Source organism: Synechococcus sp. H70.2 (assembly GCF_047462275.1).
In the GTDB taxonomy this organism is placed as follows: Bacteria; Cyanobacteriota; Cyanobacteriia; order Thermostichales; family Thermostichaceae; genus Thermostichus.
Genome location: NZ_JANSIU010000003.1, coordinates 111,932 through 222,898 on the forward strand (window position 1 = coordinate 111,932; position 110,967 = coordinate 222,898).

Genomic DNA, 110,967 nt, shown 5'->3' on the forward strand with positions numbered 1-110,967 from the left:
GTCCGGGTACAAGGCCCAGCCCTGGCTCCACCCCCTCTTCGCTCCCCTCAAACAAAACCTGCAGCCCAAGGCAGATGCCCAGAAAGGGCTGCTGCCGCTCGATTGCTTCTTGGATAGCCTCCACAAAGCCCCGCGCCCGCAACTGCTGCATGGCTGGGTCAAAGGCCCCATCTCCCGGCAGAACGAGGCCATCAAAAGCCGCCAGCCCAGCCGGCTCTGTGACCAGCTGCACTTCGGCTCCAGCCCGCTCTAGCCCTTTGCAAGCCGAATGCAGGTTGCCGGCCTCGTAGTCAATCACTGCCAGGCGCACAGCGTTCATGGGATCCCTTACAAGCCTACCAGTATAGTGGTTTTAGCAAGGTAGGGAGCTATGGTGGTTGCAGCCTCTGCAGAAGACTTTGCCCTCTCCACTCAGCTTGGCTGGCCAGAGGCCGCCTATCTGCACATCCCCTTCTGCCAGCAGCGCTGCCACTACTGCGATTTTGCCACCGGCCTAGGCACGCGCGAGCTAATAGAAACCTATGTGCAGGTGCTCTGCCAAGAGATTGGGGGGGCCTACCGCTACCGCCATTTGGCTGGGGATCCCCAACCCTTGACCAGCATTTTCTTTGGCGGCGGCACCCCTTCCCTGCTGACGGTGGAGCAATTGGGCCGGATCTTGGCTCAACTCAGGGAGAGGATCCCCTTACATCCTGACTGCGAGATTTCGCTCGAGGCCAACCCCGGCACCCTGACGCGGGAGCAGTTGGCGGGCTACCGGGATCTGGGGGTTAACCGCATTAGCCTGGGGGTACAGGCCTTTCAAGCGGAGCTGCTGGCCGCCTGCGGTCGCCTGCATGGAGTGGAAGAAGTTTACGAAGCTGTGGCCGACTTGCAGGCAGTGGGCTTTGCGAATTTCAACCTGGACTTGATCTTTGGACTGCCCTACCAGACGTTGGCGCACTGGCAGCAATCGCTGCAGGCTGTTCTTGAGATCAACCCTACCCATGTCTCCATCTATGATTTAACCATTGAGCCGGGAACCCGCTTTGGCCGGATGTACCGACCGGGGGATGCCCCTTTGCCCCCTGAGGAAATCACAGTTGCAATGTACTTGATGGCGCGGGAGCTGCTCACCCAAGCCGGCTACATCCACTACGAGATCTCCAATTTTGCCCGCCCTGGGTATGCCTGTCGCCACAACCGGGTGTACTGGGAAAATCGCCCTTACTTTGGCTTTGGCATGGGATCGGTCGGCTACGAAGGGGGGCGGCGTATTCAACAGCCGAAAACTCTCCATAAGTATTTTGAACAGGTCAAAGCCCAAGTTCACCCTCTCCCGCCACCAGCCTCTGCAGAAGAAATCTGGATGGATACGGTGATGTTGGGGCTGCGTTTGCAGGAAGGGCTGGATTTGGCAACTTTACGGCAGCGCTTTGGCCCTGCGAGGGTGGAGCAGGCTTTGCGGCGTCTAGATCCCTATTTTGAAAAAGGTTGGGCCAGTTGCGAAGGAGGGCGACTGCGACTGATCCCGCCCGAGGGCTGGCTGTTTTCCAACGAAGTCATTGCAGAGCTTTTTCCTTAGTTTGGCGGGCAAATAGTGCGAACAACTGGGTATGCATCCGCTCCCTTTCTTACTGACCGGGGGGATGTTGTTGCAAAGCCTGCTTTAGGTAGCGCCCCGTGTGGGATCCGGGCTGCTCGGCCACTTCCTCAGGGGTGCCGACGGCAACAATCTGGCCGCCCTGGTCGCCCCCTTCCGGCCCCAGGTCAATGATCCAGTCGGCACAGCGGAGGATGTCCAGGTTGTGCTCGATCACCAGTACGGTGTTGCCCGCATCCACCAACCGCTGCAGAACATTCAAGAGCTTGTGAACGTCGTAGAAGGACAAGCCGGTGGAGGGTTCATCGAGCAGGTAGAGGGTTTTGCCGGTGGAGCGGCGGGCCAGTTCTGCCGCCAGCTTCACCCGCTGCGCTTCCCCCCCGGAAAGCGTCGGAGCGGGCTGCCCCAGCTTGATGTAATCAAGGCCCACATCGGCCAAGGTCTGTAGAATCTTGGCGGCAGGGGGTAGGGCGGCAAAAAACTCCAGCGCCTCCCCCACCGTCATGTCTAGGACTTCGGCGATGTTTTTGCCCTTGTACCTGACCTGGAGGGTCTCGCGGCTGTAGCGGCTGCCCCCACACACTTCGCAGGTAACATACACATCCGGCAGGAAGTTCATTTCAATCACGTTCACCCCCTGCCCTTTGCAGGCTTCACAGCGCCCCCCCTTGACGTTGAAGGAAAAGTGGCCAGAGTGATAGCCCCTGGCCTTGGCCTCTAGAGTCTGGGCAAAGGCCTGGCGGATGGGATCAAAGAGGCCCGTGTAGGTGGCGGGGTTGGAGCGGGGGGTGCGGCCAATGGGGGATTGGTCGATGACAATGACCTTGTCGATGTGTTCGATGCCGTGTAGCTCCCCCATTTCCGTTGGCTTAGGCACCTTCTGGCCGAGGTAGTGTTGCAGGGCAGGGTAGAGCAACTCGTTGACCAGGGTGGACTTGCCGGAGCCGGAGACGCCGGTGACGCAGACCAGCTTGCCCAGGGGGATCTCCACATCGATGTGCTTGAGGTTGTTTTTGTGGGCATCGGTGAGCTTGAGGGAGACGGCTTTGCCAGGTCGCCGCTGAGCTGGGGTTGGGATCCGCCGCCGCCCCGCCAGATAGGCGCCGGTGAGGGAGCGCTCGCAGGCTAGGATGTCGGCTAGAGATCCTTGGGCCACCACTTCTCCGCCGTGGATGCCAGCGCCGGGGCCAATGTCCACGATGTGGTCGGCGGCGCGAATGGTCTCTTCATCGTGTTCCACCACAATTAAGGTGTTGCCCAGATCCCGTAGGCGGAATAGGGTTTGCAAGAGGCGTTGGTTATCCCGCTGGTGCAGGCCAATGGAGGGTTCGTCCAGCACGTAGAGCACCCCCGTTAGGCCGGAGCCAATCTGGCTGGCCAGCCGGATCCGCTGCGCCTCGCCCCCCGAAAGGGTCATGGCCGGTCGGGCCAGGGTGAGGTAGTCAAGGCCCACGTCAATTAAAAACTGCAGGCGGGTTTTGATCTCCCGCAGCACTAGCTCGGCAATCTGCGCTTGGCGGGGGGTAAGCTGGAGCTGCTCCAGGCGCTGCAGGCAGTCGCGGATGGAGATCTCGGTGAGATCCGTGATGCGGTAGCCACCGACGCGCACGGCCAGGGCCTCTGGCCGCAGCCGGGATCCGCCACAGGCAGCGCAGGGGCGGTAGGTGAGGTAGGTCTCCAGCTTTTGCCGGTAGGTTTCGGAGGTGGTTTCTTGGTAGTGCCGCTGCAACTGCGGGATCACCCCTTCGAAGCGGCGGTAGTAGCCCCGGCTCCCCTGGGGGGATTCCGCCTCAACGTAGATCTCCTGGTCGCTGCCGTAGAGGAGGAGCTGCTGCTGCTCGGGGGTAAGGTCGCACCAGCGGCTGCTGAGCTCAAAGCCAAAGGCCTTAGCAGCCCCCGCCAGCAGCGCCAGATAGTAGGGGTTCTCCCGCTCCGCCCAGGGGGCAATGGCCGCATAAAGGGGGAGCTTGGGATCCGGCACGATCCGGTCGGGGTCGAAGATGGGTTCAAAGCCCAGGCCGTGACAGACGGGACAGGCGCCGATGGGGGAGTTAAAGGAAAATAGCCGCGGCGACAGCTCGCCCAGCACGGAGCCGTGTTCGGGGCAGGCAAATTGTTCCGAAAAGATCAGCTCCGTTGGCTTGCCGTTGAGGTACTGCCCCGCCACCTCGGCTACTTTTTGCAGCAGGTGTTCCCGTTCGTCTTCACGGGGCAAGAGCTCCACCACCGCCAGTCCCCCCGACTGGCGCAGACAGGTGGTCAGGGAATCGGCCAGCCGCTCTGCGATCTCCGGGCCCTTAACCAGCCGATCCACCACCACCTCAATGGTGTGGGCCTTGTTTTTGGCCAACTCAATTTCCTCGCTGAGATCCCGCACCTGGCCGTCGATGCGCACCCGCACAAACCCCTGCTGGCGCAGGCTTTGCAAGAGCGCTGCGTGGGTGCCCTTTTTTCCCCTCACCACGGGCGCAAGCAACTGAAAGCGCGTCCGCTCCGGCAGGGCCAGGATCTGGTCCACCATTTGATCCACCGTCTGGGGGGCAATCACCCGGTCGCAATGGGGGCAGTGGGGGATCCCGGCCCGCCCATACAGCAGCCGCAGGTAGTCGTAGATTTCGGTTACGGTGCCAACCGTGGAGCGGGGGTTGTGGCTGGTGGACTTTTGGTCGATGGCAATGGCCGGGCTCAAGCCCTCGATGCGGTCTACATCCGGTTTGTCCAGTTGCCCCAGAAATTGCCGCGCATAGGCGCTAAGGGACTCCACGTAGCGCCGCTGCCCCTCGGCAAAGATGGTGTCGAAGGCCAGAGAAGATTTTCCAGAGCCGGAGACGCCGGTAAACACCACCAGGCGATTGCGCGGGATCCGCAGCTCGAGGTTTTTGAGGTTGTGCTGCCGTGCCCCCACCACATGGATTTCGTTTTGGCCGGACATCTCATCCCCTCTGTGTGCAGCGTGGGTGGAGACTCTGCCCAAAATTGGCGAGTCGAAAAACGACAAAAGTTAAGGAACATTAACGATTCTAGTGCTGCAGCAGAAGTCTGTCTTCTCCCCATCGCAAGGGGTGGCGGCAATAGGGGGCAGGAGAAGAGGAAAGACTTGGCTATCTTGGAAGGGCCACTTGAGGGATCCCGAAGCAACCTAGCCCATGAGCTGGCCACTGCTTGCCGTCCAAAAGCTCTTCATCTACCTGCTGGTGGGGATTGCCTTTACGGCCCTCTGCCTTGGGGATCAGGCCCTGTCGCCGGCGGTTATCGCCCTCTGCTTGGCGGCGGGGGCTGCCAGTTGGTTTTGGGAGCCGCCCCGCATTAGCTTTGCCCGCTATGCGCCCCTGTGGATGCCCCTGACGGTGAGCGTGCTGGTCGGCTTGGCGGCCCTGGTGCTTGCGGGCGTGCTGCCGCTTTCGGATGGGGCCATAGGCCTGGTGCTCTACCTTACGGGGGCCAAGTTGTTTCAGCGGGAGCGGGCAGCCGACCACATTCAGTTGGCGGTGTTGTCTTTGCTTCTGATGGCCATTGCCACCCTCTTTAACGAGGACGTCAGCTTTGGGTTTTTATTCCTGCTGTATGTGGGGGTGGGGCTGGTTAACCTCACCCTCTATCACCTGCGCCTGCAGGCGGAGCAGCACCCCCAGGCGGCTAGCCAAGTCCGCGGGATCGACCTCAACTTTCTGGGGTTGCTTGGATCCCTGGCTTTGCTGGCAACCCTTCTCTCGGTGGTTTTGTTTTTCCTCTTTCCGCGCCTTAGCTTGGGGCTCCTAGGCCGGCAGACCCGCTCGCCGGTGATGACCACCGGCTTTGCCGAGGAAGTCAGCCTGGGGGAGTTCGGCACCCTCAAGACCGACAGCACTGTTGTCATGCGGGTGGAGTTCCCGGCGGGGGTGCCGCCCCAGGTGGAGTCCCTCTACTGGCGGGGGATCAGCTTTGATCGCTACGACGGGCGGGCTTGGTCGCGGACGCTGGACCACGCGATCCCGATTTTCCCCACTGCAGCAGGGGTTTTTGATCTCTCGGCTTCCCCCTTGATCCCCACCGCTAGCGACCTCCAGTTCTTCCCCCTGGAGCAGCTTATCTACCTAGAGCCGCTGGCCACCAACACCGTCTTTGGGGTGGCGCCGCTGCTGGAGGTGGAGTGGTTGGATCGGGGTGGAGTGATGACCCCTCAGCAGGCATGGCAACGGCAAACTCGCCGCCTCCTCCTGCACGAGAGCGGGGATGTCAGCCATTCTCTGCCCCCCCGGCTGCCCTATCTCTACCGCGCCGTGAGCTGGATCCCCCGCGATCTGGAGCCCCGCCTGCGCCAGCTTAGCCAGGAGGAGCTGCTGAGTGCTCTTGACCCCATCCAGCGGGCAGCCTACCTGCAGTTGCCGGCAGATCTAGATCCGCGCATTCCCGCCTTGGCAGAGGAGATCACGGCTGGGATCCCCGACGTCTTTGGCAAGGTAGCGGCTCTGCAGAACTACCTGCTGGAGAACTACGCCTACACCACAGATCTGCCGGATCCCGGGGCCGAGCCGCCTTTGGAGGCCTTTTTGTTTACCCACCGCCGCGGCCACTGCGAATACTTTGCCACCGCCCTGACGGTGCTGGCCCGCAGCCTTGGCATCCCGGCCCGCGTGGTCAATGGTTTTTTGGGCGGGCGCTGGGTGGCGCAGGAGAAGTACCTGGCGGTGCGCAACGCCGATGCCCATTCTTGGACGGAGATCCCCTTTGGCCCCTATGGATGGATCCGCTTCGACGCCACGCCGCCAGAGGCCAATGTTAGCCAGCGGCAAAGCTGGTGGGATCCCCTGCAAGATTTTTACGACAGCCTGCGCTTCCGTTGGTTTAAGTACGTCATCCAGTACGACCTATCCACCCAGCGGCAGATCTGGCGGCAGATTCAGGAGCTGGCCAGCCGCGTGACCGCTCCCCAAAAGCAGGAGGATGTCGTTGCCGCCCTCCGCCGCAGCTTGGTGGGCTGGGGGCAAAGGCTGCAGCAAAACAGCCTGCCGCTGCTGGGGGTGATTTTGATCACCGGCTTCACGGCCTACTGGGGCCGCCGCCGCCGCTACCAAGCTTTGCACTGGCGGGATGGGGGATGGGTCCTCTTGGCCACGCTTGGCAATGGGGTGGTGATGGGATCCCTGTGGCAGCCGCCCCCAGAATGGCCCACCTGGATGATCGGGATCCTGCTGCCAAGTCTGGCCTTTGCTGGCATGCGCTGGATCCCGACGGCCCTGCCCAAGTCCCAGCAGCGCCGCCAGGCCATCTCAAGGCTTTACCTCCAACTGCGGGAGCTGGCGACGGCAGTGGGGATCCCAGCCCATCTAGGTCCTGAAGCCTGCCTAGAACACTTGCGCCAGTCCAACTTGCCCCAGGCCGAGCTGGCCATCCAGTTCCTGCAGCGCTACCTGGAGGTGCGCTTTGGCGGGATCCCGCTGGCAGCCGGGGAACTGCAGCGTTGGCAACAAGGCCTCAGACAGCTCAGGCAGGCCTGGCAGACCCAAAATCCCACCCCTGCCCCCAAAGAGCCCCTTGACCCGAAGCCGGCTAGGCCCTGGAGCTCTGCAAGCAGCCTTGACGTTATGAGGTGGTTAAGAGATAGTTAACTCTAGGTATAGACATAAGCGGCAGGCCATTGTTGCAGGTGGGCTCTGCCGCGGGTTTTGCCTGTGACCTTGCTAAGGGATCCAAGGCTGTGTTACTTTCCTTGACGTTCAGCCTTGAACGAGCAAGGGCAGGTTTACTATGCGTAACTATTCTCTGAGGGCAGCTTTGGCCGCAACGCTGTGCCTGCTGTCCTCTTCCCTTTTTTCTAGCCTGGCTCAGGCGGCGCCGAAGCCGACCGGCAACGGGGCGATCTTTTTCCACCCCGATGGCACTTCGGCCTCCCACTGGGACATTGCCCGCATTCTCTACTATGGCCCGGATGGCTTCTTGAACTGGGATCGCCTGCCGGTTATTACCACCTACCGGGGGCATCATCTCGACCAACTGGGTGGAACCTCCAACGGCGGGGCGGTGACCCATGCTACGGGAACCCGGGTCCACGCTAAGACCTTCGGGCTGGATCCCGAGGGCAAGGAGTATCCTTCCGCCAACGGCACCCTGAACACGATCATGGAAGAAGCTGTGGCGGCAGGCCTGGGCACGGCCCTGGTGCAGTCGGGATCCATCATCGAGCCGGGGACGGCTGCTTTTGTGGCCGAAGCTCCCAAGCGCAGCGACTACGAGGAGATTGCCCTGGAAGTGGTGGAGTCGGGGGTAGACATCATCCTGGGGGCCGGTGAGGAGTGGCTGCTGCCGGAAGGCGTCCAGGGGCGCTTTGGCCAAGGGAAGCGCAAGGACGGCCGCAACCTCATCGAGGAAGCCAAGAAAAAAGGGTATGCCGTCGTCTATACCCGCGACGAGCTGCTGAAGCTGCCAGCGGATGCCGCCAAGGTTTTGGGGGTGTTCAACGTAGAGGACACCTTCTACGACAAACCTGAAGAAGAGCTGCGCAAAGAAAACTTGCCCAACTACATCGCCAGTGCGCCCACCATTGCCGAGATGACGCAGTTTGCCCTAGAGCGGATTTCCCGCAATCCTAAGGGCTTCTTTGCCGTCATTGAGGAAGAGGGCACCGACAACATGTGCAACAACCTCAATGCTTCCGGCTGCCTGGAGGCCATGAAGCGGGCTGACGATGCCATTGGGGTAATCCTTAACTTCATCGAGAAGAATCCCAAGACCTTCATGATCACCACCAGCGACAGCAACGCCGGCGGGATGCAGTTGGTGGATGTGGAGTCTGCTGATAAGCCGCTACCCCCCACCGACCCCGAAGGAAGCGGCGCTCCCCTCGACGGCGTGGACGGCACCGGCACAAAGCCCTTCCTTTCCGCTCCGGACAAAAATGGCAAGCGTTTTCCCTTTGGCATCTCCTGGGCTAGCAAGGATGATGTGGGCAGTGGAGTTATTGCCCGCGCGGCGGGTCTGAACGCTCGCGAGCTGGTGCCCACCACCGGGATCCTGAACACCGACATTTACCGCATCCTCTACACAGTTCTCTTCGGGGAGCGCATCCCCAGCGAGCTCAAGCCCTAGTCTCCGGCAAGCCGGCATGGGCTTGGAGCGTCTAGAGACGGAGGGGATCCAGGCGATCCCCTTTTTGTTGCCGCTGCACCGCCTGGTAGCGCCGTTTGAACTCCTGCTGCTGCACCTTGTGATCCACGATGGGATCCGGGTAGCCACAGCGCCGCCGCTCCTGTAGGGCCCAGGATCCCTTGGGATCCTCCCCCACCCACAGTAAAGCCGGGGTATCTAGCCCCGCCAGCTCCGGCAGGTAGCGACGGATGTACTCCCCCTCCGGGTCGTAGCGGGCCGCCTGGGTGGCCGGGTTGAAGATGCGCAGTGGCCTGGGATCCGTACCCACACCGGCGCTCCACTGCCAGCCGCCGTTGTTGGCGGCCAGATCCCCGTCCACCAGCTTCTGCATAAAGTAGCGCTCTCCCCAGCGCCAGTCGATGAGCAGATCTTTGGTTAGAAAGCTGGCCACGATCATGCGGCAGCGGTTGTGCATCCAGCCGGTCTCGTTGAGCTGGCGCATGGCCGCATCTACGATGGGGTAGCCCGTCTCTCCGGCGCACCAGGCCTGAAACCAGTCCTGCCGGTTGTCCCACTCCAGCGCATCAAAAGCTCGCCGGTAGGCGCCGCTCTCCACGTGGGGCCAGTGGGCTAAGACATGCTTGTAAAACTCGCGCCAGCATAGCTCCTGCCGCCACGTGCGCAAGCTGCTCTCGGCCTCTTCACTGCGCACCTCTGCTTCCACCTCCCGCGTAGCCTGCCACACCTGGCGAATGCCGATGGTTCCCCAGCACAGGTGGGGGCTGAGGAGAGAGGTGCCCTGTTCAGCCGGGAAATTGCGGGCCCGCTCGTAGTCCAAAATGCGCAGGCCCTGACAAAAATCCTCCAGCAGCGCTTGGGCTGCCCTCTCGCCTGATGTCGGGATCCGCTGGTTGCAGACAAACCCCAGATCCGCCAAGGTGGGCAGCGGTTGGGCTTCGAGGTTTGGCAGCGGCTGGAGCTCCTTGGGAATGGGGAAGGGATCTGGCTTAGGCAAGCTGGACCAGCGGCGCCAGAAAGGGGTAAAAACCGAGTAGGGCTCCCCCGCCTGGGTCAATACTTCCCCCGGCCCGTGCAGCAGCATATCTTGGTAAGAAAAAGACGGGATCCCGGCTGCCGTCAAGCTAGCCCGCACCCGACTCTCCTGCTGCCGGGCCAAGGGATCCAGATCCTCGTTCCAAAACACGGCCTGCGCCCCCAGCTCGGTGGCCAACTGCCGCAGCTCCACTGCCGGATCCCCCCGCCGCCAGAGGAGCGGGATCCCCATCTGGGCGTAGCGTTCCTGCAGCTCCTGTAACGCCTGGAGGAGAAACGCCACCCTGGCCGGGGCCATATCCGCCCGCTGCAAAACCTGCGGGTCGAAAACGAAAACCGGCACCACCTGGGAGCTGCGCTGCGCCGCCGCGTGGAGGGCTGTGTTGTCCGCCAGCCGCAGATCGCGGCGATGCCAAATCAAAACCGGGGAAGTCATAGGCTACTGAGGGACGGGATCCCATCTTGGCCGGTTCCCACCACCCCTTTCAACTCATTCCTCCCTCCTGGACAGCCAGCAGCTAGGCTGTGAAGAACCTTAAAGGGCTCTGTCAAAGCTCTGGACGGTCGAGCAGCCGGCTGGGACAATAGCGGCAGCGTTCATTTGGCTTTTGTTGGCCATCGCTGTACCCCATTGCATACGCTGTATCCCCCAGCATCACCACCAATTGAGTTAGCTTCAGGGAGAGGAAGGGGTCAAGCGGCTCTGTGACATTCAGCACAAACTGCTCAATGGAGCGCCGCAGGGCCTCTGGCGTCTTGATCATCACGTCTCCATCCATCGATGGCTTTAGGTATTCATACTCAAGGCAAGGTGGACATGGATTCAGGATAAAGGTAGAAGGGAGGGATGCTCGTAGCAGCGGCTACTGTTCTTAGGATCAAGCTGACGAGGGCTTTGCTTCACACTCGCCAGAACCGGTTTGCGGATGAGGGGTAACCTAGGTGTCCAAAAATGGCAACGGAGCGACGGGTAGCCCGAGTAGCCGAGCAGATCAAGCGGGAGGTTAGCCAGATCCTGCTCTCGGAGATCAAGGATAGCCGCGTGGGAGCAGGCATGGTTAGCGTTGTGGACGTAGAGGTTTCCAGGGATCTGCAAAACGCCCGCATCTTCGTCAGCATCTATGGCGACGAAGCAGCTCAGCAGCAAACAATGGAGGGGTTGGCTGCCGCCACTCCTTTTGTGCGGCGGGAAATTGGCCAGCGCCTCGGCCTGCGACGGGTGCCGACGGTGGTGTTTTTGCAGGATCGCTCTTTGGAGCGGGGATCCCGCGTTCTGGCTCTGCTTAACCAACTGAAACGGGACGCCGAAACCAAGCAGGAGGGATCCTCATCTAAGAACCAGGAAACGGTTGAAGAGGGCAGTGAGGGCGAAGCAGAGGAGTTGGGTAACCAATAGCTACACCGTTTTGTTAGCAGGCACTACCCGTCTCTCAGCTCTACAGGCCACAAACGGGCGGAAGCTTTGGTTTCCTGCCTAAACGGGCAACCCCTGCTGCCCCCCCGACTCTGGCCATCTGCTTTTGCAATACAAAGACTCTGCTCTAGTCCCCTTGCCTATGGCAGCACCCCAACGGCTCCAGAAACTTTTGGCTCAGCAGGGCTTGGCCTCCCGCCGCCAGGTGGAAGCCTGGATCCTAGCCGGACGCATTCGAGTCAATGGGAAGGTGGTCACCGAGCTGGGCTTTAAAGCCGATCCGGAACGGGATCGCGTCGAGGTGGATGGACGGGTGATCCGCTTCAGGGATCCCGTCCGCTACGTTTTGCTTCTGCACAAGCCCCTGGGAGTCTTGTCCACCTGTAGGGATCCCTGGGGACGCAAGACTGTCTTGGATCTGCTCCCACCACCCTGGAACCGGCAGATCCGTCTCTACCCGGTAGGCCGATTGGACGCCGACAGCAGTGGGGCCCTGCTTCTGACTAACGACGGCGACCTGACGCTGAAGCTGACCCATCCGCGCTACCATCTGCCCAAGACCTATCTTGTGCAGGTGCAGGGGCGGCCCAGCCAAGCCACTCTGCAACGGTGGCGGGAGGGCGTCGACTTGGATGGGTCTACCACTTTGCCGGCAGAGGTGGAGTTTTGTAATCCGCCCCCTTTTGGAAGCACCTCCCACTCCTCTTGGCTGAGGGTAGTCCTATTTGAAGGCCGCAACCGGCAAATTCGGCGGGTGGCCGAGCAGCTGGGCCATCCTGTGCTTAGCTTACACCGGGAGGCGATTGGTCCGCTGCGTCTAGGTAAGCTAAAGCCAGGTCAGTTTCGCCTGTTGCAGCCGCAGGAGGTTCAGGCTTTGCTAGCCCCGTTTGCGGTTGCTGATGGCTCAGCTCCGTCCAGAAGTGCCTCTTTTCACTCCTCCTCTCCCTCTTCATAATCTTTAGCGGGGGAACTTCTGCAGGTAGCCCAACGATGCAAGAGCCGGAACGCTCTAAGGACTCTGTCCCGCTAACGGGATTGGAAGCCCTGGGATCCCTGTTGCGGCAAACTCGGGAGGCACGGGGACTGACATTGGCAGAGGTGGCTAATGACACCCTTATTCGCTCCCAATATCTGCAGGCCCTGGAGGAAGCCGACTTAAGTAAGCTGCCGGAGCCGGTCTACGTGCAAGGCTTCATCAAGCGCTATGCCAACTACCTAGGGCTGGAGGGCGAAATGCTATCTCGGCAGGCGTTGCCGCTGCTACTATCCAAAACGCCTCCCGAGCCCTCTTCTCGTATTGCTGTGAGTGAACAGCCGGCCTTTGCTCTGCGTCCCTTCCACCTCTGGGCGGGCTATGTGGTGCTAGTCGTGCTGGCGGTAGGAGGGCTGTCGGCTCTGCTAGACGGTAGGGGCAATTCTCTCGGAAATTGGCTAGCAGGCAGTGAGAGATCCCAGTTGCAGCCGCAGGCGGCCAACTCCTCTGAGCGCAATCCAGAAGCAAAGCCAACCCTTCGCCAGATGTTTCCCACCTTGGAGCAATGGACGCACATCAAAGGGGTTTTCCCTGACGTGGTGGAAGCCCAGCGGCGCAAGCCGGTGCGCCTCGATATTCGCGTAGTGGAACATCCTTCTTGGCTGCGGGTTATTGCTGACGGAAAAACTGTTTTTGAGGCCACCCTGCAGCCGGGGGCGGAGCTAAACTGGGAAGCCGAGCGATCGATTGTGCTGCGCACCGGCAATGCCGGTGGGGTGTTGGTGACCTTCAACGATCGCCATCTGGGGACGATGGGGCGGTTTGGAGAGGTGAAGGAGGTGATATTTGAGCCAGGGCTGGAGATTCAATCCTTGCAGTAGGGATCCAGCTCGAGGCCTCCTAGCCTGCAGGGGGTAGAGCTTGACCAGACGCAATCTCCCAACCTTGGGATTCCAACTGCTGGAGCAGACGCCGGACTTTGCCCAAATCTTTGTCGCCCGGCTGACGCTCGACACCGCTTGAGAGATCAAGGCCGGTAGGGTGAAGATAGCTTAGGGCCTGTAGAACATTGTCAGGGTTAAGTCCACCGGCCAGCAGCCAGGGCAAGGGCAGGGAGCAGTGGGCCAGCTCTGGCCAGTTGAGGGTTTGTCCGGTGCCACCCGCCCGCTGGGGGTGATAGGCATCCAGAAGCAAGACCTCTACACAGTCGCGGTAGAGATCGGCTACCTGCAAGTCTGCCGGGCAGCGAATGCGCAGGGCCTTGATGCGGCGGATGCCAGGGAGCCACTCTCCCAGTTGCCGGCACGTTTCTGGAGATTCCTGGCCGTGCAGCTGAACAGCCGTGAGGCCAGCCACCTCCACCCAGGTGGCGATGACTTGGGGATCCTGATTCAGAAAGACCCCCACCTTTTCCACATGGCCGGGCAGGGATCTCAGCCAGCGCGCTGCCGAAAGAGGTAAGTAGCGCGGCGTATTGGGCACAGCCACCACCCCAAGTGCGCTTACCCCCAACGCTGCAATGGCCTCCGCCTGCTCCTGCCGCGTAATGCCGCAGATTTTGACAAACAACCGGCCCATCGGGAGCCCTTCCGACACTCACCGGTACGTCAAATGGGAACAAGGGGTACTCCCCCTAACTTCCTGCTTCCAAAGAGAGAGGGGCAGAGCGCTTGGGAGGTGTCTTGATGGGAGGTAACCATTTTCTAGGAGTTTTCTGGAGGTGCTAATTGCGTTTGGTCGGCATGCATTTGCAGGGGATCCGGTTGTGCTGGATGAAGCTTGTTGATTCGACGCACCATTTGCCATAGCCGCCCAAAGCTACGCTGGTTAAAACGCATTACCAGCCTCGGTAGATGGGCAATGTCCTCCTCAGCCTCCTCCGGCAGAGCCTCCGTTTGCTCAATCCGACCCGAGTCGAGAATGTCAGCAAACTCCTCGTTTAAAATTTCTAGGGCTTGTGGCGAAAGTTTGGTGTTTAAGCGCAAAACCAGGAGCTCCCGCACGTAGCGATTGCTGTGAAAGATGCGATAGAAATCAACAATTTGCCGACAGGCTTCTCCCACATCGTCAGTTAGGGAATAAAGGTGGAGATCCTCGGGGCTAATCAAGCCGCGGCTGAGAAGGTGCTCTCGCACATACTCATCCCATTCCTTCCAGTAGCAGCCGCCTTGCTTGTCCACCAGCACCAAGGGCATGAGTTTGGTCTTCCCGGTTTGCATCAGGGTCAGGCACTCAAAAGCTTCATCCTGCGTGCCAAAGCCGCCGGGAAACAGCACCAGTGCATCCGTTTCCTTAACAAAGAAAAGTTTGCGGGAAAAGAAATACTTAAAGTTAATGACCCGGTCGCTAGCAGCAATGAAAGGATTAACCACCTGCTCAAAGGGCAGCTGGATATTCAGCCCAAACGAGTTTTCCGGCCCCGCCCCCCGATTGCCAGCTTCCATGATGCCACCGCCACCACCTGTCAGCACCATGAAGCCTAGCTGACTAATGCGGTGGGCAAATAGCTGGGCCTGCTGATACTCAGGGCTATCTGCCCCCAAGCGTGCCGAACCAAAGACAGTGACCTTGCGCCGCTGGGTGTAGTTTTGGAAGGTGGCAAAGCCCTGCTCCAGATCCTCAAGCGTAGCCGCCAAGATCTTGGCATCCAGACGGCTGAGCTTTAGGGATCCCATCCGCTGCAGCGACTGCAAAATCCGCAGCCAAGCTGTTCGGTTGGGGTGATGGTCTAACTGCCTGAGACGAGCTTCAGCACTGGAAAAAATTTCTTGCAGCAGAGCGGAAAGAGAATCAGTCAAGCTGGGATCCAGAGTTATCTACCTACTTACTGCAGCGAGTTTTCCCTCTCAAGCTTGGCTTAGAACCCAAATCTTGAGATGACAAGGCTCTCGGTCTTGGCCAGGACCTTAGCCTTCAGCAGAGCTTCCAAGGTGCTTTTCCAGAATCGTGGTCAGAGTTGCCTTGGGAACGGCGCCAACCACCATATCCACCTTTTGGCCACCCTTGAAGAGAATCAGGGTGGGAATGCTACGAATGCCGTACTGGCTGGCGGTTTGGGGATTTTCGTCAGTATTGATTTTTACAACCTTGATCTTACCGGCATACTGCTCCGCTATCTCCTGCACCACAGGAGCCACCAGTCGGCAAGGGCCACACCAGGGTGCCCAAAAATCAACCAAAACTGGAATCTCACTGCGCAGCACCTCAGCTTCAAAGGTAGCATCAGCAATATCTATTGCCGCAGACATGCCCCGGGAACTCCTGAAACAGTGGCTACTAGCCTATTCATCCTACCACAACTCTCTGGACTCCTGTTGCCTGGCGCTGCTACAGGCGCTTGCAATTTCCTGGGGAAGGCTTGGGGTTGCCCTCAGGCTTTTCCTGAGTAGGGCAAGGTATCCTAAGAGGAACGAGAAAGTTTGCTAGGTGCCGATGGAGCTTGAGCTTGGAGCCGAGGACCACAATCCAGGAACAGGCAGGGCAGTAACCGTGGATTTTGTTCGCCACGGCATAGCCGAAGAGCCCCAGCCAGGGAGGGAGGACACCCTGCGCGCCCTGACGGATGAGGGCCGAAAGCGCTGCCGCAAAATTGCCCGCCAGCTTAAGAGCATGGGCTGGAAGTGGGATCTCCTGCTCAGCAGCCCTCTAGTTAGAGCACGGCAGACAGCAGAGATCTTCCTTGACGAGAACTTGGCCGAAGACCTGGAAGTGTTTGAGCCGCTAGCCCCTGGCGGCAGCTTTGCTGACTTGGTGCGCTGGCAGACGGAGCGGGGTTCCTTCACCTCCCTAGCTGTAGTCGGCCACCAGCCAGATCTAAGTCTCTGGGTACAGGCAGCCATTGGGCTGCAGCCAGCTCATCCCGAAGCCATTACCCTCAAGAAAGCAGGTCTGGCTCGCGTGCGCTTTGCTGAAGGGCGCATTGATTGCGGCCAGGGCTCCCTGACGTTGCTGCTTTCTCCCAAAGTGGTGTTGCGATAAGGTCAACTTCCCTTCCTTGGAGCTTGGCTTGCAAACGGGCCAAGGGATCTCCCTCCAACGGCTAGGCACTATCTGGGCACCCCAACCCAAAGCTCCATTGCCGCCTTACCCAAGAGGTAGCTTTCTGGTAGGTGCCTGTTGCCTAAGGGGGGAGCGCAATTACGCAAAGAGGCAAGCCCAACCGAGCACCAATTTCGGACTCCTGCCCTAGAGGGCGGCGCTCTTGCGGTTTCCCTCTCCTGCCTAGGTGGGGCTGTGTCAGCGAGCTGGCCTAGCCTTGCTTCGTCCCTCGAGGAGCTGGGGCTCTTGGCCTTGCAGTGGCCAGATCCAAAGGTAGGATTAGGGGAGAGTCATTCCTGCAGCCAGATTTAATGAGCGACAAGACTGCCCTGGAGACCCTCTCGCTGGTGATGACCACCGTGGGCTCCGAAGCCGATGCCCATCGCCTGGCCCACACCCTAGTGGCCGAGCGCTACGTGGCCTGTGCCCAGGTGCTGCCTCCCATCACCTCCTACTACCGCTGGCAGGGATCCCTGCAGACGGATAGCGAGTTCCTGCTGTTGCTCAAGTTGCCCTCCACTGCCTATCCCCGCCTGGAACAGCGGCTGCGGCAGCTTCACCCTTACCAGGAGCCAGAGATCCTGGCTTTGCCGGCTGCTCAGGTAAGTGCTACCTACTTGGCCTGGGCCCGCGAGCAGGTAGGGTAAGGAAAAGCAGTATCCCCCTTGGACCATGATTGCCCTCTATCCCGGCAGCTTCGACCCCATCACCTTTGGGCACCTCGACATCATCGAGCGGGCCAGCCGCTTGTTTTCCAAAGTCATCGTTGCGGTTTTGAAAAACCCCAACAAAACCCCTCTGTTTACTCCTGAGCAGCGGCAGGCTCAGATTAGCCTCTCTGTTGCCCACCTAAAAAACGTTGAGGTCGATACCTTTTCCGGTCTGACGGTGGCCTACGCCCGCCAACGGGGGGCAAAAGTCATCGTGCGCGGCTTGCGGGTGCTGTCTGACTTTGATGTCGAGCTGCAGATGGCCCATACCAACAAGCTCCTGGCTCCTGAATTGGAAACCGTTTTCCTTGCCACTGCCAGTGAACACAGCTTTGTTAGCAGCAGCCTGGTCAAGGAGGTGGCCAAGCTAGGCGGTCCCATCGATCACCTGGTGCCCCCACCGGTGGTTCAAGATCTGCGGGAGCGTTTTCCCTTAACTGGATGAAGGGATCCCTGCCTACGAAAACAGGGCCTTCAGCTCTTGCAACGTCTTCCTCACCTTGGCTTGAGCAGCTTCCACCTCTGGCTGGTCGTAGGCTTTGGCGGCAAAGTCCAGCTGTTCCAAGCTGCGGCCCATTTCTTTGGCTAGGCGCAGCACCTCCCGCTTTTGCTTGTCTGGCAGGGTGGAGGCTAGGCTGTTCAAGGTCTTACGGGTTAAGCCCATCGGCCCATGAATGTAGGAGCGGATCTCCAGCCAGTCCTCGGCGTCCACCAGGTTTTGTAGCCGCTCCACCTGTTGCTCCAGCTGCTGCAACTCCCGCGGCAAGCCGGCAGCGGCCTGGAGAGGAAGGGATCCCAGCCACAGCCCCAACGTTAGGATGACAACCAGCAGCAGACTGCGCCAACGACGCATTCTCCTCTACCTCCTGCATGCCTTGACAGGCTTGATTCTTGGCCTTGACCTTCTCAGCAATCAATAGTGTACCTGTTGACTGCCCTCCAACCCTTGGCGGTGCTGGGGAGAAAAGAGGAAATCGGTTAGCCTAGAGCTGTAAAAGCAGGTAAGTGGCGCTCCCATGCAACGCATCATCCTCATGACCGGCAAGGGAGGGGTTGGCAAGACCTCCGTGGCAGCGGCAACCGGCTGGCGTTGTGCTGAGCTAGGTCTAAAGACCCTGGTTTTGAGCACCGATCCAGCCCACTCCTTAGCCGACAGCCTCGACCAACCCTTGGGCCACGAACCTGTGGAGGTTAAACCTAACCTCTGGGCAGCAGAGCTGGACGCCCTGCAGGAGCTGGAGCTGAACTGGGGATCCGTCAAGACCTACATCACGCAGGTGCTGCAGGCCCGCGGGCTGGACGGCGTGCAGGCGCAGGAGCTGGCAGTGCTGCCGGGGATGGACGAGATCTTTGCCCTGGTGCGGGTTAACCGCCACTACGACGAGGGTAAGTTTGATGTGCTAATCATTGACTCCGCCCCCACCGGCACGGCCTTGCGCCTTTTGAGCCTGCCCGATGTTTCCGGGTGGTACATGCGCAGGTTTTACAAACCTCTGCAGGGGTTGGCGCGGGTCCTGCGCCCCATCGCCGAGCCCATTGTTAAAGGGCTAACAGGGATCCCCCTGCCGGATGACCAGGTGCTGGATGCCCCCTACGAGTTCTACCAAAAGATCGAGCGGCTGGAGCGCATCCTCACCGACAACCGCATCACTTCCGTGCGCCTGGTCACCAACCCAGAGAAGATGGTGATCAAGGAGTCCCTGCGGGCGCATGCCTACCTCAGCCTCTACGGCGTCGCCACCGACCTAGTGATCGCCAACCGTATTTTGCCGGAAGGGGTGGTGGATCCCTACTTTGCTGCCTGGAAAGCCGCTCAACAGAGATATCGCCGGGAGATCCACGAGAACTTTGCCCCTCTGCCTGTGGTGGAGATCCCGCTTTACCCAGAGGAGCTGGTGGGGTGGGAGGCCCTGGCCCGCCTGAAAAAAGACCTCTGGGGGGATCGCAACCCGGCGGAGGTGTTCTATGCCGAGCAGACGATACAGGTGGTTACCGACAACGGCCAGTACCGCCTGGATCTCTACCTGCCCGGGGTCCCGAAAGAGCAGGTGGAGTTAAGCAAAACCGGCGACGAGCTCAACATCCGCATTGGCAACCACCGCCGCAACCTGGTGCTGCCCCAAACCCTGGCCGCCATGAAGCCGGCGCGGGCCAAAATGGAAGAGGACTACTTGCGCATTCATTTTGCTGCTTGAGCTGGGATCCTTTTCCCTGGAGGCTGCGATGCACCACTCCCCAAACCCCTCGCTAACCCTGGCTCCCATCCATGTGGTGGGCGGAGGGCTGGCAGGGACGGAGGCCGCCTGGCAAATTGCCCAGTTGGGGGTGCCCGTCATCCTCTCGGAGATGCGCCCTGTGCGGCAAAGCCCAGCCCACCACACCGATCAACTGGGCGAGCTGGTGTGCAGCAATTCCTTTGGGGCCCTAGCCAGTGATCGGGCGGCAGGGCTGCTCAAGGAGGAGCTGCGCCAACTGGGCTCCCTGGTCATCGCCACCGCTGATCGCCACGCCGTGCCAGCCGGGGGAGCCCTGGCCGTGGATCGGGCTCGCTTTAGCCAGGCCCTAACGGAGGCCATTGCCAACCACCCCCTCATCACCCTGCGTCGGGAAGAGGTAACCGAGATCCCGGAAGGGATAGCCGTCCTCTGCACCGGCCCGCTGACCAGTGAGCCCCTAGCCAAGGCGCTGCAAGCCTTCACGGGCCTGGAATACCTAAGTTTTTTTGACGCTTCCAGCCCCATTGTTACTGGGGATTCCCTTAACCGGGCAGTGGTGTTTCAGGCCTCCCGCTACGACAAAGGGGAAGCGGCCTACCTCAACTGCCCCATGACGGAGGCGGAGTACGAGCGCTTCTGGCAGGCGCTGGTGGAGGCAGAGCAGGTGCCCCTCAAGGATTTTGAAAAAGAGGAGCGCAAGTTTTTCGAAGGCTGCCTGCCCATTGAAGAAATGGCCCGCCGCGGCAAAGATACTCTCCGCTTTGGTCCCTTGAAGCCGGTGGGGCTGGTGGATCCGCGCACGGGAACCCGGCCCTATGCGGTGGTGCAGCTCCGCCAGGAGGACAAAGCAGGCAAGCTGTGGAACTTGGTGGGCTTTCAAACCAATTTGAAGTGGGGAGAACAGCAGCGGGTCTTTCGCCTCATTCCCGGCTTGGAAGCGGCGGAGTTTGTCCGCTTTGGCGTCATGCACCGCAATACCTTTTTGAACTCGCCGCGGCTTTTGCTGCCTACGTTGCAATTTCGCCGCCGGCCAACCCTGTTTGCTGCCGGCCAGTTGGTGGGCACCGAGGGCTACGCCTGCGCTGTGGCGGGAGGGTGGCTGGCCGGGCAGAACGCCGCCCGCCTGGCCCTGGGGCTGCCTTTGATCACGCTGCCCCCAGAGACAATGATGGGATCCCTATTTCAGTTCATCAGCAGCGCTGATCCCAAGTACTTCCAGCCCATGCCAGCCAATTTTGGCCTCCTGCCGGAGCTGGAGGGGCAGAAGGTTCGCAGTAAACAAGAGCGCTACGGTCGTTACCGGGATCGCGCCTTGGCTGCGCTGGCGGCAACGGGGCTAGTGCGCCAAGCGCAAACGGCCTGAGTTCCCTACCCTCCCCAAGCCAATGGCCAGCTAGCCTGAAACCTAAAGGAGGGATCCCGTGCCTATCCTGGTTCTCAACGCCGGCTCCAGCAGCCTCAAAGTCTCTCTCTTTGCAACTGTTGAAGGCAAGGTGGAGACCACCCCCCTCTGGCAGGCGCAGGTGGACTTTGCCTACCAACCTGGCAAGGCGCTCATCCAAACGCGGCGGCAGGATGGCCCCTGGGAGCCTTTTCCTACCCCTTCCCCCCCAGCCGGCATTGGCGATTTGGCTCCCCTCTTCCAAAGCCTCTGGCAAGGCGAGGGATCCCTGCTGGCAGGGGCAACGGAGATCAACGCCATCGGCCACCGGGTGGTGCATGGGGGATCCCTCTACCACCAGCCCACCGTGATCACGCCCGAGGTGGAAGAAGCCATCGAACAGCTAAGCCCCCTGGCCCCAGCCCACAACCCTGCTGCTCTTGAGGGCATTCGCCTCCTGCGCCGGCTGTTGCCCGGGATCCCGCAGGTGGCCGTTTTCGACACCGCCTTCCACCAGCAGATGCCCCCGGCAGCCGCCCTCTATCCCCTTCCCTATGCCTGGGCCGAGCAGGGGATCCGCCGCTATGGTTTTCACGGCATCAACCACGAGCACTGCGCCCGCCGTGCCGCTGAGATCTTGAACCGGCCTCTAGAGGAGTTGCGGCTCATCACCTGTCACTTGGGCAATGGCTGTTCTCTGGCAGCCATTCGCGGGGGCCGCAGTGTCGACACTACCATGGGCTATACCCCCCTAGAGGGCTTGATGATGGGATCCCGCTCCGGCTCGGTGGATCCGGGGATTTTGATCCATCAGTTGCGCCGGGGCATGGACGTGGAGGAGCTTGACCGCATCTTGAACCGGGAATCCGGCTTGAAGGGCGTGTCCGGCCTCAGCAGCGACATGCGAGTTATCCTGGAAGCCATGCAGGCAGGCCATGCCCGCGCCGAGCTGGCCTTTAACCTCTTTGTCCACCGCCTGCGCAGCCAGATTGGGGCCATGCTCATGAGCTTGGATCGGCTGGATGCGTTGGTCTTCTCGGGCGGCATTGGGGAAAACGCCGCGCCAGTACGGGCAGCAGCCTGTGCCAACCTGGGCTTTTTGGGGATTCAAATCGACCCAGTTCTCAATGCTGGATCTCCGCGCAACTGCGACATCAGCACCTCTGATGCGCCAGTGCGAGTGCTGGTTATCTCCGCGCAGGAAGACTGGGCGATTGCCACCGCCTGCCAAAAACTGTTGCAAGGGGAATAGGCGAAGGATCTCAGGCTGCTTCTAGCCAGGTTGTCTCCTTTTCAACGACTGGCTCAGTTGAGACACCCCCCCCGACAATGGGGCCAAAGCCCTGGGGAGGGGACGACAGGGGAACCCCATTGCGCTACCCCTGCAGGTCGCCTCCGTCCCTACAATTTTCCCCCTCCCTGAGAGAGAGGAGCTGAGGGATGCCCTAAACTCGAAACCAAGCTCGTTTGAAGGTAACGGGAAACTATGCAGCCTGCACAGCGCTTGCGTAGAGGGATCCCTCTGCTGTTGCTCCTAGGCGTCGGTTTGGCAGGATGTGGGGAGACGACCGGCAGCACCCCCCTGCCGACGCCGATACCGCCTCCCTCCCTCACCATCACCGATCTCTGGCCACGCACCGTCTCCGTAGGGCAAACCCCCACCTTTGTGGTCTCCTTCCGCGTCGAAGCCCCTGCCGGGATCCGCGGATCCAACGCTTTCTTGGCTGCCGTTACTACTCCGCTGGGTAACTTTGTCACCCTGGGGGTTTTCGATGCTTCCCAATTGCCCGGCTGCTTTGTCGGAGCCACCGCCTGCACAGTAACAGGGCTTACCCTGACCCAGAACCGCTTTACCGTTACCCAGACGGGATCCCATCAACTTACCATCAGCGTTTTCGATCGCCAGGAGCGGCTGGGCAGCGGCAGCTTTACCTTTAACGGCGTGCTCTAACGGGGAGCCCCCCTGAAGCCCCAATAGAACTTGCCGGTCCAGCAGAAATCTCTACCCAGAAAGGCCTTGCCAGTCAAGGGTGATCGGCGGTTTGACTTGCCACCTCAGGCTGCGGGAGGCTGCTCGGTTCCCAGGAACTTTGGCCCTCCCGTCGCCGCTGCGCGGGTGATTGCCATGCTCAGTTCCGAATTAGCTTTCTCCAAACGCCTCACCAGCGATGGCTGCGAAAGCGGCCTGCTGCACCCCGCGCTGTCAACCGCTTTGGGACACCCTCTCCCCTCGGCTATCTAGCCGGAAACCCTTGCCAACCCCATTCCTTACTGCCCAGGTCGGCGTGGCGGAGGAATCACAACCAGCCTGCGAGGAGAAGAGTAAGATATCCTAAAACAAACAAAACCAGCCAACTGTCCAGCCGTCCTCTGCCAATTGCTGCCTATGGCCGCTTCTCCTACCCTCCTATCTTTGCCAGGTTCCTCTGAGGTTAGGCAGTCCCAGGGATCGCCCCAGCCCTCCCCTCCTCGCGGTCGCCTAGTGGTTTTAACAGGGCCTAGTGGGGTAGGCAAAGGAACCTTGGTCAGCCACCTGCGCCAGCGCCACCCTGAGCTGTATTTTTCTGTCTCAGTCACCACCCGCCCCCCTCGCCCCGGCGAACAGGAAGGGGTCAACTACTACTTTCGCACCCGCGAGGAGTTTCTCAGTCTCATTGAAGCTGGCGAGTTACTGGAATGGGCGCAGTATGCAGGCAACTTCTACGGCACCCCTCGCCAGATTGTCTTTGAAAAACTCAGCCAGGGTCAGGATGTACTGCTGGAAATTGAGCTGGCTGGAGCTCGCCAAGTGAGGAAACTTTGCCCAGATGCCATTCGTATTTTCCTGTCGCCTCCTTCTCTAGAAGAGCTTGAGCGCCGCATTCGCCAGCGGGGCCAAGATTCCGAAGACAGCATTGAATGCCGCCTGCAGCAGGCTCGCAAGGAATTGGATGCCAAAGACGAATTCGATTACGTCATTGTCAACGACGACCTAGAGCGGGCTTTGCAGGAGCTAGAGGCCTTGCTTTATCCCCCGTCTTCAGGGAAGGGCCAGACGTAGCAGCTCTGCCCCTCTACCCGTCTGCTTGATTTTCCTCAGGCTGGAAGAACTCACGCTCCTGGCTCGACAGGCCAGAAGAAGGCTGCTCGGCCTTGTAATCCTCCTAAATTTGTGAGATAATGGCAAAACTGTGCTTTCTGCCTGCACGGCTTTTGTCGTCTATCTGGCCAATTAGGGGATAGTATGGTACACACACTATCTGGCCAATTAGGGGATAGGTCTCTGGCTCTAATCGGGATCCACTGCATCCTAGAGCTGTACGACTGCCCGGCCAACCTCTTGGATGATGTCTCCCTGGTGCAGCAAGCCTTGCGGGAGGCGGCTAGACGCTCCAACTCCACCCTCTTGGGCGAGCTTTGCCATCCCTTTGAGCCGCAGGGGATCACAGCACTGGCCCTCTTGGGAGAGTCCCACATCTCCATCCACACTTGGCCCGAAGTGGGTTATGCAGCGGTGGATGTGTTTACCTGCGGCCGCCATACGCGGCCGGAAGCAGCCTGCGAATATTTGATTGAGGTTTTTCAAGCACGACGGCATTCGCTGCGTAAGCTACCTCGCCGAACTACGGAGCCGGCACCCCTTGAGGAAGTGACGTCCTTGCCGGAGGCACTCAGTTGTGAGACAGCTAGACGAAGGCGCTGAGATTGCATCCCTTTTGCTGAGCTACCCATGAACCCGCCAAGGAGCTGCTTCTGGGCCCAGGAGTACTTCACCCCCTGGAGCTACACTGCCTTTGCCATTACCCGCGTTCTGGCCCACCGAAAGACCCCCTTCCAAGAAATGCTGATTGCCGAGACGGGGGCCTATGGCAAGGGCTTGATGCTGGATGGGCATTGGCAGTCCACTACGCTGGACGAGTTCCTCTACCATGAGGCACTTGTCCACCCAGCTCTTCTGCAGGTTGTCCAGGGGGGTGTGCTCCCCCGCCGCGTGCTCGTGCTGGGGGGCGCGGAAGGGGCAACGCTGCGGGAGGTGCTGCGCTGGCGCTCGGTGGAGCAGGTAGTGATGGTGGATATCGACGGAGAGGTGGTGGAGGCCTGTCGGGAACACTTGCCAGAAATGCACCAGGGATCCTTTGAGGATCCGCGGGTGCAGGTAGTCATTGCTGACGCTTTCGACTTTGTCCAGGAGACAGAGCCAGTTTGGGATGCCATCCTCTCCGACCTCTCAGATCCAGTGGAAGGGGGCCCTGCCTACCGCCTCTTTACCCAGGAGTTTTTCCGCCAGATCCGCTCCAAGTTGCAGCCTGGTGGGGCTTTTGTCCTCCAGGCTGGGCCGACAAGCCCCCTGGAGTTGTGGCAGCACACCCGCATCGTTCACACCCTGAAAACAGTGTTTGCTGCTGTGCAGACCTACACCATCTACGCCCCTACCTATGGTGAGCCTCTCGGATTTGCCCTGGCAGCTCAGGCTCCCATTCTCTCCAGGCCAGATCCGGAGCAAATTGACCAGCTCCTGGCTCAGCACTTGGATCCCAGTCGAGGGGAACTGCGCTTCCTCGATGGCATCACTCTCCTGGGCCTTTACCAAGTCCCTGCCTATGTGCGCCGCGCCATTGCCACTGAGACCATCGTCTACACCCTAGACAACCCTCCTCAGGTCGACTAAATCCCCCGATGAGATCCTGAGGTGTTTGTCTTTGGTGCCATAACTTGGTAGATTCTTGAACAGGCGAATTCCGCTTCCGCGATGAGAGTTCTAGTTATTGGTGGTGATGGATACTGCGGCTGGGCAACGGCTCTGCACCTATCCAACAGGGGCTACGAGGTGGCTATCCTCGACTCCTACATCCGCCGGCTTTGGGATCTGCAACTGGGGGTTGCTAGCCTGACACCCATTGCCTCGCTGGAGCAGCGGGTTGATCGCTGGAAGGGACTGACCGGTAAGGATATTCCCATTTTTGTATGTGACGTTACCAACTACCAGGCCTTAATTTCTTGCATGCGCCGCTTTGAGCCAGAGGCGATTGTGCACTTTGGCGAGCAGCGCTCCGCTCCCTTCTCGATGATCAGCCGCGAACATGCGGTGATGACCCAGGTTAACAACGTGGTGGGTACCCTCAACATCCTCTATGCCATCAAGGAAGAATTTCCCGACTGCCACCTGGTGAAGCTGGGCACCATGGGTGAGTACGGTACCCCCAACATTGACATCGAGGAGGGCTACATCACCATCGAGCACAACGGCCGCAAGGATACCCTGCCGTATCCCAAGCAGCCGGGATCCATGTACCACCTCTCCAAGGTGCATGACAGCCACAACATTCACTTTGCCTGCCGCGTCTGGGGCCTGCGGGCTACAGACCTTAACCAAGGGGTGGTCTATGGCGTGCTCACGGAAGAAACAGGCATGGACGAGGTCCTCATCAACCGCCTCGACTACGATGGGGTGTTCGGTACGGCTCTAAACCGCTTCTGTGTCCAGGCAGCAGTAGGCCATCCGCTGACGGTCTATGGCAAAGGAGGCCAGACGCGTGGCTTCTTGGATATTCGCGACACTGTGCGTTGTGTGGAGCTAGCCATCGCCAATCCTCCTGAGCCAGGTCAGTTTCGGGTGATGAACCAGTTTACGGAACAATTTAGTGTCGAGCAGCTAGCCGTGATGGTGCAAAAGGCGGCAGCTGCCATGGGCTTGAAGGTGGAAATCCAACACTTGGAGAACCCCCGCGTTGAGTTGGAAGAGCACTACTACAACGCCAAAAACACCAAGCTTCTTGATCTAGGCCTTCAGCCCCACTACCTGTCAGATTCGCTATTGGATTCGCTGCTTAACTTCGCCCTCAAGTACAAAGACCGGGTGGATGTGCGGCAAATCCTGCCTAAGGTGAAATGGAAAGGCTAACCCCCCAGGCAAGCTTGAGCTAGGCTCAGCCAGCCGCGGGCCAGGTTCTCCAGGTCATAGCCCCCTTCTAGGCCGAAGACGGTCTTGCGGGTCACCTCCTCCAGGCAAAGGCGGGCCATGCGGCCAAAATCTTCTGGCTCCAGCAGCATGCTGGCCAAGGGATCCCCTTTGGCACAGTCAAAGCCTGCACTCACCAGCAGCAAATCCGGTTGGAAGGCGCGCAGGAAGGGCAAAACCTTCTCATCGAGAGCCTTTTTATAGGCCGACCAATCCGACCCAGCAGGCAGAGGCACGTTGCAGAGGTTGCCGTGGAGTCCGGTTTCCTCCGCCCGTCCTGTGCCAGGGTAGAGAGGAAACTGGTGGATGGAGGCATAGGCCAGCTGGGGATGGCGCTCTACTACCGCCTGGGTGCCGTTGCCGTGGTGCACATCCCAATCGAAAATGGCTACCCGCTCAACCCCCGGCTGATCCAGGGCCCATAGGGCTGCAATGGCGGCGTTACTGAAGAGGCAAAACCCCATTGCCCGCTCTGGCTCGGCGTGATGCCCAGGAGGACGACAGAGCACCAGAGCCGGCTGCCCTGTAGCCAAGACTGAGGCCGAAGCAGCAATCCAGGCTCCCACTGCCCGCCGCGCTGCCTCAAAGCTGCCTGGAGAGACGATGGTATCGGCATCAAGGTAACCCCCACCCGCTGCAGCCAGCTCCGCCACCCGTTGAATATGCCAAGGGGGGTGGACTCGCTCCAGCTCCCAAAGCTCAGCCAAAGGGGGATCCCGCCACTCCAGTTGGCTGGCAAAAGGGGATCCCTGCAGAGCCTTAGAAATAGCTCGCAAGCGTGCTGGGCGTTCCGGATGAAAGGGACCTGTGTTGTGGCTGAGAAAAGTCTCAGAATAGTAGACAGGCAGCATGAATAGAATAGAAGCAATAGGCTGATGCCCTGCCTTTGCAGTGTAGCTTACCCGTAGAACACTTCCGACATAGCTGCTCCTACGTAGGGATCCTCAAAAGAGTCCTGTTGCAGCTTCTGCTTGACCACCTCCCGCACCACCGAGCGGAGCAGTTCCAGTTCTCGGGGATTAAGCTGATCGCGGCTAGGACATTCATCGGCAGCCAGCCACCTATAAACAGGAGGAACCCGGTTGAGAATCTGCTGCATTAGCGATTCTCGCTCTCTAGCATCATGAAACACTTGCTTATGGGGGTGCTCAGTGCAGAGGAAAGTTTCCAGTTCTGACAATGCCAGGTACTCGACAATATTCACCAACACTTTTTCCATCGGAGTTTCCCTCCCATCTTAAAACAAGCATTCAACAAAGTCTCTGCTGCAAAGGGTGCTAGCTGCCCCTTCCCCCTGCTCTTGGCAGGGGACTCGTATCTAAGCAGTAGACCCAGCTCCCCACCTGCGGGAAGTCACTGTCAATTCATTGGCTAAGATCCCCGCCGCAACTTGCTAGTATCTGGTGCCAAGAAGAAATTATTGGTATTTTGGGAAGTACAGAGGGAGGATTTTAACAAAGACTATAGAAACTCGCCTGCCCCTAGAAAGAAAGATCTTAGCCAATCACTCCTCGGTCAACATGCTAGCACGCAACCATGTAGGAAAGTGTGGAACTATTGAAAACTTTACATGTCTCACATATTTCTTGACAGCTGACTAAGGCCTTGGAAAGCCGGAAAAGCCCAAGGCTCAAAAAGTCAACCTTTGAAGCTAGGTCACTACCCTGCTAAAGGCAAGTCAACTCGCTGGGCCTGGATCCAAAAAGACTCTAAGTCGTAGTACTCTCTTTCGTTTTGCATCAGTACGTGAACGATGAGATCGGCATAGTCCATCAGGATCCACGAGCCTGAGTCTTGACCTTCAATGCGGCGCGGCCTCTGTTGCCACTCCTCCCAGAGCTTTTCCTCAATTGCCCGGGCAATGGCACGCACTTGCGTCAGCGAGTAGCCACTGACCAGAAGAAAGTAGTCTGCCAGTGTGGAAACCTGGGATACGTCCAGCAGAACAATGTCACCACCTTTTTTTTCTTCCGCTGCGCGAGCTGCAGTCAGCGCCATGCGATAGATGGGATCCCTGGCACGGCTAGGCATGAGCTGTAGCAACTAAGACCCTCCTGAAACGACTGGATGAACTGGGGATGCAGGCCTCTGGAAATCCTTTTTGTCCAAAGGATGGAGCAGGAAATGATTGCGAGTCATGAGTGTGCGTGGATGAACCACCTGATTCCGGTTTAGCAAAAATCTCAGGCTCAGATCGCAAACCCCTACCACAGCTTTAGATAAATCTACAAAAGCCAGACGTCGCAACTGCTCCAGCTCTGGGCTGTTGCCGCGGCTGGGTTCCAGAGCATCGGCCACAAAAACCACACAACTTAGCGGATCCATGCCGGGCTGCCCCAGGGTGTGGTTGGCAATAGCCGCTAGGATTTCCTCATCCTGCACCTGAAACTGTTCCTGTGCCAACAGGGATCCCACCTCGGCGTGGAGAATGTGGGGTTCAGCCCGTTCAATCTCGTCTAGCTCCCGCTCCCGAGCTACTCGCTGTAGCAGCTCCTCTGCTGGGAAAGACTTAGCCAAGTCGTGCAGTAGGCCTGCCCAAGCAGCTTTCTGCTCATCCAGCCCGTAGTGAGCTGCCAGTTGCCGGGCCATTGCTTCGACTCCTAGGATGTGGCGCAGGCGAGGAGGAGGCAGCCGCTCCTGCAGCCAGGCTAACACCTCCTCTCGCCGCAAGGTTAGGTTAGTCATTTTGCAACTTCAACACCGCCATAAATGCCTCTTGGGGCACATCCACTGTTCCCAGCGCCTTCATGCGCTTTTTTCCCTCCTTCTGCTTTTCCAGAAGCTTGCGCTTGCGAGTTACATCGCCCCCGTAGCACTTGGCCAAAACATTTTTGCGCAGAGCAGGAATAGTTTCGCGGGCTATCACCCGAGAGCCAATCGCCGCTTGGATGGGCACCTCAAACTGGTGGCGTGGGATCAGCTCGCGCAACTTAGCCACCAGGGATCGGCCTACCTGGAAGGCTTTGTCCCGATGCACAATCGTGGAGAGGGCATCCACCACCTCGCCATTGATGAGAATATCCAAGCGCACCAGATCGTCAGGTCGATAGCCCACCATCTGGTAGTCCATGCTGGCGTAGCCGCGGGTGCGAGATTTTAACTGGTCAAAAAAGTCCGTGATCACTTCCGCCAGAGGCAGTTCGTATACTAGCGTCGTGCGGCCCTGAGCCAGGTACCTCATATCCTTAAAGGTGCCGCGCTTGGTCTCGCACAGTTCCATCACTGGGCCAACGAATTCCTCCGGCAAAATCATTTCCACCCGGACAATGGGCTCCTCAATGCTAACGCGCTCGTTGGGAGGAGGCAGCTTGCTGGGATTGTCAACCTGGATTACCGAACCATTGTTGAGGGTAACCTGGTAGACCACCGTTGGGGCTGTAATCACCAAATCCAGGTTGTACTCCCGCTCCAGCCGTTCCTGAACCACCTCCATGTGCAGCAGACCCAAGAAACCGCAGCGGAAGCCAAAGCCCATGGCAGGGGAAACTTCCGGCTCAAAGTGGAGAGCAGCATCGTTGAGCTTGAGTTTTTCCAGGGCTTCTTTGAGTTCAGCGTACTGATCCGAGTTGCTGGGAAAGAGGCCGCAGAAAACCATGGGCTTAGCTTCTTTGTAGCCGGGCAGGGGCTCGGCAGCCCTGCGATGAACGAGGGTGATGGTATCCCCCACGCGGGCATGCTCAACGCTCTTGATGGCAGCGGCAATGTAGCCCACCTCCCCAGCATGGAGAGACTCAACCCGCTCTTGGTGGGGGCGCATCACTCCCAACTCAGTAACCTCGTACTCGCGGCCAGAGGCCATAAAACAAATCTTATCCCCCGTCTTCACCTCCCCATCCATGATGCGCACATAGACAATCACACCGCGGTAGGGATCGTAGTAGCTATCGAAAATCAGAGCCCGCAAGGGATCTGCCACCGTATCCCGCGGCGGGGGTACCCGCTGCACAATAGCCTCAAGGATCTCTGAGATCCCAAGGCCCACTTTGGCAGAGGCCAAGATAGCCCCACTGCAGTCAAGACCAATCACCTGCTCAATCTCAGCAATGACTCGCTCTGGGTCGGCGCTGGGCAAGTCAATTTTGTTAATGACGGGGATAATTTCCAAGTTGTTTTCTAGGGCCAGGTAGACATTCGCCAGAGTTTGGGCTTCCACACCTTGAGAGGCATCCACCACCAGGAGCGCTCCTTCGCAGGCAGCCAGCGAGCGGGAGACCTCGTAGGAAAAATCCACATGCCCTGGCGTATCAATGAGGTTGAGGACGTAGTCCTGGCCGTCTTGGGCCCGGTAGTTCATGCGGGCTGCCTGCAGCTTGATGGTGATGCCCCGTTCCCGCTCCAGTTCCATGCTGTCTAGAAGTTGCGGCTTCATCTCGCGGGCTGAAACGGTGCCAGTTGCCTCCAGCAGCCGGTCGGCGAGGGTGGACTTGCCGTGATCAATGTGGGCAATGATGGAAAAGTTGCGAATGCGGGAGACGGGAACGTCAGTCATAGAAACCTAGCCAGGGCAAAGATTTTTTACAATGCTAGCTTGTCTGCCCCTCTGGCTAAGCCAGGGTTGTTCAGAGGTTAACCCCACTGCGCGGCGTACTCCGCACCGCTGGCGCAAGCAAGGCGAGGAGGATCTCAACAGCACAAGGACAGGATCCAGCCCCTCCACCAGCTTGGGGAGCGGACAGGGAGACGAGCTTGCCAGCGCTACTTTTTTTGGGGTAGGAGGTATTTCTAGCTCAGGGGGAAGCTACGCTTGTAGAAATTCCTCTGTTGGAGTTGGAACCAGCATTGTCTAGGTCTTGCAGTCCAGCACGTATACTCAACGACTACTTGTCCAACTTCTCAATATAGGGGCGAATGTCGTTGAGGTCGATGTAGCGGTCGGTAGCGTTGCGCAGCTCGCGGGCAATCATCCCTTCGGTGGAGACAACGGTAATCGTGGTGTTTTTGGAGCGCAACAGCTCAACAGCCCGCTCAAAATCACCGTCGCCGCTAAATAGGATGAGCCGGTCGTATTGCCCCACCGTGTTGAACATATCGATCACAATTTCGATATCTAGATTAGCCCTCTGGGAGTAGCGGCCCGACTCTTCGTCTCGGTATTCCTTGAGGAGCTTGGTGCGCACCGTATAGCCCAAGTTGATCAGGGCATCTCGGAAAGCTCTTTGATCGTTGGGATCCTTGATGCCGGTGTACCAAAACGCATTGACCAGCTCGACATTGGGTTGTGACCTGACAAAGTAATCCAAGATGCGGCGGGGGTCAAAGAACCAGCCAATTTTTTGTTGAGCATAAAACATATTGTTTCCATCAACAAAGATGGAAACCCGTGTAACGGGATAGCGAAACATAAATTTAGTTAAGGTCGACTGGTCAGGAAAAGAGAATGAAAACGAGGGCGCTGATTAGCTTAACGCAAAGAGGGTTGCAACAGGGCAAAGGTGGCTGATGTCAGTTTTCTATCATAGCCAAAAGAGGGTCCCTTGGCTCCGGTTCCTAGCCTAGCAAAGGGGTTTCCTGGCAACTTAAGTTGGGTTCCGGCTGGGGCAGAGCAGGGCTGAACTTCAAGCGATCCACTTGGCTGAGGTAGAGCTCTGCCAATTGTCGGGCCAGGTTGCGGATGCGCCCAATGTAGAGGGTGCGCTCGGCCACGGCAATGACGCCGCGGGCATCGAGCAGGTTGAAGGTGTGGGAGCACTTGAGCACGTAGTCGTAGGCAGGCAAGAGCAGCGACACCGGTGGCTGCTCGGGAGTCACCGGTTTCTCTAGCTTCTGCTGCGTGGTTTCAATCAAGCGCTTGGCTTCAGCTTCGTAGAGGCGGAACAACTCCAACAGCATCTCGGGATCCGAGTACTCAAAGTTGTAGTAGGATTGCTCCACCTCATTTTGGAAATAGATTTGCCCATAGGTAATACGGCCCAGGGAAGGGTGCTCACTCCAGCAGAGATCGAAAACCGAATCCACCCCCTGCAGGTACATGGCTAGGCGCTCCAGCCCATAGGTAATTTCTACGGAAACGGGGTGGCAATCCTGCCCGCCTACTTGTTGGAAGTAGGTAAATTGGGTTATTTCCATGCCATCTAGCCAAACTTCCCAGCCTACGCCCCAGGCGCCGAGGGTAGGGGATTCCCAGTCGTCTTCCACAAAGCGAATGTCGTGCTCTGCCGGGTTGATGCCCAAAGCCCGTAGGCTGTCCAGGTACACCTCTTGGATGTCGTCGGGGGAGGGCTTGATCAGGACTTGGTACTGAAAGTAGTGCTGTAGACGGTTGGGGTTTTGGCCGTAGCGCCCATCGGTGGGGCGGCGGCAGGGCTCCACATAGGCCACTCGCCAGGGATCCGGCCCTAGAGCGCGCAAGAACGTGTGGGGGCTCATGGTGCCCGCCCCCTTTTCCAAGTCGTAGGGCTGGAGGATGAGGCAGCCTTGCTCCCCCCAAAACTGCTGCAGGCGTAGGATTAGGTCTTGAAAGGTTTGGGCTGACATAGAGATAGGGCGGAGAGCTTTCCCCATCCTACCAAGGCATCTCCCTTGCTCAGTCAATCAGCTCCTCCCAAACAGGTAGAACGGTGGAATCCCCGTCAAAGGCCTGTTGGAGGGCGCTCTCCCACAGCGTGCCCATTTTGGCCAGGCAGAGGCGGTGGGTGACTTTGAGCTAATTGGCCGGCACCCTACCAAGTCGAGGGGGGTTGGACTTCAGGGCACATTGGGCCGCCTCCTCCAGTGCGTAGGAAAGGGTGGGTCCAAGATGGGCTTGCTGTGTCTCTTGAAGGCAATTCCCGACTGGAGATAATCAAGGCTGCGGCTCTGCCCTCCCACCAGGAAGCTGCCCTGGGCGTCGATGCCGTCTTTTTCTAGCTGCGGTTGGTCTTGCTTCTGAATGTGGCGGATCCCAGGTAGCGGGCCACGTCGTAGAGAGGGGGCAGGGTGAGGATGCCAAGACTGGAGCAAGGGGCTCTTACAGCAGCGCCAAACCAATTTTGGCGCAGATCTCTTCGCGAAGCCGGGCAGTAATGGAGGCCTCGTCCAAATCGGCCAAGATCTGGGCGATGACCGTCCTGGGCCCCTCCGGTCCCCAACTGGCTCCCTGGGCCAGGTAGCGACGGGCCGCCTCGCCAAGAGCGTAGCAGGAAAAACCGGCCAAGACCGCCTGCGTCAGGGCTACCGAACCGTAGGCCCCTAGGGAGAATCCCCCGCTAAAGGGCAGGGATCCCCCCAGCAGGGTTTTCAGGGATCCCAGCCCCAGCAGCGCCACCCATTCTCCTGCTCCCAGGCTGAGCATGCTGAGGACAATCTTTTGCAGCAGTTGTGTGGCTCCGGCGGTGCTCATGGGCCAGCCGTAGAGGCGGGCCAGGCGCAGGATGAGGGCAATATCCAAAGCCAGCCCCCCCAGGGTATCGAGGAGAGTGATGGGGTTGAGGGCGACGGCCAGAGCCTTGGTGCGGGCGGCGGCGGCAATGAGATCTTGGGCTTGGTGGGCGCGGCTTTGCAGCTTGCGCTCGATGACTTTCTGGTTGACGCGATCGGCAAAGAGGAGGGCATTGAGAGCTAGCAGGGAGCGCCCTTCCCGATGCAAGACCTCTAGGATTTTCAGGCGTAGGGCATCGACTTGGGGGGGACCGATCTCCATCTCCACGCCAAAGCTGCCATCTGGCTTCTGCACCAAGCGTGGCACGCGCGGCGAGGCTGCCACCAGGACAATCTCGTCAGGGGAAAGAAGCTGCCGCACCCGTTCGTTGCGGATCTTGTCGTAGATGGCCTGGCGATCCGCCTCTGGGTACTGGTCAATTTTGTTGAACACCAGCAGCAGGGGCTTGCCTGCCTCCCGCAGAGTCGCTAGGGCCTCAAACTCCACCCGCGTCAGATCCCCGCAGACCACAAAGAGGATGAGATCCGCCCGCTGGGCCACCTCCTGGGCCAGCTGCGCCCGCTCTTGGCCGTCTACTTCATCCAGACCGGGGGTGTCGATCAGCTCCAGACGCGATCCCTGCCAGTGGCTAACCTGAACTGACTGCACTGAGGCCGGCGGCAGGTGGGATCCCTGCAGGGCCTTGCCAGAGGAGGAGTGGGGACGAGTTTCCCAACTGATGTTCCAAGCTGCCGTTTGCTGGGTGCGGGTGGTGCCATGGGTAGGCCCTGTCTGGAAGACCGGCTCCCCTAGGAGAGCATTGAGCAGAGAGGACTTGCCTCGCCCCACCAGGCCGAAGGCAGCGATGTGGATCACCTCAGTTTCCAACTTGTCCAAGAGCGCTTGCAAGTTCTCCAGCTCCCTTTCTAGGCCCGCGATCTCTTGGGGGCGCAGATCCAGTTGGGCCACCCACTGGCGCAGGCTGCGCTTGGCTTGTTGGTAATGGAGATCGTCTTGCAGAGTGTTGCGGCGAGCCATAGCCGTAGCGCCCAGTGGTAGCGGAGAACAACCCAAAAGAGGCAGATTCAACAATCAACAATACCAACGATGCAGAAAAGCCGAGCTCAAGGCAAGGCAGTTAGCCTTCCCGAGGGCAAAACCCTTGAGAGGCCATTTTCCCTCGCCACCTAAACGGCGCGGCCCCAGAACCAGCTCTCCTCCCACACCTGCTCAACGGCCAGGAAATAAGGGTACCAGCTTCCAAAGTAGCTGCAGCCAACCTCCACTGCTGGGGGGTTCTGAACCAACCTTAGCCTGGCCGGAATTGGTCAACCAGGTATGATGGAAAAAAGGGGTCGGGAAAGCGATACTATGCTGACCAAGGGCTGGATTGTGTTCAGCCGAGCCAGGGGGTTGGGAAGGGTAGGCCTGGTCAGCTTGGGCTTAGTGCTGTTGGGCTGTAGCCCCCCAGGCTTTCGTACCCCACCTCCTAGCTTGAGCAACAGCGGGCTCAACAGCATTTTCCCCGATGGGGAGCCTGCTTTGAGTGGGGATGGTCGCTACCTAGTGTTTTCCTCAGCCCGCAGCGGCAGTCAGGATATTTTTCTCTACGACATGGTGGAGCGGCGGCTGGTGGACTTGCCCGGGCTTAATTCCAGCGACGTGGCTGCCAGCTCGCCCGACATCAGTGCCGATGGCCGCTACATCGTTTACGTGTCCAATGCGCTGGGCAAATCGGAGATCTTTCTCTACGACCGCGAAACCCGTCGGGTTGAGAACATCAGCAGCCGGGTGCCAGGGGATGTGCGCAACCCCACCATCAGCGGCGATGGCCGCTTTATTGCCTTTGAGAGTAACGGTCGAGGACAGTGGCACATCGAGATCTTTGACCGCGGCCCGGCAGCGGCCACGCGGCCCTCTGCCCCCAGCTCCTCCCCTGACGGCAACAATCCCAGTAATCCCTAAAGAGAGCCCGCTGCTTGGATCGCCGCCCTAGCCCCTCTGGATTTGTCGCATGGTTGCTGCCTTTGCCCAACGCCTTGAGCCGCTGCGCTCCAATGTCTTCGACCAGCTAGACCAGGCCAAGTGGGAGGCGCGGCGCCTGGGCGTAGATGTTATCGACCTGTCTCTGGGATCCTCGGATCTGCCCCCGCCTCCGGAAGCGCTGGCAGCCATTCAGAGGGCCCTGGCAGATCCCTCCACCTATGGCTACACCCTGTTTCACGATACCGCTGAGTTCCGCGCTGCCTGTGCCCAGTGGTACCAGAGGAAGTTCGGCCTAGCCATTGACCCCGAAACGGAGGTGCTGCCCTTGATTGGATCCCAGCAGGGCACAGCCCTTCTACCGCTGGCCCTGCTCAACCCCGGGGATATTGCCTTGGTTACCGACCCTGGCTACCCCTCCCATGTGGGTGGGATCCATCTAGCGGGCGGGATCCCTTACTACTTGCCTCTACGGGTGGAAAACCGTTTCCTGCCCCAGTGGGACGAGATCCCAGCAGAGATCTGTCGCCGGGCCCGCCTCTTGGTGCTGAGCTACCCCCACAACCCCACCACCGCCACCGTCACCCCGGAGTTTTGGCAGGAGACGCTGCAGTTTTGTCAGCAGCACGACATCCTCCTGGCCCATGACTTCCCCTACGTGGACTGGCGTTTTGACGGCCAGGTGGCCCCTTCGGCGCTGCAGGCGGATCCCGACAAGACCCGCACCATCGAGTTCTTTTCCCTCTCCAAGTCCTACCACATGGGTGGGTTCCGGGTGGCCTATGCCATCGGCAGCCGCGAGCTGATCCAAGCTTTGCGCCTGGTGAAGTCCACCATTGACTTCCATCAGTACCAGGGCATTCTGCGGGGGGCAGCGGCGGCCTTGGCGGCTCCCGATAGCTTCTTGGATCACTGGCGGCAGGTGTACCGCGAGCGGCGAGATCTGGCGGTGGCCGCTCTGCACCGCATCGGCTGGCCCGTGCCCCTACCGGAGGCCACCATGTACCTGTGGGCGCCCTTGCCCGAGTTTTATCGGGGATCCTCGGCCCAGTTTTGTCTGGACTTGGTGAGGACTACCGGCGTTGCCCTGTCGCCGGGCTCTGGCTTTGGTTCCAGGGGCGAAGGCTATGTGCGCTTTGCGCTGGTGGTGGAGGGATCCCGGCTGGAGGAGGCGATAGGACGGATTGGGGAGTTTTTGTCCCAGTGCATTGCTTAGCCCCTCTCTCTGGGAGAGGGGAGCTAGAGCTGCAGGTTCGCAACAGCGTTGGCTAGCAACAGCTGTGGTTTCCTTGCCGCAGCTTTTTCCAGTTTCATCAGGTTTTTGCAGACGAGGGGGATTGGCTGCGTCAGAGTGCCGGAAAGCCCTGTACTGGGCAAGGATTGGCAAAGACAGGAGTCATGGGCTGTAGCCAGCCGGTGTCGGGTAATCTGAGCCAGGATAGGAGTTGTGTTGGCGGAGTTGGCTCCTGAGGGGCATGGAGAAGGAAACGCTCGAGAGTTTTTTGTCCATCCGGGGGGTGATGGGGGTGGCGCTCCTGAGTCGGACAGGCCGCCCTTTTTTCTATCGCTCTTTTCAGAACTTGGACAGCCGGCAGCAGCAAGCCCTTGTCGAAGGGCTGTTTCAGGTTTTGGAAACCATGCCCCCAGGCCTTGACTACTTTGACTTTCAGTTTGCCGAGCAACGGGTCTTTGTCTACCCCTTAGGGCCGGAGTGGGTGTTGCTGGTGGCAGTCAATGACGAGCTGGTGATGCCGGTTTACACCTTGGCCGTTAACCGCCTGCGAGCCGAGCTGCAACAGGATACGCCGAAGGGCCTGGCCACCTTGCGCCTGTTGACCAGCCAGGCGGAGGCCGTCCGGAACCCTACCCAACCCAGCTCCACCCTGGCAGAAGGCAAGCCCACAGCAAAGGAGGAGGCAACCCAGCCAGCAGCGACAGGCAGCCGCCTGCAGATGGATGTCTTCGTGCAATCTCTCAATCGCCTCTGCCAGATCACGAGCGGCTATTTGGGCAAGGCAGTGATCGTCAACTACTGGAAGGCAGCGCGGCAGGAAGTGGTAGAACGCCAGGGATCCCTAGCCGAGTGGCTCAACCAGTTCGAGATCGAGCGCAGCGGCCAAATCCACTACCGGGGCACCCTCAAGGAGCTGGACGAATCTCAGCAAAAGGTGCTGCAGGACTGGGTACTGGCTTTTTTTCGCCGCTGCGAAGCAGTGATCCACGACTTTCGCAACGTGATCAAGTCCGCCAACTGGCGCCTGTAACCTCCCCCACAGGGCTTCCGCGCCGCCTTTTTCGGTGATATGATTAATTACTGCCTTTTAGGCACTAGGGCTGTTAACTCAGAGGTAGAGTACCACCTTGACACGGTGGGAGCCGCTGGTTCGATTCCAGCACAGCCCAGCACCAGCCAGCTAGTAAAGGCCGCAGGGATGGGATCCGGAGGTGCCGCGGGCTCTCAAGGGCCCGCTACTCTCCAGAGGCAGAGTTCTCTCTGGCTTAGGGATCCCTATACTGGAGTAGAGACCCTGGAAGGCACCGGAGTGGCAAGGGTAGCATTAGGTCAAACTGCAACAGGGGGAAACGACCAATGGGATTGTTCGAGCGGGTCAGCCGAATCATTAGAGCCAACCTCAACGCGTTGATCAACGCCGCCGAAGATCCAGAGAAGATCCTGAACCAAACCATTCAGGACATGGCCGAGGATCACTACCAAATGCGGCAGGCAGTTGCCCAGGCCATTGCTGCCCAGAAGCGCCTGGAGCGGCAGTATGAGCAGGCGCAGCAAAGCGTGGAGGAGTGGCACAGGCGCGCCGAGTTGGCTTTGCGCAACAACAACGAGGCGCTGGCCCGGGAAGCGCTAGTGCGCAAGAAAACCTTTGCCGAAACCGCCCAAAGTCTAAAACGGCAGTTGGATGAGCAAACCAGGCAGGTGGAGCTCCTGAAAACCAACATGACCAAGCTAGAGAGCAAGATTGCCGAGGCCAAGACCAAGAAGGATATGCTCATTGCGCGGGCCCGGGCGGCCAAGGCTTCCCAGCAAATTAACCAGGTCATTGGACGGGTGGACGCCACTAGCGCCTTTGCTGCCTTCGAGCGGATGGAAGAGAAGGTAAACGCCCTGGAGGCCCAATCAGCGGCAGTGGCGGAGCTGGCAGTAGACAACTTGGAACAGCAGTTTGCTGCCCTAGAAGCAGGTGGAGCGGATGTGGATCACGAGCTGAGGATGCTGAAGGCAGCAATACAGGGCCAATTGACCGCTGGAGAGCAGAAGGCTCTGCCTCGAGAGCCATCTGCTGCCACTAGCGAGAGCAAGGTAGATGCAGAGCTAGAAAGTCTGCGCCGCGAAATTGATCTGCTTTGAAGACTCCGAGGGGGGTTGGGCTTTCCCAAGCCAGGAGATGTAGTAAGCTAGGCCAAGGGTCCATTGGTCTGCCTCTAGCGGGGCTAGCATAGCCGTCCTACGTCTTTGCAAGAGACCAAGCAGCGATGACAACAGCGAGTATCAAGCCTCTCCTGGATGCCAAGCAACTGTTGCAGGCTTATGCCTCTGGCCAGCGGGATTTTTCTAGAACCAACCTGAGCGGGGCCCAGTTGAGTGGTGTCAGCTTGAGGGGGATTATCCTGCGGGAGGCAGACTTAAGTGGGGCGGACCTGCGCGAGGCAGATTTGTCAGGGGCGGATCTCTCAGGGGCTGACCTGCGCGGAGCCAAGCTGCGGCGGGTGAACCTCATCGGGGCCAAGCTGGTCAAGGCCGATCTGCGGGGGGCCAACCTCTACCGAGCCAAGTTGCTCAGAGCCGATCTCAGCGAGGCCGATCTCAGCCGGGCCGATCTGCGCCTTGGCGCCGATCTGCGCGGAGCCGTCATCACCAACACCCGCTTTCGCGGCGCCCTCTACGACGAGTACACCAAGTTTCCGGAGGGGTTCAACCCTGTTGAAATGGGGATGTAGGTCTGCCTCAGGGGAGCATGTCTTGCCACAGGTAGGCTGCGCCCGCAGCCGCCACCATGAAGGGTGGGTTGTGCAAGTCTGGCTTGTTGTAGCGCAAGGGTTCCCCCTTCAGATCTGTGACACTTCCCCCGGCCTGCTCGACAAGGCAGTGGGCAGCAGCCGTATCCCACTCCAGGGTTGGGCCAAAGCGGGGGTAGAGGTGGGCGGATCCCTCGGCCACCAGGCAAAACTTGAGGGCGCTGCCCACGGACTTGACTTCGAGAGAACCGTAGCGCCGTTGCAGCCGCTCCAGAAATCGCTCTGTTTCCGCGTCTCTGTGGGAGCGGCTAGCCACCACCTGCAAAGGCGGCTGGGCGGGCGGGTGGGCGCGGATGGGTTCATCGCCTTTGTAGGCCCCCAGCCCTCGCGCAGTCCTGTAGGTAAGACCCAGCGCTGGGGCATGGACGACGCCTAAGATGGGGATCCCTGCCTCGACAAGGGCAATGTTGACAGTAAACTGGCCGCTGCCTTCGAGAAACTCGCGCGTGCCATCTAGGGGATCCACCAACCAGAACTGTTGCCACTGGTGGCGCTCTCCGTAGGGAATGCCGCCGGATTCTTCCGACAGCACGGGGATCGCAGGGGTCAGATCTTGCAGGCCCTGCAAGATTAGGCGGTGGGCAGCCAGATCCGCCTCAGTTAGGGGGGAGGCATCTGCTTTGCGTTCGACCTGCAGCGATCCTTGCCGATAAAAGAGCAAGATGGCCTGCCCTGCTGCTTCTGCCAGGCGGCACACCTTGGGTAGGAGAGCGGCCAGCTCTGGAGTCTGCACAGATCCCTCCCAAAGCTAGCGACGCACCGGAATACCGTGGGCAGCCAAGTCAGCTTTGATCTGCTCAATCGTCAGCTGGCCGTAGTGGAGCAGCGAAGCCAACAGGGCTGCTTCTGCCCCCCCCTCTTGGAGAGCTTGGCGGATGTGGGCACACCCTCCTGCTCCTCCTGAGGCAATCACTGGCACCGGCACTGCCTCAACCACCCGCCGCGTCAGCTCCAGGTCGTAGCCAGCTTGGGTGCCGTCGGTGTCCATGCTGGTGAGCAAGATCTCCCCTGCCCCGCGCTCGGCAACTGTCTTGGCCCACTCCACCGCGTCCAGCCCTGTTGGCTCCCGCCCACCGCGCACGTACACTTCCCATCCCCCCCCTTGGGGTTTAGCACGGGCGTCAATGGCCACCACGATGCACTGGGAGCCAAAGCGGCGGCTGGCTTGGGTAACGAGATCTGGATCCCGAACCGCCGCCGAGTTGAGGCTCACCTTGTCGGCCCCGGCCCGCAACAGTTGCCGGATACCTTCCACATCCCGGATCCCGCCTCCCACCGTGAGGGGGATAAACACCTGCTCGGCGGTGCGTCGCACCACCTCCAGCAAGATCCTCCGCTCCTCGTGAGTGGCAGTAATGTCCAAGAAAACCAATTCATCGGCTCCTGCCCGGTCGTAGGCCTGGGCCAGTTCCACCGGATCGCCGGCATCGCGCAGCTGCGCAAACTGGATCCCTTTGACCACCCGCCCCGCCGCCACATCCAGACAGGGAATGATCCGCTTGGCCAACATGCCCCCTCTCTAGAACTCTGCCCCGCGGCTGCCACTAGCAATCGGGATCTCTAGGCAAAGCTGATGATCAAGAAGGGCTCCTGAAACTTGGCTCCGCTTACCTGCCGGCCTGCCAGGGTGGGGGGCAAGCACAAGTTGCGCCGCTGATCCCCGGCGGTGATGGTCAGTTCTGGCCCAGATTGGCTTAGCTCGATTTGGGCTTTGCTAAAGCCGGGAAGAAACAGCTTCACAGTGCCGGATCCCTCGTCAATGGCTACAGGCGGCGGCACTTCGGGCACGGCAAAGATCCCACTTACCGCTTCCTCCAACGCTGACCAGTCAGATCCCTGGCGCTGCGGCAGGGTGCGCACCGGCAGAGGAGAAAACTCAGCCGCCGACACCTCTCCAGGAACCAGCGGCATGACCCAGAGGCCAGCCACTGTCAGTCCCACCATTTGGGCACTGCCCCAGAGGTAGCGAGCAGTCTGCACGGCCATCGGATCCGGGGTGGTTACCAAGTGGGCCAACACGCGGCGCGGATTGGCAAGAGCACGGCGCCCCTCTTCGAAGAGGTTAGTCATCCCCCCCAGGCGAGTTAGCAAATCCTCTAAGGACGAGAACTCCAGTGTTGTTACAGAGCGTAGCAGCGGCTCGACGAAGGGAAGGAGAGTTTTGGCCAAATCGGATTGGAGGAAAGCCTGGGAAGCTCGCCGCCAGTACCAACTGGCCACCTCCGGGATGCCAAAAGCCCGCAAGGTGGTCAGATCCCCCGGGCCATCGTAGAGGATGCAGTCGTATTGACCGCTGGCCTCGTAGCGGCGCAGGGCTTCCAGAGCCAGAGCCTGATCCATCCCTGGCAACACCCCCAGCTCTTGCCCGTAGATCTCTTGGAAAAGGGGAGTGCGCAGGTATTGAGCTCCCAGCTCTTTGGCCGCCGTCCAGTACCGCTCCAGAAGCTGGGTTGTGCGCAGCTGCACTACGTCCAAATTGGCAGCAATGGTTACCGGCTCGCCAGAAAGTGGGATCCCACCTAGAAGCATCTCCAACCCCGGCCCCGCCTGATGGCCCACTAGCAGCACCCGCCGCCCCTGCTGGGCTGCTGCCCGCGCCACGGCCACAGCTAGAGTGCTTCGGCCTGTACCCCCCTTCCCCAAGAAGGTCAGGATCTGGCTCATTCTCGCTCTCCTGACTCGCCGTAGATGTCGATGTACAGGGATTGCCCTGCCAACTGGGCCGCCGCTGTCATCACCTGCCGAATGGCCTGCAAGGTACGCCCACCTCGCCCCAACACCCGACCGCGATCTTTGGGATCAAAGGCTAGCCGCAACCAGACCTTGCGTCCTCCACAGGTGGTTTCCACATCTGTCTGCAGGGGGCCGCTGCTAAGGAGCGGCTCAATCAAAAGATGGGCAAGGGTCTCGTAATCTGGCATGGGAGGCAAAACTCAACCTAACCGCCAGCGTAGCTGAACCTAGGCCTCAGTGGCCTCCTCAGGCTGAGGTGTTTCCTCTGCCTGCTCTGCCTTCTCGCCAGATTCCTCGGGAGGGAGCCCGGCTTCAGACTTGGCAATGGCTGGAATACGAATCGAGGCCACCACGCCACCCTCACCGGCCTTCAACATCTCATAGATGCCAGCCTTTCTAAGGAGGCTGTCTACCGTATCCGTGGGCTTGGCACCGCGCCGCAGCCACTTGAGTAGGCCCGCTGTCTCCAGAACCGTCTCCTTGGTACGTGGGTTATAGTAGCCCAACTCCTCCAGCGGGCGACCTTCTCGGCGAGACCTACTGTCAATAGCAATGATGCGATAGCTGGGTTGGTGCTTTTTTCCAAAACGCTTGAGCCGCAACTTAACCATGGGGTATCTGCTCCTTGGAGATGCTCCGCAAGCCGTGTGGAGTTGTCTAGGAAACAGAAATCGACCACCTCGCCACTGCTGCAGGTCTCTTCCTAGAGGCTGGGTCGGCTGGTCGATCAACACAGGCTTTCTATTCTAGTCAATTTCCCCCCTACCAGCAAAAGTGCCGACTCAAGCCCAGAGAAGGATCTTCATGGCAAAGTTGAAGAGGAAACCCAAGGCTACCCACAGTTCCATGATTACCTACAGCGACTTGACCGAAGAGCAGCGCCAGCTCTACCTCAAAGCCCTGATTGCAGTAGCCCGCGCGGACGGCCATCTAGATGAAGAGGAAACCCACTTCTTTCTACGGATTGCTGAAGGAATGGGCATTGACAAGGAGGTCGCTCAGGGCTACCTGGCGGAGGAGACGGGCCCAATCCTCGACATTGGCCAGATTCCTCCTCTACACAATGCAGCCGGGGCTTTAATCCTCCGCGATCTGGCAGCGATGGCGGTGGTCAACAATGAGCTGGGAGAAAAAGAAGAGGACCTGATTTTTGCAATCGGCAAGGCCATGCAGTTTAGCCAGGAGGAGATCAATGAGTTCCTCGACTGGGCCTTCATGGGCCTGCAGTGGCAACTGAAAAGTGCCGCTCTGCTGCAGCGGTATGCCCAGACTCCTGCCAGCAACACCGCCGCCATGCCCTAGCTGAGGTAGTGATCCAGAGCCCGCTGCAACTCTTCCAGCTCCACCTCAAGGTTACCGCTCTCAACGGCATGGCGGATGCAGTGGCGGATGTGATCGTTGAGGATAAGCCGCGCCAGCCGATCCAGGGCCCCCTTGACGGCGGCAATTTGTAGCAGCACATCCGGGCAGGGTTGATCCTCCTCAATCATGGCGCGGATCCCGCGCACATGCCCCTCAATGCGAGCCAGGCGGTGAATGAGCTTGCGCCGTGATTGGGGAGTGTGGCGGTGAGGCTGGGCCCGCCCCGAGAGGGGGGGGCGCTCCAGCGCTAGTTCCCACTCCTCCTCCCAATCGGGTTCTCCAGGGGGCGGAGGAGTAGAGCCAGTCTGAAGCGGGGGGATAGGATCGGTCATAAGAGAGGTAGAGAACTGTCTGCATGATACCGCTTGCTTTTCCCCAAGCAGGTGGAGGTGCTCTACAATAAGGGGAGATATGAAATTTTGTAAATCCTCTCATCGCTTGGCTTCATGACCTCTGTACTCTCCCCCTTTGGCCCCGTAGAAGCGGATCTAGAGCGTTTGCGCCAGAACTTGGCGCGGCTAGTTAGCGCCAAACACCCCATTCTGGCCATGGCTGCTGAACATCTGTTTTCAGTGGGGGGGAAAGGGATCCGACCAGCAATTGTGCTCCTGATTGCGCGGGCCACTACGCCCGATGGGGAGATCACCCCCCAGCATTGGCGCCTGGCGGAAATTACCGAGATGATCCACACCGCCAGCCTGGTGCACGACGACGTCATTGACACTGCTACGGTGCGGCGCGGCGTCAACACAGTCAACACCCTTTTCGATAACCGGGTGGCGGTGCTGGCAGGGGATTACCTGTTTGGGCAGGCAGCCTGGTACTTGGCCAACCTGGACAATCTGGAGGTAGTGAAGCTCCTGTCCAAAGTCATCATGGACCTGCCAGAGGGAGAGGTGCGCCAGAGCCTCTCTCGCTTTGATCCCGACGTATCCCTGGAAGAGTACCTGGCCAAAACCTTCTACAAAACCGCTTCCCTGATTTCTGGCAGTGCTAAGGCAGCGGGTCTCCTGAGCGGGGTTAGTCCCGAGGTGGCCGATCGCCTCTTTGACTTCGGCCGCGACCTAGGCATTGCCTTCCAAATCGTAGACGATCTGCTGGATTTCACCGCCTCGGCGGAGAGGCTCGGCAAGCCAGTGGGATCCGACCTTATCCAAGGCAACCTGACAGCACCCGTTTTGTTTGCTCTAGAGGAGTTCCCGCAGATGCGGGAGCTCATCCTCCGAGAGCTGGCCGAGCCCCAGGATCTCCAGCAGGTCTTGGAGTGGGTCTACCAAAGTGAGGGGATCCCGCGCTCCCGCCAGTTGGCGCGCGACTATGCCCAACGGGCGGCCGAGGCCCTGGAGGTTCTGCCGGACTCTGAAGCACGCCAGGCTTTGTTTCAGATGGTGGAGTATGTCCTTGAGCGGCCTTGCTAGGAGGTTGCTACGGGGATAGGCTTGAGGCTTGAGCTGCCGCTGCAGAGAGCTCAGGATAGGTGGGCGGGGTGAAAAAGCGCAGGCGGTGAGGTGGCCAAAAGCGAAAGATGGTGTTGCCGATAATGTTTTCTTTCGGCAAAAAGCCCCAGATGTGTGAGTCCTGGCTATCGTTGCGGTTGTCCCCCATGACAAAGTAAGAGTTAGGAGGGACAACAAATTCAGATCCCTGGTTGGGCACACCAGGGCAGCGCTCGCCGGGGCAGGAGTAGTCGGGGGGAGCGTAGATGTAGTTCTCCTGGAGCGGAATGCCGTTGACGATCACCTTGCCCTCGGCAATGCGAATGCGATCCCCTGGCAGGCCAATCACCCGCTTGATGTAGGCCCCGTCGAAGTTCAGCTTGGCAGGTGGGTAGAAGACAATGATATCGCCGCGTCTGGGGGCGCTGAAGCGGTAGCTGACCTTCTCCACCACCAGCCGATCCCCTTCTTCCAAGGTGGGCAGCATGGAATCCGAGGGGATCCAGCGCGCCTCCGCCACAAAGGTGCGAATGCCAAAGGCCAACAGGAGCGCCAGCACTACTGTCAGCAGGTTCTCCCGCTGGGTCTGCCACCAGGTGCGGGATTCCAAGGTGGCAGGGGTTTTCCTCGCTGACGACTCGGCCTTGGGCGGAGAAGTTGGATCTTTGGACGGCATGGCGGCTAGTGCACAAGACTGCCCGCTCTCAAGATTATCGCACCCAGCTCAACAGAATGGGAGGCCGTCCCCTTCAGCTTGTACTGGATAGCGGAGGGTAGCATAGAATTGGTGCCTTGCTGTGAGCCCCCATGACGATTTCAACAGAAGAGCGCCTGGAGCGGCTCGAGCGCTTGGCTGAGACCAACAGCCAGGCAATAGCTCGCCTCAGCCAACAACAAGGGGAGATTCTGGATCGGATCGATCGGCTTGCAGGAGATACCCAAAAGCTCTCGGAGGGCGTCGAGAAAATGTCAGGCGACCTGGAAAAACTGACTTTTAAATTCGACACCGCTCAGAGCAGCGGAGAACGGCTAGAACGTCTAGCCACCAGCCTCATTGCTGGGGCCACCATCAGCATTATTGCCGGAGTCATTTTGGTGCTGTTGCGGGAGGGATCCCGCTAGAAAAAAGCCGCTGGGTTCGCAGAAGGGGGGAGCCAGCAAAACCCAGCAGAGTACCTTGGTAACCCTCCGTCCCGCTACCCCGGACAGTGCCGAAAGCCAGTCAGTAAGCGGAACTAGGAACTGTCTAGGGGCGTCTTGACAGCGCCTTTACGAGTCCAACGGTGGACCCATCTCGGCGGGGGCGACAGTCAGATGCGGATCCTGGCAAGTCGGGCACCGGGTCGTAGCCCCCCGGATGCCAAGGGTGACAGCGGCAGAGGCGGCGGATCCCTAGCCAACTGCCTCGGATGGCACCGTAGCGCCGCACCGCTTCCAGGGTGTATTGGGAGCAGGTGGGGTAGTAGCGACAGGCAGGTGGTAGCAGAGGGGAGATGGCCACCTGGTAACCTCGGATTAGGACAATCAGGCCACGGGTCAAGAGATGTTCCAACATGAGCAAGCCCCTGCCTGGGTGGAGGCGTCAAGCAAGCAATCCCACTCTGGTCTACAAAGCTACCAAGGAAGTTGATGCCGACCGCTGGAGCTCTGACAACAACAAGGCTGGGTACTCTTTGTAAGGCCAAGCAAAAGCGTGGCGAAAAGCCGCCTCCTGACAACGCTTGAGCTGCTCAAAATCAATGATGTCGTGGGTCAGTAGGTTCTCGTACTCAAACGGCAGGCGCACATTGTGCAGGCCGGCGTTGTCAGTGCAGATAGCAATATCCACCCCTGCCGCAAAGCAGCGGTCGAAGACAATCTTGAGAGGCTCCAAACTGGGCAGCGTCCCTGTCTTCAAGTAAGTGGTAGGGCAAACTTCCAGACATTGGCCCCGCCGTGCTAGCTCTGGCAGGAGCTCTGGGTAGTGGAGAGGGATCTGAATACCATGGCCAATCCGCAGAACGTAGGGCAGCAGCTCTGGATAGCAGCCATCCAGCGTCTCATAGAGGTGGGCAGTAGTTTTGAGGCCGCGGGCCAGGGCATACTTGAAGAGCTCAATCCACTCGTCCAGCCGCTCCCTGTAGGCCTTATCTCCGCCGGCCAGGTCAATGCCACTCACATACTCCGACTCAGCGGCTGCCTCAACCATGGCACGGTTGATGTGGCTAGGCAGGCGGGAGTGCAAACACACAATCTGCGTGGTGATGATGGGATATTCTCGCTGCTGGCAGGCCTGCCCCACTATCTCAATGACTTGCCGCATCTGCTTGAGGCGATCTGCCTCGTCGAGGCTGGGGTCCGTGCGCAGGTAGGGGGTGTAGCGAATTTCTAGATAGGCCAAGTCTTCAAAGACATAGGCCCCTCGAATGAGGCGGTAGATGAAATAGGGTAAGCTTTCTAGGGTCTGCACCTGCTCCACCAGCGTGTGCAGCTCTAGGTACTCCTCCAGGGTGTTGCGGGGGCGGGTGTAAAATTCCTCAAATTCGGCGTAGTCGGGAAAGCGCTCCGCCAAGGGAGAGCCATGGCGGTGCAAATAGCGCCATAGGATCCTAGGAACAACTGAGCCGCCCAGGTGGCGGTGCAACTCCGCATGCAGTGCCATCTTTGAGCCTCTCCTAGCTGTCTGCAGGAGACAGATCTGGCTTGAATTGTTAAGAACTACTTCTACTCTAGCGGCGGTAGCCTTGTCCAGGGACGAGCGCGCATGGCCAGGGAGGTTATCCCTCCCCGGGGATGCAGTTTTCTGGAGCAGCGATCCCGGCTAGAAGCAAAGGGGGACAACTGGGAAAGCGCCTTAAGATAGTCCTGGGGGTTGTTGAGTGAAGAGACTCAGGGGCCTCCCAGGAGAGGGAGGTCTGCTGCAGCTGACGTCCCTTCCCCAATATGAACTTGGCGTAACCGAGGTTCCCTTCATGGCGCTGCCTAGCTTGTACGAGTTTCCTTGGCTAACCACGGTCATCGTCTACCCGGTGGTAGCTGCTCTCTTTATCCCGTTGATCCCGGCGCCGGCCGGGGATCCCAGCACCCGCGCCTATGCCCAAAAGTTGGCAGAGCGGATCCGCTGGTTTGCCCTGTTTGTTGCGGTCACTGACCTGCTGATTCTGCTAGCGGGTTTCTATGTCGGCTACGACCCCGCTCAGGCCGGGCTGCAATTGCTGGAGCGTTACCCCTGGGTGCCGCAGGTGGGCTTGAGCTGGTCGGTGGGGGCAGATGGCCTTTCCATGCCGCTCATTTTGCTCACAGCTTTTGTAACCACGCTTGCCATCTTGGCCGCTTGGCCGGTTACCCTCAAGCCGCGCCTATTTTACTTTCTCATGTTGGCCATGTACGGCGGGCAGATTGGGGTGTTCGCCGTGCAGGACATGTTGCTGTTCTTCCTAATGTGGGAGCTGGAGCTGATCCCGGTGTATTTGCTCCTCTCTATTTGGGGGGGGTATCACCGCCTCTATGCGGCTACCAAGTTCATTCTCTACACTGCCCTCAGCTCGCTGTTTATCCTGGTGGCGGGCCTGGCCATGGCCTTCTACGGGGATCCCATCAGCTTTGACATGACGGATCTGGCCCATAAGGCCTATCCGCTAAACTTGCAGGTGCTGCTGTACGGGGCCTTCCTGATTGCCTACGGAGTAAAGCTGCCCATTTTCCCCCTGCACACCTGGCTGCCCGATGCCCACGGCGAAGCCACGGCGCCAGTTCACATGTTGCTGGCCGGGATCCTGCTCAAGATGGGGGGCTATGCCCTAATGCGCATGAACGCGGGCATGCTGCCGGATGCCCATCTCTACTTTGCGCCGGTCTTAATCGTGCTGGGGGTGGTGAACATTATCTTTGCCGCCCTCACCTCCTTTGCCCAGCGCAACCTCAAGCGCAAGATTGCCTACTCCTCCATTAGCCACATGGGCTTTGTCCTCATCGGGATTGGATCCCTGACGGAGACCGGCATGAGCGGCGCCATGCTGCAGATGATCTCCCACGGGCTAATTGGGGCCAGCCTATTCTTCTTGGTGGGGGCCACCTACGACCGCACCCATACGCTGGAGCTGGAGGAAATGGGCGGCGTTGGCCTGAAGATGCCCAAGATTTTCTCCATGTTCACCGCCTGCTCGCTGGCCTCTCTGGCCCTGCCTGGCATGAGCGGCTTTGTGGCTGAGCTGATGGTCTTTATCGGCATGGCCACCAGCGATGCCTACTCCCTTCCCTTCCGGCTGGTGGTGGTTTTCTTAGCAGCTGTCGGGGTGATCCTGACTCCCATCTACCTGCTGTCAATGCTGCGCCAGATTTTCTTTGGGCCAGAAAACAAAGAGCTCACCGCCCACGAAGAATTGGTGGATGCCGAGCCGCGGGAGGTGTTCATCATTGCCTGTTTGCTTATCCCTGTCATTGGCATTGGGCTGTATCCCAAGCTGGTGACCAGCCTCTACGACCAGTCCACCAATGCCCTGGTGGCTCTACTGCGGCAGGAACTGGCCTCCGCTGGTCCAGCAGTTGCCCAAGCCCCTGCCCTTTACACCCCTGAGCCAAATTGAGGAGAGGGAAGCTGGGGCAGCTCGTCGGCAGGACACGCCGCTGGCGTAGCTAGCCTTGGCTTTTTTCTCCACTGGCTTGAACTCGCATCCAGCCAAACAACGTTCCAACCGTCAGTTGGATCGTTTGGGCAAAAGCGGGAACGGGGATAACCTCTTGTGGATCCTCATGCACTGTTGGCTGCTGTCCGGCAGGATAGGCGAAAACGACCCTTTCTTCGGGAGCTACGATCCACCCCATCTGGCAGCCGTGGGCCAAGCCAATCAAGATTTTTTTGACCAGCTTCGTTTGATTTTGATCGGGAGAGAGAATCTCGATCACCCAATCTGGGCAAAAGGGTATGAGGTTTTGAATGGTGCCATCCTCATCCACAGGGATCCGATCCCAGGCAATGACAGAGATATCGGGCACAATGGCATAGCCGGCAAAGGTGGAGCGCAATTCTGGAAATGCCCATCCGAGGCGTTTGGGTTTGAGGTTTGCGTTGATAAAAGAAGTTAGCTCCCCCTGCAGTAGGCTGTGCTTTCCCTGTGGCATGGGCTTCTGGATAATCTCTCCCTCAATGAATTCGCTGGCGGGCTGAGTTTCTGGCTGCCGCAGAAACTCTTCCAGAGTTAGGGGCTTGGCAGACAGACTGACCATAATTTGCTCCTATCAAGCTGGCCTCTGAATGATCTAATCAAACGGATCTCTGTCGCGCTGTCGCAGAGTGGCTTGGTAGTCGTAGGGGCTCTTGCCGGAAAACAAACCCATCAGCGGCCCTAAGATGGCCCCAAACACAAAGCCGCCTGCATGGGCCCAGTAGGCGATCCCTCCACCCTCCATGCCAATATTGATAGGAGTCTGCAAGCTGGCAATACCATAAAACGCCTGTTGCACAAACCAAAAACCTAGGAATACCCAGGCAGGAATGTAGACGGTTGTGGTAAAAATGCCCAGGGGTACCAGAGTTAGGATCTCCGCCTGCGGGAAACGCAAGATATAAGCTCCCAACACCCCTGCGATGGCCCCACTTGCTCCTAGAGAGGGAATGGTGGACTCCATATCGAAAAACCACTGGGCTAGGGCGGCCAAGGCTCCACAAGTTAGGTAAAAAATGAGGTAGCGCACGTGGCCCAGGCGATCCTCAACATTGTTGCCAAAGACCCACAAAAAGAGCATGTTGCCGCCGAGATGCAGAAAGCCCCCATGCAAAAATTGTGAGGTAAATAGAGTTATCCATTCGGGGCGCAGCGAAGAGATGGCCTCCCCCCGAAAGCTGGCCGTCAGTTCTGCTGGCACCACTGCCCACTCTCGGAAAAAAACTACCAGTTCTCGCGGCGATAGGGTAAGCTCATACACAAAAACCAGGATATTGATAAGCACTAGGGTGTAGGTGACGTAGGCGGTGCGGGTGGTTGGGTTGCGATCCTGCAGGGGTACCACGGTTAGGGGTCGGTCGACATCACTCTCTAGCCTAGCTGGATATGCCTTTCCCAGCCAAACTTAAGGCTACACTGGGGTAGCTTGCTGGTAGGATCCCTAGACTGCAAGGTGTAGCAGGGGAGCTGAAGGAAGGAATCGATGTCTGAAGTTGAGAGTCGAACTGCCCCGCTCAAGTTTTTGGTGGTCGAGGATCATCCTGAGGTTGCTCAAAACAATTGCGAGTGGCTACAGCGGATTGCAGCCGAGGCCCAGTGTATTGCCGTTTCCAATCCGATGGACGCCATCCGGCGGTTGCAGCGGGAGCAGCCAGACTTGGTGGTGGCCGACTTGCTCTATGGTCAAAGCAGCGGCGAGCAGTCTGCTGAGCCAGGTCTAGAGTTGTTGCGCCATATTTTCGAGAACTACCCCACCCTTAACGTGATGGTTTACTCCAGCGAGCCCTTGCTGCTAACCCCCCTGGTGGACCTAATTAGCAAGCACCAGGGTGGATTTGCCGCCGTCAACAAAATGGAGCGGCGCAGCGTCTTTTTGGAAGGAGCCAAAAGTGCTCTCAACGGGGAATTGCGCATGCCGCGAGAGTTGCGGGGCCTAACGAGGCTAACGGAGCGGGAAATCGAGGTCTTGAACCTGCTCTGCAAGGAGGCCCTCACCGACCAGGCTATTGCTGACCGCATCCACACCAGCAAAAAGACTGTACAAAACTGTATTCAAAGGCTCAAAGAAAAGCTCGATATTTTTGGATCTGAGGATGAAATCAACGCTCGCGTTGCCCTGTGTATGGCAGCCGTTCAGAAAAAGCTTATCCAGTGGTAAACCTAGAGGACTTCCAAGCGCTCTAAGATCCTGGCTTGCCTGTCCCCAACTTCCCTGCTGCTGGAGCAAAGAGCCTAGGGCTCAAGACAAGCTAGATACGCCCCCTTCCCACCTCCCAAAAGGGCCCCTTATCTCTGGGTCAAGGCTGACAAAGAGGGCAAAACGTCTTCTCGAAAGGGAACCTCGTTTTGATTTACCCTCTCCAGCTCAGCCAACATGAGAGGGTTGACGCGGTTCAGATAGGGGATCAGAACCTGTTTTAGCCTGGGGCGGTAGAAACGGTGGTAGCTATACACGGGGGTGGCTGGAAATCCCCGCCGAATCTTGTGGGATCCCCCAGCCCCGGGGTCGAAGTTGCGGATCCCTTCCCGGATGGCCAGGGCAATGGGCTCGTAATAGCAAACATTAAAGTGCAAAAACTTCACCTCTTCCCGGCAGCCCCAGTAGCGCCCAAAGAGGCGATCCCCTTTGCGAACACAGAAAGACATTCCTATCACTTGCGAGTCTCGCTCCCCGGCTACTAGCACCAGTCGCTGGCAGTAGTTAGGATAGAGGGATTCAAAAAAACGGCGGTTAAGGTATTTGCTCCAGTTCCAAAATTGAGCACAGGTATTGCTATAGAAGTCGTACATGAGAGAGAGGAGGCGTGGCGTAATTTCCTCACCGGTGTAGATCTTGAGTTCTATGCCACTTTTTTCCATTGCGGCTCGCTCTCGTTTGATATTGCGCCGCTGGTTAGCATTGAACTGGCTTAAAAAATCTTCGTAAGAGCGATAGCCAGGATTGTGCCACTGGTAATTGTGGGTAATTCGGGGAGTAAACCCATCAGCTTCTAGTTGGGATCGCCACTCCAAATCCACATAGAGCAGGCTAAACACAGAAATGTCGTTATCTTGGCAGAAGCGATCGATGGCAGCCAACATCAAGGGCCACACTTCTGCTTCCGAGTAGTCTGGATGGACGAGAATGCGATAGCCGGTGGCCGGCGTAAAAGGAGCCATGCCAATGAGCTTAGGGTAGTAGCGTTCTCCCAGTTGGGCGGCAACCGCAGCCCACTCCTGGTCGAAGACAAATTCGCCTTGGCTATGACTTTTCAAATACAAGGGGGCCGCCGCAATCGGTTGCCCCCCTGCCTCCACCAGGAGGTGACAAGGCAGCCAACCCGTCTTGGGGCTGGCACAGCCGGAAGCCTCTAAGCTGTACAGCCACTCGTATTCCAAAAAGGGAGAGGTGCGCTCCGTCTGCAGGGCGTGCCAGGCAGAAGCGGGGATCTGGCGGATATCGTGGCACCAGCGCACTTGCAAGCCCGTCGACATTTACCTGCTCCGCTTTTTGGCAACCTCAACTCTCCGAGGCTAGCTCAAGAACTCTTGGAAAAGAGGTCCTTAAGGGCAGTGCGAGCAGCTAGGTGCTTGCGGGTCGCTTCCAGGATCTCGACTTCCCGCCGCAGCCGAGCTTCTGTGCTAACCATTTCCAGCAGCGCTTGCTGCTCGCGAGGGGCTCCATGGAAGTGACTGGCAACCCAGTAGGATAGCTCTGTAGGGTTAGTGGGCAACGGGTCCGGCAGCACTGCCTCCCGTTCCATCAGTTTGCTGGAGAGGCGTACCACATCTTGAAGCAGGGTAGAAACCTGATTGACCAAGTCTTGGAGATCGCCCTGAGGGGGCTCGTCCTCTATCCACTCCACCAATCCAATCCGGAAAGGCTTTTCTCGCCTGTAGTTCAGCACGCGGAAGCGCTGCCGTCCCACGGTCAAAATATCCATGCGGTCGTCTGGCAGCCTTTGCACCTGGACGACCTCCGCACAACAGCCCACTTGGACAGGGGAGCCCTTCTGGGGATCGAACATCAGCACCCCAAAGCACCGATCCGTCTCCAGGATGGTGTTGAGCATCATGCGGTAGCGGTACTCAAAAATGTGCAGCGGCAGGGGACGGCCCGGAAACAGCACCACCTCTGGCAAGGGAAATAGGGGCAGCTCGCGAACGTCCACAGAAGAGAAAGGCATAGGGCTTTTGCAGGTTGCGCTCCTAATCTAGTCTAGCGATCCCAAAAGAGCCCTAGGCAAAGCGGTGGTGCCAGAGGGTGAGGGCAATAGCTAGGGCATCGGCAGCATCGTCGGGGCGGGGCAGGCTGGGCAAGTTGAGCTCGCGGGCCACGGCAGCCTGGATGGCCTGTTTGTCAGCGCGGCCGTAGCCTGTGAGGCTTTGCTTCACTTGGGCAGGGGTAAACTCCACCGGCGCCAGGTGATGCTGGGCCAAGACGAGCAGGATTACCCCCCGCGCCTGGGCAATGGGAATGGTGTTGCCCATTTTGTAGAAAAAGAGTTTTTCCAGGGCCACCTGCTGAGGCTGCAGCTGCCGCAGGAGCTCCCTTAAATCCTCGTAGAGAGTCTGCAGCCTTTCGTGGAGGGGCTGATCCCCAGGAGTGCTGATTACGCCATAGTCCAAGGACTGGAGGCCGTCGGAGCTTGCCAGGATACAGCCAAAACCCACCCTCCCTAAGCCTGGGTCAAGGCCAAGGATGCGCTGCTCGGGGAGGTTGTCAGGCCAGAGAGTCTTTTGTGGAGGAGGGAGTTGCGGCGGCATGGTTGCTGCGCAGGTAGATCAGCCCCGAAATTAAGGTAAGGGCCACCGCTACCCAAAAACAGGGGATCCCAGCCGGCCAATTCAGAATTAGCAGGGAAATGGCCAGAATTTGGGCAGCTGTCTTGGCTTTGCCCCAGAGATTGGCGCCGCGAACCTGACCTTGGTTGGCTCGCCACCCAGCAATGGCCAGCTCTCGCCCCACCACCAAGAAGACCCCCCAGGCAGGGATCCGTCCCAGCTCCACTAGGCCCAATAGCGGCGCCAGCACCAGCAGCTTATCCACCAAGGGATCCAAGACCTTGCCCAAGTCGGTAACTAGGCCATAGCGACGGGCCAGCTGGCCGTCTAGCCAATCGGTGACCGCCGCTAGCAGAAACGCCCAGAAGGCTAGTCTTTCCCCCTGGGGGGATCCGAGGTGCAGCCCCAACAGGATAAAGGGGATCCCTGCCAGCCGCAGTAGAGTAATGGCAGTGGGCAAGTTCAACCACGCCGGTTTGCCAAAGAGAGCTAGGGGAGTCTGGCTCATCTTTTCCTCTTTCACCTAGCGGTAGCGGCCCAGGCGCTCGGTGAGCAGGCGGTAGAATCCCTCTGCATCCACCCCAAAGGCCACCTGCACGTTGGCCGGGCGGCCGCTAAGGCCCCAGCGATCCACCACTGTCCGGCCTAGGTTGAGCGGGCTGACGGTGTCCACCTCTACGTAGCAGGGTTTGAGCTCAAACAACTGCGGCTGCAACAGGTAAGCGATGACACAGGGATCGTGCAGGGGCCCTCCTGGCAGGCCGTAGCGCTGGACATCAAACTTGCCGTAGAAGGTAAGCATGTTGGCTACCGTTTGCCCAACACGGGTGCCTAGGGCGCGGATGCGCTCAATCCGCTCTGGGGTGCTGAGGACCTGTTGGGTGACGTTGAGGCCGAGCATGACCACTTCGGGGATCCCGGCACTGAGGACAATCTGGGCAGCGTGGGGATCAGTGAGGATGTTGAACTCGGCAGCAGGAGTAACGTTGCCTTCAAAAGCGGATCCTCCCATAAACACCAGCCGTCCGATGCGCTCCACAATCTGGGGCTGCTGCACCAGGGCCACCGCCAGGTTGGTCATCGGGCCCAGAAGCGCCACCGTAACCGGCTGCTGCGCCCCCCTCAGCGTCTCAACGAGAAATTGCACGGCGTGCCGGGATCCCAGCGGCATCTGCGGCTCTGGCAAATTCGCCCCGTCGATCCCGCTCTTGCCGTGCACCTCCTCAGCCGTTTTCAACGGGCGCAACAACGGGCGGGGACAGCCGGCGTAGACCCCCATCTGCGGACAACCGGCCAACTCGCAGATCTGCCGGGCATTGCGGCTGGTTTTCTCCAGAGAGACATTGCCAGCTACCGTGGTAATGCCCAGTACCTCTAGCTCAGGCGAGGCCAGCGCCAGCAGCAGGGCTACAGCATCGTCTTGGCCAGGGTCACAATCGATAATCAAAGGCAGCATGAGGTCCTAGAAGCTATCCACCCCCCAGTGTAGGCCTCTTGAGTAGCTAGCGCTGGGGGCCGAGGCAGATTTCAGGCAGGTTTAGAAAGATTTAAGATCTCAGAGACGGTTCTTAATCGTTATATCCTGTTGAAGCCCAGCGCCCATCCGCTGCACATTCGCTTCTTACTTGCATGGGAGCCAGCCGAGGAAAAGCAGCTGGCGCTAGAGGCTTTGCTGTCGCCAGACCGGTTTGTCATTGAGGTCTTCCCCGATCCGCAGTCTCTCCTAGAAGCCCTGCAACAGGAGGAGAGCCATCCAGACTGCCTAGTGTTCTTGGTAGCGCTGGAGCGGCTACCCCTGCTGGAGGGGCTAGGCCACCAGCTCTGCAGGCAGGGGTTGCTGTTGCCAACAGTGGTGGCTATAGTTGCGGAGACACCAGAGAGCCAACTCGAAAACGCGGCCAACCCCTCTGCAGAGCCCCTTTCCCCCGAGGCTAGAGCTTGGCTAAAGCGAGAGCAATTTTTCTACCATAACGCCACCCTAGTTCGCCTAGTCTCCCCCCAAGAGCTGCTTTGCCCCCCGACTGCGGCTTCCCCTTCCACCTTGGAGCTGCTCATCAGTCGGGCCATTGCCTTCTTTCTCCAGGTTTCTCCCCTCTGCAGCTTACCGCCAGCCCAGCCTCACCCTGAGGATCAGTCCTACCTAGCCCACAGCCACCGGCAGCAGCAGCGGCTGGCAGAAAAGCTGAGAGAACGGCTGGGCTATGCTGGGGTGTACTACCATCGGGATCCCGCCCTGTTTTATCGCCACCTGCCCCCTGCAGAGCAACAGGCCCTCCTGCGGCGGCTGCGCAATCTTTACCAGGCCATTGTCTTGGAGTATTTTCAGTCTCCTGAGACGGTCAACGCCCGCATTGACGAGCTGGTGGCGCTTGCTTTTTTTGCCGACATCGGTGCTGCCCAACTGCTGGAGTTGCACATGAACCTAATGGAGGATTTTGCTAAGCAACTAAGGTTGGAAGGTCGCAGCGAAGAGATCCTGCTGGATTACCGCCTTACCCTTATCGACGTGATGGCTCACCTAAGCGAAATGTACCGCCGCTCCCTTCCCAAGCCTGCTCCCAGGGATCCCTAACTATGTCCAGTCCCAAAGCCTATGTCCTAAAGCTTTATGTGGCGGGCAACACCCCCACTTCTCTGCGCGCCCTCAACACCTTGCAAGACATCCTGGAAAAGGAGTTCCGCGGTGTGTACAGCCTGAAGGTGATCGATGTTTTGAAGAACCCGCAGCTGGCAGAGGAGGATAAGATCTTGGCAACACCGACCTTGGCCAAAATTCTGCCGCCGCCGGTGCGCAAGATTATTGGCGATTTGTCCAACCGCGAGAAGGTGCTCATCGGCCTAGATCTGCTCTGCCAAGAAGCAGACGAAGAGGATTAAGACAAATTACGGGAGAGAGTGGGATGAGCCAGCCATTGGGACCCTCTGAGCCGGAAAACCTGCAGGACCCTGCTGCCGAGGGGATCCTACCCAGCTGCCGCAACGGCAGCCCCGAGCTGCGCGGGATCCCCAAAAAGCAAACGGGCATTGAAGGTTTTGAAGACATCAGCCATGGCGGGCTGCCCCTGGGGCGCACCACCTTGGTTAGCGGCACCTCGGGCACTGGCAAGACGCTGTTTGCTTTGCAGTTTCTCTACAACGGCATTGTCAAGTACCAAGAGCCAGGGATCTTCGTTACCTTTGAGGAAACCCCTGCTGACATTATCCGCAACGCCTCCAGCTTTGGCTGGGATCTGCAGGCCCTCATTGACAAAGGCCAGCTCTTCATTCTGGATGCCTCCCCGGATCCAGAGGGCTACGAAGTAAGCGGCAACTTCGATTTATCAGCCCTCATCGAGCGCATTCAATATGCCATCCGCAAATACAAGGCCAAGCGGGTTGCCATCGACTCGGTAACAGCCATCTTTCAGCAATACGAGCCTGCCGGCGTGGTGCGGCGGGAGCTTTTCCGCCTAACGGCCCGCCTCAAGCAGGCCAACGTCACCACTGTCATGACTACCGAGCGCACCGAAGAGTACGGCCCCATTGCCCGCTACGGGGTGGAGGAATTTGTCTCCGACAACGTGGTGATCCTGCGCAACATCCTGGAGGGCGAGAAGCGGCGGCGCACCATTGAGATCTTGAAGCTGCGTGGCACCACCCACATGAAGGGGGAATATCCCTTTACCATCACCAACGAGGGGATCAGCATCTTCCCCCTGGGGGCGATGCAACTCACGCAGCGCTCCTCCAATGTGCGCATCTCTTCTGGGATTGAGAAGCTAGACGAGATGTGCGGCGGCGGCTTCTTCAAGGACTCAATTATCCTGGCCACCGGTGCCACGGGAACCGGCAAGACTTCGCTGGTGAGCAAGTTTCTCGAGCGGGGCTGCCTGAACGGAGAGCGCTGCCTCCTCTTTGCCTATGAAGAGTCGCGGGCGCAGCTTTCCCGCAATGCCTCCTCCTGGGGCATTGACCTGGAGGGGTTTGAACGGCAGGGCCTCCTCAAGATCATTTGCACCTACCCGGAGTCGGCCGGTCTGGAAGACCACCTGCAGCGGATCAAAGCGGAGATGATGGCCTTCAAGCCTTCCCGCATGGCCATCGACTCCCTCTCAGCGCTGGCGCGGGGCGTGAGCCAAGACGCTTTTCGGCAGTTTGTAATTGGTGTAACTAGCCTAGCCAAGCAGGAGGAGATTACTGGCTTTTTCACCAATACTACTGACCAATTCATGGGATCCCATTCCATCACCGAGTCCCACATCTCCACCATTACCGACACGATTATTCTGCTGCAGTATGTGGAGATTCGGGGCGAGATGGCGCGGGCCCTCAACGTCTTCAAAATGCGGGGATCCTGGCACGACAAGGGCATCCGCGAGTACGTCATCTCCAATTCGGGTATTGAAATTCGCGATTCCTTCCGCGGCTACGAGCGGATTATCAGTGGCTCCCCGACTCGAATCAGTGTGGATGAGAGAAGTGAGCTTTCTCGAATTGTGCAAAATGTGCAATCGCTCGATTAAAGGAGCAGCTATTCTACCGTAACTGACTTAGCCAGATTACGCGGCTGATCCACGTCAGCCCCCCGGCGGAGGGCCATGGCGTAGGCAAACAACTGCAGGGGGATGACATTCAAAACTGAGGCCAGCAGAGGTGTGGTGCTGGGCACCTCGATGACGTGGTCGGCTTTTTCCCGGACCTGGGTATCTTCCGGATTGATCAGGGCAATGACTCGCCCGCCCCGTGCCCGCACCTGCTCGATGTTGGAGAGCATTTTTTCGTAGACGGGATCGCGGGTGGCAATACACACCACCGGCATGCGCTCGTCGATGAGGGCAATGGGGCCATGCTTCATCTCCCCTGCTGGGTAGCCCTCGGCGTGGATGTAGCTGACCTCTTTCATCTTTAGCGCCCCCTCCAGGGCAATGGGGGCATTGACCCAGCGGCCCAGATAAAGCATGTCGGTGACGTGGTGGTACTGCTCGGCCAACTGCTCGTAGAGGGCGGCGTCTTTTAGCAGGAGGCTAATCTTGCTCGGCAGCTCGATGAGAGCTTGCAGGTGGGATCGGATCTGGGCGGGGCTGAGGATCCCTTTGGCCTGGGCCAGTTGCAGGGCCAGCAGGTACCCTGCCACCAGCATGCCGGTAAACACCTTGGTGGAGGCAACGGCAATCTCCGGCCCGGCGTGGAGGTAGATGACCCCCGCATCCGCCAGGCGCGTGGCCTGGGAGCCAATGGCGTTGACAATGGCCAGGGTGGGGATCCCTTGGGTGCGGGCCTCGCTCATGGCTGCTAGCGTATCCACCGTCTCACCGGACTGGGTGAGGGCTACAAGCAGGTCGTGGGGACGCAGCACCGGCTGGCGGTAGCGAAATTCGGAAGCATAGTCCACCTGCACCGGGATGCGAGCCAGGCTCTCAATGAAGTACTTGAGCACCAGACAGGCATGCCAGGCAGTGCCGCAGGCCACGGCATGAATCTGCTCCACCTGGGCCAGCTGCGCCTCCGTCAGGGCCAGTCCCTCCAGGTTCACCCGCCCCCTTTCCAGATCCGTCCGCCCCCGCAGCGTCTCAGTGATGGTGCGCGGCTGCTCATGGATCTCTTTTTGCATGAAGTGCTTGTAGCCCCCCTTGGCCGCCGAGACGGGATCCCAGGCCACGGTGAGGGGGGGTTTGCGCAGCTCTTCGCCGGTAATGCGTAGGTAGCGCACGCTGGAGGCAGTGAGGATGGCCATCTCCCCATCTTCCAGAAACACCACCCTGCGGGTGTGGCGGATGATGGCGGGCAGATCCGAGGCAACAAAATTTTCCCCTTCTCCTTCGCCAATTACTACAGCCCCCGCATTACCCAAGCGGGCGGCGATTAGCCGATCCGGCACCTCCCGATCCAAAGCCACCACAGCATTTCCCCCCCGCAGTCGTTCCATCACCTTGGCAAAGGCCACCTCAAAAGATCCCAGCTCCTCAGTGTAGAAGCCGAGGAGTTGGGCGATGACTTCGGTATCGGTCTGGGAGCGAAAGGCAACCCCTCGCTGCAGAAGCTCCTCCTTCAGCTCCAGGTAGTTCTCCACAATGCCGTTTTGGATAACCACAATGCGGCCGCGGGCATCACAGTGGGGGTGGGCATTTTCCTCACTGACACCGCCGTGGGTGGCCCAGCGGGTGTGGCCGATCCCTACCTTGGCTGTGGGCATGTTGGTAGTGAGTTTCACCAGCAAGTTGTGCAGCTTGCCAGTGGCCCGCACAATCCTCAAGCCCTCTTCTGGATCCACTGTGGCAATACCGGCGGAGTCATAGCCGCGATACTCCAAGGTGCGCAAGCCCTCCACCAGAATGGGGGCAGCCCACTGAAAGCCCACATAGCCGACAATGCCACACATTCCTCACACCTCAACCCTGCTCGCGTCAGCGGTGGGGAGCACCCCATTGGCAAAGCCTACCCCAGCTTCGGGAACCCATCAATGGTTTCTGCGGCCGCCGGCGGGTGGCCAGCGTGGAAGCGGCGGACTGGTTGTTAAGCTCCTGCCAGAGGGAGAGGCCAGGCAGGCTGCTATTGCCCTTCTGGGGAGCTAGAGGCAGCCCCCTCGGCAAAAGGAAACAGGCGCAAAACGGAAGCGATACCCTTGGGCTGCTGCAGGCTGGATCCCGTCTTCTGCGGGGGCCTTGGAGACCAAGTTGCTCAGCCCCAGCACCAGCTCCCGGAGAGCGCGGCGAAACTGGGGATCCCCCGTCAGCTCGTCAATGTCAGCAGTGATCTTTTGCACATTTTGAAAGGAGATGCGGGCCGAGTCTAGGGTTTGGCGTAGGGTGGCCAGGGTGCCCGGATCGTTGAGGGCAGCCGTAATCTGCCGCAGATCCTCAGTGGCCTTGGCCGCGTTCTCCGCCGCTACTCGCGCCCCTGCCAGGAGCTGGCGCACATTCTCTTGCAGTTGGGGATCGGTAAGCAGGGGGCGAACCGCGCTTGACATGGCTTGTAGATCGGCACTGACCTGCTGGATATTGGCCAGGGCAGCATAGAGGGAGGGGCGGTTCTGGGCCACCAGCAGGGCAAACTGGTCAGCAGCTGCTTGCAAACTTTGAGCTGTTCCCTTCGCCGCCACAGCCGTCTCCCGGATAGCCGCGGCGGCAGCGCTAAATTGCGATAAATCCAGCTCCTCCACCCGCTTTTCCACGCTTTCCGAGAGACTGGACAGGCTGTTGGCAACGCGGGTGACTTCCTCCAAGGTAGCGTTGAGGGTATCGAAGAGCTCGTCACTGTTGATGCGCCGCACCAGTTGATCCAGCTGGATCAACAACTGGCCAAAATCTACCCCCGCTGTGCCCTCCACCACATCGCCATTGCAGATGATTTGGCTGCGGTCGCAGTCGGGCGCCAAGGGAGATCCTGCTACCTGAACAGCCGTCCGCGGCAGGATGTCCATCACCGTCTCCCCCACTAGCCCTGTCTGGGTGGTAACAAACAGGGCATCGCGGGGGATGGCCAGCGGCTGGTCGATGGCCACCTGCACCTCCACCTGGGCCGCCTGGGGCAGGATGCGCTCCACCCGGCCCACGGCTACCCCCCGCAGCCGCACGCTGGAGCCTTCCGCCAGGCCAGATACGTTGGGATAGGTGACGGTAAACTGGAAGCCGCGGCTGCCAAAGCGCAAGTTGTAGATCCACAAAAACAGCCCAGCAAAGCCCAGTGCCCCTGCCAGGATCAACAGGCCCACGGCCCCTTCTCGGATTGCTCGCGAACGCATCACACCTGCCCTGCCACTTGGATTGGCCCTTCTACGCTACCGCTGAAAAATTGCCGCACAAAGGGGTTGTCGCTTGTCTCAATCTCTTGCACGGGTCCCTCCCACTGCACCCGCCCCTGGGCCAAGAGCACGATGCGGTCGGTAGCGCGGTAGATGGTGCTGTGCTGGTGGGTCACCACGATGTAGCTCTCGCAAGCTTTTTTCACCCGCTGCAGATCCCGGATGAGATCTTCGATCACCGTGGAAGCAATCGGATCCAGGCCCGCTGTGGGCTCGTCGTAGAGTAGGAGTTGGGGCTCGTTTTGGGGCAGCGAAGGATCTTCCATGATGGCGCGGGCAAAGCTAACCCGCTTGCGCATCCCCCCCGAGAGCTCCTCCGGCAGGCTGTCCTCCTTACCCGCCAGCCCCACTGCTTCCAGCTTGGCTGCCACCAGCTCTCGAATGCGTGCCCTTGGCAGCCGCGAGTGCTCATAGAGCAAAAACCCGACGTTTTCCTCCACCGTCAGGGAGTCGAAGAGGGCCGCCTGCTGGAATACCATGCCTACCCGCAAGGGGGGAGTGCAGTGGCCGGCCTGAATCTCCGGCAGGGGGATGCCGCACCAGAACACCTCGCCAGCGTCCGGCTCTGTCAAGCCAGCGATGATGCGCAACAGAGTTGATTTGCCAGTGCCGGAAGGCCCCACTAGCCCCAGAGCATCGCCCCGATGCACCTTTAGATCGACTTGGTCAAGCACCAGCGTGGTTCCAAAGCGCTTGGAAACCTGCCGTAGCTCCACCAAGGGCACGGGATCTCCCTTCCCCGCTCCAGACTGGGGTTGGGGACTCTCCGCCGGCGGCTGCTGTTGGCCGTTCATGCTGGTGCCAATGTCCTTTCTGAAGCACTTCGCCCAACACTTCCAGCAGAACTGCAAGGTCAGGGTGCCTCCCTCCCGTGGCTTGCGTTCCATTGCTAGTTTAAGAGCCGTCGCACTACGCGAACAACTTGCTGCTGTTGCCTCCAGCAGCCAAGGCTACGGAGCACCTGCCAGCCTTTGTCTCTTAGCCACCAGACCTCCCAGGTCCAGGGATCCGGAACAAGCTGTCCGTGAGGCTCCTTAGTCCGGCTGTAGCTCGGGAGCAGGCTCGGCCTCAGGCAGGGGGGCTAGGCTGGCAGGGATCCCTTCGGTTCGGTGGAACTCCTTGAGATCGGCCAGGGCCAGGGGCTGTTCCTCGGCTGCCGCGCAGGAGCTGGTACGCTGCGAAAAGCCCCAGATAAACAAAGGCAGCACAGCCACCACCATCCCCCATTCCGGAATCTCAATTTGGGGGAAGAACACCTCCAGCAGCATGAGGATCCCTACCAGCGCGATGATGGCAAAGGCAGCATCCTCCAGACGGGAAAACTCATCCAGCCAGCGCAAAAACAAAGAGGCCATGTAGCGCATTAGGGTAATGCCGAGGATGCCCCCCAGGATAATCACCCAGGCCTTGCGGGAGACAGCTACAGAAGCGGCAATACTGTCAAACGAGAACACCAGATCGGTGAGCTCCACCATGACCAGGGTTTGCCAAAAATTGGCCTGGCGGGTGAGGTCCTGCGCCGGGCCTTCCTCCTGCCCGCGAAAATGTTGCCAGGCCAGCCAGAGCAGGTAGCAGGCCCCCAAAAATCGAGCAGGGGGGTACTCGACCAACCAAACCGCTGCAAACACAATGGCGATGCGAAAACTGTAGGCACCTACGATGCCCCAGCGTAGGGCCCGGTGTTGTTGCTGAGGGGTGGGCAAATGCTTGACCAAAGCCGCGAGGGCGACAGCATTGTCTGCAGAGAGGGCCGCTTCCAAAAACACCAAGACCACCACCAAAAAGAGGTCCGTCCAAGTGAAGGACTGAATTATCCCTTGAACAACAGTGGTACCTATTGCCTCGATTGACATAGCAGCAAGCTTCACGTACCCCAGTCAAAAAAATTGTTGTTCGGTGCAGCCAACTCCAGACCGCTATCCCAGATCTCTCGACAACCCCTTCCAGGAGATTTTTATGGTCGTTGAGGAAGCGCCCCAAAGACACCTAACAAAAGATACCTGGAGAAGGGATCCCTCCCTCAATTTTTGGCCACAACCTCCCCTCCAAAGCCCTAGCATGGCCTGAGTATAGCCTGTCCGGCTTGGGATCGTTTTACATTTCTTAACCTTCTCTGCTCTCTCCAGGAGGTGCAGGGGAGGGCAACCGCGATGCCAGGCGGTGGCCACAGCGCAGGATCTGGGCAGCTAGGATGGCCGCCCCAAAGCCGTTGTCGATGTTCACCACTCCCACGCCGGCAGCGCAGGAGTTGAGCATGGTCAGCAGCGCGGCCAAGCCCTGGAAGCTGGCCCCGTAGCCAATGCTAGTGGGCACAGCAATCACCGGACAGTCCGCCAGGCCGGCCACTACGCTAGCCAAGGCTCCCTCCATGCCCGCCACCACGATCAGCACATCGGCCTCTAGGGCAGCGCGGTGGTGCAGCAGGCGATGGATCCCGGCTACCCCCACATCCCAAAGGCGCTTGACCGTAAACCCGCAAAGCTCGGCGGTAAGCGCGGCCTCTTCAGCTACCGGCACATCGGCGGTGCCAGCGGAAATGACACTAATCTGACCGGGATAGCGGGGTGCCTGCTGGGCCGGGAGCCAACACAGACGGGCCACTGGAGAATACTGCGCCTGAGGCAGCCAGCGGCGGATCTGGTCATAGGTAGAAGCCTCCACGCGGGTGGCCAAAGCCAGGGATCCCTGCCAGTGGAGCCGTTCTAGGATCTGGGCAATTTGCTCAGGGGTTTTGCCCGGCCCCCACACTGCTTCGGGAAAGCCCGTGCGCCAAGGACGGTGGTGATCCAGGCGGGCGAAGTCTCCCACGGTCTCGAAGGGCAGAAAGCGACAGGCTTGCAGGGCTTGTTCGGGAGAGAGCCTCCCTTGAGCCACTGCCTGCAACAGTTCTCGCAAGCTTTGGGTTGGGTCGGCCATAGTGAGCAGCTCTACTGGGCCAAAGACCGGCGTGGGAAAAACAACACCGGATGCCAACTTTGCCGCAGGATCTCGCCGGTGAGGCTGCGAACCGACCACTCCCAAAAGCTGCCCACCCGCGGAGAGGCGGTGGCAATGGCGGTCACGTCCTCAGCAGCGGCAGTGGCCAGGATCTCCTGCAGCGGCGATCCCACCCGTACCAGGGCCCGCACCTGCAGCGGCTGCACCTGCTCGTTCAACGGCCCGATTACCTGAGCCAAGTCGGCCTCAGCCTTGCGTTTGAGCACCTCCACCGCCATGCCCTGGTTGCGGCGGGCGCTGGGATCCACTACATAGAGCAGGGTAACTGACTGGCACTGGGAAGTTCCCGGCAGCAGTTGACCAAGACGCTCAAGCAGTTGCCGGCGCGGCTCTTCAAAGTCAAAGGGTACCAGGAGGCTGCGAAGGAGGTGGCGGCTGCGCAGACGCAACTCCTCTAGGGTAAAGACGGCCAGCAGTTGCGGTCGCATCACCAGCAAGGGGATGGTTAACTTAGGCAGCAGCTCCACAGTGGTGCTGCCAAACAGTTTTTCCGTGAGCAGGTTGTGGATCCCCATGCCGGTGATTAGCAAGTCGGAGCTGTAGGTTTGGATCCCCTTTAAAATCAGATCCACCGCCTTGCCCGCCTGTACCAAGACCTTGACTTCCAGCCCCCCAGGAATGGCGCTCAACACCTCCTGCAGGCGAGCCTGTTGCGCCTGCACGGCGGGGGTGATGTCTTCGGGAAGGCCTATGTCGTCGTCCTGCCAGGCAATGCTGTGCACGAAGGCAACGCGTTCAATTCCATTCAGGTGAAGCTCTTCCAGGCATTTGCCAAAACGCTGCAGTCCATCTCGGCAGTCAGTGGCAATCAGCAGGCTTTTGAACATATGGCTTTGGGCAGAGGGGGGTAGGCAGCAACGGCGCCCTGCTCCAGCAGGGGCAATCTCAGGCTAACACCTCGCAGGCTTAGACCTGCCCTTGAAAGGGAGTCCGGATCCACCTCTGCCGCAGCTTTTGCTCATCGATAGGGGTCTGCCAAGTTCCGAAACTGGGTGTACTGGCTTTCAAACAAAAGGCGCACGGTGCCGGTGGGGCCGTTGCGGTGCTTGGCGATGATCACTTCGGCAATGCCGCGATCGCTGGTGTTGGGATCGTAGTACTCTGGGCGGTAGATCATCATCACCACGTCGGCATCCTGTTCAATGCTGTTGTGCACTAGCAGACCGTTGGCCACAAAATTGTGGTGGCGGGGCATTTCAATGTCGTAAACCGGCTGCGGCTCCCCCGGCTCGCTGATGAAGACGACTGGATCCCAGATCAATCCCTCCTGCACCACCACCGCCACCTCCTCTTCCAGTTGCAGCTCGTCGAGGGTTTTCCAGCCTTCCCGAGTCAGGAAGGGGTGGTTGCCAGTGGCGCGAATGGAGAAGTTGAGGCGGGTTCTCAGAAGACAAGTGGGCTGTCGCCCACTGCAAAATACCTTCACCGGCTGTTGGGGCACCAAGCGCCCGCGCCCGTTGAGGCTAAGCAGGCGCGGTAGTTCCGCTGAAGGCGGCAGGGCTGCCAGCTGATCTAGCCGCCAGATCTTGCCGCGATCTACGTCCCTCACGCGGGTGTCGCCGGCCAGGCAACCCGACTCTCGCAAATCTGCTAGCTGCGGCCGCTTGTCCGAGCGGGACTCCACCGCCCGGCTAAGCTGAGACAGCACCAGCACCGGCACCCTCAGCTCTTTGGCTAGCGCCTTGAGGCCGCGGGTAATGCGCGACAACTCCTGCACCCGGTTGTCGGACTCTGATCCCTGGATTAACTGCAAGTAGTCGATCAACACCAGTCCCAATGTCCCCCCTTGCTCCACCTGCAGACGCCGCGCCTTGGAGCGAATTTCTGTAACAGTGCAATTGGGTGTGTCGTCGATAAACAAAGGCAGTTGTGACAAAAAGCCAATGGCTTGACCCAGGCGCTGCCACTCGTTTTCACTGATGCGCCCTGAGCGCAGACGACTGCTCTCAATGCGGGCTTCGCTGGCTAGAAGCCTCTGCACCAGCTGCTCCCGCGACATCTCTAGGCTGAAGATGGCTACCGGTTGCTTGACGTAGGCAGCCACATTTTGGGCAATATTAAGGGCCAGGCTGGTTTTTCCCATCGAGGGACGGCCGGCTAGGATGACCAGATCCGACCGCTGCAAGCCCTGGGTTAGGTTGTCGAGGTCAATGAATTTGGTCGGGATCCCGGGGAACTGGGCCCCACTTTGGAATTTCTCCTCCAAATCGGAGAAGAGGCTCACCAAAACTTCCGAGGCCGGAACAAGGCTGCGCTGCACTCGCTCCTGGGTGAGGCTGAACACCTCCTGCTCAGCCCGATCCAGGAGCTGAGAGAGGGGCTGGCTAGTGTCGTAGGCCAGACGCGCCAAGTTGCTGCTGACTTGAATCAGCCGGCGGCGCATGTACTTGTCCACCACCAGGCGGGCGTACTGGTCAATGTTGACACTGCTAACTGTCTGCTCCACCAGGCGACGAATTGCCGCCGTCCCGCCCACTCGCTCGAGGAGGTGGTGATCTGCCAACCAGGCAGAAACCGTCATTAGGTCGGTGGGTTGGCCTTGGCTGTGCAGGTGCAGGGCAGCTCGATAAATCTCCTGGTGGGCCGAGAGGTAAAACATCTCGGGACGCAGGAACTCCGCTACCCGCGCCATTGCCTCGGGATCGAGGAGAATGCCCCCCAGGATCTCCTCCTCAGCTTCTACGTTCTGCGGCGGAAGTCGATCCCCACCTGTCAGGTCGTAATCGCCAATCACCACCAGCCAGGATAGAAAAACCAACCCAGCTCCACACTCGCCAGCTGCTTGGCCAAGCACCTTAAGCGGCCAGGCCAAGCTTTACTTGCTATCTCCCATTGCCCCCTGGGATTTCTCTCTCACTCAGGCGTGACCTGAATGCGTAGCGTGGCTGTTACTTCTGGGTGCAGCTTCACTTGCACCAGGTAAACCCCGGTTTTCTTGATCTCCTCGTTGAGCAGAATGTTGCGGCGGTCGATATCCAGGCCGCTGGTGGCCAGCACCACCTCGGCAATGTCGGTGGTGGTCACTTGCCCGAAGAGCAAATCCTTTTCGCCCACTTTCTTGCGGATGACAAAGCGACCGATGGTCTCCAAAGCCTTCTTGTAGTTTTCCGCCTGTTGCTTCTCCGCCAATTTGCGGGCAGCTTCCTGCTCCCGACGCATCTGCTGCTCCTTGAGAAGCCCAGGCGTAAGCCGCACCGCCATCTGCCGCGGGAAAAGGTAGTTGCGGGCATAGCCAGGCTTGACACTCACCACCTCCCCTGGGCTGCCCAAGCCCGGGATCGCCTGGCGCAGCATAACCTGCACGTTACGTTTAGCCATGGAGGAAAGCACTGAATTTTCTCGCCAGCCTTCCATTCTAAGCATTTGCCAAGCTGATGTCAGCCCAAAGAGCTCGGAAAACTCAGCCGGCCCCAGAGCCCAGCCGTAGGCCCTTGAATCCAGGGGTCTTCACGCCGCGTTTCCTCGATCGAGGGTATTCTCCCCTGCAAGGGATCCCTGGAAAGAGCGACAAGGGAGACTAGCTACAGACAGAAATAACCTGATTTTAACCTCACGTTAACTAAAAAGGATGAACGTTATATTACATTAACGATAAGAACCAGAGTGGCAAGGGTCTTGAACGGGATCCCTGGTTTTTTTGAGATCAGCCCGGCTTGAGCAGGCTCTGAGGTTAGAGCACTCAGAGTTGGATCGAGACACCATCTTCATCTGGGAGACTTCTGTATGTTGATGCCGCGCTCCTTGGGACGTCGTTCCTTCCTGAAGTCTGTCTCTGCCACGGTTGCTGGGTTTGCGGTCAGCCAGGCAAATTGGCAGCGGGTATTTGCTCAGCAGACTGTAACCATCAACGGCGCGGGGGCTACTTTCCCGGCTCCCCTCTACCAAACTTGGGCTCAAGAATTCAGCAAGAAAAACCCCAACATCCAAGTCAACTATCAGTCGGTGGGGAGCGGTGCCGGGCGGCGGCAATTTGTGGCTCGCACTGTCGATTTCGGCGCCAGCGACAGTGTGCCGCGTCCCGAAGAGATCAGCCAGATCGAGAGTGAAGCCAACCCTCCCAAGGGCATGGTGGCCGTGCCGATGGTGGGGGGGGCAGTGGTGGCAGCCTACAACATCCCCGGCGTGGGTCCCGAAATTCGCCTCTCTCGCCTAGCGCTGGTAAATATCTTCTTGGGCAAAATTAAAAACTGGAACGATCCGCTGCTAGCCGGCCTTAATCCAGGGGTGACTTTCCCGGATTTGCCGATTACCGTTGTGCACCGCTCCGACGGCAGCGGCACCACCGACATCTTTACCACCCACCTCAACGCCATTAGCCCGGAATGGCGGCAAAAGGTGGGTCGTGGCTCTTCCGTGAACTGGCCAACCGGGGTGGGAGCTCGCGGTAACGAAGGCGTTTCCGAGCAGATTAAGCAGATCCCTGGCGCGATTGGCTATGTGGAGTTCGGCTTCGCCAAGCTCAACAACCTGAACATCGCTCGCCTGGAAAACCGGTCGGGCAAGTTCGTCACCCCCAAAGTTGAGACGGAGCAGGCGGCACTGGCCAGAATCAAGCTCGACGAGCGGCTGTTGGGGGTTGACCCGGATCCCGCCGGGGAAGACTCCTACCCCATTGTGGGCTACACGTGGATCTTGGCCTACAAAGTCTACCCCAAAGCTGAAACCTCCAAAGCTGTCAAGGAGTTTCTCCGCTACGGCCTCACGGAAGGGCAATCCTTCGCGGAGCCGCTGGGCTATGTGCCCTTGCCGGAAGAAACGCGGCAGAAAGCTCTGGCTGCTCTGGAAAACATCACGCCGTAAAAGTTGGTACCTCCTACTGGCAGATGACCACTACTTTTTCTTCAGAGAGCAGTTCTCTATTTCGGCCCCGGCCCGTCTTCCAGCGCCGGCGCGACTGGTTGTTCATCTGGGCAACGCGGATTGCCGTCTTTTTCTCGGCTTTGCTGCTGTTGTGGATTGCCCTGGAGATTGGGATCCAGTCGCTACCTGCCATTCAGAAGTTCGGGCTGGGCTTTTTCTGGGGCACCACCTGGGATCCTGTTGAGAACAACTACGGCGCTTTGCCCCAGATCTACGGCACCCTGGTGACTTCTCTGATTGCCCTGATCGTGGGCGTTCCTTTTAGCTTCGGCATCTCCATCTTTTTGAGTGAGGACTTTTTGCCCAAGTCTTTGCGCACGGCCTTGATCATCGTGGTGGAGCTGCTGGCAGCCATTCCCAGTGTGGTCTACGGCATTTGGGGGTTGTTTATCTTCATTCCCTTCTTTCGCCCGATTCAGATGTTCTTGTTCCAGAACTTCGGGTGGTTGCCCATTTTCAGTACGCCACCGGTGGGGCCGGGGATGCTGACGGCAGGGGTTGTCTTGGGGATCATGATCATCCCCATCATCACTGCCATTGCCAGGGAAGTGCTGGTGGCCGTTCCGCCGGAGTTGCGGGCGGCTGCCTATGCGATGGGGGCCACTCGCTGGGAAGCCATCTTTGGTGTTGTGCTGCCGGCGGCCATTGGCGGCATGCTAGGGGCGGTGGTTTTGGGTTTGGGACGTGCCTTGGGGGAGACGATGGCAGTGGCGATGCTAATTGGTAATGCCCGCGGTATTAGCGTCTCGCTCCTGGCTCCTGCTAGCAACATCCCGGCCCTGTTGGCCAACGAGTTTGCAGAAGCAGGCCCTGAGCAGGTGGCAGCGCTCATGTATGTGGCCTTGATTTTGTTGGCCATCACTCTGGTAGTTAACATTGCGGCGGAGCTGATGATACGCCGTGTCAAGTTCGCGTTGACAGCTTCGCGGGAGTAGAGGAACATGACGACGCAAGTTCAGGCGGTAGATCAAGGCAATTGGTTCAAGCGCAGAGCAAAGTCCTGGCGGCGCGTCTTCCTGGATGTAGGAATGACAGCGCTGACGGTTGTCTCCAGCCTCTTTGCCATTTTCGTGCTGGCTCTCATCCTCTACTACGTTTTCACCAGAGGCATCGAGCGCTTGAACTGGCAAGCGCTGACCCAACTTCCCCCTCCTCCCGGCGATCAGGTGGGCGGATTTGGCAACGCGGTGCTGGGGACAATTATTGTGGTGTCGATTGCTATCGCCATCACCTTCCCCATCGGACTGTTTGCTGCCATCTATCTCTCGGAGTTTGGCCAGAACAGACCTATAGCTTCCTTTCTGCGCTTCATCATCAAGGTGTTGACAGGGGTTCCCTCTATCATTGCCGGGGTGTTTGCCTACGGGGTGTTGGTGCTCTCCACCAAGACTTTCTCTGCCCTCGCCGGCGGGGTGGCTCTATCGGTGTTGACCCTGCCCATCATCATTTTGTCTTGTGAAGAGGCGCTGCGCCTGGTGCCGGCAGATACGCGGGCTGCTGCCTATGCGCTGGGGGCTTCGCGAGTGCAGACGGTGTTTCGCGTGGTGTTGCCGGCAGCTCTGCCGGTGATCCTGACGGGGGTGACGTTGGCCATTGCCCGCGCTGCGGGTGAGACGGCGCCCCTGATCTTCACTGCTTTGTTTAGCTTCCTCTGGCCCAGCGGTCTGTTGAAACCGGTAGCTTCACTGGCTGTGTTGATCTACAACTTTGCCCTCGTTCCTTTTGAAAACCAGCAGAAGATTGCCTGGGGAGGGGCTTTGGCTCTGGTGATTTTGGTGTTGATCACCACGGTCAGTTTTCGGCTCATCGTCAGTCGTCGGCAGGAAACCATCACCATCTAATCCCTCTCACGTGTTGCTTTAACTCAATCTAGGCTTTGCAGTGACGTTATCTCCTTCGGTACTCCTATGCGCTCTCCACTCTCTGGCAAATCCGGCTCTCCTGAGAAATCCACCCGTTTGGAGGTTGAACTAGAGACGCGGGATTTGAGCGTCTACTACGGCTCCCACCTAGCGGTTAAGCAGGTTTCTCTGAAGATCCCGAAAAATCACATCACCGCCTTCATTGGCCCCTCAGGCTGCGGCAAGAGCACCATCTTGCGCTGCTTTAATCGCATGAACGATCTCATCCCGGGAGCAAGGGTAGAAGGCTCGGTCATTTTTCACGGGAAAAATATCTACGACCCAGATGTGGATCCCTCTGAGGTGCGGCGGCGGGTTGGCTTGGTATTTCAGAAGCCCAACCCCTTCCCCAAGTCTATCTACGACAACATTGCCTTTGGGCCACGGATCAATGGCTACCAGGGGGATCTAGACGAGCTGGTGGAGCGCACGCTGCGCCAGGCTGTTCTCTGGGATGAGGTGAAAGATAAGTTGAGGATGAGCGCCCTTTCCCTCTCCGGCGGACAACAGCAGCGCCTCTGCATTGCCCGCACCTTGGCCATTCAGCCGGAAGTGATCCTGATGGACGAGCCCTGTGCCTCCCTGGATCCCATTTCGACGCTGCGCATTGAGGAGCTGATGAAGGAATTGGGGCGTCGCTACACAATTATCATCGTCACCCACAACATGCAGCAGGCGGCGCGTGTGTCCGACTTCACGGCTTTCTTCAACACTGAAGTTGACGAGGAAGGGTTCCGTTATGGGCGGCTAGTAGAGTTCGACCGCACCGAGAAGATCTTCAACTCTCCCGCCAATCGCGAGACAGAAGAATACGTGAGCGGACGGTTTGGCTAATCCCCCGCCCATTGCTGCTGGCGCCAAGCCAGATCTGGTCGAGAGGGATCCCGCTCTCCTATCCTGAGAAATTGAAAATCGGGTAGGAGCTGTTAACAGCAGCAAGATGGCCGAGCGGGTGCGCCTGGATAGCTGGTTGGTGGAGCGGGGATATTTCTCTTCCCGCCAGCAGGCCCAGCGCGCCATCCTCGCAGGGGAAGTTTTCCTCAATGGGGTGCGGGCGGAGAAGGCTGGAGCCTGGGTGAGCGGGGATCCCATGGTCCACATCCAGTCCAAGCCTGCTTTTGTCTCGCGGGGGGGAGAAAAGCTGCAGGGGGCGCTGCAGACCTTTCCTGTTCAGGTGCAGGGCCGTATTTGTTTGGATGCGGGCATCTCCACGGGGGGCTTTACCGATTGCCTACTCAAACAGGGGGCCCAGCGGGTCTATGGGGTGGATGTGGGCTATGGGCAGTTGGCCTGGTCTTTGCGAAGCGACCCGCGGGTGATTCTCAAGGAAAGAACCAACTTGCGCTATCTGCAGCCAGCCGATCTCTACGGAACTGAGGTGCCCACCCCCAGCTGGGCGGATCTGGCCGTGGTGGATCTCTCTTTTATTTCCCTAACCAAGGTGTTGGATCCTTTGTGGAAGCTGTTGCGGTCGCCGCGGGAGGCTCTGCTGCTGGTCAAGCCCCAGTTTGAGGCGGGCCGAGGCCAGGTGGGCAAAAAGGGAGTCGTGCGGGATCCGGCCATCCATGCCCGCGTGCTGCAGACGGTAATGCAGGCGGCGGTGGCCCGCGGCTGGCAGGTGCAGGGCTATACCTGGTCGCCCATCAGTGGTCCCGCTGGCAACATCGAGTACTGGCTCTGGCTGGCGGAAGGAGAAGGGATCCCGCTTCCCACCTTCAGCGCCTTACAGCAGCTGAGCGAGCAGGCAAAAGCAGCTCTTTGCTCCCCTAGCCGCTAGCTCAGCCCTGGGTTAACGTAAGGTGCGGAATTCCCCACGGTCTATACGGTGGGGATGGATAGCACCCTCTGACTGATTCTGGTTCTAGGGAGCAAATCATGCCAAAGCCTAGCCCTTCCCAATACACTTTAGTGACCAGTATTTTGTTACAAACACTACGTGCAAGTGAATTCTAAAAACTGCGTCAGCCTCGCTTCTGAGTCTGCCATTCTCGATGCTACACTTACTGGGGCTTCGACTAAGTTACAAAAGGTGACAGAAACTGCACTGGTAGTCAGGCGGCAGACCTTTCGGCTGTACCCCAACAAAACCCAAGAGCGGGCTTTGTTGTCTGCCCGCCGTTTGCACTGCTACCTCTACAACGCTTGCGTTGCTCACCGACGCTATGAGTACCGGCGCAATCGTCGGACGGTTACTTACCTCGAGCAGCAGAATCTTCTGCCAGAGTTCAAGAAAGCATGGCCGGAGTTTGCTCAACTCCACTCCATGACTTTGCAAGCTACGGTCAAGCGAGTAGATTTTGCCTATCAGCGTTTCTTCCAGGGGCTAAGCAAAAAGCCCAAGTTCAAGTCGATCAAGCGGTATTCTGGCTGGACATATCCCAGCGCTACGGGGTGGAAGGTCAATACTAACGGTAAGCACGGCACCGTTACTCTCAGGGACTTGGGCATTACCCTGAGGATGCGGGGCAAAGCCAGTCGCGTTAGCGGGACGGAGTCCTTGGACTGGGGGAGGCCTACCACGCTAACTATTGTCTACAAGCCAACTTTACGGCAGTGGTATGCTTCCTTCACCGTAGAGGTAGAAGTACCTCGGCCTAAGCTTGGTTCCCAGTCAGACTTGAAGTATGAGTCCATCGTTGCCTACGATTTGGGTACCGAAACGGCCATAACCTTATATGACGGGAGTGAGTTCTATGAGGTTGCTAATCCTCGGTTTAGGCAGAGGAGTGAGGAGAAAGTTCGCAAGGTTGCCAAGCTCAGACGGCGGAAGCGTGCACCCAGGAAGGGAGTGAAGGCTTCTAGGAGATGGAAGAAAATCAACCGGCTGGAGGCCAAGCTCAAAGCCAAAGTTGCCCGTCAGCGTAGAGATTGGCAACACAAGATTACCTCAGAGATTGCGCGTCGTTATGACAAAGGACTCCGTCCCGCTAACGCGAGCGGGGTAACGGAAAAACTCGACGTCAAGGGCATGACCCGTCAAGCTAAGGGTAAAGGGAAGAAGCGCAAGGCCGCACTAAACAAGTCTATTTTGTCGGTGGGGTTTGGTGCGCTGAACCAAATGCTGACCTACAAAATTGAGCAGAAGGGCGGTCTGGTCTTGTTTCTTCCCACGCAAACCCTTAAGCCGTCTCAGCGCTGCCCGCAGTGTGGTGCGATTCACAAGGAGTGGGCAGACCTGAGTCATCGCTACCATGTCTGCCCTGCTTGTGGTTTTGCGATACCGCGGGACAGGGGAACGGTGATGGTACTGTACAACGTTGCCACTAATTGGACTCCGTCCCGCTGTCGCGAACAGCAACCGGGGTTGGGAACCCGCCTCGTGAGTCTTGGATGCTTCAGCTCTACTTCACAGACCCGGTACACGGGATCTATGAAGCAACTGGGGCAGAAGAAGAGACAAAAGCTCTGCTGTCAAGCGGGTGAGGAAACCCCACCCGCCTACGCGGTGGGGTAGTTCATGTTGCCCCCAATAGGACTATCCGGCGCTACAAGGCAGGGGAAGCCGCCAAGGCATTGCAGGATCCCCGAAGGCAGCAGCCTGGACTTGTCTTTCTAGAGGGACAGGCCAAAAGCACCCTGAGAGCCACCCCACCTGCCTTACAGGGAGCTTCAGCCACCCTCCTGTAGAGCGCGGCCTTCTCACTGCAACGGGAGCTGGTAGACACTCCGGGAAGGCCCTTCTACCCCATCTTTATCCTGAGTCTGATCCACCCCCACACCCCCAGCGGCTAGCTCTAGACAGGCTACTAGCAGGTGGGGATCCTGAGCGGGTTGCTGGCGTCGATTGGCCGCAGGTAAGCAAGATCCACCGCTAATTAGCTGAAGAAGCTTAAATAGGCTCAAGCCCATTTTGCAATAAGAATTTACGAAAATCCAGAGCTTTTTACCTTAAATCTGTAACTCTTAACGCTATTCTCAGAGAGGCAGTGCTAGACTTCTCTTATCTAGTCAAGGGTATTGCTTAGCTTTCCTCCCCTCGAGCTTACCGAAGCTCAAAAGGGGTAGGTTTATTGGCTCTAATTCTTGCCTGGCTTTGCTGCTGCTTGCAGCGAGCTGGGGTGCTGTTTTCAAGTCTTTTTGAGCATGAGTTGGAGGAACGTTGGAATGAACCGGCAGACAGTTCAGGTTAAGAGCGAGACCCGTAACCACCAAGGCCACTTTATCCCACAATCAGAGTACGTCCTAGTCGATGCCAACTGCAACGGCTGGGCGCTCATTTGTGCTGACAATGCCCGCTGCTACTACGTTGATCCCGATGCCCTCCAGTTTGAGGCCGGCTGAGGCTTAGTGCTGGAAATGGCAGACCTGCTTTGAAGTCATCCTAGGCTCTTAGAGCTGAGCAAAGCGATCGGTGGCTGCCAGGAGGGCGGTGCGGATCCCGGGCTCAGTGATGGCGTGGCCGGCATCAGGAATGAGGTAAAACTCCGCCTCTGGCCAGGCCTGATGCAACTCCCAGGCAGAAATGGGAGGACAGACGACATCGTAGCGGCCCTGGACAATGACAGCCGGCAGGTGGCGCAGGCGCTCTACCCCCTTAAGGAGTTGATCCTCCGCCTCCAAAAAACCGTGGTGGATAAAGTAGTGGCACTCTAGGCGGGCAAAGGCCTCGGCAAAGCTCTCCTGGCCAAAGCGCTCGATGAGCTCAGGGCTGGGGATCAGCTTGCTGGTGCTGGCCTCCCAAATGGCCCAAGCGCGGGCTGCCTTTAGGCGCACTTGAGGATCGGGGTCGGTGAGGCGGCGGTAGTAGGCTGCCAGCAGGTCATCCCGCTCTTCGGGGGGGATGGGCTCGAGGTAGTGTTGCCAGGCATCGGGAAAAAGGTAGCTGGCCCCCTCCTGGTAAAACCAGCGGATTTCAAAGGAGCGGAGTAGGAAGATCCCCCGCAAGATAAACCCCAGACAGGACTGGGGGTGGGTCTGGCCGTAGGCTAAGGCAAGGGCGCTGCCCCAGCTTCCTCCAAAGACAAACCAGCGTTCAATGCCCAAGTGCTGGCGCAGCCTCTCAATATCGGCCACCAGATCCCAGGTGGTGTTCTCCCGCAGCTCAGCGTAGGGGCGGCTCTTGCCGCAGCCGCGTTGATCAAACAGCACCACCCGCCAGCGGCTGGGATCAAAGTACTGCCGGTAGAGGGGATCGATCCCACCCCCTGGCCCCCCATGCAAAAACACCACCGGCTTGCCCGCCGGGTTGCCGCACTGCTCGTAGTAGAGGGTGTGCAGGGAAGAGACGGGGAGAAAGCCGTGATCGTAGGGCTCGATGGGCGGATAGAGCTCGCGCTGCATAGGCAGATCTGGAAACAAGCAGCTTTCTAGGGCCTGCGCAGGGCAATGGTGGCCTTGGGGGGGATCCCTTCTTGGAAGGTCTCGCCATCGGCGGCCACGATGACAAACTGCAGCTCCTGCCCCGGCTGGGCACCCAAATTGCTCCAGGGAATGGCCACCTCCAAACAGGCATCCACCACCGCCTTCACCTGATGGTTGATGGGGTGCCAGCTATGGTACTCCCCTGCCTGCAAGAGCTGAGCCTCGACGGGTGCGGGATGCTGGCCGGTGCCAGGCGGCGGCAGCGACAGCTTCAACAGGTGGCGGTAGAGATAGTTGAGGGGGGCTTCTGCGGGTAATCCCTGTAGGGGAATGGGGCTGTTGACGGTAACGCGGTTGGGATAAAACCAGAGCACCAGCAATTGCTTGGGCCGCTGCACCACCGAGCTAAAATCTAGCCGCAGATAGAGGTTGAAGTGATCGAACCCGTACCAGAGGCGGCGGATGACGCTGTTGCGGTGCATGGTTCCTCGAGCGGCGCCGATCTCCACCCGCCCGGCCTGGCTCCACTCCCGTTCGGCGGGGCGACCGTTGATGGTGGGATGGATAAACCCCTGCGGCAGGCGATCCCCCAGCCCGTCGTGATCCTCGAGGGGAAACTGCAGCGCCGCCGGCACCGCCTCTCCCAAAGCGGTGTAGAGGGCCTGTAGATGTTCCCGGAACAACTGGTCGAAAACGGCATCGTGGGCGGAAGAATGGCCCGCCCCAAACCACCAGAACCAGTCGGATCCCTCGGCCGCCCAGAGGGCTTCCCAGGCCTGGGGGGTGGCGTAAGGGTGATCCTGGATCACCTGGCGGGCTTGGGCCAGGAGCTCCCAGGCGCGGTTTTTGACGGGATCCCCAATCCAAGTGGTCAAGTCGGCCTCAATCCAAGAGCCGCTGTGCAATTGTTCGGCTGGCAGAAACTCGGTGGGAGGGAACTGATCCAAAAACTCGGAGACCGTTACCAAGCGCAGGGCCGGGTGTTGGCTGAGGCGGGTATAGAGGTTTTCCAAGAAGGGCCGGCCATCTTGGGGATAGTACTCCCAGCAATTTTCTCCATCGAGAGCAATGGTGACCAGCCAAGGCTGCTCTGGGGGCAGGCGGTTGCGGATATTCTCCAGATGGCCAATGAGGTCCTTGGCGGCAGCGTCGGCAGGCATGGTGCTGTAGCTAAAGCCAATGAGATCGGAAAGGCGGTGATCCCGGAAGACAATCGCCAGATCCCCCGCCTCGCTCTCAAGACGATAGGGCCGGTAGAGCTTTTCCGGCTCAAGGACATGGCCCTGCTCATCGCGGTGGAAAGGCTGGCCCAGGCTCCAGCCCAGCACTCCCTCGTCAGAGATAATCCACTCAAAGTCCTGCTTGCAGACGATGGGGACAATGGCGGGGCTAACCGCCTGCTCTGAAGGCCACAACCCCCGCGGATCGCGGCCAAAGCGCTCCCGGTAGATCTGCTTGGCCCGCTCCAGTTGGCTGTGGACATCCTGCTCCCAGTGGAAGGGGTAGCGGGGCAGGGGCAAGCCGGGCCGGGCCACCCGCGCCGAGCGCTCGCTTACCAGTAGGGGCAAGATAGGGTGGGTGTAGGGGCTAGTGGTCAACTCCAGTTGGCCGCTACTTTGCAACTTAGCGTGCTGGGGCAGGATGGCGGCCAGGATCTGCTGTTGCTTGGCGTAGATCCGCTGCCGATCCGCCAGGGTAAAGCCGGAGCCCATCTTAATCCAGCCCTCGATCTCCGGATCCTCTTGGAAGAGGGGATCGAACCAGGACAAATTGTGCCAGGCCAGCAGATCGCTGAAGTCTTGCGCTGTCCAGTACTGTAGGCACCAGTTGATCCCTTGCGATTCCCGCTGTTCGTAGAGCTGGCGGTAGCGGGGGTAGGGCTCAATCATGGTGGGGTAATGGCTGTCGAAGAAACGCTCGACAATGAAGCGCCGCTGCTCCGGGGTCAGCTTTTCGACAGGAGATAAAGTCAGCTCCAAATAGGGATCGAAGGCCGAGCCGGCCACGTAGTCCTCAATTTGCACAATGAGAGAGGGCACTAGGTTAACCGTTTGGTGCAGGCGGGGATAGCGCTCCAGCAGCAAAATTAAGTCCAGGTAGTCTTTGATCCCGTGCAGGCGCACCCACGGCAAGCGATACTTGCCTGCCAGCGGACTTTTGTAGAGGGGCTGGTGTTGGTGCCAAACCAGGGCGACATACAGCGGGTGGGTCATGGGAGGCACGGGATCCAACCATCACCCGGATACTAGCCCATCTGTCCGCCTCTCGATCGCAAGAAACTCTGGAAGGTTAAATGGTGGGGCTCCACCTGGATGGGGCCCACTGCGGGAAAACCTTGTCATTTGCCAGATTTCTCAGGACAATGGCGGCAAATGGAAGAGCTAAGGCATGACTGCTGCTACCCACGTCCTGGAACAGTCGATTGTTGTCTTTTCCCAAAACTACTTGCCCATTAGCCGGGTCAACATTAGGCGGGCGATTGTGCTGCTGCTGACGGGCAAGGCAGAGCCGCTGGCGATGATGAATGTGCCGGTATGGAAAGTGCGCTCCCCCAGCCAGGTGATCGAGGTGCCCGAGCACATCCGCCTGACCATCAAAGGCAAGGAGCGATCCTGGCGGGTGCCCCCTGTCAACCGGCGGGAGGTTTTGCGACGGGACCACCACACCTGTCAGTACTGCGGCAGCACCCATAACCTAACCCTGGATCATGTCGTGCCTCTTTCTCGCGGGGGATCCCACACTTGGGACAATGTAGTCACGGCCTGCGAGCGCTGCAACCAGCGCAAGGGCAACCGCACTCCTGAAGAGGCCAATATGCCTCTGCGCAGCAAACCCCGCGCCCCCCTCCACCCGACGGTGGCTTTTGCCGAGCAGTTTTGGCACAAACAGCAGAGCCGGCAAGAGCAAATCTACGGCTACAGCACAAGCTAGAATCGGCAAATCCCGGTTGTTATCGATGAGGATCCGCGTCGGCCATGATGACCGTAATGGAGTTTTTTGCCCTCAGCGCTGGCGAGTGGATGTGTCAGCGCACCAGCCATCACTTGGCTTTTCGCCGCTCTGAAGGAGGGAGGTCGCGGCTGCAAATTGCCACCCTTGCGGCAACCGATCCAGCTGTCATTCGGGTTTGCGAGCTGTTCAAGGTGGATCCGCAGCGGGCGGTGGGGGCAGCACGGGTACAGTGGCAGGGGGAGCAGGACTGGGACAACGAAGAGTACAAAGGCGATGTGGTGCTGGTTCCGATTCCCGATCCTGACAACCCCATGCGGGGGCAACTGCTGCGGGATCAGGGCTATGCTGAGAAAGTGCCGGTGGCGGGTACCTATGTGATGGGAGCCGATGGCGCCCTCACCCTCTACACCGAGTACGAAATGACCGAGTCGGAGGAGCGCATTTGGTTTGCCAGCCCCAATCTCCGCCTGCGGACTAGCATTGTCAAGCGCTTCGGCGGCTTTAGCATGGCTTCTTTCTGCTCCGAGGTGCGCAAGCTCTCCGCCAGCCCTTCCCCCCTCTCGGCCATGGCCGAGTCCCGCTCTCCCTAGGCGGGGGCTGACCAGATCCCTGGCTGAAAGTTGGCTCCTTTTGGGTGGGGGGAGAGCCTCAGCCAGCAAGGGATGGGCTAAAACCTCTGTTGGTGGGTTATTTGTAGACGGAAAACCCCGGCTGTGGCGGATCTAAGCAATTTTATCCAGGGTATTGAGCAGCTTATCGAGCTAGCCCAGAAGCTGGACGAGAAAAGAAACACGGGGGAGCTGCGAACCGAGGTGCGCATCCAGGCCCGTCCTTTGGGCAGCTCTATCCCCCCTTCCGGCTCCATCCCCCGTCGCCGCAGCAGCGCCCAGCCAAGGGATCCCTCCTGGAGCAGCGAGCCCCAAGGGATGTCTGCAACCCGCTTCCAGGAAACCTCTGGGGCTGCTGGGACAATCCCTGCCGAGCGCCCAGGGTCAAGGTCCAAGTTGTGCCTCAAGGACGTAGGGGGGCTTAAGGAACAACTGCAAGCCTTGCGGGAGTTGGTGGAGATTCCCCTCAAGCGGCCCGATCTACTGGCTAAGTTGGGGCTGGAGCCGCCCCGTGGCGTGCTGTTGGTTGGCCCCCCTGGCACTGGCAAAACCCTGACGGCCCGCGCCCTGGCCGAGAGCCTGGGGGTGAACTACATTGCCGTCGTGGGCCCGGAGCTGATTGGCAAGTACTACGGCGAGGCGGAGGCGCGCCTGCGGCAGCTGTTTGAGCAAGCGGCTAGGTCTGCCCCTTGTCTGGTGTTTATCGACGAAATTGACGCCCTTGTGCCCAATCGCAGCACCGTCGAGGGGGAGGTGGAAAAACGCTTGGTGGCCCAGCTGCTGGGGCTAATGGACGGGTTTGGGGCCCAAGAAGGCGTTGTGGTGCTGGCAGCCACCAACCGACCTGAAGCTTTGGATCCGGCCCTGCGGCGACCGGGGCGCTTTGACCGGGAGATCATCTTTAGGGTGCCGGATCGGGAGGGGCGGCGGGAGATCCTGGCCATTCACACCCGCGGCATGCCCCTGGCAGAGGATGTGGATTTGGACAGCCTAGCAGATCAGACGCTGGGCTTTGTAGGCGCGGATCTGCGGGGCCTGTGCCAGGCGGCCGCCTATGCGGCTTTGCGGCGCCAGGTGCCGGATCTAGAATCCCCCATTCCTGAATCCCTAAAAGTGACGGCAGCGGACTTTCAAGAAGCTCTGCAACAAGTGAAGCCGGCGGTGTTGCGCTCGGTGGAAATTGAATCCCCCCAGGTGAGCTGGGATCACATTGGCGGCCTGGAGCACGCCAAGCAGGTTTTGCAGGAGGCCATCGAGGGATCCCTGCTGCACCCAGAGCTGTACGAGCAGGCCCAGGCCCAAGCCCCCAAAGGGATCCTCCTCAGTGGGCCCCCCGGCACCGGCAAGACTCTCCTGGCCAAGGCCATTGCCTCCCAGGCCAAGGCCAACTTCATCGCCGTCTCCGGCCCAGAGCTCTTGAGCAAGTGGGTGGGCTCCTCCGAGCAGGCGGTGCGGGAACTCTTTGCCCGTGCCCGCCAATGCGCTCCCTGTGTGATCTTCATCGATGAGATCGACACCCTGGCGCCGGCACGGGGCAGTTACTCCGGCGATAGTGGCGTCAGCGACCGGGTCCTGGGGCAACTCCTAGCCGAACTGGACGGGATCCGCTCCAGCCAGGGGGTCTTGGTGGTGGCGGCCACCAATCGCAAGGAGAGTTTGGATCCCGCCCTCACCCGCGCCGGCCGGCTGGAGCTGCACCTGAGTGTGGAGCTGCCGGATCGCGCCGCACGGCGGGAAATCTTGGCTGTGCACAACCGCAGGCGCCCCCTGGGGCCAGATGTGGATCTGGAGGTGTGGGCTGAGCGCACCGAGGGCTGGAGCGGCGCCGACCTGGCTTTGTTAAGCAACCGTGCCGCCATTGCCGCCATTCGCCGCCACCGCGCCACTTCTGCCTCCTTAGACGCCAAGGCCTTGGTCATTGGCCAGGAGGACTTTGCCCAGGCCTTCGCTGAGCTCCAGCAGCAGCGGCAGGTCAGCTAGAAGACAGGGATCCCTTGCCATTCCGGTTGCCGATGGGCATGGGCCGCCTCGCCGCAAGTGCGGGGGGTGGGAAAGATCTTGTCGGGGTTGGCCAGATGCTGCGGGTCGAACACCTGCCGCACCCACTGCATGCTCTCCAAATCCGTGGGCGTAAACATCTCCGACATGTAGCAGCGCTTGTCGGCCCCGATGCCATGCTCGCCAGAGATGCTGCCTCCCAGGCGTACGCAGAGCTTGAGGATCTCACCCCCCAGCTTCTCCACTTGTTCCAGGGATCCCGGCACCGACTCGTCGTAGAGAATCAGCGGATGGAGATTGCCGTCGCCGGCGTGGAACACATTGGCCACCCGGTAGCCGTATTCGCGGCTGAGGCGCTCAATTTCTTTGAGGACATAGGCTAGCTGGCTGCGGGGGATCACCCCATCCTGGACGTAGTAGTTGGGGCTGAGCTTGCCCATTGCAGCAAAAGCCGCCTTGCGCCCTTTCCACAGCCGCGCCCGCTCTTCTGGGTCAGAGGCAACTTGCACCTGGCGGGCGCCGTTTTTGAGGCATAGCGCCCTCACCTGTTGGCTAGCTTCCTCCACCTCCAGCGCCAGCCCGTCCACCTCCACCAGCAAGATGGCTGCCGCATCCCGCGGGTAGCAGCCCAACTGCACCACATCCTCGACGGCGTTGATGCTGAAGTTGTCCATGATCTCCAGGCCGGCGGGGATGATCCCAGCAGCGATGATGTCGGAAACAGTGGCTCCTGCCGCCTCAACGCTCTCAAAATCTGCAAGCAAGACCTGCACCTGAGCCGGCGCCTTGAGCAAGCGGAGGGTGATCTCCGTCGCAATCCCCAGGGTGCCCTCAGAGCCGACAAACAGGCCCACCCAGTCGTAGCCGGGCATCTCCGGGATCTTGCCCCCCCAGCGCACCACCTCCCCATCCGGCAGCACCACGGTCAGGCCGAGGATGTGGTTGGCTGTTACCCCGTACTTGAGGCAGTGGACGCCGCCGGAGTTTTCCGCCACATTGCCGCCGATGGAGCAAACCGACTGGCTAGAGGGATCCGGCGCATAAAAATAGCCCTGGGCGGCCACCGCTTGGGTAATCCAGGCGTTGATTACCCCCGGCTGCACCACCATGCAGCGGTTGTCTAGGTCAATCTCCAGGATCTGTTTCATCAGGGTGGTGGCGATGACGACGCTATTTTCCACGGGTAGCGCCCCTCCCGAAAGGCCAGTGCCGGATCCCCGGGCCACAAAGGGCACCCGATAGCGGTTGCACAGCTTCACCACCTGCGCCACCTCCTCCGTGGTGCGCGGCAACACCACCAAAGCCGGCCTTTGCCGGTAGCTGGTCAGCCCGTCGCACTCGTAAACCAGCAGCTCCTCCGGCTTGCTGATCACTCGCTGCGGATCGAGAATTTTTTTGAGCTCAGCCGTCAGCTTGATCCAGTCGAAAGTAAGGCCAGTTTGCAGAGGAGGGGAAGGACGTACAACCATAGATCGTCGGGGAGAAATGTCCTCAGAGGAGATATCGTCACTATAGTCTGGCCGGAGAGCCTATGCAGTCCCGCAGCGCCGAACAGATCCTCGAACAAGTGCGGCAGCTCTACGACCTCTACCCCTTCCCGCCACAGCCCATCGCCACCGTTCCCCCGCCAGGGTGGAACTGGCGCTGGAGCTGGCCCCAGGCCTATGCCTTCTGCACAGGTGCTCATCCAGGCCGCCGCCCAGTGCGCATTCTGGACGCTGGCTGCGGCTCTGGGGTGGGGACGGAGTATATCGCCCACCAAAACCCCAACGCCGAAATCTGGGCCTTTGACCTAAGCAGCCGCGCTCTAGAGATTGCCGAGGCCCGCTGTCGGGCTTCCCAGGCACCACCGGTGCACTTTCGCCAGCTCAACGTCTACGACATCGACCAACTGCCAGGGCAGTTTGACTTCATCAACTGCGTGGGTATGCTCCACCACTTGCCCGATCCAGCAGCGGGGCTCCAGGCGCTGGCCAGCAAATTGGCTCCCGGTGGAATCCTGCATTTGTTTGTCTACGGCGAGCTGGGCCGCCATGAGATTCGCCTCATGCAGAAGGCCATCCGCCTCTTGGTTACCGGCTCTGAACACCAACCCCTCGCTTCCCCAGAGCAATTGCAAAAGGCCCTCCAGGTGGGTCGCCGTCTTTTCGAGATCCTGCCGGCAAGCAACCGCATCCAGCAGCAGGAACAGGCCCGCTGGGCCATCGAGAACGTGGACGACGAATGCTTTGCCGATATGTACCTGCACCCGCAGGAGGTGAACTACAACATTGAGACCCTATTTGAGCTGATCCGCGCCTCCGGACTGCAGTTTCTGCGCTTTTCCAACCCGGAGTTTTGGCGGCTGGAGCGGGTGTTGGGCCAGGATGAGGCCCTACTAGCCCAGGCGGCTCAACTGCCGGAGCTGGAGCGCTACCGCCTGATTGAGCTGCTGGATCCGGTGGTGGCCCACTACGAGCTGTTTCTTGGCAAGCCCCCCATTTGCCGCTGGGAATGGACCCATCCAGAGGAGGTGGCCGCGGCAGTGGCTCACCTCAGCCCCTGCCTGGGTCTGTGGCCAGGGCGGAGCCTCTTCAACTACGCCTACGAGGCCATCTCCCTCAGCGAGGAGGCCTTTGCCTTTTTGCAGCAGGTGGACGGGATCCGCACCGTCCAAGCCCTTCAAGAGAGCCTAGACTCTCCCCTGAGCTGGCCGCAGTTGCAGCAGTTGCTGCGCTGGCAGGTGCTGCTCTTGGAGCCGCAAGAGAACGGTTTTTGAGGGCTCTTGGCGAGTCTGAGACAGAAAGAGGCTACTGCGGCATTTGCTTTCTTGGACTTCCCTAGCTTATGCTAGGAGACTGTGACCTTTCCCCTGGCCATTTCTGGGGTTATCGCCATGCCCAAGATCAAAACCCGCAAGGCAGCCGCTAAGCGCTTTCGCCTCACTGGTAACGGCAAGTTCCTGCGCCGCCGAGCCGGGCACAACCACCTACTTGAGCACAAAACCAGCAACCGCAAACGCAAGTTGGCGGGTGTGGCCTTGGTGAGCAAGCAGGATCTGGTCAATGTGCGCCTGATGCTGCCCAACACCCACTAGGGGAAATCCACCCCCTCAGCCTAGGGTGAGCCCTCGCCACAGCAGGCTGGAAGTCTCAAGCTCTGTTGGCCTCGGTATCTGTATTGGGTTACTGCCATGAGAGTCAAACGCGGCAATGTTGCCCGCAAGCGTCGTAAGAAGATCCTCAAGCTAGCCAAAGGCTTTCGCGGAGCCGGCTCCAAGCTGTTTCGCACTGCCAACCAGCAGGTGATGAAGGCGCTGCGCCGCGCCTACCGGGATCGCCGCCGCAAGAAGCGGGATTTTCGCCGCCTCTGGATTGCCCGCATCAACGCCGCCACCCGTGCCCAGGGCCTGCGCTACAGTGAGTTCATCGACGGCCTCAAGAAAGCCAATATCCAGCTCAACCGTAAAATGTTGGCCCGCCTGGCTTTCCTGGATCCCGAAGCCTTTACCCAAGTGGTGGAGGCAGCCCGCCAGGCTCGCGCCTCCTAATGGAAGCGCGGTCTCCGTTGGCCACGGCGGTCGGGAAGGTTTGCTTGGCGGCCAGCCTAGCTTTAGCTGGCGGGGGGATGGGGATTCCTGCTGCTGCCCGCCCCTGGCTGGAGATTGTTCGGTCGGGGCAGTTGCGAGTGGCGGTCAAAGACAACCTCCGGCCCTTGGGGTTTCGCGATGCCGAAGGCAAGCTGCAGGGGTTTGAGATTGACCTAGCCCGCGAGCTGGGGTCCCGGCTGCTGGGATCCCCGGCGGCGGTGGAGCTGGTGCCGGTGAGCAATAGGGAGCGGCTGCAGGCAGTGGCCACTGGGAGGGTGGATCTGGCCATTGCCCAAATTGGCATCACGCCGGATCGGGCGCGCCAGGTGGAGTTGACCTCGGCCTACTACCTGGATGGCTCCAGCTTGGTTGTGGCCCGTTCCCAAAACTGGACGAGCTGGTCGGATGTGGGCGGCGCGCGGATTGCCGTCCTGCGCGGATCGGCTGCTATTGCTTACCTCCAGCGCTACCTCCCAGGGGTTGAGTTGGTGGCGGTGGATTCCTACCGGGAAGGGGCGGAGTTGCTCCTAAAAGGAGCGGTACAGGTCTGGGCAGCGGATCGCTCGGTGCTGGCGGGGTGGCTGGCGGAGCACCCCCAGTTTCAGTTTTTGGGATCCCCGTTGGCGGCGGTGGGGCTGGGCATTGCCCTGCCCAAGGGGCTGGAGCATGCTGAATTGCGGCTGCGGGTGCGCCGCGAGCTGGAAAACCTGCGCGCCGAGGGCTGGCTGGCGGAGCGGGCCAGAGCCTGGGGTCTGCCCTAGTGCAAAAAGTGACGGATGCCAGTGCAGACCATGGCCATGCCGGCAGCATTGGCAGCAGCAATGGAATCGGCATCGCGGAGACTGCCTCCCGGCTGGATGATGGCGCGGATCCCAGCACGGGCTGCCGCCTCCACACTGTCGGCAAAGGGGAAAAAGCCGTCGCTGGCCAAAACTGCTCCTGCTGCCTGCGAGCCAGCCTGGCGAAGGGCAATCTCGACAGCGCCCACCCGGTTCATCTGGCCTGCGCCAATGCCGAGGGTCTGCCCCTGCCGGGCAACGACGATGGCGTTGGATTTGACGTGTTTGCAGACTATCCAGGCAAACTCCAGATCCGCCCACTCTTCCGGTGTCGGCTGGCGCTCGCTCACCACCCGCCAGGACTGCCGGCGGTCGGCTTCCTGGGGCAAGTCGGCCTCCTGCACCAGAAAACCCCCCGCCAGTGTGCGGAGGTTTTGGGTTGGCCCAACCTCAAAGTCCGGCAAAACCAGAAGCCGCAAGTTCTTTTTGGCTGCCAGTTGCTCAGCTGCCTCAGGTGGGCAGGCCGGGACAACCACGCACTCCAAAAAAGGCTCCGCCAGGCGCTGGGCAGTCTCCCTGTCCAACGTCTGGTTCAGGGCAACGATGCCCCCAAAGGCGGAGACGGGATCGGCGGCCAAAGCCGCCTCAAAAGCGGCAGCCAGAGTTGGGCGAACGGCTACCCCACAGGGGTTGTTGTGCTTGACAATCACCGCCACCGCTGGCCTAGGGCCGTTGGCCAGCCCTAGGCTGAGTTCTGCCGCCAGGGCGCGGGCCGCCTCCAGATCCAGCAGGTTGTTGTAGCTCAGCTCTTTCCCCTGCAACTGTTTGGCCCGATGCCAGCCGGGAGCAGCCGCATCCACCACATACCAGGTGGCGGCTTGGTGAGGGTTTTCTCCGTAGCGCAGGCGCTGCCATGGGATCCCTTGCAGTTGAAAAACCTGGGCGGCAGGGGTTGCAGGAGCTGGAGAGGGGCGGGACAGCTCGGAGCGGGCCAGGTAGTGGACAATGGCACGGTCGTAGCTCAACACCCGCTCAAAGGCACGGCGGGCACACTGGAAGCGAAAGGCCAGCCGCTCCGCCTCGCTGGAGGAGCTAGAGAGCAATTGCAAGTACTGAGGGTACTGGCTGGGATCGGTGAGCACGGTAACGTGGGGATAGTTTTTGGCTGCCGCCCGCGCCAGCGTGGGCCCGCCGATGTCAATCTGCTCGAAAGCCTCCTCCAGCGACACCCCTGGCCGGGCCACCGTCTGCTCGAAAGGATAGAAATTGACCACCACCAACTGGATGGGAGGGATCCCTAGGGCCTCCAGATCTGCCCGGTCTTCGCCGCGCTCCAGACGGGCCAGAATGCCCCCGTGAATGCGGGGGTGCAGCGTTTTCACCCGTCCCCCCAAGATTTCCGGGGCGCCGGTATGGTCTGAAACAGGGGTGACCGGGATCCCGGCCTCTAAAAGCGCCTTGGCGGTGCCTCCGCTGCTGAGCAGCTGAAAGCCGTGCTCCTGCACGAGGGCCTGAGCCAGCGGGATCAGGCCAGTTTTATCAAAGACACTGAGAAGCGCCAAAGGGGGGAAGGGCTGAGCAGGCATAGGTTGTTGGTTCCCTCAAACAAAAAATACACCAGCAGCCTCTTGATTCCACGCCTTAAATCAGCAGCTTGGCGTCAAGTGGGCAAAAGGGGATCCCAGCCTTGCTGGGAAAGTGCTATGACAAGAGGGGCGTGAGTCGTCGGGGTTGTATGGCCAGAGTCTTGCAGCTCCTGATCCAGGGTTGGTACTATTCCATCCCCCTGTTGACATTCTCGGTTCTCTCGGTGGCCTGTTGTCTCGAGCGGGCCTTGTTCTGGTGGAAGGTGACCCACCGACAGGAGGAGGTGGTGCGGCAAGCCCTCAGCCAGTACCGCCGCAACCCCAGAGCCGCCCAGTACCTGCTGGAGCAGAATGCGGATCTCCCCATTGCCCGCATCTTTTTGGCCGCCCTGGAGCTCAACGAAGCCAGCCCTGAGGACTTTAAACTGGCCCTAGAGACAGCCCTGGCGGCAGAAGTGCCCCTGCTGAAACGCTTTAACACCCTCTTCGACACGGTGATTACCGTTGCCCCCTTCCTGGGCCTCTTGGGCACTGTGACTGGCATTATCCAGATCCTCAGCTCCATCCAACTGGGGGATATTGGCGGCACCAATACCCAGGGGGTGGGACAAGGAATTGCCGAGGCCCTCTACTCGACGGCCTTCGGGTTAATTGTGGCTATTCCCACCTTGCTGATCTCCAATGTCTTTCGCTCTCTGTACCTGCGGCAACTTTCCAAGATCCAGGAGTACGGCGGCGAGCTGGAGTTGCTGCACCGGCAACGGCTAGAGATGCAAGCCCAGCAGCTTTCCCAGTTTTCCTACACCCAGCCCGGCCCCAGCGGCAGCTCCACCCTTCCCCCCTACTCTCCACTTGAGCCCTCCTAGCCTATGCGCATCCCAGAAGAAAACTTTAGACCCGCCGAGATCAACATCGTGCCTCTCATCGATGTCATCTTCTCTATCTTGGTGTTTTTCGTCATCGCCAGCCTGGTGCTTACCCGCTCCGAGGCTCTCGAGGTCAATTTGCCAGAGGCCTCCACAGCCGAAGCCCGCCGCCAGCCAGACGTTACGGTGAGCATCACGGCTGAGGGCCAAATTGCCGTCAACCGCAAGAAAATTGCCAATCTTGACGCTCTGATCCCAGCAGTGGAACGCATCCTGGCCGAGAAGCCGGCTGAAGGGCGACGCTTGGTGGTGATCAATGCCGACTTGGCCCTCTCCCACGGCAAAGTGGTGGAGGTCATGGATGCCCTGCAGCGGCTGCCCAACGTCAGCCTGGCCATTGCTGCCCGCCGCCCTAGCAATAGCCGTTAACAGGCTCCCCGCTGCGAGAGAGGGGGACTATCCCCCTGCCCCCAGCAGTTGAACTAGCAGCGCCTTTTGCACGTGGAGGCGATTTTCCGCCTGATCCCAAACACGGGACCGGGATCCCTCCAAAACCTCGGCCGTAATCTCCTCCCCCCGGTGGGCGGGCAGGCAGTGGAGCACAATGGCCTCGGGATCTGCCTGTTGCAGCAGCTTGGCATTGACCTGGTAGGGTAGGAAGTGGGCTTTGCGGGCCTCGGCCTGGTCTTCTTGGCCCATGCTGGCCCAGACGTCGGTATAGACCACTTGGGCTCCCGCGACCGCTTCGTAGGGATCCCGTAACACCAGCACCTGCGATCCCTGGGCCAAGGCCTGCGCTTCTGCCACCACCGCTGCATCCGGCTCGTAGCCGGGGGGCGTGGCGACACGGATGTGGATCCCGCTCATGGCACAGCCCAGCAGCAGGGAATGGGCAACATTATTGCCATCGCCGCAATAGGCCAAGGTCAGGCCCGCCAGTTGGCCGAAGTTCTCCTGAATGGTGAGCAGATCGGCCAAAACTTGGCAGGGGTGAAACTGATCCGTGAGGGCGTTGATTACCGGGATCTCGGCATATTCCGCAAAGATTTCCAGCTCCCGCTGGTCGTAGGTGCGAATGGCAATCGCGTCTAGGTAGCGGGAGAGGACACGGGCTGTATCCGGCAAGGGCTCACCGCGGCTTATCTGCATTGCCGTCGGCACCAGATCCAGGGTGCTGCCTCCGCACTGGGCCATGGCGGCGGTAAAGCTAACGCGGGTGCGGGTGGAAGCCTTCTGGAACAACAGCCCCAGCACCCGACCCCGCAGATCCACCCGATAGGGATCCCGCTTCAATTCCGCTGCCTGGGCTAGCAGGGCCGCCAGCTCTGCTGACGTCAAGTTGCTCAGTTTGAGCAGATCCCGTCCAGCCAAATTCATGGATCCTGCCCTCCTCGCCATTGGGCCTACCTGCCCACGATACTCCAGCAGCGGCTAACGGGAAGAGGACCGAACGACCTCGGGAGCTGGTTGCTGGCGGGCTGCAATTTGGGACTGGAGGGCGCGAACGGCAGCCGCGTACTGGGGATCAGCGGCGGTGGCCACCAGCTCGCGGTTCTTGCTGAGGCGCTCGAGATCTTCTTCTGAGAGCTCCACCACAATATCGGGGGTGATGCCTTTGTGGTCAATATCGGTGCCCTTGGGCGTGCGGTAGCGAGCAATAGTTACCGCCAACCCTGACCCATCGGAGAGGGGATGCACCGACTGCACCAAGCCCTTGCCAAAGGTTTGCGTGCCAACAATCACGGCGCGGCGGTTATCCTGCAAGGCTCCTGAGAGGATCTCGCTGGCGCTGGCGGATCCCCCGTCCACCAGGACAGCCAGAGGCTTGTCGGTAAGAGCGCTGTTGTTGGCCACCAGGCGATCCTGCTCCCCCTGCCGGTTCACCGTTGAGACAATGCTCCCCCGGTCAATCCACATGCGGGCAATCTCGGCACTGGAGTAGAGCAGCCCTCCCGGATTGGCCCGCAGATCCAGCACGTAGGCGGCCACCCCTTGTTTTTCCAGCTCGCGAATGGCCTGGCGCACCTTGTCGGCAGCGTTGCCGGAAAACTGGGTGATGCGGATGTAGCCAATAAGCAGGCCATTTTTTTCCTGGCGAGCCTCGTAGCGCACGGTAGCCAGCTCAATTCTCTCCCGCACCAGGTCGAACACCTTTAGCCCTTCCCCCTCGCGACGGATGGTCAGCCGCACCCGTGTGCCCGGCTCGCCGCGAATGAGGCTGACGGCGGTGTTGGTGTCCATGCCTTCGGTGGATTTGTCGTCGATGCGCACGATCACGTCTTTGGACTTGATCCCGGCGCGATCGGCAGGGGAGCCTTCGATGGGTGAGATCACGACCAACTCATTGGTTTCCTGATCCACACCCAGCGTAATCCCCACGCCCGTCAGCTCCCCCGAGGTGTCAATCTGCATGCTGGCAAACTGATCCGGATCCAAAAAGCGGGTATAGGGATCGTTGAGCTTCTTGAGAGCCTCTCGAATTGCCTCGTAGGCCTCCTCGCGGGTGGCATATTCTCTACTAAGCAGATCGCGGCGCACCGCTTCCCAGTCGACGGAATTAAAGGAAGGATCGACGTACTCCCGATTGACAATCTGCCAAACTTCGTCCACTACCTCTTTGGGATCCCGGCGAAACCCCGCCCAACCCGGCATGGATAGCTGTACGCCAACCAATGACACGGCTGTAACTACGGCAGCCGTTGCACTCACCACAAACCCACGCTTTCTCATCGGCTCTCCTGGAAGACACGCTACTAGATTGATACTTGAGGATGGGCTGGGCTTCCTTGTCCGCCAGCAGCCTGCCCGGCTAGTCTGCGCAGCGTCCAAATTCTGATAGGCTGCTAATAGCACTGCCCAATTTTGCCCAAGCTAGCATAGGGATCCTGGTAAAGCGGCTGCCAGAAACCCATTGACTGAGGAGATTGCAACTTTCTGTAGCCCTTTGGGTTGGGTCTTGTTGCCTCTCTGCCAATGTCTCCTGCAACTCCTGCCAACTCCTCCCTGCTAGTTCAGGTGCAAGCGGCTCGGGCTGCCGCCCAGCGCACAGCCACCCTGCCTACTGAGATCAAGGATGCGGCCCTCGAGGCCATGGCCACTGCTTTGCTGGAGCAGCAAGAGGCCATCCTGGCGGCCAACCGGGAAGATTTGGAGCGGGCAGCGGAGCAACTCAAAAGCGGGGAGTTGTCGGCCGCAGCCTATGCCCGGCTGAAGTTGGATGCCCACAAATTGGCCGAGATGGTAGCCGGGGTACAGCAGGTGAGGCGGCTGCCTGACCCAGTAGGGCGATCCCTTCTTATCCGCGAGCTGGATGAGGGGCTGGTGCTGGAGCGGCGCACCTATCCCCTAGGGGTGCTAGGCGTGATCTTTGAGTCGCGGCCCGACGCCCTGGTGCAAATTGCTGCCCTGGCGGTAAAGACGGGCAATAGCGTCCTGCTCAAAGGCGGAGCGGAGGCACTCTGCTCCTGCCAGGCGTTGATGGCCGCGCTGCAGGCGGGGCTACAGCAAGTTCCCGACTTTCCTTCGGGATCTTTGCAGTTGCTTACCAGCCGCGAGGAGATCCAAGCTCTGCTACAGCTGGAAGGTCTGGTGGATCTAATTATTCCCCGCGGCTCCAGCAGCTTTGTCCGCTACATTATGGAAAATACCCGCATCCCGGTGCTGGGCCATGCCGATGGGCTGTGCCACCTGTACGTGGATCGGGCTGCCGATGTGGAGATGGCATTGCATCTGACGCTAGACAGCAAAACCCAGTACCCCGCTGCCTGCAATGCTATTGAGACCCTGCTGGTGCACGCAGACATTGCTCCCCAGTTTTTGCCTCTGGCCGTGCAGGCGCTGCGCGAGAAAGGGGTGGAGTTGCGCGGGGATCGCCGCTGCCGCGAGCTGGTGCCGGATTTGCTCCCGGCCACTGAGGCCGACTGGAGCACCGAGTACGCGGACTTGATCCTGTCCATCAAGATGGTGGATTCTCTTGACGAAGCCATTGCCCACATCCAACGGTACGGCTCTCGGCACACCGAGGCCATCGTGACCGAAGATGCCGCCGCTGCCCAGCGCTTTCTCGATGAAGTGGACGCAGCAGGGGTCTTTCACAACGCCTCCACCCGTTTTGCCGATGGTTTTCGCTACGGTTTTGGAGCAGAGGTGGGGATCAGTACCCAAAAGCTGCCGCCGCGCGGCCCGGTGGGCTTGGAAGGCCTTGTGACCTACCGCTACCAGCTGCGGGGGCGAGGCCATCTCGTAGCTGACTACACTGGCCCCCAGGCCCGTCCCTTTCGGCATCGGGATCGCTTGAACCTCACTGGCCTGGCCTAGGAAGGATCCCTGGCTTGCCCCAACTGAGCAAGCTAGTTTTGCTGAGCTTTTTTGGCCTGAGGTTGAGGTAAATTTAAAAGGTAGCTTTAGGCTTTGCAAGGGTCATAGACTGTACTGCCCTCTGAGGAAACGGGGAACGCTGGAGTTCTGGGTTTCCCCTTGGAGCAGCCCTTCTGGACTGGCCCTTTGCAGGTTGGACTTCTATCCCCTCGGTAAGGAGCTTCACGGTATTATGCCCGTTCGTCTGTACGTTGGAAATCTGCCAGCAGAGGTAGATCGCGAGGCACTGGAGAAGCTCTTTAGATCTGCAGGTGAGGTCATTTCCACCAAGGTGATTCGGGATCGGAAGACGGGCAAATGCCGCGGCTTCGGCTTTGTTACGGTAAGCACCGAGGAACAGGCCCAGCAGTATATTGAGAGATTCAATGGCCACAGCTTTGGCGACGTCAACTTGCGCATTGAACTTGCCCAGCCGCGCGACAAACGGGAAGGTGGCGAAGCCAAAGCAGCTGCCTCCCCTTCCCCAGCTAAGGAGTCTGCCGCGGATCCCAAGGCAGCTGGGGAAGTAGCGCCCAAGAGTTCTACCAAAGGTTCCAAAACGGCAGGGGAGAAGTCTGCTTCGGGCAAGAAGCAGCGCCAGCACAGTAGCAAAAGGAGGGGTGTCAAGGGGGGCCCGCAAGAGGCCGTTGAGCCGGATCCCCGCTGGGCCAGCCAGTTGCAGCGGATCAAAGAGCAGCTTTTGCAAGCTGCCAATTCCTAGCTGCTCTAAAAGCAGGCTAGACAGGGTAGCTCAAAGCGCATCGAGGGAGGAGCTGAAAAATGGAGAATCTGGCAAGGGTTTTTTGCAGGGGGCTACGGCACCTAGCCAAGGCTGGGTCCCTCGGCCTGCTTCTAGTTTGGCTGGGAGTGCCCGTTGTCTTTGCAGCTCCGGCAGACCTGGAGAAGCAGGTGCTGGAGATTATTCGCAAAAATCCTCAGGTAATCCTGGAGGCGGTGCAGGAGTACCAGCAGCGGCAGTACGAAGAGCAGCAGAAGCAGCAGCAGAAGTTGGTAGAGGAATTTGGCCGGCAGTTGAGGGAAAACCCTCGCGCTGTAATTGGTGACTCCCCCCGCACCGGCTCCGAGTCCTTGCGGCTCGTGTTGGTCGAGTTTTCTGATTTTCAATGCCCTTTTTGCGCCCGGGCCCAGCAGACCCTGAAGGAGTTCCTAGCTAAACATGGGGACGAGGTAACCCTGGTGTACAAGCACCTGCCCTTGACCGGCATTCACCCTGAAGCAGTGGCGGCAGCTCGCGCTGCGTGGGCTGCCCACCGGCAAGGCAAGTTTTGGGAGTTCCACGACGAGCTCTTTGCCAACCAATCCCAGCTGGGGGAGGAATTCTACGTAGCCACTGCCCAAAGGTTGGGCCTGAACGTGGAGAAGTTCAATCGGGATCGGCTCAGCCAGGCGGCGGAGCGGGCTGTGCAGCGAGACATGGATCTGGCTTCCCAACTGGGCATTAGCGGTACCCCCTATTTCATCTTGAATGGCCTCGCCTTCTCGGGGGCGCAGCCTTTGGAGGTGTTCGAGCAGACGCTGCAACAGGCCAAGCAGTCCCTCTAGGGGCCCCAACTTTATTCAGCGCGGGGCGGCCAGCAGCCCCGCCTTCGGCGCTGGCTCAGCCGCGGCAAAGAAAATCCAGCCGAAGAGGAGCTTTGACCCTCAGCGCCTGGGGGAGGCCCGCAGGGGTGCAGTATTCCTGGGTCAAGCCCACCCAACTGCCAGCGGCAAACCTGGCGGCGATGGACCCACCCTGCCGCAAGGAGGGCCAATAGCAATGCTTAACCAGCAGCGAAACGGCTGAAGACGACCGCGGTTACTCCACAGGCAGAATGCGGGCGTCAAACCCCGCCTCCGCCAAGCTGCGCTGTGCCCGTTCGGCATTGGCCCGCTGCCGGTAAGTGCCCACCTGAATTACTGAGCCGCGCACAAAAGCATCGGGTGCAAACTGCTGCACTTTGGGCAGCGCCTCTTCGCCAGCCTGAACCACCACCCAGAACCCCCCCGGGCTAGCCTCCTGCAGAGCGGGAGGCGAATCCTGAACCAGAAGAGGGCGCGAGCGGCGCAGGTCAGCGGGAAAGATCCCCGCTGCGTAGCCCTGGCGGGCTAGGTAACGCACTTGCTCAGTGGCCCCTGCGAGATCGGCAAAGCCACCGGTGCGCACCACCCGCAGGTTGTCGTAGATCAGGGGCACAGATCCCGGCAGGAGCTGCTCCAAAGCCGCCAATTTCTCGCCGCTGGGATCGGCCACCAACACCCAATAGCGTTCTCCTTGGGCAGGCTCCTCGGGCGGTGACGCAGCATTCCCTTCTGCCAGTGACACAACTACTGCCGGCAATCCCTGGGCAGTCAACCAGCGGGCCTGCTCCTGCGCCAGCGATAGGCGAGAGAAAGTCCCCGTCTGCAGGGAAGGCTGGCCGCGGTAGAGCACTCCAATGGCTTGGGGAAAGAAGCGGCGCACTCGCTCCTCCAGCAGCGGATCCCTATGGGGGTTGGGCACGTGGGTGGCAAAGGGCCGCCGCGGATCAAAGGGAGGAGCCGTTGGCGCCGGCAGGGCGGGAAAAGCCGGCGGCAGGGGTGGATCTGTCTCTTGGCGGCTCACCACCCGCACTGGCAACCCCAGCCGTGCCAACTCAGCTTGGCGGCGTTGGGCGTGGCTACGGTTAACAAACGTTCCAGCAAGAATGAAGACCTGACCCTCCTCCTGCACAAAGTAGGCATCCGCTACTTGGCGGCGCACCCGCGCTAAGGCTTCGGGTTCGTTGGCCAAGACGTGGACTTGGTAGCGGGTGAGGGCAAAGGCAGCAGGCAGGGCAAGGAAAGCAGTTGCTAGGGAGCCCCCCAAGAGAGCTACCGCTGTTGTTAGGCGCGGCCAAGGACTGCCCCGCAGGAGACTACTCCCTCCTCCCCAGCCACCCCCTGCCCCCCTCTGGCAGCCGTTACGCAACCCAGCGTTCACGGGAGAAGCGCAGATTGGATCCCCCTCCAGTATAGACCTGCCGCCATAGGTAAGGAGGCGCCTGCTACCTGCAGCCCCTAGAAGCAACGGCGACGGTAGCTGTAGCGGCGCGGTGCAGCAAGAGCAGGCGCTCCTCCCAGGGAAAAGCGGAGGATCTCAGTCTTGTAGGGTTGGGAACCTTCTGTGTAGCGGGCCAGCTGAATGGCGGATCCCTGCCCAGAAGGGAGAGCAGGCAGGACCTGATCCGGCAAGGCAGCTTCCAGAGCAATGAAAAACCGCGATCGCAGCAGCACCTCCCAGGGGGAAAGGTGCTCAGTTTGCTCGGGCACCAGGCGGCCTAGGGCAATCTGAAGCCGCGATCCCCCTCCCCGGGATCTCCAGAGCTGACGCGCCAAACTCCACAGGGAAGTTTGCTCAGGGGATCGCAGCAGCAGCTTCAGTCCCACTAGAGGGTTGAGGCTATAGGTAAGCAGTAGAGAGTACATCGAAGCTAGTCAGCGGAGGAGCGTTTTGGAGTAAGTTCAAAAAGGGCCCACCTATAGGCCAACTGTAGCACTGGCAGCTGGCTGTCCGACTCGGGGAATGGCTGCAATTTTTAAGCAGCGCTGGCTATTTCAGCCTGAGGATAAGCCAAGGGCAAGCCACTTGGCTAAAGCAGCGGGGATTTCGCCTCTCCTAGCCCAGATCCTGCTCAACCGCGGCCTCCGCAGCCTCCCTGAGATTGGCCACTATTTGCAGCCAGATCCCTCCTGCTTGCCTCCACCCAGCCGTGACTTTGCCGACCTGCCCCTAGCGATAGAGCTGTTGGAGAAGGCCCTGCACCGGCAGGAGCCCATTGCCATCTGCGGCGATTATGATGCCGACGGCATGACCAGCACGGCCCTCCTGCTGCGGGCGCTGCGGGGCACACCGGTGGTTTACCGCATTCCCAGCCGCCTTACGGAGGGCTATGGCCTCAACAGCCGCATGGTGCAGGAGCTGCACCGCGAGGGAGTGCGCCTCATCCTCACGGTGGACAACGGCATTGCTGCCCACGAGCCCATTCGTCTAGCCAAAGAGCTAGGGCTAACAGTAATCGTGACAGATCACCACGACCTGCCGCCCCAGTTGCCCCCTGCCGACGCCATCCTCAACCCCAAGCAGATCCCAGAGTCGTCTCCCTACCGGGGAATGGCCGGGGTGGGGGTGGCCTACCTCCTAGCCCAGGCCTTGGCGGAGCGCCGCGGCGATGAACGGCTGGGGCGAATGGCGCTGGAGCTGTTTACGGTGGGCACCATTGCCGATTTGGCGCCCCTGACGGGGGTAAACCGTCTTTGGGTGCGGCAGGGGCTAGCCCTTTTGCCTACTGCCCAGGTGGCCGGGATCCGTGCCCTCTTGGCAGTGATGGGAATGACGGGATCCCCAGAGGAGCTGCGACCAGAGTGGGTAGGGTTTGGCCTGGGGCCCCGCATCAATGCCATTGGGCGAATTGGCCGACCGGAGCTGGGGATCCGGCTGCTGACCACCGACGACCCGCAGCAGGCAGAGAAACTGGCCCGCCGCTGTGAACGGCTCAACCAGGTGCGGCAGCAGATGTGCAGCCGCATTGAGGCGGAGGCTTTGGAGCAGATGGCCCGGCAAGAGCGGGATCTGGCGCAGGAGCGGGTGTTACTCCTTTTGGGAGCTCCCCAGCAGCGCTGGCACAAAGGGGTGATTGGCCTGGTGGCTTCGCGGCTGGCGGAGCGCTTTGGCTGTCCAGTGTTTATCGGCAGCCAGTCGCGCCAGGGGGAGATCACCGGCTCGGCGCGGCAGGGGATCCCCGAGTTCGACGTGTTCCAGGCCCTAGAGCTCTGCAAAGATTTATTGATCAAGCACGGCGGCCACCCAGCAGCAGGCGGGTTTAGCCTGAAAGCGGAAAACTGGCCCCTTTTGGAAGAGCGGCTGCGGCAATTGGCCCAACAGCGTCTGCAGCCGGAACAGATCCGGCCCTTGGTGCGGATCGATGCTGAGGTGGCCCTGGCGGATCTCACCCTCGACCTCTACCAGGAGCTGCAACGGCTGCAACCCTGTGGCATCGGCAATCCTGAGCCGGTCTTTTGCAGCCGCAACCTGCAGGTGGTGCAACAGCAGCGATTTGGCCCGCGGCCTGCCCAGGGGGAGGATACCCCCAGCCACCTAAAGTTGCTCCTGCAGGATCCCTCTGAGCCTTGCCACCACAGCGGCAGATCCCCCCTGCAAGCCAAGACTTGCAGCCGTCCCCTCTGGGCCATTCTCTGGCGGGGAGCCGCAGCCTATCCCTTGCCTAAGCGGATTGACGTCGCCTACACCCTCAGAGCCAAGCGGTGGGGAGAAGAGAGCCAACTAGAGCTGGAAATTGTCGGGATCCGGCCTGCTCAAGCGGCTGGTTCTCCAAAGTCTTCTCCCCAGCAGGGAACAGTCCCCTCGCCCCTGCTGATCTACCGCCCTGCTCCGCCTCTCACCCGACCCCTGCGTTGGCAAGTTGTGGATGGCTTTTCTGCCCTCCTGCCCCAGGCGCAGGGAAGCATCCTCTTCTACGGCTTTCGGCGCCCCACCTTTGTCCTGGATCCTGAGCGGCGCTCCCCGCTAACTCTTCACTACGACCGTCCTCAGGCCGGCCACCGCTACGACCAGCTGTGGCTGTGGAGCTGGCCCCCCTCTCTAGAGCACCTCAAGTGGCTGCTCCACTACCTTGCTGGCGAAGCGCCGCTCATTGTCGTGCACCAGCAAACAGTGCCCCTGCCCTCTGCGGCCACCTTACAGCGGCAGCTACGCCACTACCTGCAAACCCGGCCTCAGGTGGATCTGTTGCGCCTAGGCCAGCACTGGTGGCTATCGCCAGCGCTGTTGGTGGCGGGCCTGCGCTCGCTAGGGTATGCCTGTCCGGAGTTTGGCCCAACAGGATCGTTGGAAGAGGAACTGGAGGCCCAACGGGCCTGGTACCGCAGCTCCTGGCCACAGGTGGCTGCCCTGCTGCAGGGATCCCAGTCGCCAGACAGGGTTCTGGCTTCCCCTCCCGACTTCTGCTAGCCCATGGGGATCAAACTGCTTCTTGGCTCTGACTACCACGGCAACGACCGGCTGATCCGGCAAGCCCTAGCCTACTTGCCCCAGGTGGATGGCTACATCAACTGCGGCGATTTCTGCTCCAAGGCTGGCAAGCCCTCCCTCAACGCCACCCAAGGCTTTCACCCAACAGCCGAAGCTGAGGTCATCCAGTTGCAATCTTTCCTGGCGGCAGTAGACGGCCTGGGCAAGCCCTGGCTCTTTTTGCCCGGCAACCACGACCCAGCCGCTGCCGTGTTGGATGCCCTAGCTGGCAGGTGGGGACGGGCCATCACCCAGTCTTGTTACTTTGAGTGGCTAGGGCTGCAAGTGTTGGCGGTGCCCTGGACTCCCCCTTGCGGCTGGAGCTGGACCCTTACCCGCAGCCATCTGCAGGAGCTGCTTACCCTCTATAGCCAGCCTCCTCGCCCCATTGACCTGCTGCTTAGCCACGCGCCGCCGCGGGGCCTGTTGGACGAAGGCGGCAAATGGTACCACCGCCGCATGCCCACCCTGCGCCCCCTGTTGGATCACCTACAGCCGCGCTACTACATCTGCGGCCACATGCACTGGGACGGGGGAAAGGTGGAACGCTGCGGCTCCACCCTGGTGATCAACACGGCCTTGCACAACATGGTTCTGGAAATCCCCTAAGGACCTGGGCAGCCCTCTGCTGTCTGCTTTCTTCCGCTAAGATACCTGTGTTTCCCGCGATCCCCAGCCTATGGCGCGCCCCTTGATCTTGGCCAGCAGCAACCCTGGTAAATGGCGGGAGTTCAACACCTTCTTCCAGGCCCATGCTCCCAGCTGGGATCTGCGCCCCCTGCCGGCAGCGATAGAAGTGGAAGAAAGCGGCAGCACCTTTGTCGAAAATGCCCTTCTCAAGGCCAAGGCTGTAGCAGCCGCTCTGGGGGAGTGGGCCATTGCCGATGACTCTGGGCTGGCGGTGGCAGCCCTTGGCGGCGCCCCCGGGATCCATTCGGCCCGCTATGCCCCCGACGATGCCGCCCGCATCGCGCGGCTGCTGCGGGAGATGGAAGGGATCCCCAACCGCCAAGCCAGCTTTCACTGCGCCATTGCCCTCGTGGATCCCCAGGGGCAGGTGCGGGCCTTGGTGGAGGGCATCTGCCACGGGGAGATACTGGCTCAGCCCCGGGGAGCAGGAGGATTTGGCTACGACCCGCTCTTTTGGGTGCCGGAGGTGGGGCTGACCTTTGCCGAGATGAGCCCGGCGCAAAAGGAAGCCGTCAGCCACCGTGGCCAGGCCCTGAGGGCCCTGAAAGAACAGCTCCTGATCTTGGAGCGCAGTCTAGGCTAGCTTGGAGGTACGGCTGCAGGGGTCCAAGAGGGGAGCCTAACGGCAGCACACGCGGCCATCCCTGCCAACCTGTGGATCCTACTTGCTAGCAGGTTTTCTCGGTCTAGGAAGATGGGAGTGCCAGTTTTGCGTTGGGAGCCTGAAGAATGACCTTCTCTGAGGAGCGCGATCCAAACCGTTTTTCAGACTCAGCGGCTGCTGCCGGTGAGGGAAGCCGCGGCCAAGCTCCCAGCAGCTCAGAGTCCCAAGGCCGACGTTCCCCGCCCCCTCTGCCGGAGGAAGGTTCTGCCCCCTCCCCCGACGGTGCCGAAGACTGGCTAGAAGAGGAAGAGGAGCGAAACGATGGGAAGGCGTCCGCTACTCGTCTCTCTGGGCGCGCGCCGCGAGCAGAGGATAACGGAAGAGAAGGAAGGGCTGGCTCTTCGCAAGATGCCGAGACAGGGTCCTCGCGGCCGGGGGCCAGCCGTCCTGGACAGGCCCTGGTTCCCCGGCGCCCTGTCTCCAGCAACCGGAGCTACGCGGCATCCGCCGCCTATGCCGGCTCCTCCCGGGGCGAGTACAGCCGTTCTGCAACTTACGGCTACCCTGCCGGCTCGGGGGGAAGTGGGGGGTATGGAGGTGGAGGGCGCAGCAGCAGCTCCTCAGGGGGAGTCTCCTCTTCGGATCTGACAATCCTGCTGGTGGTGGCCTTGCTGGCTTTCTTTGGGGGGTTTGCCATCCGCAACCTCTTCGCGGAGTCGGGTGGCTTTGACGATGAGCGCCCCATCCGCGCGGCCAATGTACCGGCGGCCTTTCGGGATTTTTGCTTTGCCTACAACGGCACGGCTTCCTTTACCGTGGTGCAACTAACCAGCGTTTCCGCCCTCACCATGGCTTCTGTGCCCGTCTACAAGATGGACACCTGCACCATCCCCGTCAGCCAAACCGCCAACGCCCTGCAGGCCTTGGGCATCCGTGGCCGAGCCAACACCCTAGGCCCGCAACTGGGGGGATCCAACCTCACTCTCATCCAGCTCCCTCTGGCCAGCAGCTTGGCCCGCGCCATCTACAACCAGTTTCCTGGCTTGGCCAGTCAGGGTAATGAGGCCCAGGTTCTCTCCCAACTGGAAACCACCATCAACGACGCCCTGCGCTCCAACGTGGAGGGGCTGGCCCTGCAAGGCCTGGAGCCCACCAACATCCCCGACGTGTACGTGATGATCCCGGGCCACTCCTTTAACTTGCAACCGCAGCTTAATCTGCGCTAGCTCTCCTTTCTAGGGAGACTGCTGTGTTCATCACCTTAGAAGGTGGAGAAGGAGTGGGCAAAACCACTCAGCAGACGCTGCTGGCACAGCGGCTGACTCTAGAAGGCTATGCCTGCCTGTGTACCCGCGAGCCGGGAGGGACAGCCCTCGGCCGAGCGCTGCGGGAGTTGCTGTTGCACGGGGATCCCATAACGCCGCTGGCCGAGTTGCTCCTGTACGCGGCAGACCGGGCCGAGCACGTGCAAAGATGCATCCTTCCCGCCCTAGCAGCGGGGCAGGTGGTGCTCTGTGACCGCTTCACCGACTCTACCCTGGCCTACCAGGGGTATGGTCGGGGGCTGGACTTGGAGAAGATCCGCCAGCTCAACCACTTGGCTACCGGCGGGCTGCAGCCGCACCTCACCCTGTGGTTGGATCTCCCCCCTGAGGTGGGGCTGGCGCGTTCGCGTCAGCGTCGCGTAGCAGTTACCCGTTCCCCACAGTCAGAGGCCGACAAACTCGAGCGAGAACACCTGGAGTTTCACCGCCGAGTTTACCGCGGATTTCAAGCTCTAGCTGCCGAGTTCCCGCAGCGGATTGTTCGCATTCCCGGCGAGGGATCCCCGGCAGAGGTGGCCACCCGCATCTGGGCAGCGGTCGGGCCCCGCCTACCAAAGGCTCCGCCCTGCTAGCTCGAAGGGCGGTCTCAACCGTTTCCCTGGCCATACCCTGCTCAGAGGTTAAGATTAGGTTAAAAAAGAAGAGGGCGCGGGTGACCTCAGGGTAAGGTAAGTGGGCTATGCAGGGAAAGCCTTCTGCCCTTTTTAGGCCCTGTTTTGAGAGGTAGAGGAGATTTGCTGTGAGTGCCATTGCTGCTGAGCAGAAAAGCGAGCACTCGATCCTGCTGGCGTCTTCCCCTCCACCCACCGTGGCCGCTTGGGCCCACCAATTGTTAAGCCAGCAATGGCAGCGGCTGCAGAAGCACGTGGGGAGAGTGCTCAACCAACATCCTGAGGCAGCAGAGTCCCTCCATCAGATTCGGGTGGGCCTGCGCCGCATCGGCACCTGGGTGGAGGTGTTTCAGGGAGCCGTGCGCCTGCCCAAGCCACTCAAGCCCAAACGTCTGCAAAAGTTGACCAGAACCCTGGGTCAGCAGCGGGATTTGGACGTGTTACTGGAAATCCTCCAGGAGCCCTGTTGGCAGCAAATCCCGGCAGACCAGCAGGGGGAGCTGGAGGAGCTGAGGGAAAAGCTGCAGCGGCGCCAAGCCCAAGCTGAGAAACACTCCCGCCGCATTTTGACAGAGGAAGACTTCCTTGAGTTCCAGGCCGCTTGCGAAGAGTGGCTGGTTTCCCCTCGCTACCGGCCTGCGGCCCAGCTTTCCCTGCAGGAGAGCTTACCTCACCTGTTGGCCCCTTTGCTGGCTGCCTGGTTCCTGCAGCCGGGCTGGCGGATCCCGGCCTTCCCGGAAACTGAAGTTCAGGCTGAACAACTGCACGACCTGCGCAAAGCTACCAAACGCCTGCGCTACCAGCTAGAGTTTTTTGCTCCTTTCTACGGGGAGGCCCTCCAAGACTGGGTGAAGACCCTCAAGGGCTTGCAGGAACAGTTGGGCCGCTTTCACGATTTGCAAGTTCTGCGGGCCAAGTTACCTGCCGACTTAAGTCTGCAAAACTGGCTGCAGCAGCAGCAGAAGCTGGCTCTCCAGGACTGGCCCCCGCAGCAACAGCGCTACTGCAACCCCGCTGAGCAGCAGCGGCTATATCAACTGCTATTCTCGGCTAGGGAAAGCAGCAACGGGGAAGCTCAGGTGGTAGGCTAGGGCGTAGGGGTGGACAAGCCTGCTCTCAGTCTATGGCCTGCTAATTTGCAGGGACGGCGTTGAGACCTGCTTTTGTGTCAACGCTAGGGGAGGTCGGCTTTTGTTCACCGAGGAGGTCCTGACCCCTTCACCGCCACCTGCCCGGTAGCTTCCTGCCCCTTCTCTGAAAATGCCCATGAAAAAGGGAATCGCCAGGGCCACTGCCTTGCTTTGCTGTCTAGGGGTTCTGCTTTTCTTCTGGCCCCTGAGAACGGCTGCCCAAAAACAAACCCTTCAACTCTACATCTGGTCGGAATACATTGACCCGGCCATTCTCACTGCCTTTGAGAAAGCCACCAATAGCCGCGTGGTGGTAAGTGTGTACGAGTCCAACGAGGACATGATTGCCAAGCTGCGGGGGGGCGGCGTGAGCCAGTACGACGTCGTCGTGCCCACGGACTACGTTGTGCCCAACATGGTGGAGCTGGGCCTGCTGCAGCCTCTCAACAAAGCCCTGATTCCCAATCTCCGCAACTTGGGGGAGAAGTTTGTCGGCTTGCCCTTTGACCCAGAAAACACCTACACGGTTCCCTACCAGTGGGGCACCACCGGCATTGGCTACCGCAAAGACCGCCTGCCGGAAAACTTTGAGCGCTCCTGGGGGCTGATCTTTGATCCCAAGCAGCAGTACGGCCCCTTTGTCATGATCGACGAGATGCGCTCTATGCTGGCGGCGGCTGCTTTCTATCTAGGCTTTGACCCCAACACTACCGTTCCCTCGGAGCTGCAGCAGATTCAGGAGCTGTTAATTCAAGCCAAACGCCGCAGCGCTGGCCTTATTGGCGGGGTGGGCGGCAAAAATCAATTAGTCTCCGGAACAGCCAACGTGGCAGTTGTCTACAGCGGCGATGCCCTGCAAGCTGCTGAGGAAAATCCCAACATTGGCTACTTTGTCCCTCGCGAGGGCGCTCACATCTGGCTAGATGTGATGGCCATCCCAGCCAAAGCTCCTAACCCGGAGCTGGCCAACCGCTTCATCAACTTCCTTCTGGAGCCGGAAATTGGCGCCCAACTGAGCAACTACAACCGCTTTGCCACCCCCAATGCTGCCGCCCTACCTAAGATTAACCCGCAGGATCGCCAAAACCCAGCTATCTATCCCGATGAGGCAACCTTTGCTAGGCTGAGGTACCTCAAAGTGCTGTCCCAGGAGGAGCTCCGTCTCGTAGACGCTGTCTGGACTGCCGTCAAAAGCAGCTAGGGATCCTTGTCGACCTCACCTTGTTAGCTCTCGACACAAAACTTGACACTTTTTAATATCTGAGCCAGATTGGAGATGTCACCCCTTGATGGAGTTGCAACCATGGAAAACCAAGAAGCTAAGTTTGGCTTTACCACCTTCGCCGAAAAATGGAATGGCCGTCTGGCAATGTTGGGCTTTGTGATTGGCGTTTTGACCGAGCTGCTGACGGGCCAAGGGATCCTCTCTCAAATTGGCCTGATGTAATCCCAGCCCGCCTGATTGGGTCGAAGCACTAGCTAGACACCTTTTTGCCCGGCTGTCCTCTTCCAGCTTGCTCAAGCAGCCGGGCTTTTGCTGCAGTTCCGAGCCAGAGCGAAGCCCAAACAGCCACGCCAATTTGTTCCTCCTACCTCCAATGGTTCGCCACTTGATCCCCATCTCCCTTTGGGAGAGAGGCTGGAGGTGAGGGCGACAAGTCTGGGATCGCCCTAGCCTTCCAATCCCTGCAGGTACTGGCAAATGTCGGCCAAGATGCGCTCCAGCTCCTCCAGGTTCTGGGAAGCGCTTGCCCATTTTGGGTCATCAGCCGGGGATCCCGGCTGCGCCAGTTGCACCCCCAGGTGTTCTAGCTCGCGGGCTACTTGACAAAAGGCATTGGCCCCCACGTTGGCGCTAGCTCCCTTGAGGCGGTGGGCAATTTTCCTCAAGTCTTCGGCATTACCCGCTGCAAGAGCTTGGCGCAGCCGCGGCAACTGCTCCTGGCAATCCTGGACAAACACCTGCAGCAGTTCCCGCTGAAACTGGCGGTCACCTCCCGTAACCCGCTCCAAGTAGGCGGCGTCGATGGGGTAGGGCAGCGTGGGAGCAGGGTCACCGCCGGCAGCTTCAGGAGAAGGCGGATCGGACGAAGCCGCCCCCTTGGCTGCTCCTGCGGCGGAAGAGGCGATCCTTTGGCTCCAGTGGTTGAGCACTTTTTCCAGATCCTCCTTTAGCACCGGCTTACTGAGATAGTCGTCCATGCCCGCTTGCAGGCAGCGCTCCCGATCCTCTTGCATGGCGTTGGCCGTGATGGCAATCACGACGGTGCGGTGGCCGGATCCCCGCTCCCGCTGGCGCAGGCGGCGGGTGGCCTCGTAGCCGTCCATCACTGGCATCTGGCAGTCCATGAGGATGAGGTCGTACTTGACTCGCTGCAGCAGATCCAAAACCTCCTGGCCGTTGGCCACTACATCCGCCAGGTAGCCCAAGCTCTGCAGCTGGCGCAGGGCCACCTTTTGGTTGACGGGGTTGTCTTCGGCCAAGAGGATGCGCAGGGGTTGCTGGGGACGGCTGGCGGAGGGCGCACTTTGCGAAAGGGGTGGGCCCACGCCCAGCAGCGCGGTGGCCAGGCCGGAAGACTTGCCCAGGGCCATGATCAGAGCTTCTTGCAATCGCGTTTGCTTGACCGGCTTGATTAGGTAGGCAGCAAAGCCAATCTCGGCGGCGCGGCGGGAGTGCTCCCCCAACCCCAGCGAGGTCATCATCACCAGTTGCGTCTGGGACAGTTCGGGATCCGCCTTGATCCAGCGGCCCAAGGTCTCCCCGTCCACCTCCGGCATCTGCATGTCCAAAACCGCCAAGGGGAAGGGGATCCCTTCCCGCACGGCCTGGCGCAGTTTGTCCAGAGCTTGGTAGGCATTTTCGGCTTCTTCCACCACCATGCCCCAAGCGGTGGCCTGGTAGCGGACGATCTTGCGGTTGGTGGCGTTGTCGTCCACCACCAACAGCCGCTTGCCCTGAAGATCGACAGGGATGCGGGCGGGGTTCTGGGCGATCTGGCGGGGGTAGGGTTGTCTTTCCAGGGTCAGCTCGAGGCTGAAGGTGCTGCCGCGGCCCACCTCGCTCTCTAGGAAGATCTTGCCCCCCATCAGCTCTGTCAGTTGCTTGCAAATGGCCAGGCCCAGGCCTGTGCCCCCGTATTTGCGGGTGGTAGAAGCATCCACTTGGGTGAAGGGCTGAAACAGCTTGGCTTGCGCTTCCTTGGGGATCCCGATCCCTGTATCCCTTACCGAGAGCCGCAGTTGGACATGGGTGGCCGTCTCCTGCAGCAGCTCGGCCTGGATGACCACCTCCCCTTGATGGGTGAACTTGATGGCGTTGCTCACCAAGTTGTTGAGGATTTGGCGCAGCCGCGACGCATCCCCCCGCAGATAGCGGGGCACTTCCGGCGGCATCAGCACCGCCAGCTCCAGGCCCTTGGCATGAGCAGTGGGGGCAAAGAGATCCGCCACCTCCTCCAAACAGGCCCTCAGGTCGAAGTCCAGGATCTCCAGCTCCATCTCCCCGGCTTCCAGCTTGGAGAAGTCCAGGATGTCGTTGATGAGGGTCAGCAGGGCATCGCCGCTGATGCGAATGGTCTCGACAAAGTCCCGCTGCTCTGGGGTCAGGGGCGTCTCCAGCAACAAGCCCGTCATCCCCAGCACCGCGTTCATGGGGGTGCGGATCTCGTGGCTCATGGTGGCCAAGAAGCTGCTTTTGGCCTGAGAAGCCTGCTCTGCCGCTTTGCGGGCTTGTTCTAGCTCGAGGCTGCGCTGGCGCTCCCGCTCCAGGAGCTCTGCCTGGGTGAGGGCAATGCCGATTTGGTTGGCCAGTTGCACCAGCAGCTCGATCTCAAACGGCTGCCACTGGCGGGGTGCAGAACACTGGTGGGCCAACAACAGCCCCCACAGCCGCTGCTCCATGAAGAGGGGCACCACCAGGTTGGCCTTCACCTGCATTGTTTGCAGCAGCTCCAGGTAGCAGGGCTCCAGCCCTTCGGCCTCCACGTCGCTGATGGCGCGAACCCGGCCCTGGCTGTAGAGCTCGGCGTATTTTTCCTGAAAACAGGGATCCTCAATCACCTCGCCCAAAAGGGAAGGGATGCCGGGCTGGGTTTTCTCGTTGGAGATGATCCCGGATCCATCCGGCTGGAAGCGGTAGACCAAAACGCGATCCGCCTTGAGCAGGGCTTGGATCTCCGTTACTGCCGTTTCCAGGATCTCGGCAATATCCAGCGATTGGCGGATCTTTAAGCTGAGATCGGCCAGCAGTTGGGCCCGCCGGCTCTGCCGCTCCAGCTCCTCGGCAGCTTTTTTGCGCTCGGTGATGTTGCGGAAAATGCCCCGCGTGGAGACCATCACCCCATCTTCAAAGCGGCAGTTAACACTTCCCTCCACCCAGATGGTTTCGCCCTTGGCAGTGACAAAGGCCGTCTCCACCTTGTCCAGAGGTTGGCCAGCCAAAAGCTTCTGGAAAGCGACCTGGCAGTGCTCTCGATAGTCGGGGTGGATGATGTCGAAAACCCTCATTTGGTGGATTTGAGCTTCGTCGTAGCCCAGGGTCTCCTTCCAGGCGCGGTTGACGTAGAGAAAGTACCCTTCGGCATCGACAGACTGGATGAGATCGCTGGCATTTTCAAAGAGATCCCGGTAGCGCTCTTCGCTTTCTTTGAGAGCCAGCTCTGCCAGCTTGCGCTCGGTGATGTCGATGCCGATGCCGATGATAAACTCCACCTCACCCTTGGCATTGACCAAGGCGGTGTTGGTCCAAGCAATGAGCCGCAGCGCCCCCTGCTTGGTGCGCCAGAAGTTTTCATGGCGGTTTAAGAAAAGGGAGCGACTGCCCTTAAGTTGTTGAAAAGCTTGCTTCAGGCCGGCCATCTCCTCCGCCGGGATCAAGCCCAAGTCCCAGAGTAGTTGGCCCTTGACTTCTGCCAGCGAATAGCCAGAAAGCTGCTCGGCAGCGCGGTTAAAGCGCAGGATGCGCCCTTCGGGATCCATGACCACCACCAGAGCGCCTGCCGTGTCGAGGATGGCGTTGGTAAAGTCCCGCTCCTGCTTGAGGAAGGTTTCCGCCCGCTCCCGCTCGGCAGTTTCGCGGCGAATGAGGACATAAACTGCGGCCAACAGCAAGTAGGTAAAAGCCAGCCCCCCCAGCAGGATGGCATTGGTTCTAACCCAAGCAAGCTGGAACTGCCCGCTGCGCTGCTGCAACAGAAGCCGCTCTTGCTCCTGGAGCGCCTCCACTAGGTTGGCGATCCGCTCCATCAACCTTTGCCCTTCGCCCCTCTTCAAGGCTTCTTGAACAGCGGCCAGCCCCTCTTGATCCCGGAGCCGGATAAGATCTTGGGCAAGGTTCAGACGCTGTTCCAAAAGTAGCTCCAGCCACTTCAGGCGCCCTTGCTGGAGAGGGTTGTCGGCTGTCAACTCTTGCAGCCGGCTAAGACGAGTGGGAATGGCCTCAAGGCTGGCCTTGTACTCGTCGAGGTAGCGAGTCTCGTTGGTCAAAAAGTAGCCCTGTTTACCTGCCTCGGCAGCACGGATCTCTGAGAGCAATCCTTCCAGGTTCTGGATCACTTCCAAGGTATGGGCCACTTGCTCCGTCAGTTGGGGCAGGCGACTGGCGTTGCGCTGGGCAGAGTAGGCGATCCCGCCCAAGATCAGGGCAGCCAGGCCCAGGCCAGCACTGACCTTGAGGAGAAAGCGGTTTTTGCGAGCAGGCTTGCTCTCGCCAGCTTTGGGAAGCAAGGGAGCCTTGGCCAACTCCCGCAAGGTGCGGCGCAGCTCCAGTTGGGCTGTCACCTGATGGGCCAGGGCCTTGAGCTGCTCCAATTGCTCCGGGCTAAGCTGCCGGGGTTGGTAGTCCACCACGCAGAGGGTACCCAGCGCGTGCCCTTCCGGCGTTACCAAGGGCACACCGGCGTAAAAGCGAATATGCGGCTCTTGGGTTACAAGAGGGTTATCGGCAAAGCGCGGATCCTGGGTGGCATCCGGCACCACCAGCGGCTCTTTGGGCGAGAGGATGGCGTGGGCACAGAAGGCCACATCCCGCGGCGTTTCCTCGATGCCCTCAATGCCGAACTTGGCCTTAAACCACTGGCGATGCTCGTCGATGAGAGAGACCAGCGAGACGGGCGTGCCGCAGATGTAAGCAGCAAGCCGGACGATCTCGTCAAAGGCAGTTTCAGGGGCTGTATCGAGAACTTGATACTCTCGTAGGGCAGCCAGCCGCTCTTCTTCGTTGGGGGGAAGGGTAGCCTTGGGCATAGGTCAAGCTGGAGAGACGGGATCCGGCGCTGCCGTGGGTGAACCTCAGCAGCCTGGCAAAAGAGACAACCCCAGCATAACTCCCCGACCGCCCTGCCGGAATC

Annotated in this window: 105 protein-coding genes, 1 tRNA gene and 2 pseudogenes (1 of these 108 running past the window's edge); 59 read left to right on the forward strand and 49 right to left on the reverse strand. The window is 59.8% G+C overall.

Translation table 11 applies throughout. From position 1 onward, the window contains the following. On the reverse strand, positions 1-319 hold the 5' portion of the coding sequence (gene hisH, locus NW822_RS04220; RefSeq protein WP_414361396.1) for an imidazole glycerol phosphate synthase subunit HisH. It extends 332 nt beyond the left edge of the window; only the first 319 of its 651 coding nucleotides appear in the window; it begins with the start codon at positions 317-319; its stop codon lies off the left edge, out of view. 51 nt (positions 320-370) lie between these two features. Between hisH and hemW the strand changes: the two genes are divergently transcribed. Next, on the forward strand, positions 371-1,564 hold the full coding sequence (gene hemW / locus NW822_RS04225; RefSeq protein ID WP_414403626.1) for a radical SAM family heme chaperone HemW: 1,194 nt from the start codon (positions 371-373) through the stop codon (positions 1,562-1,564). Between the two features lie 49 nt (positions 1,565-1,613). Here the strand turns inward: hemW and uvrA are convergent, their stop codons facing one another. Continuing rightward, positions 1,614-4,514 carry an excinuclease ABC subunit UvrA gene (gene uvrA / locus NW822_RS04230; protein WP_414403627.1) on the reverse strand — a complete coding sequence of 967 codons (2,901 nt, stop codon included), beginning with the start codon at positions 4,512-4,514 and terminating at the stop codon, positions 1,614-1,616. A gap of 214 nt (positions 4,515-4,728) precedes the next feature. On the opposite strand from uvrA, the gene NW822_RS04235 reads away from it, so the two are divergent. Together NW822_RS04235 and NW822_RS04240 are read left to right on the forward strand one after the other, a co-directional pair. Continuing rightward, entirely contained in the window at positions 4,729-7,170 is a 2,442-nt protein-coding gene (locus NW822_RS04235; protein WP_414403628.1) for a DUF3488 and DUF4129 domain-containing transglutaminase family protein, read from the forward strand. Between the two features lie 139 nt (positions 7,171-7,309). Continuing rightward, entirely contained in the window at positions 7,310-8,647 is a 1,338-nt protein-coding gene (locus NW822_RS04240; protein WP_414403629.1) for an alkaline phosphatase, read from the forward strand. A gap of 31 nt (positions 8,648-8,678) precedes the next feature. Here the strand turns inward: NW822_RS04240 and NW822_RS04245 are convergent, their stop codons facing one another. Then, complete coding sequence (locus NW822_RS04245; RefSeq protein ID WP_414403630.1) at positions 8,679-10,136, reverse strand: cryptochrome/photolyase family protein; 1,458 nt, start codon at positions 10,134-10,136, stop codon at positions 8,679-8,681. 112 nt (positions 10,137-10,248) lie between these two features. After that, positions 10,249-10,464 (reverse strand): hypothetical protein, encoded by a 216-nt coding sequence (locus tag NW822_RS04250; protein ID WP_414403631.1) that lies wholly within the window; start codon positions 10,462-10,464, stop codon positions 10,249-10,251. Between the two features lie 188 nt (positions 10,465-10,652). Between NW822_RS04250 and rbfA the strand changes: the two genes are divergently transcribed. The 4 genes and pseudogenes from rbfA to NW822_RS04270 all read left to right on the forward strand — a co-directional run bounded on the left by rbfA (position 10,653) and on the right by NW822_RS04270 (position 12,968). Continuing rightward, positions 10,653-11,096: a 30S ribosome-binding factor RbfA gene (gene rbfA / locus NW822_RS04255; protein ID WP_414403632.1), complete on the forward strand. Its 444-nt coding sequence runs from the start codon at positions 10,653-10,655 to the stop codon at positions 11,094-11,096. A gap of 160 nt (positions 11,097-11,256) precedes the next feature. Continuing rightward, positions 11,257-12,069, forward strand: coding sequence for a pseudouridine synthase (locus tag NW822_RS04260; RefSeq protein WP_414361410.1), 813 nt, complete (start codon positions 11,257-11,259; stop codon positions 12,067-12,069). Positions 12,070-12,104: 35 nt separating this feature from the next. Next, positions 12,105-12,335 (forward strand): annotated as a pseudogene (locus NW822_RS04265) (helix-turn-helix domain-containing protein); the annotation flags it as partial. Positions 12,336-12,347: 12 nt separating this feature from the next. Then, entirely contained in the window at positions 12,348-12,968 is a 621-nt protein-coding gene (locus NW822_RS04270; RefSeq protein WP_414403727.1) for a DUF4115 domain-containing protein, read from the forward strand. A gap of 19 nt (positions 12,969-12,987) precedes the next feature. On the opposite strand, the gene NW822_RS04275 is transcribed toward NW822_RS04270, so the two are convergent. From NW822_RS04275 to trxA, 3 genes are all read right to left on the reverse strand, one after another. After that, positions 12,988-13,665, reverse strand: coding sequence for a phosphoribosylanthranilate isomerase (locus NW822_RS04275; protein ID WP_414403633.1), 678 nt, complete (start codon positions 13,663-13,665; stop codon positions 12,988-12,990). Positions 13,666-13,790: 125 nt separating this feature from the next. Beyond that, a complete protein-coding gene (locus tag NW822_RS04280) occupies positions 13,791-14,885 on the reverse strand; it encodes a TIGR00730 family Rossman fold protein (RefSeq protein WP_414403634.1) in 1,095 nt (364 codons plus the stop codon). A 108-nt stretch (positions 14,886-14,993) separates the two neighbouring features. Then, positions 14,994-15,335, reverse strand: coding sequence for a thioredoxin (gene trxA, locus NW822_RS04285; protein WP_414361416.1), 342 nt, complete (start codon positions 15,333-15,335; stop codon positions 14,994-14,996). A gap of 184 nt (positions 15,336-15,519) precedes the next feature. On the opposite strand from trxA, the gene sixA reads away from it, so the two are divergent. From sixA to coaD, 3 genes are all read left to right on the forward strand, one after another. Next, positions 15,520-16,065 carry a phosphohistidine phosphatase SixA gene (gene sixA, locus NW822_RS04290; protein ID WP_414403635.1) on the forward strand — a complete coding sequence of 182 codons (546 nt, stop codon included), beginning with the start codon at positions 15,520-15,522 and terminating at the stop codon, positions 16,063-16,065. Between the two features lie 371 nt (positions 16,066-16,436). Beyond that, the gene (gene cutA / locus NW822_RS04295) at positions 16,437-16,772 is read left to right on the forward strand and encodes a divalent-cation tolerance protein CutA (protein ID WP_414403636.1); all 336 of its coding nucleotides are present in this window, start codon (positions 16,437-16,439) and stop codon (positions 16,770-16,772) included. Positions 16,773-16,797: 25 nt separating this feature from the next. Beyond that, positions 16,798-17,280, forward strand: a complete 483-nt coding sequence (gene coaD / locus NW822_RS04300; RefSeq protein WP_414361421.1) for a pantetheine-phosphate adenylyltransferase — start codon at positions 16,798-16,800, stop codon at positions 17,278-17,280. Between the two features lie 12 nt (positions 17,281-17,292). Here coaD and psbQ read toward each other — a convergent pair whose 3' ends face one another. Further along, complete coding sequence (gene psbQ, locus NW822_RS04305) at positions 17,293-17,688, reverse strand: photosystem II protein PsbQ (RefSeq protein WP_414361423.1); 396 nt, start codon at positions 17,686-17,688, stop codon at positions 17,293-17,295. A gap of 163 nt (positions 17,689-17,851) precedes the next feature. Between psbQ and NW822_RS04310 the strand changes: the two genes are divergently transcribed. From NW822_RS04310 to NW822_RS04345, 8 genes are all read left to right on the forward strand, one after another. Beyond that, positions 17,852-19,030 carry a TRC40/GET3/ArsA family transport-energizing ATPase gene (locus tag NW822_RS04310; RefSeq protein WP_414361425.1) on the forward strand — a complete coding sequence of 393 codons (1,179 nt, stop codon included), beginning with the start codon at positions 17,852-17,854 and terminating at the stop codon, positions 19,028-19,030. Positions 19,031-19,058: 28 nt separating this feature from the next. Then, positions 19,059-20,414, forward strand: a complete 1,356-nt coding sequence (gene trmFO, locus NW822_RS04315) for an FADH(2)-oxidizing methylenetetrahydrofolate--tRNA-(uracil(54)-C(5))-methyltransferase TrmFO (protein WP_414385412.1) — start codon at positions 19,059-19,061, stop codon at positions 20,412-20,414. A 58-nt stretch (positions 20,415-20,472) separates the two neighbouring features. Then, a complete protein-coding gene (locus tag NW822_RS04320) occupies positions 20,473-21,684 on the forward strand; it encodes an acetate kinase (RefSeq protein ID WP_414403637.1) in 1,212 nt (403 codons plus the stop codon). A gap of 234 nt (positions 21,685-21,918) precedes the next feature. Continuing rightward, positions 21,919-22,383, forward strand: coding sequence for a hypothetical protein (locus tag NW822_RS04325; protein ID WP_414403638.1), 465 nt, complete (start codon positions 21,919-21,921; stop codon positions 22,381-22,383). 435 nt (positions 22,384-22,818) lie between these two features. Beyond that, entirely contained in the window at positions 22,819-23,472 is a 654-nt protein-coding gene (gene gmk / locus NW822_RS04330) for a guanylate kinase (RefSeq protein WP_414361433.1), read from the forward strand. A gap of 183 nt (positions 23,473-23,655) precedes the next feature. Continuing rightward, positions 23,656-24,114 carry an adenosylmethionine decarboxylase gene (gene speD, locus NW822_RS04335; protein WP_414361435.1) on the forward strand — a complete coding sequence of 153 codons (459 nt, stop codon included), beginning with the start codon at positions 23,656-23,658 and terminating at the stop codon, positions 24,112-24,114. A 27-nt stretch (positions 24,115-24,141) separates the two neighbouring features. Then, on the forward strand, positions 24,142-25,080 hold the full coding sequence (locus tag NW822_RS04340; protein ID WP_414361436.1) for a spermidine synthase: 939 nt from the start codon (positions 24,142-24,144) through the stop codon (positions 25,078-25,080). A gap of 81 nt (positions 25,081-25,161) precedes the next feature. Continuing rightward, entirely contained in the window at positions 25,162-26,313 is a 1,152-nt protein-coding gene (locus tag NW822_RS04345; protein ID WP_414361438.1) for an NAD-dependent epimerase/dehydratase family protein, read from the forward strand. Here the strand turns inward: NW822_RS04345 and NW822_RS04350 are convergent. The 8 genes from NW822_RS04350 to NW822_RS04385 all read right to left on the reverse strand — a co-directional run bounded on the left by NW822_RS04350 (position 26,310) and on the right by NW822_RS04385 (position 34,744). Continuing rightward, positions 26,310-27,221: a histone deacetylase gene (locus NW822_RS04350; RefSeq protein WP_414403639.1), complete on the reverse strand. Its 912-nt coding sequence runs from the start codon at positions 27,219-27,221 to the stop codon at positions 26,310-26,312. The two genes, NW822_RS04345 and NW822_RS04350, sit on opposite strands and share 4 nt — an antisense overlap. Positions 27,222-27,268: 47 nt before the next feature. Continuing rightward, complete coding sequence (locus tag NW822_RS04355) at positions 27,269-27,589, reverse strand: hypothetical protein (RefSeq protein ID WP_414361441.1); 321 nt, start codon at positions 27,587-27,589, stop codon at positions 27,269-27,271. Between the two features lie 440 nt (positions 27,590-28,029). Next, on the reverse strand, positions 28,030-28,401 hold the full coding sequence (gene rsfS / locus NW822_RS04360) for a ribosome silencing factor (RefSeq protein WP_414403640.1): 372 nt from the start codon (positions 28,399-28,401) through the stop codon (positions 28,030-28,032). 12 nt (positions 28,402-28,413) lie between these two features. After that, on the reverse strand, positions 28,414-29,055 hold the full coding sequence (gene yqeK, locus NW822_RS04365) for a bis(5'-nucleosyl)-tetraphosphatase (symmetrical) YqeK (protein ID WP_414403641.1): 642 nt from the start codon (positions 29,053-29,055) through the stop codon (positions 28,414-28,416). Further along, on the reverse strand, positions 29,048-30,859 hold the full coding sequence (lepA, locus tag NW822_RS04370; RefSeq protein WP_414403642.1) for a translation elongation factor 4: 1,812 nt from the start codon (positions 30,857-30,859) through the stop codon (positions 29,048-29,050). Before lepA ends, yqeK begins: the two co-directional genes overlap by 8 nt. A gap of 328 nt (positions 30,860-31,187) precedes the next feature. Continuing rightward, positions 31,188-31,712 (reverse strand): NYN domain-containing protein, encoded by a 525-nt coding sequence (locus NW822_RS04375; RefSeq protein WP_414361449.1) that lies wholly within the window; start codon positions 31,710-31,712, stop codon positions 31,188-31,190. 145 nt (positions 31,713-31,857) lie between these two features. Then, positions 31,858-32,844, reverse strand: a complete 987-nt coding sequence (gene glyQ, locus NW822_RS04380) for a glycine--tRNA ligase subunit alpha (protein ID WP_414403728.1) — start codon at positions 32,842-32,844, stop codon at positions 31,858-31,860. Between the two features lie 472 nt (positions 32,845-33,316). Next, positions 33,317-34,744: a DUF697 domain-containing protein gene (locus NW822_RS04385; protein WP_414361453.1), complete on the reverse strand. Its 1,428-nt coding sequence runs from the start codon at positions 34,742-34,744 to the stop codon at positions 33,317-33,319. A 333-nt stretch (positions 34,745-35,077) separates the two neighbouring features. Between NW822_RS04385 and NW822_RS04390 the strand changes: the two genes are divergently transcribed. From NW822_RS04390 to NW822_RS04415, 6 genes are all read left to right on the forward strand, one after another. Further along, positions 35,078-35,671 carry a TolB family protein gene (locus NW822_RS04390; protein ID WP_414403643.1) on the forward strand — a complete coding sequence of 198 codons (594 nt, stop codon included), beginning with the start codon at positions 35,078-35,080 and terminating at the stop codon, positions 35,669-35,671. Positions 35,672-35,720: 49 nt separating this feature from the next. Beyond that, positions 35,721-36,905 (forward strand): LL-diaminopimelate aminotransferase, encoded by a 1,185-nt coding sequence (locus NW822_RS04395; RefSeq protein ID WP_414403644.1) that lies wholly within the window; start codon positions 35,721-35,723, stop codon positions 36,903-36,905. A gap of 259 nt (positions 36,906-37,164) precedes the next feature. Beyond that, the gene (locus NW822_RS04400; RefSeq protein ID WP_414361457.1) at positions 37,165-37,953 is read left to right on the forward strand and encodes a hypothetical protein; all 789 of its coding nucleotides are present in this window, start codon (positions 37,165-37,167) and stop codon (positions 37,951-37,953) included. 67 nt (positions 37,954-38,020) lie between these two features. Beyond that, positions 38,021-38,092 (forward strand) — tRNA-Val (locus tag NW822_RS04405). Positions 38,093-38,279: 187 nt separating this feature from the next. Then, a complete protein-coding gene (locus NW822_RS04410; protein ID WP_414403645.1) occupies positions 38,280-39,053 on the forward strand; it encodes a PspA/IM30 family protein in 774 nt (257 codons plus the stop codon). A gap of 125 nt (positions 39,054-39,178) precedes the next feature. Next, entirely contained in the window at positions 39,179-39,643 is a 465-nt protein-coding gene (locus NW822_RS04415; RefSeq protein WP_414361460.1) for a pentapeptide repeat-containing protein, read from the forward strand. A gap of 7 nt (positions 39,644-39,650) precedes the next feature. On the opposite strand, the gene cysQ is transcribed toward NW822_RS04415, so the two are convergent. The 5 genes and pseudogenes from cysQ to rpsP all read right to left on the reverse strand — a co-directional run. Then, the gene (cysQ, locus tag NW822_RS04420) at positions 39,651-40,454 is read right to left on the reverse strand and encodes a 3'(2'),5'-bisphosphate nucleotidase CysQ (protein ID WP_414403646.1); all 804 of its coding nucleotides are present in this window, start codon (positions 40,452-40,454) and stop codon (positions 39,651-39,653) included. A 15-nt stretch (positions 40,455-40,469) separates the two neighbouring features. Beyond that, positions 40,470-41,231, reverse strand: coding sequence for an imidazole glycerol phosphate synthase subunit HisF (gene hisF, locus NW822_RS04425; protein ID WP_414403647.1), 762 nt, complete (start codon positions 41,229-41,231; stop codon positions 40,470-40,472). Between the two features lie 50 nt (positions 41,232-41,281). Further along, positions 41,282-42,385: an ArsA family ATPase gene (locus NW822_RS04430; RefSeq protein ID WP_414403648.1), complete on the reverse strand. Its 1,104-nt coding sequence runs from the start codon at positions 42,383-42,385 to the stop codon at positions 41,282-41,284. Continuing rightward, on the reverse strand, positions 42,382-42,642 hold the full coding sequence (locus NW822_RS04435; protein ID WP_414361468.1) for a KH domain-containing protein: 261 nt from the start codon (positions 42,640-42,642) through the stop codon (positions 42,382-42,384). The genes NW822_RS04430 and NW822_RS04435 overlap by 4 nt, the downstream gene beginning before the upstream one ends. A 177-nt stretch (positions 42,643-42,819) precedes the next feature. Continuing rightward, positions 42,820-43,065 (reverse strand): annotated as a pseudogene (gene rpsP / locus NW822_RS04440) (30S ribosomal protein S16); the annotation flags it as partial. Between the two features lie 193 nt (positions 43,066-43,258). Between rpsP and NW822_RS04445 the strand changes: the two are divergent. After that, positions 43,259-43,756 (forward strand): DUF533 domain-containing protein, encoded by a 498-nt coding sequence (locus tag NW822_RS04445; protein ID WP_414403649.1) that lies wholly within the window; start codon positions 43,259-43,261, stop codon positions 43,754-43,756. On the opposite strand, the gene NW822_RS04450 is transcribed toward NW822_RS04445, so the two are convergent. Then, entirely contained in the window at positions 43,753-44,148 is a 396-nt protein-coding gene (locus NW822_RS04450; protein WP_414361472.1) for a metal-sensing transcriptional repressor, read from the reverse strand. The two genes, NW822_RS04445 and NW822_RS04450, sit on opposite strands and share 4 nt — an antisense overlap. A 114-nt stretch (positions 44,149-44,262) precedes the next feature. Here NW822_RS04450 and sds point away from each other — a divergent pair, with 114 nt between their 5' ends. Continuing rightward, positions 44,263-45,234 (forward strand): solanesyl diphosphate synthase, encoded by a 972-nt coding sequence (sds, locus tag NW822_RS04455; RefSeq protein WP_414361474.1) that lies wholly within the window; start codon positions 44,263-44,265, stop codon positions 45,232-45,234. A gap of 7 nt (positions 45,235-45,241) precedes the next feature. On the opposite strand, the gene lepB is transcribed toward sds, so the two are convergent. Beyond that, positions 45,242-45,928 carry a signal peptidase I gene (gene lepB / locus NW822_RS04460; RefSeq protein ID WP_414361476.1) on the reverse strand — a complete coding sequence of 229 codons (687 nt, stop codon included), beginning with the start codon at positions 45,926-45,928 and terminating at the stop codon, positions 45,242-45,244. A gap of 131 nt (positions 45,929-46,059) precedes the next feature. Here lepB and NW822_RS04465 point away from each other — a divergent pair, with 131 nt between their 5' ends. Beyond that, the gene (locus tag NW822_RS04465) at positions 46,060-46,374 is read left to right on the forward strand and encodes a hypothetical protein (RefSeq protein WP_414403650.1); all 315 of its coding nucleotides are present in this window, start codon (positions 46,060-46,062) and stop codon (positions 46,372-46,374) included. Between the two features lie 124 nt (positions 46,375-46,498). On the opposite strand, the gene yidD is transcribed toward NW822_RS04465, so the two are convergent. Both yidD and NW822_RS04475 read right to left on the reverse strand, forming a co-directional pair. After that, on the reverse strand, positions 46,499-46,807 hold the full coding sequence (gene yidD / locus NW822_RS04470; RefSeq protein ID WP_414403651.1) for a membrane protein insertion efficiency factor YidD: 309 nt from the start codon (positions 46,805-46,807) through the stop codon (positions 46,499-46,501). 51 nt (positions 46,808-46,858) lie between these two features. Beyond that, a complete protein-coding gene (locus NW822_RS04475) occupies positions 46,859-47,893 on the reverse strand; it encodes an adenosine deaminase (protein WP_414403652.1) in 1,035 nt (344 codons plus the stop codon). Positions 47,894-48,203: 310 nt separating this feature from the next. Here NW822_RS04475 and NW822_RS04480 point away from each other — a divergent pair, with 310 nt between their 5' ends. Further along, positions 48,204-49,817: an NAD(P)H-quinone oxidoreductase subunit 4 gene (locus NW822_RS04480; RefSeq protein ID WP_414403653.1), complete on the forward strand. Its 1,614-nt coding sequence runs from the start codon at positions 48,204-48,206 to the stop codon at positions 49,815-49,817. A 49-nt stretch (positions 49,818-49,866) separates the two neighbouring features. Here NW822_RS04480 and NW822_RS04485 read toward each other — a convergent pair whose 3' ends face one another. Beyond that, on the reverse strand, positions 49,867-50,457 hold the full coding sequence (locus NW822_RS04485) for a Uma2 family endonuclease (RefSeq protein WP_414403654.1): 591 nt from the start codon (positions 50,455-50,457) through the stop codon (positions 49,867-49,869). Between the two features lie 33 nt (positions 50,458-50,490). Continuing rightward, complete coding sequence (locus tag NW822_RS04490) at positions 50,491-51,240, reverse strand: rhomboid family intramembrane serine protease (protein ID WP_414403655.1); 750 nt, start codon at positions 51,238-51,240, stop codon at positions 50,491-50,493. 138 nt (positions 51,241-51,378) lie between these two features. Here NW822_RS04490 and NW822_RS04495 point away from each other — a divergent pair, with 138 nt between their 5' ends. Further along, a complete protein-coding gene (locus NW822_RS04495) occupies positions 51,379-52,053 on the forward strand; it encodes a response regulator transcription factor (protein WP_414361489.1) in 675 nt (224 codons plus the stop codon). 128 nt (positions 52,054-52,181) lie between these two features. Here NW822_RS04495 and NW822_RS04500 read toward each other — a convergent pair whose 3' ends face one another. The 5 genes from NW822_RS04500 to NW822_RS04520 are packed head-to-tail and all read right to left on the reverse strand — an operon-like array spanning position 52,182 to position 56,115. Next, a complete protein-coding gene (locus tag NW822_RS04500) occupies positions 52,182-53,369 on the reverse strand; it encodes a GNAT family N-acetyltransferase (RefSeq protein WP_414361491.1) in 1,188 nt (395 codons plus the stop codon). A gap of 44 nt (positions 53,370-53,413) precedes the next feature. Continuing rightward, positions 53,414-54,061 (reverse strand): LON peptidase substrate-binding domain-containing protein, encoded by a 648-nt coding sequence (locus NW822_RS04505; protein ID WP_414403656.1) that lies wholly within the window; start codon positions 54,059-54,061, stop codon positions 53,414-53,416. Positions 54,062-54,113: 52 nt separating this feature from the next. Further along, complete coding sequence (gene ruvC, locus NW822_RS04510) at positions 54,114-54,641, reverse strand: crossover junction endodeoxyribonuclease RuvC (RefSeq protein WP_414403657.1); 528 nt, start codon at positions 54,639-54,641, stop codon at positions 54,114-54,116. Further along, the gene (gene pgsA / locus NW822_RS04515) at positions 54,598-55,125 is read right to left on the reverse strand and encodes a CDP-diacylglycerol--glycerol-3-phosphate 3-phosphatidyltransferase (RefSeq protein ID WP_414403729.1); all 528 of its coding nucleotides are present in this window, start codon (positions 55,123-55,125) and stop codon (positions 54,598-54,600) included. The genes ruvC and pgsA overlap by 44 nt, the downstream gene beginning before the upstream one ends. A 57-nt stretch (positions 55,126-55,182) precedes the next feature. Continuing rightward, a complete protein-coding gene (locus NW822_RS04520; protein ID WP_414361496.1) occupies positions 55,183-56,115 on the reverse strand; it encodes a nucleoside hydrolase in 933 nt (310 codons plus the stop codon). Positions 56,116-56,244: 129 nt separating this feature from the next. Here NW822_RS04520 and NW822_RS04525 point away from each other — a divergent pair, with 129 nt between their 5' ends. The 3 genes from NW822_RS04525 to kaiC are packed head-to-tail and all read left to right on the forward strand — an operon-like array spanning position 56,245 to position 59,161. Beyond that, positions 56,245-57,231 carry a circadian clock protein KaiA gene (locus NW822_RS04525; RefSeq protein WP_414403658.1) on the forward strand — a complete coding sequence of 329 codons (987 nt, stop codon included), beginning with the start codon at positions 56,245-56,247 and terminating at the stop codon, positions 57,229-57,231. A gap of 2 nt (positions 57,232-57,233) precedes the next feature. Beyond that, positions 57,234-57,536: a circadian clock protein KaiB gene (gene kaiB, locus NW822_RS04530; protein WP_414361499.1), complete on the forward strand. Its 303-nt coding sequence runs from the start codon at positions 57,234-57,236 to the stop codon at positions 57,534-57,536. 23 nt (positions 57,537-57,559) lie between these two features. Then, positions 57,560-59,161, forward strand: a complete 1,602-nt coding sequence (gene kaiC, locus NW822_RS04535) for a circadian clock protein KaiC (RefSeq protein WP_414403659.1) — start codon at positions 57,560-57,562, stop codon at positions 59,159-59,161. Between the two features lie 8 nt (positions 59,162-59,169). On the opposite strand, the gene glmS is transcribed toward kaiC, so the two are convergent. The 8 genes from glmS to rplI form a co-directional block, all read right to left on the reverse strand. Continuing rightward, entirely contained in the window at positions 59,170-61,017 is a 1,848-nt protein-coding gene (glmS, locus tag NW822_RS04540; protein WP_414361502.1) for a glutamine--fructose-6-phosphate transaminase (isomerizing), read from the reverse strand. A gap of 189 nt (positions 61,018-61,206) precedes the next feature. Next, positions 61,207-62,379, reverse strand: a complete 1,173-nt coding sequence (locus NW822_RS04545; protein ID WP_414403660.1) for an MlaD family protein — start codon at positions 62,377-62,379, stop codon at positions 61,207-61,209. After that, complete coding sequence (locus NW822_RS04550; protein WP_414403661.1) at positions 62,379-63,233, reverse strand: ABC transporter ATP-binding protein; 855 nt, start codon at positions 63,231-63,233, stop codon at positions 62,379-62,381. The genes NW822_RS04545 and NW822_RS04550 overlap by 1 nt, the downstream gene beginning before the upstream one ends. 240 nt (positions 63,234-63,473) lie before the next feature. Then, positions 63,474-64,307 (reverse strand): TerC family protein, encoded by an 834-nt coding sequence (locus NW822_RS04555; RefSeq protein WP_414361506.1) that lies wholly within the window; start codon positions 64,305-64,307, stop codon positions 63,474-63,476. Between the two features lie 235 nt (positions 64,308-64,542). Further along, on the reverse strand, positions 64,543-65,355 hold the full coding sequence (gene larB / locus NW822_RS04560) for a nickel pincer cofactor biosynthesis protein LarB (protein ID WP_414361508.1): 813 nt from the start codon (positions 65,353-65,355) through the stop codon (positions 64,543-64,545). Positions 65,356-65,366: 11 nt separating this feature from the next. Then, the gene (locus NW822_RS04565) at positions 65,367-66,263 is read right to left on the reverse strand and encodes a universal stress protein (protein ID WP_414361510.1); all 897 of its coding nucleotides are present in this window, start codon (positions 66,261-66,263) and stop codon (positions 65,367-65,369) included. 131 nt (positions 66,264-66,394) lie between these two features. Continuing rightward, on the reverse strand, positions 66,395-68,152 hold the full coding sequence (gene dnaB, locus NW822_RS04570) for a replicative DNA helicase (protein ID WP_414361535.1): 1,758 nt from the start codon (positions 68,150-68,152) through the stop codon (positions 66,395-66,397). A gap of 137 nt (positions 68,153-68,289) precedes the next feature. Next, positions 68,290-68,754 carry a 50S ribosomal protein L9 gene (gene rplI / locus NW822_RS04575; RefSeq protein ID WP_414365800.1) on the reverse strand — a complete coding sequence of 155 codons (465 nt, stop codon included), beginning with the start codon at positions 68,752-68,754 and terminating at the stop codon, positions 68,290-68,292. Between the two features lie 405 nt (positions 68,755-69,159). On the opposite strand from rplI, the gene pstS reads away from it, so the two are divergent. The 7 genes from pstS (at position 69,160) to NW822_RS04610 (ending at position 76,478) form a co-directional block, all read left to right on the forward strand. Continuing rightward, positions 69,160-70,236, forward strand: coding sequence for a phosphate ABC transporter substrate-binding protein PstS (gene pstS / locus NW822_RS04580; protein ID WP_414403662.1), 1,077 nt, complete (start codon positions 69,160-69,162; stop codon positions 70,234-70,236). 23 nt (positions 70,237-70,259) lie between these two features. Continuing rightward, on the forward strand, positions 70,260-71,231 hold the full coding sequence (pstC, locus tag NW822_RS04585; RefSeq protein WP_414403663.1) for a phosphate ABC transporter permease subunit PstC: 972 nt from the start codon (positions 70,260-70,262) through the stop codon (positions 71,229-71,231). A 6-nt stretch (positions 71,232-71,237) separates the two neighbouring features. Further along, positions 71,238-72,137, forward strand: a complete 900-nt coding sequence (gene pstA / locus NW822_RS04590; RefSeq protein WP_414403664.1) for a phosphate ABC transporter permease PstA — start codon at positions 71,238-71,240, stop codon at positions 72,135-72,137. Positions 72,138-72,203: 66 nt separating this feature from the next. Next, a complete protein-coding gene (gene pstB, locus NW822_RS04595) occupies positions 72,204-73,031 on the forward strand; it encodes a phosphate ABC transporter ATP-binding protein PstB (protein WP_414361519.1) in 828 nt (275 codons plus the stop codon). Positions 73,032-73,137: 106 nt separating this feature from the next. Beyond that, positions 73,138-73,974 carry a TlyA family RNA methyltransferase gene (locus NW822_RS04600; RefSeq protein WP_414403665.1) on the forward strand — a complete coding sequence of 279 codons (837 nt, stop codon included), beginning with the start codon at positions 73,138-73,140 and terminating at the stop codon, positions 73,972-73,974. 252 nt (positions 73,975-74,226) lie between these two features. Beyond that, positions 74,227-75,651 (forward strand): RNA-guided endonuclease InsQ/TnpB family protein, encoded by a 1,425-nt coding sequence (locus NW822_RS04605; RefSeq protein ID WP_414403666.1) that lies wholly within the window; start codon positions 74,227-74,229, stop codon positions 75,649-75,651. Between the two features lie 650 nt (positions 75,652-76,301). Continuing rightward, positions 76,302-76,478 (forward strand): hypothetical protein, encoded by a 177-nt coding sequence (locus NW822_RS04610; RefSeq protein WP_414361807.1) that lies wholly within the window; start codon positions 76,302-76,304, stop codon positions 76,476-76,478. 48 nt (positions 76,479-76,526) lie between these two features. Here NW822_RS04610 and pip read toward each other — a convergent pair whose 3' ends face one another. Further along, entirely contained in the window at positions 76,527-77,477 is a 951-nt protein-coding gene (pip, locus tag NW822_RS04615) for a prolyl aminopeptidase (protein ID WP_414361804.1), read from the reverse strand. 26 nt (positions 77,478-77,503) lie between these two features. After that, the gene (locus NW822_RS04620; protein ID WP_414403667.1) at positions 77,504-79,711 is read right to left on the reverse strand and encodes a glycoside hydrolase; all 2,208 of its coding nucleotides are present in this window, start codon (positions 79,709-79,711) and stop codon (positions 77,504-77,506) included. A gap of 175 nt (positions 79,712-79,886) precedes the next feature. Here NW822_RS04620 and NW822_RS04625 point away from each other — a divergent pair, with 175 nt between their 5' ends. The 3 genes from NW822_RS04625 to NW822_RS04635 all read left to right on the forward strand — a co-directional run bounded on the left by NW822_RS04625 (position 79,887) and on the right by NW822_RS04635 (position 83,038). Then, positions 79,887-80,429 (forward strand): HNH endonuclease, encoded by a 543-nt coding sequence (locus NW822_RS04625; RefSeq protein WP_414361800.1) that lies wholly within the window; start codon positions 79,887-79,889, stop codon positions 80,427-80,429. Between the two features lie 47 nt (positions 80,430-80,476). Beyond that, a complete protein-coding gene (locus tag NW822_RS04630; protein ID WP_414361821.1) occupies positions 80,477-81,040 on the forward strand; it encodes a phycobiliprotein lyase in 564 nt (187 codons plus the stop codon). A 123-nt stretch (positions 81,041-81,163) separates the two neighbouring features. After that, positions 81,164-83,038, forward strand: a complete 1,875-nt coding sequence (locus NW822_RS04635; RefSeq protein WP_414403668.1) for an AAA family ATPase — start codon at positions 81,164-81,166, stop codon at positions 83,036-83,038. Here NW822_RS04635 and glcD read toward each other — a convergent pair. Further along, positions 83,035-84,525 carry a glycolate oxidase subunit GlcD gene (glcD, locus tag NW822_RS04640; protein ID WP_414361795.1) on the reverse strand — a complete coding sequence of 497 codons (1,491 nt, stop codon included), beginning with the start codon at positions 84,523-84,525 and terminating at the stop codon, positions 83,035-83,037. The two genes, NW822_RS04635 and glcD, sit on opposite strands and share 4 nt — an antisense overlap. A gap of 62 nt (positions 84,526-84,587) precedes the next feature. Between glcD and NW822_RS04645 the strand changes: the two genes are divergently transcribed. The 4 genes from NW822_RS04645 to NW822_RS04660 all read left to right on the forward strand — a co-directional run bounded on the left by NW822_RS04645 (position 84,588) and on the right by NW822_RS04660 (position 87,385). Next, positions 84,588-85,814: a class I SAM-dependent methyltransferase gene (locus tag NW822_RS04645; protein WP_414403669.1), complete on the forward strand. Its 1,227-nt coding sequence runs from the start codon at positions 84,588-84,590 to the stop codon at positions 85,812-85,814. A gap of 117 nt (positions 85,815-85,931) precedes the next feature. Next, a complete protein-coding gene (rpmI, locus tag NW822_RS04650) occupies positions 85,932-86,132 on the forward strand; it encodes a 50S ribosomal protein L35 (protein ID WP_414361819.1) in 201 nt (66 codons plus the stop codon). Between the two features lie 96 nt (positions 86,133-86,228). Then, positions 86,229-86,585: a 50S ribosomal protein L20 gene (gene rplT / locus NW822_RS04655; RefSeq protein WP_414403670.1), complete on the forward strand. Its 357-nt coding sequence runs from the start codon at positions 86,229-86,231 to the stop codon at positions 86,583-86,585. Positions 86,586-86,662: 77 nt separating this feature from the next. Next, positions 86,663-87,385 carry a transporter substrate-binding domain-containing protein gene (locus tag NW822_RS04660; protein ID WP_414403671.1) on the forward strand — a complete coding sequence of 241 codons (723 nt, stop codon included), beginning with the start codon at positions 86,663-86,665 and terminating at the stop codon, positions 87,383-87,385. Here NW822_RS04660 and purH read toward each other — a convergent pair. Beyond that, complete coding sequence (gene purH / locus NW822_RS04665) at positions 87,382-88,989, reverse strand: bifunctional phosphoribosylaminoimidazolecarboxamide formyltransferase/IMP cyclohydrolase (protein ID WP_414403672.1); 1,608 nt, start codon at positions 88,987-88,989, stop codon at positions 87,382-87,384. The genes NW822_RS04660 and purH overlap by 4 nt on opposite strands. Before the next feature lie 173 nt (positions 88,990-89,162). On the opposite strand from purH, the gene NW822_RS04670 reads away from it, so the two are divergent. Next, positions 89,163-89,855 carry a MotA/TolQ/ExbB proton channel family protein gene (locus NW822_RS04670; RefSeq protein WP_414361815.1) on the forward strand — a complete coding sequence of 231 codons (693 nt, stop codon included), beginning with the start codon at positions 89,163-89,165 and terminating at the stop codon, positions 89,853-89,855. Positions 89,856-89,858: 3 nt separating this feature from the next. Further along, positions 89,859-90,284, forward strand: a complete 426-nt coding sequence (locus NW822_RS04675; RefSeq protein ID WP_414361783.1) for an ExbD/TolR family protein — start codon at positions 89,859-89,861, stop codon at positions 90,282-90,284. 27 nt (positions 90,285-90,311) lie between these two features. Here the strand turns inward: NW822_RS04675 and argF are convergent, their stop codons facing one another. Continuing rightward, on the reverse strand, positions 90,312-91,232 hold the full coding sequence (argF, locus tag NW822_RS04680) for an ornithine carbamoyltransferase (protein WP_414361781.1): 921 nt from the start codon (positions 91,230-91,232) through the stop codon (positions 90,312-90,314). A 54-nt stretch (positions 91,233-91,286) separates the two neighbouring features. Continuing rightward, positions 91,287-92,585 (reverse strand): carboxyl-terminal processing protease CtpC, encoded by a 1,299-nt coding sequence (ctpC, locus tag NW822_RS04685; RefSeq protein WP_414361779.1) that lies wholly within the window; start codon positions 92,583-92,585, stop codon positions 91,287-91,289. 243 nt (positions 92,586-92,828) lie between these two features. Here ctpC and NW822_RS04690 point away from each other — a divergent pair, with 243 nt between their 5' ends. From NW822_RS04690 to NW822_RS04700, 3 genes are all read left to right on the forward strand, one after another. Continuing rightward, positions 92,829-94,172 (forward strand): glutamate-5-semialdehyde dehydrogenase, encoded by a 1,344-nt coding sequence (locus NW822_RS04690; protein ID WP_414361777.1) that lies wholly within the window; start codon positions 92,829-92,831, stop codon positions 94,170-94,172. Between the two features lie 232 nt (positions 94,173-94,404). Then, positions 94,405-94,932, forward strand: a complete 528-nt coding sequence (locus NW822_RS04695) for an RNA recognition motif domain-containing protein (protein ID WP_414403673.1) — start codon at positions 94,405-94,407, stop codon at positions 94,930-94,932. 146 nt (positions 94,933-95,078) lie between these two features. After that, a complete protein-coding gene (locus tag NW822_RS04700; RefSeq protein WP_414403674.1) occupies positions 95,079-95,774 on the forward strand; it encodes a DsbA family protein in 696 nt (231 codons plus the stop codon). Positions 95,775-96,027: 253 nt separating this feature from the next. Here NW822_RS04700 and NW822_RS04705 read toward each other — a convergent pair whose 3' ends face one another. Both NW822_RS04705 and NW822_RS04710 read right to left on the reverse strand, forming a co-directional pair. Continuing rightward, entirely contained in the window at positions 96,028-97,056 is a 1,029-nt protein-coding gene (locus NW822_RS04705) for an SPOR domain-containing protein (protein ID WP_414361772.1), read from the reverse strand. Between the two features lie 191 nt (positions 97,057-97,247). After that, the gene (locus tag NW822_RS04710) at positions 97,248-97,655 is read right to left on the reverse strand and encodes a hypothetical protein (RefSeq protein ID WP_414361770.1); all 408 of its coding nucleotides are present in this window, start codon (positions 97,653-97,655) and stop codon (positions 97,248-97,250) included. A gap of 97 nt (positions 97,656-97,752) precedes the next feature. Between NW822_RS04710 and recJ the strand changes: the two genes are divergently transcribed. The 8 genes from recJ (at position 97,753) to NW822_RS04750 (ending at position 106,064) form a co-directional block, all read left to right on the forward strand. Next, positions 97,753-100,197, forward strand: a complete 2,445-nt coding sequence (gene recJ, locus NW822_RS04715) for a single-stranded-DNA-specific exonuclease RecJ (RefSeq protein WP_414403675.1) — start codon at positions 97,753-97,755, stop codon at positions 100,195-100,197. 3 nt (positions 100,198-100,200) lie between these two features. Continuing rightward, positions 100,201-100,866, forward strand: a complete 666-nt coding sequence (locus NW822_RS04720; protein ID WP_414403676.1) for a metallophosphoesterase family protein — start codon at positions 100,201-100,203, stop codon at positions 100,864-100,866. A 70-nt stretch (positions 100,867-100,936) separates the two neighbouring features. Then, a complete protein-coding gene (rdgB, locus tag NW822_RS04725) occupies positions 100,937-101,530 on the forward strand; it encodes an RdgB/HAM1 family non-canonical purine NTP pyrophosphatase (protein ID WP_414403677.1) in 594 nt (197 codons plus the stop codon). Positions 101,531-101,676: 146 nt separating this feature from the next. Continuing rightward, positions 101,677-102,777, forward strand: a complete 1,101-nt coding sequence (locus NW822_RS04730; protein WP_414403678.1) for a hypothetical protein — start codon at positions 101,677-101,679, stop codon at positions 102,775-102,777. Positions 102,778-102,800: 23 nt separating this feature from the next. Beyond that, positions 102,801-103,448, forward strand: coding sequence for a dTMP kinase (gene tmk, locus NW822_RS04735; protein WP_414403679.1), 648 nt, complete (start codon positions 102,801-102,803; stop codon positions 103,446-103,448). 167 nt (positions 103,449-103,615) lie between these two features. Continuing rightward, the gene (locus tag NW822_RS04740; protein WP_414403680.1) at positions 103,616-104,578 is read left to right on the forward strand and encodes a CHAD domain-containing protein; all 963 of its coding nucleotides are present in this window, start codon (positions 103,616-103,618) and stop codon (positions 104,576-104,578) included. A 175-nt stretch (positions 104,579-104,753) separates the two neighbouring features. After that, positions 104,754-105,818: a spermidine/putrescine ABC transporter substrate-binding protein gene (locus tag NW822_RS04745; RefSeq protein ID WP_414403681.1), complete on the forward strand. Its 1,065-nt coding sequence runs from the start codon at positions 104,754-104,756 to the stop codon at positions 105,816-105,818. A 75-nt stretch (positions 105,819-105,893) separates the two neighbouring features. Then, positions 105,894-106,064 (forward strand): high light inducible protein, encoded by a 171-nt coding sequence (locus NW822_RS04750; protein WP_414361756.1) that lies wholly within the window; start codon positions 105,894-105,896, stop codon positions 106,062-106,064. A 224-nt stretch (positions 106,065-106,288) separates the two neighbouring features. On the opposite strand, the gene NW822_RS04755 is transcribed toward NW822_RS04750, so the two are convergent. Then, entirely contained in the window at positions 106,289-110,863 is a 4,575-nt protein-coding gene (locus NW822_RS04755; RefSeq protein WP_414403682.1) for a GAF domain-containing protein, read from the reverse strand. Positions 110,864-110,967: the final 104 nt, after the last annotated feature.

Excerpts from the sequence above, each read along its gene's own strand:
- hemW (WP_414403626.1), top strand. The coding sequence starts at position 371 with ATGGTGGTTGCAGCCTCTGCAGAAGACTTTGCCCTCTCCACTCAGCTT.
- uvrA (WP_414403627.1), bottom strand. The coding sequence starts at position 4,514 with ATGTCCGGCCAAAACGAAATCCATGTGGTGGGGGCACGGCAGCACAAC.
- NW822_RS04235 (WP_414403628.1), top strand. The coding sequence starts at position 4,729 with ATGAGCTGGCCACTGCTTGCCGTCCAAAAGCTCTTCATCTACCTGCTG.
- NW822_RS04240 (WP_414403629.1), top strand. The coding sequence starts at position 7,310 with ATGCGTAACTATTCTCTGAGGGCAGCTTTGGCCGCAACGCTGTGCCTG.
- NW822_RS04245 (WP_414403630.1), bottom strand. The coding sequence starts at position 10,136 with ATGACTTCCCCGGTTTTGATTTGGCATCGCCGCGATCTGCGGCTGGCG.
- NW822_RS04250 (WP_414403631.1), bottom strand. The coding sequence starts at position 10,464 with ATGATCAAGACGCCAGAGGCCCTGCGGCGCTCCATTGAGCAGTTTGTG.
- rbfA (WP_414403632.1), top strand. The coding sequence starts at position 10,653 with ATGGCAACGGAGCGACGGGTAGCCCGAGTAGCCGAGCAGATCAAGCGG.
- NW822_RS04260 (WP_414361410.1), top strand. The coding sequence starts at position 11,257 with ATGGCAGCACCCCAACGGCTCCAGAAACTTTTGGCTCAGCAGGGCTTG.
- NW822_RS04270 (WP_414403727.1), top strand. The coding sequence starts at position 12,348 with ATGCTATCTCGGCAGGCGTTGCCGCTGCTACTATCCAAAACGCCTCCC.
- NW822_RS04275 (WP_414403633.1), bottom strand. The coding sequence starts at position 13,665 with ATGGGCCGGTTGTTTGTCAAAATCTGCGGCATTACGCGGCAGGAGCAG.
- trxA (WP_414361416.1), bottom strand. The coding sequence starts at position 15,335 with ATGTCTGCGGCAATAGATATTGCTGATGCTACCTTTGAAGCTGAGGTG.
- sixA (WP_414403635.1), top strand. The coding sequence starts at position 15,520 with ATGGAGCTTGAGCTTGGAGCCGAGGACCACAATCCAGGAACAGGCAGG.
- cutA (WP_414403636.1), top strand. The coding sequence starts at position 16,437 with ATGAGCGACAAGACTGCCCTGGAGACCCTCTCGCTGGTGATGACCACC.
- coaD (WP_414361421.1), top strand. The coding sequence starts at position 16,798 with ATGATTGCCCTCTATCCCGGCAGCTTCGACCCCATCACCTTTGGGCAC.
- psbQ (WP_414361423.1), bottom strand. The coding sequence starts at position 17,688 with ATGCGTCGTTGGCGCAGTCTGCTGCTGGTTGTCATCCTAACGTTGGGG.
- NW822_RS04310 (WP_414361425.1), top strand. The coding sequence starts at position 17,852 with ATGCAACGCATCATCCTCATGACCGGCAAGGGAGGGGTTGGCAAGACC.
- trmFO (WP_414385412.1), top strand. The coding sequence starts at position 19,059 with ATGCACCACTCCCCAAACCCCTCGCTAACCCTGGCTCCCATCCATGTG.
- NW822_RS04325 (WP_414403638.1), top strand. The coding sequence starts at position 21,919 with ATGCAGCCTGCACAGCGCTTGCGTAGAGGGATCCCTCTGCTGTTGCTC.
- gmk (WP_414361433.1), top strand. The coding sequence starts at position 22,819 with ATGGCCGCTTCTCCTACCCTCCTATCTTTGCCAGGTTCCTCTGAGGTT.
- speD (WP_414361435.1), top strand. The coding sequence starts at position 23,656 with ATGGTACACACACTATCTGGCCAATTAGGGGATAGGTCTCTGGCTCTA.
- NW822_RS04340 (WP_414361436.1), top strand. The coding sequence starts at position 24,142 with ATGAACCCGCCAAGGAGCTGCTTCTGGGCCCAGGAGTACTTCACCCCC.
- NW822_RS04345 (WP_414361438.1), top strand. The coding sequence starts at position 25,162 with ATGAGAGTTCTAGTTATTGGTGGTGATGGATACTGCGGCTGGGCAACG.
- NW822_RS04350 (WP_414403639.1), bottom strand. The coding sequence starts at position 27,221 with ATGCTGCCTGTCTACTATTCTGAGACTTTTCTCAGCCACAACACAGGT.
- NW822_RS04355 (WP_414361441.1), bottom strand. The coding sequence starts at position 27,589 with ATGGAAAAAGTGTTGGTGAATATTGTCGAGTACCTGGCATTGTCAGAA.
- rsfS (WP_414403640.1), bottom strand. The coding sequence starts at position 28,401 with ATGCCTAGCCGTGCCAGGGATCCCATCTATCGCATGGCGCTGACTGCA.
- yqeK (WP_414403641.1), bottom strand. The coding sequence starts at position 29,055 with ATGACTAACCTAACCTTGCGGCGAGAGGAGGTGTTAGCCTGGCTGCAG.
- lepA (WP_414403642.1), bottom strand. The coding sequence starts at position 30,859 with ATGACTGACGTTCCCGTCTCCCGCATTCGCAACTTTTCCATCATTGCC.
- NW822_RS04375 (WP_414361449.1), bottom strand. The coding sequence starts at position 31,712 with ATGTTTCGCTATCCCGTTACACGGGTTTCCATCTTTGTTGATGGAAAC.
- glyQ (WP_414403728.1), bottom strand. The coding sequence starts at position 32,844 with ATGTCAGCCCAAACCTTTCAAGACCTAATCCTACGCCTGCAGCAGTTT.
- NW822_RS04385 (WP_414361453.1), bottom strand. The coding sequence starts at position 34,744 with ATGGCTCGCCGCAACACTCTGCAAGACGATCTCCATTACCAACAAGCC.
- NW822_RS04390 (WP_414403643.1), top strand. The coding sequence starts at position 35,078 with ATGCTGACCAAGGGCTGGATTGTGTTCAGCCGAGCCAGGGGGTTGGGA.
- NW822_RS04395 (WP_414403644.1), top strand. The coding sequence starts at position 35,721 with ATGGTTGCTGCCTTTGCCCAACGCCTTGAGCCGCTGCGCTCCAATGTC.
- NW822_RS04400 (WP_414361457.1), top strand. The coding sequence starts at position 37,165 with ATGGAGAAGGAAACGCTCGAGAGTTTTTTGTCCATCCGGGGGGTGATG.
- NW822_RS04410 (WP_414403645.1), top strand. The coding sequence starts at position 38,280 with ATGGGATTGTTCGAGCGGGTCAGCCGAATCATTAGAGCCAACCTCAAC.
- NW822_RS04415 (WP_414361460.1), top strand. The coding sequence starts at position 39,179 with ATGACAACAGCGAGTATCAAGCCTCTCCTGGATGCCAAGCAACTGTTG.
- hisF (WP_414403647.1), bottom strand. The coding sequence starts at position 41,231 with ATGTTGGCCAAGCGGATCATTCCCTGTCTGGATGTGGCGGCGGGGCGG.
- NW822_RS04430 (WP_414403648.1), bottom strand. The coding sequence starts at position 42,385 with ATGAGCCAGATCCTGACCTTCTTGGGGAAGGGGGGTACAGGCCGAAGC.
- NW822_RS04435 (WP_414361468.1), bottom strand. The coding sequence starts at position 42,642 with ATGCCAGATTACGAGACCCTTGCCCATCTTTTGATTGAGCCGCTCCTT.
- NW822_RS04445 (WP_414403649.1), top strand. The coding sequence starts at position 43,259 with ATGGCAAAGTTGAAGAGGAAACCCAAGGCTACCCACAGTTCCATGATT.
- NW822_RS04450 (WP_414361472.1), bottom strand. The coding sequence starts at position 44,148 with ATGACCGATCCTATCCCCCCGCTTCAGACTGGCTCTACTCCTCCGCCC.
- sds (WP_414361474.1), top strand. The coding sequence starts at position 44,263 with ATGACCTCTGTACTCTCCCCCTTTGGCCCCGTAGAAGCGGATCTAGAG.
- lepB (WP_414361476.1), bottom strand. The coding sequence starts at position 45,928 with ATGCCGTCCAAAGATCCAACTTCTCCGCCCAAGGCCGAGTCGTCAGCG.
- NW822_RS04465 (WP_414403650.1), top strand. The coding sequence starts at position 46,060 with ATGACGATTTCAACAGAAGAGCGCCTGGAGCGGCTCGAGCGCTTGGCT.
- yidD (WP_414403651.1), bottom strand. The coding sequence starts at position 46,807 with ATGTTGGAACATCTCTTGACCCGTGGCCTGATTGTCCTAATCCGAGGT.
- NW822_RS04475 (WP_414403652.1), bottom strand. The coding sequence starts at position 47,893 with ATGGCACTGCATGCGGAGTTGCACCGCCACCTGGGCGGCTCAGTTGTT.
- NW822_RS04480 (WP_414403653.1), top strand. The coding sequence starts at position 48,204 with ATGGCGCTGCCTAGCTTGTACGAGTTTCCTTGGCTAACCACGGTCATC.
- NW822_RS04485 (WP_414403654.1), bottom strand. The coding sequence starts at position 50,457 with ATGGTCAGTCTGTCTGCCAAGCCCCTAACTCTGGAAGAGTTTCTGCGG.
- NW822_RS04495 (WP_414361489.1), top strand. The coding sequence starts at position 51,379 with ATGTCTGAAGTTGAGAGTCGAACTGCCCCGCTCAAGTTTTTGGTGGTC.
- NW822_RS04500 (WP_414361491.1), bottom strand. The coding sequence starts at position 53,369 with ATGTCGACGGGCTTGCAAGTGCGCTGGTGCCACGATATCCGCCAGATC.
- NW822_RS04505 (WP_414403656.1), bottom strand. The coding sequence starts at position 54,061 with ATGCCTTTCTCTTCTGTGGACGTTCGCGAGCTGCCCCTATTTCCCTTG.
- ruvC (WP_414403657.1), bottom strand. The coding sequence starts at position 54,641 with ATGCCGCCGCAACTCCCTCCTCCACAAAAGACTCTCTGGCCTGACAAC.
- NW822_RS04520 (WP_414361496.1), bottom strand. The coding sequence starts at position 56,115 with ATGCTGCCTTTGATTATCGATTGTGACCCTGGCCAAGACGATGCTGTA.
- kaiB (WP_414361499.1), top strand. The coding sequence starts at position 57,234 with ATGTCCAGTCCCAAAGCCTATGTCCTAAAGCTTTATGTGGCGGGCAAC.
- kaiC (WP_414403659.1), top strand. The coding sequence starts at position 57,560 with ATGAGCCAGCCATTGGGACCCTCTGAGCCGGAAAACCTGCAGGACCCT.
- glmS (WP_414361502.1), bottom strand. The coding sequence starts at position 61,017 with ATGTGTGGCATTGTCGGCTATGTGGGCTTTCAGTGGGCTGCCCCCATT.
- NW822_RS04545 (WP_414403660.1), bottom strand. The coding sequence starts at position 62,379 with ATGCGTTCGCGAGCAATCCGAGAAGGGGCCGTGGGCCTGTTGATCCTG.
- NW822_RS04550 (WP_414403661.1), bottom strand. The coding sequence starts at position 63,233 with ATGAACGGCCAACAGCAGCCGCCGGCGGAGAGTCCCCAACCCCAGTCT.
- larB (WP_414361508.1), bottom strand. The coding sequence starts at position 65,355 with ATGGCCGACCCAACCCAAAGCTTGCGAGAACTGTTGCAGGCAGTGGCT.
- NW822_RS04565 (WP_414361510.1), bottom strand. The coding sequence starts at position 66,263 with ATGTTCAAAAGCCTGCTGATTGCCACTGACTGCCGAGATGGACTGCAG.
- rplI (WP_414365800.1), bottom strand. The coding sequence starts at position 68,754 with ATGGCTAAACGTAACGTGCAGGTTATGCTGCGCCAGGCGATCCCGGGC.
- pstS (WP_414403662.1), top strand. The coding sequence starts at position 69,160 with ATGTTGATGCCGCGCTCCTTGGGACGTCGTTCCTTCCTGAAGTCTGTC.
- pstC (WP_414403663.1), top strand. The coding sequence starts at position 70,260 with ATGACCACTACTTTTTCTTCAGAGAGCAGTTCTCTATTTCGGCCCCGG.
- pstA (WP_414403664.1), top strand. The coding sequence starts at position 71,238 with ATGACGACGCAAGTTCAGGCGGTAGATCAAGGCAATTGGTTCAAGCGC.
- pstB (WP_414361519.1), top strand. The coding sequence starts at position 72,204 with ATGCGCTCTCCACTCTCTGGCAAATCCGGCTCTCCTGAGAAATCCACC.
- NW822_RS04600 (WP_414403665.1), top strand. The coding sequence starts at position 73,138 with ATGGCCGAGCGGGTGCGCCTGGATAGCTGGTTGGTGGAGCGGGGATAT.
- NW822_RS04610 (WP_414361807.1), top strand. The coding sequence starts at position 76,302 with ATGAACCGGCAGACAGTTCAGGTTAAGAGCGAGACCCGTAACCACCAA.
- pip (WP_414361804.1), bottom strand. The coding sequence starts at position 77,477 with ATGCAGCGCGAGCTCTATCCGCCCATCGAGCCCTACGATCACGGCTTT.
- NW822_RS04620 (WP_414403667.1), bottom strand. The coding sequence starts at position 79,711 with ATGACCCACCCGCTGTATGTCGCCCTGGTTTGGCACCAACACCAGCCC.
- NW822_RS04625 (WP_414361800.1), top strand. The coding sequence starts at position 79,887 with ATGACTGCTGCTACCCACGTCCTGGAACAGTCGATTGTTGTCTTTTCC.
- NW822_RS04630 (WP_414361821.1), top strand. The coding sequence starts at position 80,477 with ATGACCGTAATGGAGTTTTTTGCCCTCAGCGCTGGCGAGTGGATGTGT.
- glcD (WP_414361795.1), bottom strand. The coding sequence starts at position 84,525 with ATGGTTGTACGTCCTTCCCCTCCTCTGCAAACTGGCCTTACTTTCGAC.
- NW822_RS04645 (WP_414403669.1), top strand. The coding sequence starts at position 84,588 with ATGCAGTCCCGCAGCGCCGAACAGATCCTCGAACAAGTGCGGCAGCTC.
- rpmI (WP_414361819.1), top strand. The coding sequence starts at position 85,932 with ATGCCCAAGATCAAAACCCGCAAGGCAGCCGCTAAGCGCTTTCGCCTC.
- rplT (WP_414403670.1), top strand. The coding sequence starts at position 86,229 with ATGAGAGTCAAACGCGGCAATGTTGCCCGCAAGCGTCGTAAGAAGATC.
- NW822_RS04660 (WP_414403671.1), top strand. The coding sequence starts at position 86,663 with ATGGGGATTCCTGCTGCTGCCCGCCCCTGGCTGGAGATTGTTCGGTCG.
- purH (WP_414403672.1), bottom strand. The coding sequence starts at position 88,989 with ATGCCTGCTCAGCCCTTCCCCCCTTTGGCGCTTCTCAGTGTCTTTGAT.
- NW822_RS04675 (WP_414361783.1), top strand. The coding sequence starts at position 89,859 with ATGCGCATCCCAGAAGAAAACTTTAGACCCGCCGAGATCAACATCGTG.
- argF (WP_414361781.1), bottom strand. The coding sequence starts at position 91,232 with ATGAATTTGGCTGGACGGGATCTGCTCAAACTGAGCAACTTGACGTCA.
- ctpC (WP_414361779.1), bottom strand. The coding sequence starts at position 92,585 with ATGAGAAAGCGTGGGTTTGTGGTGAGTGCAACGGCTGCCGTAGTTACA.
- NW822_RS04690 (WP_414361777.1), top strand. The coding sequence starts at position 92,829 with ATGTCTCCTGCAACTCCTGCCAACTCCTCCCTGCTAGTTCAGGTGCAA.
- NW822_RS04695 (WP_414403673.1), top strand. The coding sequence starts at position 94,405 with ATGCCCGTTCGTCTGTACGTTGGAAATCTGCCAGCAGAGGTAGATCGC.
- NW822_RS04710 (WP_414361770.1), bottom strand. The coding sequence starts at position 97,655 with ATGTACTCTCTACTGCTTACCTATAGCCTCAACCCTCTAGTGGGACTG.
- recJ (WP_414403675.1), top strand. The coding sequence starts at position 97,753 with ATGGCTGCAATTTTTAAGCAGCGCTGGCTATTTCAGCCTGAGGATAAG.
- NW822_RS04720 (WP_414403676.1), top strand. The coding sequence starts at position 100,201 with ATGGGGATCAAACTGCTTCTTGGCTCTGACTACCACGGCAACGACCGG.
- rdgB (WP_414403677.1), top strand. The coding sequence starts at position 100,937 with ATGGCGCGCCCCTTGATCTTGGCCAGCAGCAACCCTGGTAAATGGCGG.
- NW822_RS04730 (WP_414403678.1), top strand. The coding sequence starts at position 101,677 with ATGACCTTCTCTGAGGAGCGCGATCCAAACCGTTTTTCAGACTCAGCG.
- NW822_RS04745 (WP_414403681.1), top strand. The coding sequence starts at position 104,754 with ATGAAAAAGGGAATCGCCAGGGCCACTGCCTTGCTTTGCTGTCTAGGG.
- NW822_RS04750 (WP_414361756.1), top strand. The coding sequence starts at position 105,894 with ATGTCACCCCTTGATGGAGTTGCAACCATGGAAAACCAAGAAGCTAAG.
- NW822_RS04755 (WP_414403682.1), bottom strand. The coding sequence starts at position 110,863 with ATGCCCAAGGCTACCCTTCCCCCCAACGAAGAAGAGCGGCTGGCTGCC.